The organism is Aminobacter sp. SR38 (assembly GCF_014843375.1).
Lineage (GTDB): Bacteria > Pseudomonadota > Alphaproteobacteria > Rhizobiales > Rhizobiaceae > Aminobacter > Aminobacter ciceronei.
Genome location: NZ_CP062113.1, coordinates 115,344 through 229,510 on the forward strand (window position 1 = coordinate 115,344; position 114,167 = coordinate 229,510).

107 protein-coding genes, 2 pseudogenes and 1 riboswitch (2 of these 110 cut by a window edge) are annotated in these 114,167 nt (G+C 63.5%); of the genes and pseudogenes, 30 read left to right on the forward strand and 79 right to left on the reverse strand.

All coding sequences use genetic code 11. The features are described from left to right. The 5 genes in view from IG197_RS28470 to IG197_RS28490 are tightly spaced (at most 46 nt apart) and all read left to right on the forward strand, a layout consistent with a single transcriptional unit that may run on beyond the window. Window positions 1–678, forward strand: the 3' portion of a protein-coding gene (locus IG197_RS28470) for a hypothetical protein (RefSeq protein ID WP_067967568.1). Its footprint begins 339 nt before the window's first position; only the last 678 of its 1,017 coding nucleotides appear in the window; its start codon lies beyond the left edge, outside the window; it ends in the stop codon at window positions 676–678. Further along, the gene (locus IG197_RS28475) at window positions 675–1,337 is read left to right on the forward strand and encodes an RraA family protein (protein WP_154384271.1); all 663 of its coding nucleotides are present in this window, start codon (window positions 675–677) and stop codon (window positions 1,335–1,337) included. Before IG197_RS28470 ends, IG197_RS28475 begins: the two co-directional genes overlap by 4 nt. Next, on the forward strand, window positions 1,334–1,990 hold the full coding sequence (locus IG197_RS28480; protein WP_192320452.1) for an RraA family protein: 657 nt from the start codon (window positions 1,334–1,336) through the stop codon (window positions 1,988–1,990). Before IG197_RS28475 ends, IG197_RS28480 begins: the two co-directional genes overlap by 4 nt. After that, window positions 1,987–2,655 (forward strand): 4-carboxy-4-hydroxy-2-oxoadipate aldolase/oxaloacetate decarboxylase, encoded by a 669-nt coding sequence (locus IG197_RS28485; protein WP_067967559.1) that lies wholly within the window; start codon window positions 1,987–1,989, stop codon window positions 2,653–2,655. Before IG197_RS28480 ends, IG197_RS28485 begins: the two co-directional genes overlap by 4 nt. Before the next feature lie 46 nt (window positions 2,656–2,701). Further along, window positions 2,702–3,874 carry a 4-hydroxybenzoate 3-monooxygenase gene (locus tag IG197_RS28490; protein WP_192320454.1) on the forward strand — a complete coding sequence of 391 codons (1,173 nt, stop codon included), beginning with the start codon at window positions 2,702–2,704 and terminating at the stop codon, window positions 3,872–3,874. Between the two features lie 128 nt (window positions 3,875–4,002). On the opposite strand, the gene IG197_RS28495 is transcribed toward IG197_RS28490, so the two are convergent. Then, complete coding sequence (locus IG197_RS28495; RefSeq protein WP_182574306.1) at window positions 4,003–5,187, reverse strand: amino acid aminotransferase; 1,185 nt, start codon at window positions 5,185–5,187, stop codon at window positions 4,003–4,005. 316 nt (window positions 5,188–5,503) lie between these two features. Here IG197_RS28495 and IG197_RS28500 point away from each other — a divergent pair, with 316 nt between their 5' ends. The 3 genes from IG197_RS28500 to IG197_RS28510 all read left to right on the forward strand — a co-directional run bounded on the left by IG197_RS28500 (window position 5,504) and on the right by IG197_RS28510 (window position 9,399). Further along, entirely contained in the window at window positions 5,504–7,171 is a 1,668-nt protein-coding gene (locus tag IG197_RS28500; RefSeq protein WP_246765457.1) for a thiamine pyrophosphate-binding protein, read from the forward strand. Between the two features lie 70 nt (window positions 7,172–7,241). After that, window positions 7,242–8,207 carry a PDR/VanB family oxidoreductase gene (locus IG197_RS28505; protein WP_192320456.1) on the forward strand — a complete coding sequence of 322 codons (966 nt, stop codon included), beginning with the start codon at window positions 7,242–7,244 and terminating at the stop codon, window positions 8,205–8,207. A gap of 7 nt (window positions 8,208–8,214) precedes the next feature. Then, on the forward strand, window positions 8,215–9,399 hold the full coding sequence (locus IG197_RS28510; RefSeq protein ID WP_192320458.1) for a Rieske 2Fe-2S domain-containing protein: 1,185 nt from the start codon (window positions 8,215–8,217) through the stop codon (window positions 9,397–9,399). A 49-nt stretch (window positions 9,400–9,448) separates the two neighbouring features. Here IG197_RS28510 and IG197_RS28515 read toward each other — a convergent pair whose 3' ends face one another. From IG197_RS28515 to IG197_RS28525, 3 genes are all read right to left on the reverse strand, one after another. Continuing rightward, complete coding sequence (locus IG197_RS28515) at window positions 9,449–10,213, reverse strand: IclR family transcriptional regulator (RefSeq protein WP_192320459.1); 765 nt, start codon at window positions 10,211–10,213, stop codon at window positions 9,449–9,451. A 161-nt stretch (window positions 10,214–10,374) separates the two neighbouring features. Next, window positions 10,375–11,415, reverse strand: coding sequence for a porin (locus tag IG197_RS28520; protein WP_192320461.1), 1,041 nt, complete (start codon window positions 11,413–11,415; stop codon window positions 10,375–10,377). Between the two features lie 314 nt (window positions 11,416–11,729). Continuing rightward, window positions 11,730–12,413 (reverse strand): antitoxin Xre/MbcA/ParS toxin-binding domain-containing protein, encoded by a 684-nt coding sequence (locus IG197_RS28525; RefSeq protein WP_246670704.1) that lies wholly within the window; start codon window positions 12,411–12,413, stop codon window positions 11,730–11,732. A gap of 509 nt (window positions 12,414–12,922) precedes the next feature. Between IG197_RS28525 and IG197_RS28530 the strand changes: the two genes are divergently transcribed. The 8 genes from IG197_RS28530 to IG197_RS28565 all read left to right on the forward strand — a co-directional run bounded on the left by IG197_RS28530 (window position 12,923) and on the right by IG197_RS28565 (window position 22,309). Next, window positions 12,923–13,597 (forward strand): Crp/Fnr family transcriptional regulator, encoded by a 675-nt coding sequence (locus IG197_RS28530; protein ID WP_246765458.1) that lies wholly within the window; start codon window positions 12,923–12,925, stop codon window positions 13,595–13,597. Between the two features lie 307 nt (window positions 13,598–13,904). Continuing rightward, window positions 13,905–15,791, forward strand: a complete 1,887-nt coding sequence (locus IG197_RS28535) for an AMP-binding protein (protein ID WP_246765465.1) — start codon at window positions 13,905–13,907, stop codon at window positions 15,789–15,791. Further along, complete coding sequence (locus IG197_RS28540) at window positions 15,788–16,567, forward strand: ABC transporter ATP-binding protein (protein ID WP_192320476.1); 780 nt, start codon at window positions 15,788–15,790, stop codon at window positions 16,565–16,567. The genes IG197_RS28535 and IG197_RS28540 overlap by 4 nt, the downstream gene beginning before the upstream one ends. A 103-nt stretch (window positions 16,568–16,670) precedes the next feature. Continuing rightward, window positions 16,671–17,645 (forward strand): branched-chain amino acid ABC transporter permease, encoded by a 975-nt coding sequence (locus IG197_RS28545; RefSeq protein WP_067967535.1) that lies wholly within the window; start codon window positions 16,671–16,673, stop codon window positions 17,643–17,645. Between the two features lie 6 nt (window positions 17,646–17,651). Continuing rightward, window positions 17,652–18,728 (forward strand): branched-chain amino acid ABC transporter permease, encoded by a 1,077-nt coding sequence (locus IG197_RS28550; protein ID WP_067967530.1) that lies wholly within the window; start codon window positions 17,652–17,654, stop codon window positions 18,726–18,728. 47 nt (window positions 18,729–18,775) lie between these two features. Then, entirely contained in the window at window positions 18,776–20,104 is a 1,329-nt protein-coding gene (locus IG197_RS28555; RefSeq protein ID WP_192320478.1) for an ABC transporter substrate-binding protein, read from the forward strand. A gap of 62 nt (window positions 20,105–20,166) precedes the next feature. Continuing rightward, window positions 20,167–21,003 carry an ABC transporter ATP-binding protein gene (locus IG197_RS28560; RefSeq protein WP_182574300.1) on the forward strand — a complete coding sequence of 279 codons (837 nt, stop codon included), beginning with the start codon at window positions 20,167–20,169 and terminating at the stop codon, window positions 21,001–21,003. Window positions 21,004–21,070: 67 nt separating this feature from the next. Next, window positions 21,071–22,309 carry a phenylacetate--CoA ligase family protein gene (locus IG197_RS28565; protein ID WP_192320480.1) on the forward strand — a complete coding sequence of 413 codons (1,239 nt, stop codon included), beginning with the start codon at window positions 21,071–21,073 and terminating at the stop codon, window positions 22,307–22,309. A 99-nt stretch (window positions 22,310–22,408) separates the two neighbouring features. Here IG197_RS28565 and IG197_RS28570 read toward each other — a convergent pair whose 3' ends face one another. From IG197_RS28570 to IG197_RS28610, 9 genes are all read right to left on the reverse strand, one after another. Further along, window positions 22,409–23,806, reverse strand: coding sequence for an NAD(P)(+) transhydrogenase (Re/Si-specific) subunit beta (locus IG197_RS28570; RefSeq protein ID WP_192314663.1), 1,398 nt, complete (start codon window positions 23,804–23,806; stop codon window positions 22,409–22,411). A gap of 1 nt (window position 23,807) precedes the next feature. Continuing rightward, window positions 23,808–24,230, reverse strand: a complete 423-nt coding sequence (locus IG197_RS28575) for a proton-translocating transhydrogenase family protein (protein ID WP_067958142.1) — start codon at window positions 24,228–24,230, stop codon at window positions 23,808–23,810. Continuing rightward, window positions 24,230–25,591: a Re/Si-specific NAD(P)(+) transhydrogenase subunit alpha gene (locus IG197_RS28580; RefSeq protein WP_192320482.1), complete on the reverse strand. Its 1,362-nt coding sequence runs from the start codon at window positions 25,589–25,591 to the stop codon at window positions 24,230–24,232. The genes IG197_RS28575 and IG197_RS28580 overlap by 1 nt, the downstream gene beginning before the upstream one ends. Before the next feature lie 201 nt (window positions 25,592–25,792). After that, window positions 25,793–26,593: an ABC transporter ATP-binding protein gene (locus IG197_RS28585; protein WP_067967511.1), complete on the reverse strand. Its 801-nt coding sequence runs from the start codon at window positions 26,591–26,593 to the stop codon at window positions 25,793–25,795. Window positions 26,594–26,664: 71 nt separating this feature from the next. Further along, window positions 26,665–27,495, reverse strand: a complete 831-nt coding sequence (locus IG197_RS28590; RefSeq protein ID WP_246765459.1) for an ABC transporter permease — start codon at window positions 27,493–27,495, stop codon at window positions 26,665–26,667. Between the two features lie 7 nt (window positions 27,496–27,502). After that, entirely contained in the window at window positions 27,503–28,495 is a 993-nt protein-coding gene (locus IG197_RS28595; RefSeq protein WP_067967507.1) for an ABC transporter substrate-binding protein, read from the reverse strand. A gap of 344 nt (window positions 28,496–28,839) precedes the next feature. Further along, window positions 28,840–29,838 (reverse strand): GTP-binding protein, encoded by a 999-nt coding sequence (locus IG197_RS28600; protein WP_192320484.1) that lies wholly within the window; start codon window positions 29,836–29,838, stop codon window positions 28,840–28,842. A 2-nt stretch (window positions 29,839–29,840) separates the two neighbouring features. Then, entirely contained in the window at window positions 29,841–30,308 is a 468-nt protein-coding gene (locus tag IG197_RS28605) for a RidA family protein (protein ID WP_067967501.1), read from the reverse strand. 25 nt (window positions 30,309–30,333) lie between these two features. Then, a complete protein-coding gene (locus IG197_RS28610) occupies window positions 30,334–31,077 on the reverse strand; it encodes a GntR family transcriptional regulator (protein ID WP_067967496.1) in 744 nt (247 codons plus the stop codon). A 252-nt stretch (window positions 31,078–31,329) separates the two neighbouring features. Here IG197_RS28610 and IG197_RS28615 point away from each other — a divergent pair, with 252 nt between their 5' ends. Continuing rightward, complete coding sequence (locus tag IG197_RS28615; protein ID WP_192320486.1) at window positions 31,330–32,682, forward strand: cytosine deaminase; 1,353 nt, start codon at window positions 31,330–31,332, stop codon at window positions 32,680–32,682. Between the two features lie 76 nt (window positions 32,683–32,758). Here the strand turns inward: IG197_RS28615 and IG197_RS28620 are convergent, their stop codons facing one another. The 12 genes from IG197_RS28620 to IG197_RS28675 all read right to left on the reverse strand — a co-directional run bounded on the left by IG197_RS28620 (window position 32,759) and on the right by IG197_RS28675 (window position 46,554). Then, window positions 32,759–33,748 carry an isochorismatase family protein gene (locus tag IG197_RS28620; RefSeq protein WP_192320488.1) on the reverse strand — a complete coding sequence of 330 codons (990 nt, stop codon included), beginning with the start codon at window positions 33,746–33,748 and terminating at the stop codon, window positions 32,759–32,761. Further along, on the reverse strand, window positions 33,748–33,945 hold the full coding sequence (locus IG197_RS28625) for a 2-hydroxymuconate tautomerase (RefSeq protein WP_018431063.1): 198 nt from the start codon (window positions 33,943–33,945) through the stop codon (window positions 33,748–33,750). The genes IG197_RS28620 and IG197_RS28625 overlap by 1 nt, the downstream gene beginning before the upstream one ends. A 2-nt stretch (window positions 33,946–33,947) precedes the next feature. After that, the gene (locus IG197_RS28630; protein WP_192320489.1) at window positions 33,948–34,631 is read right to left on the reverse strand and encodes a resolvase; all 684 of its coding nucleotides are present in this window, start codon (window positions 34,629–34,631) and stop codon (window positions 33,948–33,950) included. Then, window positions 34,628–35,974 (reverse strand): dihydroorotase family protein, encoded by a 1,347-nt coding sequence (locus IG197_RS28635; protein WP_192320491.1) that lies wholly within the window; start codon window positions 35,972–35,974, stop codon window positions 34,628–34,630. The genes IG197_RS28630 and IG197_RS28635 overlap by 4 nt, the downstream gene beginning before the upstream one ends. Continuing rightward, on the reverse strand, window positions 35,974–36,861 hold the full coding sequence (locus IG197_RS28640) for a dipicolinate synthase subunit DpsA (protein WP_192320493.1): 888 nt from the start codon (window positions 36,859–36,861) through the stop codon (window positions 35,974–35,976). Before IG197_RS28640 ends, IG197_RS28635 begins: the two co-directional genes overlap by 1 nt. Next, window positions 36,858–37,946: an NAD/NADP octopine/nopaline dehydrogenase family protein gene (locus IG197_RS28645; RefSeq protein ID WP_192320495.1), complete on the reverse strand. Its 1,089-nt coding sequence runs from the start codon at window positions 37,944–37,946 to the stop codon at window positions 36,858–36,860. The genes IG197_RS28640 and IG197_RS28645 overlap by 4 nt, the downstream gene beginning before the upstream one ends. 164 nt (window positions 37,947–38,110) lie before the next feature. Then, entirely contained in the window at window positions 38,111–38,542 is a 432-nt protein-coding gene (locus tag IG197_RS28650; protein ID WP_154387570.1) for a heme-binding protein, read from the reverse strand. 266 nt (window positions 38,543–38,808) lie between these two features. Continuing rightward, complete coding sequence (locus IG197_RS28655) at window positions 38,809–41,013, reverse strand: malate synthase G (RefSeq protein WP_371746583.1); 2,205 nt, start codon at window positions 41,011–41,013, stop codon at window positions 38,809–38,811. Between the two features lie 10 nt (window positions 41,014–41,023). Beyond that, window positions 41,024–42,277 carry a D-amino acid dehydrogenase gene (locus IG197_RS28660; protein ID WP_192320497.1) on the reverse strand — a complete coding sequence of 418 codons (1,254 nt, stop codon included), beginning with the start codon at window positions 42,275–42,277 and terminating at the stop codon, window positions 41,024–41,026. A 145-nt stretch (window positions 42,278–42,422) separates the two neighbouring features. Continuing rightward, window positions 42,423–42,525: riboswitch (glycine riboswitch) on the reverse strand. A 66-nt stretch (window positions 42,526–42,591) separates the two neighbouring features. After that, window positions 42,592–44,031 carry an amidohydrolase family protein gene (locus tag IG197_RS28665; protein WP_154384479.1) on the reverse strand — a complete coding sequence of 480 codons (1,440 nt, stop codon included), beginning with the start codon at window positions 44,029–44,031 and terminating at the stop codon, window positions 42,592–42,594. Between the two features lie 153 nt (window positions 44,032–44,184). Then, window positions 44,185–45,357 (reverse strand): Xaa-Pro peptidase family protein, encoded by a 1,173-nt coding sequence (locus IG197_RS28670; protein ID WP_192320499.1) that lies wholly within the window; start codon window positions 45,355–45,357, stop codon window positions 44,185–44,187. Between the two features lie 36 nt (window positions 45,358–45,393). Beyond that, on the reverse strand, window positions 45,394–46,554 hold the full coding sequence (locus IG197_RS28675) for a mandelate racemase/muconate lactonizing enzyme family protein (RefSeq protein WP_067967465.1): 1,161 nt from the start codon (window positions 46,552–46,554) through the stop codon (window positions 45,394–45,396). A gap of 169 nt (window positions 46,555–46,723) precedes the next feature. On the opposite strand from IG197_RS28675, the gene IG197_RS28680 reads away from it, so the two are divergent. After that, window positions 46,724–47,020, forward strand: a complete 297-nt coding sequence (locus IG197_RS28680) for a hypothetical protein (RefSeq protein ID WP_192320501.1) — start codon at window positions 46,724–46,726, stop codon at window positions 47,018–47,020. Between the two features lie 15 nt (window positions 47,021–47,035). Here IG197_RS28680 and IG197_RS28685 read toward each other — a convergent pair whose 3' ends face one another. Beyond that, entirely contained in the window at window positions 47,036–48,520 is a 1,485-nt protein-coding gene (locus tag IG197_RS28685; RefSeq protein ID WP_067967460.1) for a PLP-dependent aminotransferase family protein, read from the reverse strand. Window positions 48,521–48,675: 155 nt separating this feature from the next. Here IG197_RS28685 and tauA point away from each other — a divergent pair, with 155 nt between their 5' ends. From tauA to pta, 8 genes are all read left to right on the forward strand, one after another. Continuing rightward, a complete protein-coding gene (gene tauA, locus IG197_RS28690) occupies window positions 48,676–49,695 on the forward strand; it encodes a taurine ABC transporter substrate-binding protein (protein ID WP_067967457.1) in 1,020 nt (339 codons plus the stop codon). Between the two features lie 83 nt (window positions 49,696–49,778). Next, window positions 49,779–50,591 (forward strand): taurine ABC transporter ATP-binding protein, encoded by an 813-nt coding sequence (locus tag IG197_RS28695; protein ID WP_067968425.1) that lies wholly within the window; start codon window positions 49,779–49,781, stop codon window positions 50,589–50,591. Continuing rightward, window positions 50,584–51,411, forward strand: coding sequence for an ABC transporter permease subunit (locus IG197_RS28700; protein WP_192320502.1), 828 nt, complete (start codon window positions 50,584–50,586; stop codon window positions 51,409–51,411). The genes IG197_RS28695 and IG197_RS28700 overlap by 8 nt, the downstream gene beginning before the upstream one ends. 144 nt (window positions 51,412–51,555) lie before the next feature. Further along, on the forward strand, window positions 51,556–51,942 hold the full coding sequence (locus IG197_RS28705; RefSeq protein WP_154384476.1) for a nuclear transport factor 2 family protein: 387 nt from the start codon (window positions 51,556–51,558) through the stop codon (window positions 51,940–51,942). Between the two features lie 23 nt (window positions 51,943–51,965). Then, entirely contained in the window at window positions 51,966–53,366 is a 1,401-nt protein-coding gene (locus IG197_RS28710) for an FAD-binding oxidoreductase (RefSeq protein ID WP_192320504.1), read from the forward strand. A 68-nt stretch (window positions 53,367–53,434) separates the two neighbouring features. Further along, a complete protein-coding gene (xsc, locus tag IG197_RS28715; RefSeq protein ID WP_192320506.1) occupies window positions 53,435–55,210 on the forward strand; it encodes a sulfoacetaldehyde acetyltransferase in 1,776 nt (591 codons plus the stop codon). 74 nt (window positions 55,211–55,284) lie between these two features. Continuing rightward, window positions 55,285–56,316 carry a YeiH family protein gene (locus IG197_RS28720; RefSeq protein WP_067967443.1) on the forward strand — a complete coding sequence of 344 codons (1,032 nt, stop codon included), beginning with the start codon at window positions 55,285–55,287 and terminating at the stop codon, window positions 56,314–56,316. Next, window positions 56,316–57,314: a phosphate acetyltransferase gene (gene pta / locus IG197_RS28725; RefSeq protein WP_192320508.1), complete on the forward strand. Its 999-nt coding sequence runs from the start codon at window positions 56,316–56,318 to the stop codon at window positions 57,312–57,314. Before IG197_RS28720 ends, pta begins: the two co-directional genes overlap by 1 nt. Before the next feature lie 30 nt (window positions 57,315–57,344). Here the strand turns inward: pta and IG197_RS28730 are convergent, their stop codons facing one another. From IG197_RS28730 to IG197_RS28845, 24 genes are all read right to left on the reverse strand, one after another. Then, window positions 57,345–58,058, reverse strand: a complete 714-nt coding sequence (locus tag IG197_RS28730; protein ID WP_192320510.1) for an XRE family transcriptional regulator — start codon at window positions 58,056–58,058, stop codon at window positions 57,345–57,347. 68 nt (window positions 58,059–58,126) lie between these two features. Then, on the reverse strand, window positions 58,127–58,729 hold the full coding sequence (locus IG197_RS28735; protein WP_192320512.1) for a HupE/UreJ family protein: 603 nt from the start codon (window positions 58,727–58,729) through the stop codon (window positions 58,127–58,129). Window positions 58,730–58,774: 45 nt separating this feature from the next. Further along, window positions 58,775–59,653: an urease accessory protein UreD gene (locus IG197_RS28740; protein ID WP_192320514.1), complete on the reverse strand. Its 879-nt coding sequence runs from the start codon at window positions 59,651–59,653 to the stop codon at window positions 58,775–58,777. Continuing rightward, complete coding sequence (ureG, locus tag IG197_RS28745; RefSeq protein ID WP_246341083.1) at window positions 59,650–60,276, reverse strand: urease accessory protein UreG; 627 nt, start codon at window positions 60,274–60,276, stop codon at window positions 59,650–59,652. The genes IG197_RS28740 and ureG overlap by 4 nt, the downstream gene beginning before the upstream one ends. 25 nt (window positions 60,277–60,301) lie before the next feature. Further along, a complete protein-coding gene (gene ureC, locus IG197_RS28750) occupies window positions 60,302–62,014 on the reverse strand; it encodes an urease subunit alpha (RefSeq protein WP_192320516.1) in 1,713 nt (570 codons plus the stop codon). A gap of 14 nt (window positions 62,015–62,028) precedes the next feature. Further along, entirely contained in the window at window positions 62,029–62,724 is a 696-nt protein-coding gene (locus tag IG197_RS28755) for an urease subunit beta (RefSeq protein WP_192320518.1), read from the reverse strand. 12 nt (window positions 62,725–62,736) lie between these two features. Beyond that, complete coding sequence (locus IG197_RS28760) at window positions 62,737–63,420, reverse strand: urease accessory protein UreF (RefSeq protein ID WP_192320520.1); 684 nt, start codon at window positions 63,418–63,420, stop codon at window positions 62,737–62,739. Further along, window positions 63,417–63,869 carry an urease accessory protein UreE gene (ureE, locus tag IG197_RS28765; protein WP_067967417.1) on the reverse strand — a complete coding sequence of 151 codons (453 nt, stop codon included), beginning with the start codon at window positions 63,867–63,869 and terminating at the stop codon, window positions 63,417–63,419. The genes IG197_RS28760 and ureE overlap by 4 nt, the downstream gene beginning before the upstream one ends. A 51-nt stretch (window positions 63,870–63,920) precedes the next feature. Next, a complete protein-coding gene (urtE, locus tag IG197_RS28770; protein WP_067967414.1) occupies window positions 63,921–64,616 on the reverse strand; it encodes an urea ABC transporter ATP-binding subunit UrtE in 696 nt (231 codons plus the stop codon). Continuing rightward, the gene (gene urtD / locus IG197_RS28775) at window positions 64,609–65,403 is read right to left on the reverse strand and encodes an urea ABC transporter ATP-binding protein UrtD (protein WP_192320522.1); all 795 of its coding nucleotides are present in this window, start codon (window positions 65,401–65,403) and stop codon (window positions 64,609–64,611) included. Before urtD ends, urtE begins: the two co-directional genes overlap by 8 nt. Before the next feature lie 3 nt (window positions 65,404–65,406). Then, complete coding sequence (gene urtC, locus IG197_RS28780; protein ID WP_192320524.1) at window positions 65,407–66,567, reverse strand: urea ABC transporter permease subunit UrtC; 1,161 nt, start codon at window positions 66,565–66,567, stop codon at window positions 65,407–65,409. Window positions 66,568–66,592: 25 nt separating this feature from the next. After that, window positions 66,593–67,483: an urea ABC transporter permease subunit UrtB gene (gene urtB, locus IG197_RS28785; protein ID WP_154384471.1), complete on the reverse strand. Its 891-nt coding sequence runs from the start codon at window positions 67,481–67,483 to the stop codon at window positions 66,593–66,595. Between the two features lie 75 nt (window positions 67,484–67,558). Continuing rightward, a complete protein-coding gene (locus IG197_RS28790) occupies window positions 67,559–68,806 on the reverse strand; it encodes a transporter substrate-binding domain-containing protein (protein WP_192320526.1) in 1,248 nt (415 codons plus the stop codon). 481 nt (window positions 68,807–69,287) lie between these two features. After that, entirely contained in the window at window positions 69,288–69,896 is a 609-nt protein-coding gene (locus IG197_RS28795; protein ID WP_067967401.1) for an ANTAR domain-containing response regulator, read from the reverse strand. Window positions 69,897–69,909: 13 nt separating this feature from the next. Beyond that, entirely contained in the window at window positions 69,910–71,064 is a 1,155-nt protein-coding gene (locus tag IG197_RS28800; RefSeq protein WP_192320528.1) for a transporter substrate-binding domain-containing protein, read from the reverse strand. A 267-nt stretch (window positions 71,065–71,331) separates the two neighbouring features. Continuing rightward, window positions 71,332–72,594 (reverse strand): ArgE/DapE family deacylase, encoded by a 1,263-nt coding sequence (locus IG197_RS28805; protein ID WP_192320529.1) that lies wholly within the window; start codon window positions 72,592–72,594, stop codon window positions 71,332–71,334. Continuing rightward, complete coding sequence (locus tag IG197_RS28810; RefSeq protein WP_192320531.1) at window positions 72,594–73,841, reverse strand: allantoate amidohydrolase; 1,248 nt, start codon at window positions 73,839–73,841, stop codon at window positions 72,594–72,596. The genes IG197_RS28805 and IG197_RS28810 overlap by 1 nt, the downstream gene beginning before the upstream one ends. Window positions 73,842–73,865: 24 nt before the next feature. Next, window positions 73,866–74,774, reverse strand: a complete 909-nt coding sequence (gene puuE, locus IG197_RS28815; protein WP_083948812.1) for an allantoinase PuuE — start codon at window positions 74,772–74,774, stop codon at window positions 73,866–73,868. 38 nt (window positions 74,775–74,812) lie between these two features. Then, window positions 74,813–75,556, reverse strand: coding sequence for an aspartate/glutamate racemase family protein (locus IG197_RS28820; RefSeq protein WP_182574680.1), 744 nt, complete (start codon window positions 75,554–75,556; stop codon window positions 74,813–74,815). Window positions 75,557–75,565: 9 nt separating this feature from the next. After that, entirely contained in the window at window positions 75,566–76,282 is a 717-nt protein-coding gene (locus IG197_RS28825; RefSeq protein WP_182574681.1) for an ABC transporter ATP-binding protein, read from the reverse strand. Beyond that, entirely contained in the window at window positions 76,279–77,049 is a 771-nt protein-coding gene (locus tag IG197_RS28830) for an ABC transporter ATP-binding protein (protein WP_192320533.1), read from the reverse strand. Before IG197_RS28830 ends, IG197_RS28825 begins: the two co-directional genes overlap by 4 nt. Next, window positions 77,042–78,079, reverse strand: coding sequence for a branched-chain amino acid ABC transporter permease (locus tag IG197_RS28835; protein ID WP_192320535.1), 1,038 nt, complete (start codon window positions 78,077–78,079; stop codon window positions 77,042–77,044). Before IG197_RS28835 ends, IG197_RS28830 begins: the two co-directional genes overlap by 8 nt. Before the next feature lie 7 nt (window positions 78,080–78,086). Continuing rightward, on the reverse strand, window positions 78,087–78,947 hold the full coding sequence (locus IG197_RS28840; RefSeq protein ID WP_067967374.1) for a branched-chain amino acid ABC transporter permease: 861 nt from the start codon (window positions 78,945–78,947) through the stop codon (window positions 78,087–78,089). Window positions 78,948–79,063: 116 nt separating this feature from the next. After that, on the reverse strand, window positions 79,064–80,200 hold the full coding sequence (locus IG197_RS28845) for an ABC transporter substrate-binding protein (protein WP_210283806.1): 1,137 nt from the start codon (window positions 80,198–80,200) through the stop codon (window positions 79,064–79,066). A 247-nt stretch (window positions 80,201–80,447) separates the two neighbouring features. On the opposite strand from IG197_RS28845, the gene IG197_RS28850 reads away from it, so the two are divergent. After that, the gene (locus IG197_RS28850) at window positions 80,448–81,857 is read left to right on the forward strand and encodes a PLP-dependent aminotransferase family protein (protein WP_192320537.1); all 1,410 of its coding nucleotides are present in this window, start codon (window positions 80,448–80,450) and stop codon (window positions 81,855–81,857) included. Window positions 81,858–81,893: 36 nt separating this feature from the next. Here IG197_RS28850 and IG197_RS28855 read toward each other — a convergent pair whose 3' ends face one another. Beyond that, entirely contained in the window at window positions 81,894–82,265 is a 372-nt protein-coding gene (locus IG197_RS28855; protein WP_067968412.1) for a 6-carboxytetrahydropterin synthase, read from the reverse strand. A gap of 218 nt (window positions 82,266–82,483) precedes the next feature. Here IG197_RS28855 and IG197_RS28860 point away from each other — a divergent pair, with 218 nt between their 5' ends. Together IG197_RS28860 and IG197_RS28865 are read left to right on the forward strand one after the other, a co-directional pair. Then, entirely contained in the window at window positions 82,484–83,014 is a 531-nt protein-coding gene (locus IG197_RS28860) for a molybdopterin-dependent oxidoreductase (protein ID WP_192320538.1), read from the forward strand. Window positions 83,015–83,024: 10 nt separating this feature from the next. Then, complete coding sequence (locus IG197_RS28865; protein ID WP_192320540.1) at window positions 83,025–85,442, forward strand: bifunctional diguanylate cyclase/phosphodiesterase; 2,418 nt, start codon at window positions 83,025–83,027, stop codon at window positions 85,440–85,442. 170 nt (window positions 85,443–85,612) lie between these two features. Here IG197_RS28865 and IG197_RS28870 read toward each other — a convergent pair whose 3' ends face one another. The 6 genes from IG197_RS28870 to IG197_RS28895 form a co-directional block, all read right to left on the reverse strand. Further along, complete coding sequence (locus IG197_RS28870; protein WP_192320542.1) at window positions 85,613–86,131, reverse strand: RES family NAD+ phosphorylase; 519 nt, start codon at window positions 86,129–86,131, stop codon at window positions 85,613–85,615. Then, the gene (locus tag IG197_RS28875) at window positions 86,124–86,495 is read right to left on the reverse strand and encodes an antitoxin Xre/MbcA/ParS toxin-binding domain-containing protein (protein ID WP_067967357.1); all 372 of its coding nucleotides are present in this window, start codon (window positions 86,493–86,495) and stop codon (window positions 86,124–86,126) included. Before IG197_RS28875 ends, IG197_RS28870 begins: the two co-directional genes overlap by 8 nt. Before the next feature lie 188 nt (window positions 86,496–86,683). Beyond that, window positions 86,684–87,361 carry an SMC-Scp complex subunit ScpB gene (locus IG197_RS28880; protein ID WP_192320544.1) on the reverse strand — a complete coding sequence of 226 codons (678 nt, stop codon included), beginning with the start codon at window positions 87,359–87,361 and terminating at the stop codon, window positions 86,684–86,686. Between the two features lie 2 nt (window positions 87,362–87,363). Beyond that, window positions 87,364–88,317: a DUF1403 family protein gene (locus IG197_RS28885; RefSeq protein WP_192320546.1), complete on the reverse strand. Its 954-nt coding sequence runs from the start codon at window positions 88,315–88,317 to the stop codon at window positions 87,364–87,366. Window positions 88,318–88,520: 203 nt separating this feature from the next. After that, window positions 88,521–90,353 (reverse strand): ABC transporter ATP-binding protein, encoded by a 1,833-nt coding sequence (locus tag IG197_RS28890; protein WP_192320548.1) that lies wholly within the window; start codon window positions 90,351–90,353, stop codon window positions 88,521–88,523. Window positions 90,354–90,390: 37 nt separating this feature from the next. Beyond that, the gene (locus IG197_RS28895; RefSeq protein WP_192320550.1) at window positions 90,391–91,587 is read right to left on the reverse strand and encodes an aminotransferase class V-fold PLP-dependent enzyme; all 1,197 of its coding nucleotides are present in this window, start codon (window positions 91,585–91,587) and stop codon (window positions 90,391–90,393) included. Window positions 91,588–91,682: 95 nt separating this feature from the next. Between IG197_RS28895 and IG197_RS28900 the strand changes: the two genes are divergently transcribed. Then, window positions 91,683–92,501 carry an IclR family transcriptional regulator gene (locus IG197_RS28900; RefSeq protein ID WP_154384458.1) on the forward strand — a complete coding sequence of 273 codons (819 nt, stop codon included), beginning with the start codon at window positions 91,683–91,685 and terminating at the stop codon, window positions 92,499–92,501. Window positions 92,502–92,510: 9 nt separating this feature from the next. Here the strand turns inward: IG197_RS28900 and IG197_RS28905 are convergent, their stop codons facing one another. The 22 genes and pseudogenes from IG197_RS28905 to IG197_RS36365 form a co-directional block, all read right to left on the reverse strand. Continuing rightward, window positions 92,511–92,948 (reverse strand): RidA family protein, encoded by a 438-nt coding sequence (locus IG197_RS28905; RefSeq protein ID WP_067968411.1) that lies wholly within the window; start codon window positions 92,946–92,948, stop codon window positions 92,511–92,513. Between the two features lie 87 nt (window positions 92,949–93,035). Next, the gene (locus IG197_RS28910; protein WP_192320551.1) at window positions 93,036–94,241 is read right to left on the reverse strand and encodes an amidohydrolase/deacetylase family metallohydrolase; all 1,206 of its coding nucleotides are present in this window, start codon (window positions 94,239–94,241) and stop codon (window positions 93,036–93,038) included. Window position 94,242: 1 nt separating this feature from the next. After that, entirely contained in the window at window positions 94,243–95,118 is an 876-nt protein-coding gene (locus IG197_RS28915; RefSeq protein ID WP_067967330.1) for an ABC transporter permease, read from the reverse strand. Next, a complete protein-coding gene (locus IG197_RS28920; RefSeq protein ID WP_192320553.1) occupies window positions 95,118–96,059 on the reverse strand; it encodes an ABC transporter permease in 942 nt (313 codons plus the stop codon). The genes IG197_RS28915 and IG197_RS28920 overlap by 1 nt, the downstream gene beginning before the upstream one ends. Before the next feature lie 77 nt (window positions 96,060–96,136). After that, on the reverse strand, window positions 96,137–97,663 hold the full coding sequence (locus tag IG197_RS28925; RefSeq protein WP_192320555.1) for an ABC transporter substrate-binding protein: 1,527 nt from the start codon (window positions 97,661–97,663) through the stop codon (window positions 96,137–96,139). Window positions 97,664–98,202: 539 nt separating this feature from the next. Further along, entirely contained in the window at window positions 98,203–98,460 is a 258-nt protein-coding gene (locus IG197_RS28930) for a hypothetical protein (protein WP_192320556.1), read from the reverse strand. Next, a pseudogene (locus IG197_RS28935) lies at window positions 98,457–98,972 on the reverse strand (molybdopterin dinucleotide binding domain-containing protein); the annotation flags it as partial. The gene IG197_RS28930 and the pseudogene IG197_RS28935, both read right to left, overlap by 4 nt. A 40-nt stretch (window positions 98,973–99,012) precedes the next feature. After that, a complete protein-coding gene (locus IG197_RS28940; protein WP_192320558.1) occupies window positions 99,013–99,807 on the reverse strand; it encodes an ABC transporter permease in 795 nt (264 codons plus the stop codon). A 10-nt stretch (window positions 99,808–99,817) separates the two neighbouring features. Then, a complete protein-coding gene (locus IG197_RS28945; protein ID WP_192320560.1) occupies window positions 99,818–100,681 on the reverse strand; it encodes an ABC transporter permease in 864 nt (287 codons plus the stop codon). Then, on the reverse strand, window positions 100,678–101,784 hold the full coding sequence (locus IG197_RS28950) for an ABC transporter ATP-binding protein (RefSeq protein WP_192320562.1): 1,107 nt from the start codon (window positions 101,782–101,784) through the stop codon (window positions 100,678–100,680). Before IG197_RS28950 ends, IG197_RS28945 begins: the two co-directional genes overlap by 4 nt. Beyond that, window positions 101,784–102,839: an ABC transporter substrate-binding protein gene (locus IG197_RS28955; protein ID WP_192320564.1), complete on the reverse strand. Its 1,056-nt coding sequence runs from the start codon at window positions 102,837–102,839 to the stop codon at window positions 101,784–101,786. The genes IG197_RS28950 and IG197_RS28955 overlap by 1 nt, the downstream gene beginning before the upstream one ends. A gap of 57 nt (window positions 102,840–102,896) precedes the next feature. Further along, window positions 102,897–103,559 carry an RraA family protein gene (locus IG197_RS28960; protein ID WP_192320566.1) on the reverse strand — a complete coding sequence of 221 codons (663 nt, stop codon included), beginning with the start codon at window positions 103,557–103,559 and terminating at the stop codon, window positions 102,897–102,899. Between the two features lie 14 nt (window positions 103,560–103,573). Then, window positions 103,574–104,377, reverse strand: coding sequence for a carbon-nitrogen hydrolase family protein (locus IG197_RS28965; RefSeq protein WP_154384453.1), 804 nt, complete (start codon window positions 104,375–104,377; stop codon window positions 103,574–103,576). 105 nt (window positions 104,378–104,482) lie between these two features. Further along, a complete protein-coding gene (locus IG197_RS28970) occupies window positions 104,483–105,379 on the reverse strand; it encodes a LysR family transcriptional regulator (protein ID WP_067968402.1) in 897 nt (298 codons plus the stop codon). Window positions 105,380–105,881: 502 nt separating this feature from the next. Continuing rightward, window positions 105,882–106,640, reverse strand: coding sequence for an ATP-binding cassette domain-containing protein (locus IG197_RS28975; protein WP_192320568.1), 759 nt, complete (start codon window positions 106,638–106,640; stop codon window positions 105,882–105,884). Next, on the reverse strand, window positions 106,637–107,851 hold the full coding sequence (locus IG197_RS28980; RefSeq protein ID WP_192320570.1) for an alanine racemase: 1,215 nt from the start codon (window positions 107,849–107,851) through the stop codon (window positions 106,637–106,639). Before IG197_RS28980 ends, IG197_RS28975 begins: the two co-directional genes overlap by 4 nt. A 10-nt stretch (window positions 107,852–107,861) precedes the next feature. Continuing rightward, window positions 107,862–108,839, reverse strand: coding sequence for an ABC transporter permease (locus tag IG197_RS28985; protein WP_067967298.1), 978 nt, complete (start codon window positions 108,837–108,839; stop codon window positions 107,862–107,864). A 37-nt stretch (window positions 108,840–108,876) separates the two neighbouring features. Continuing rightward, window positions 108,877–109,935, reverse strand: a complete 1,059-nt coding sequence (locus tag IG197_RS28990) for a substrate-binding domain-containing protein (RefSeq protein ID WP_192320572.1) — start codon at window positions 109,933–109,935, stop codon at window positions 108,877–108,879. Between the two features lie 72 nt (window positions 109,936–110,007). Then, entirely contained in the window at window positions 110,008–111,063 is a 1,056-nt protein-coding gene (locus IG197_RS28995; protein WP_192320658.1) for a substrate-binding domain-containing protein, read from the reverse strand. 33 nt (window positions 111,064–111,096) lie between these two features. Then, entirely contained in the window at window positions 111,097–112,356 is a 1,260-nt protein-coding gene (locus IG197_RS29000; RefSeq protein WP_067967291.1) for a M20 family metallopeptidase, read from the reverse strand. Continuing rightward, window positions 112,353–113,567: an ROK family transcriptional regulator gene (locus IG197_RS29005; RefSeq protein WP_192320574.1), complete on the reverse strand. Its 1,215-nt coding sequence runs from the start codon at window positions 113,565–113,567 to the stop codon at window positions 112,353–112,355. The genes IG197_RS29000 and IG197_RS29005 overlap by 4 nt, the downstream gene beginning before the upstream one ends. 398 nt (window positions 113,568–113,965) lie before the next feature. Then, window positions 113,966–114,167 (reverse strand): annotated as a pseudogene (locus IG197_RS36365) (GMC oxidoreductase) (its annotated part continues 94 nt past the right edge of the window); the annotation flags it as partial.

The window sequence follows — 114,167 nt, forward strand, 5'->3', positions numbered from 1 at the left end:
TACGGCGACAAGATCCGCCATCATCCGGCGACCGAAGAGGGCCGCCGCCTGATGCCGCCTGGTGTCGCCGAGGGCGAGGCCGGGCATGCACCGGAAGAGTATCGCGAATACGATACGGTGCCGGAGCTCGCCAAGCACATCATCGGCAATCTGGTCGAGAACGAGTTCGACATCACCGTCTCGCCAAAACTGCCGACACACAATCCGCGCACCACCGGCATCAGCCACGCCTTCGGCCATATCTACCGCCAGGTGATGCGCGACAAGGTCATCCCCAACGTTCCGATCTACCAGAACACCTTCTTCCCGCCGAACCAGCCGACCGCCCGCCGTTCCTACAAGTTCGGCCAGGTCGTCGGCGAGGCCATCCGCTCCTGGAACAGCGACGCCCGTGTCGTCGTGTTCGGGTCGGGCGGAATGAGCCATTTCACCATCGATGAGGACTGGGACGCCCGTTTCATGCAGGCGATGCGCGAAAAGGATGCCGAGTTCCTCAAGAACATTCCGCTTTCGGAGCTCCAGTCGGGCACTTCGGAGATGAAGAGCTGGATCACCACCGCAGGTGTCATGGAAGCCTACGACACAGAGTTCCATGAAGTGGCCTATGTGCCTTGCTACCGCTCACCGGCCGGTACCGGCACCGCCCAGGGCATGTACTGGTGGGGCGTCAAGTCATGAGCGCAGAGTTGCTTGAACGGCTGCGCCGGCTCGATGCCTGCACGGTCTCGGACGCGCTCGACGCACTCGGCCTGCCTGGTGCCGTCACCGGCATCGCCCGCCGCTCCGGCAGCGGCGTGGTGGCCGGGCGCGTTGTCACTGTCGCCCTCGCCGAAGGCCCGGCGCCGGCAGGCGCACCCAAGGTCCATCTTGGTGCCCGCGCCATCGAAGCCGGCGACGCCAACTCGCTGATCGTCGTTTCCCATCCCGGCATCGATGCCGGCGGCTGGGGCGGAGTGCTGACCCAGGCCGCGCGCCTTGTCGGCATCCAGGGCGTGATCGTCGATGGGCCGTTGCGCGACATGGACGAAGCCAACGGGCTCGACTTTCCGATCTTTGCCCGCGCGACCACCGTGCGCACGGCTCGCGGCCGCGTCCATGAGGTCGCAACCAACGTGCCCGTCACCATCGACGCGGTGATCGTGACGCCCGGCGACTACGTCATTTCAGACGGTTCGGGTGCGGTGTTCATCACCGCCGACAATGCAGAAAAGGTGATCCGGACCGGCGAGCGTATCGCTGCCAAGGAACGCCTGATGATCGAAGCCCTGAAGACCGGCAAGCCGGTCTCCCAGGTGCTCGGCGCCGATTACGAAGACATGCTCGAGGCAATTCAATGACCGACCAGGCCGTAGAACGCGCCGGAAAACACGACTGCGCCACCCTGTCCGACGCCATGGACCGGCTCGGCATCGAAGGCGTCTGCCGGGGCATCAAGCCACGCGACCACAAATTCAGGCTTGTCGGCCGCGCCTTCACCGTCCGCTACGTGCCGGTCGACGTGCTGGCACCGGGCAATGTCGGCGACTTCATCGATGACCTGCCGGCCGGCACCGTCGTTGTGCTCGACAATCGCGGCCGCGAGGACTGCACGGTCTGGGGCGATATCATGACCCAGTTGGCCAACCACAAGGGCCTTGCCGGGACTGTCATCGACGGCGCCTGCCGCGACGTCGATCTTTGCCTCAGGCTCGGCTACCCGATCTATTCGCGCAGCTATTCGATGAAGACCGGCAAGGACCGTGTCCAGGTCGACGCCACCGGCATCACGGTCGAGATCGGCGGCGCGCTGGTTCGCCAGGGCGACATCCTAGTCGGCGATGCCGACGGCGTCGTCGTCATTCCGAGCGAGCGGGCCGACCAGGTTCTCGACCTCGCCGACGAGATCGCCATCGCCGAAAACGCCATCCGGAAAGCCATCACCGAGGGCATGTCGCTGCGCGATGCCCGCGTGAAGTACCGCTACCACTCACTGCAGACCCGCCAGTCATGAACAAGGTCGTCCGCAACATCGAACGCGCCGACAGCGCAGCAATCGCCCGGCTGGCCAAGGCCGGCGTCGCCACCACCCACGAAGCTCTAGGCCGCACCGGCCTGATGAGCTCGCGCATGCGGCCGATCTATCCGGGTGCCGCCATAGCGGGAAGCGCCGTCACCGTCCTGGTGCCGCCCGGCGACAACTGGATGATCCATGTGGCTATCGAGCTGATCAAGCCAGGCGACATCCTTGTCGTGGCACCTTTCTCGCCGTCCGACGCCGGCTATTTCGGCGACCTGCTGGCGACCTCGGTCATGGCGCGCGGCGGCATCGGCCTGGTCATCGACGCAGGCGTCCGCGACATCCGCGACCTCACCCAGATGAAGTTTCCGGTCTGGTCGACAGCGATCTGTGCCCAGGGAACGGTCAAGGAGACAATCGGATCGGTGAACGTTCCGGTCTCGTGTGCCGGTGCGGTGGTCAATCCCGGGGACGTCGTCGTCGCCGATGACGACGGCGTCGTGATCATCCCGCGCCAACTGGCCGATACCGTCGCACAACTTTCCGAGCGGCGCATCGCCGATGAGGAAGCCAAGCGCACAGAACTCGCCAAGGGCGTCCTCAGCCTCGATCTCTTCAATCTGCGCGGGCGCCTGAAGGACAAGGGCCTCGAATACTGACGCCAGACACGGCGCCGCAAACCAGTCAGCAGCAATGGGTGAACTCATGAAAACTCAGGTCGGGATCATCGGCGCGGGGCCAGCCGGCCTGCTTGTGGCGCGAATTCTCCAGCTCAACGGTATCGACTCGGTGATCCTTGAACGACGTACGCGGGCCTATGTGTTCGAGCGCGTGCGGGCGGGCGTTCTCGAATCGGGTACTGTCGACACGCTGCGCACCTACGGTATGGGTGAGCGCCTCAACCGTGAGGGCATTCCGATGCGCTCGATGCAGTTGTGCTGGGACAGGCAGAAGGCCGATATCTCGCTCGACGACGGTACCGGCCGGCACCTGACCACCTACGGCCAGCAGAAGATCGTCGAGGACCTGATCCTTCAACGCGAGGCCGACGGCCTGCCGATCGTCTTCGAAGCCGACGTATCGCGGCTCGACGGTATCGAGGACGCTCCGCGCATCCACTATCGCCATAATGGCGAAGACAAGGTGCTGGAGTGCCAGTTCATCGCCGGCTGCGACGGCTACCACGGCGTCAGCCGCAGGCACATTCCGGGCTCGGATGAGCACGTCTTCCTGACCGAATACCCGTTTGCGTGGCTCGGCATCCTGGCCGAGGCGGCGCCGCTTGCCGCCCGCCGCGGCTTTGCCCATTCGACACGGGGCCTGGCTGTTGCCTCCGCCCGATCCGCGTCGGTCGGCCGGCTCTATCTGCAGGTCGAACCCGACGCCGACCCCAATGCGATGAGCGACCAGCAGATCTGGGATGAACTCGACATCCGCATGGACGACGGCACGGCAGCGCAGCTCAATCGCGGCCCGATCATCGAGCGCTCAGTGGCGCGCCTGCGCGGCTATGTCTGCGAGAAGATGCGCCACGGCCGCCTGGCCATTGCCGGCGACGCAGCACATATCGTTCCGCCGAGCGGGGGCAAGGGGCTTAACCTCGCGGTTGGTGATGCGCGCATCATGGCCGAAGCGATCCGCCGTTTGCTGACGACCAACGACACCACCCTGCTCGACAGCTATTCGGAGATGTGCCTGCGCCGGATCTGGCCGACGGTCCATTGGGCCTGCTCGATGTGCGAGGCGCTGCACATCTTCCCCGGCCAGACGAGCTTCCAGACCCGGATGCAGTACCAGACGCTGAACCACTGGGGAAATACCGAGATCGGCCAGCAGCGGCTGCGCAAGGCCCAGCTCGGCCTGCCTTACGAAATCTGATTCGGACCAATTCCGGAACACGGCGACAAGCCGATCCCGGCGATAGGCTTTCAAAGGGAAAGGGCGGCGTTCCGATGGAACGCCGCCCTTCTTTCATTCACGCGGACCAAAGCCCGCCGTCACCGAAGTCAGCCGCAGACCGCGACGATGGCGTTGGCGACATGGCCGACATTGCTGTCGTTCAAGCCGGCGACGTTGACGCGACCCGAGCTGGTGATGTGGACATGGTGCTCGACCTTCATCCGCTCGGCGTCGGCAGGGGTGATGCCGAGCATGGCGAACATGCCGCGCTGTACGCCGAGGAATCCGAAGTCGCGCGTCGTGCGACCTGCAAGCGCTGCCACCAGCTTTTCGCGCATGCCGTTGATGCGTCCGCGCATTTCGGCGACCTCGCCTTCCCAGGTCGTGCGCAGAGCCGCATTGCCAAGAATGTGAGCGACGACCGAAGCACCGTGGTCCGGCGGCATCGAATAGTTGGTGCGGACGACCGGCAACAGGTGGCCGTGCGCGCGGCTGGCCGTGGCCTCATCCTTGGCCACCAAGGTCAGCGCGCCAACGCGTTCGCGGTAGAGCGCAAAGTTCTTCGAGTAGGAGCTGGCAATCAGCATTTCCGGCAAGCGCTCGGCCAGGAGCCGGACGCCGGCGGCATCCTCGGCCAGCCCGTCGCCGAAACCGAGATAGGCCAGGTCGATCAGCGGGGTGGCGCCGGTCGAGGCGAGCAATTCGGCGATTTCGGCCCACTGCGCCAGGCTCGGGTCGGCGCCGCCGGGGTTGTGGCAGCAGCCGTGGAACAGCACCAGGTCGCCGGGACCCGCGGCGCGCAACGCCTCGATCATCCGGTCGAACTGCAGCTTGCCCGACGCGACGTCGTAATAGGGGTAACGGACCACCTGGAGGCCAGCAGCGGCCAGCAGAGAAGGATGGTTCGGCCAGGTCGGATCCGGCAGGAAGACCTTGGCGCCCGGCTTCACGCTGTGGGCGAAATCGCCTGCGACACGCAACGCACCAGTGCCGCCCGGCGTCTGGATCGCCTGCGACCGCGCAAGCAGGCCGCTATTGGCGCCGAAGATGAGTTCCCGCGTCAGGCGGTTATAGTCCTCGTTGCCGGCCGAAGAGACATAAGCCTTCGACTTCTGGTTCTCCACCAGGAAGGATTCCGCCTGTTTGACCGTTGCCAGCACCGGCGCGTTGCCCTGCCCGTCCTTGTAGATGCCGATGCCGAGGTCGACCTTGTCGGCGCTCGGGTCGTCGCGGAACTGCTGCATCATTCCGAGCAGCGGGTCGGCTGTCGGCGTGGAGAGATTTGAAAACATATCACCCTCTATTGTCTCGTATTATGAGACTCTATCGCGAATTTTGAACATGGTCAACTCGAACTCATCAAGCTGACCTCTTGTGGCGCGCGTCCTCTAGCATTTTTCCTGATGTTACACGACAGCCAGCCCAAGCGGATTCCAACTCGGACCAGCTATCGCGTTTTGTCGTTGACTAGCGAGACGATGTAACGCATTATGAGACGACTTTGCATTTCATGTGACTCTTCGCAGGGTTCTGGGACGCTCCTGGGCCGGCAAAACGGCCTCGGGTCAGAGCCCGCCCTGCAAGCGAAACCAATCGGAGAAAAGCGGCGTGAACGGGAACTACGAACCTATGGAGCTGACCGGAGGACAGGCGTTGGTCGCCCAACTCCTGGAAGAAGGCGTGACCGACATTTTCGGCATTCCCGGTATTCAGCTCGACTGGGCGGTTGACGCCATCCGCAGCCAGCCGGACCGCATTCGCTACATCATGCCCCGCCACGAGCAGGCGACGTCCTACATGGCCGACGGCTATGCCCGCACCACCGGCCGCGAAGGCGTGTTCATGGTCGTGCCAGGCCCCGGCGTGCTCAACGCTCTGTCCGGCCTCGCCACCGCCTATGCCTGCAGCTCGCGCGTGCTCTGCATCTCGGGCCAGATTCCCTCGACCCTGATCGGTCAGAAGCACGGCATGCTGCACGAAATCCCCGACCAGAGCGGCATCCTCAAGTCGCTGACCAAGTGGCACGGCATCGCTCATCGCCCCGAAGACGTTCCCGCGCTTGTCCATGAAGCCTTCGTGCAGCTGCGCTCGGGCCATCCACGCCCGGTCGCCATCGAATTGCCGCCTGACGTGCTGCAGGCCAAGGGCGTGACGAAAGTCTTGCCGCGCGCCGAATTCAGCCGCCTCGAACCGCAGCCCGACACCATCGAGGAAGCGGCCGCCATCCTGGCGCAGGCGAAGTTCCCCGTCATCCAGGTCGGCGGCGGTGCCGCCGCATCAGGTGCCGGCAAGGCCATCCAGGCGCTCGCCGAGCGGTTGCAGGCGCCTGTCGTCATGACTGACGGCGCACGCGGTCTGCTTGATGACAACCACCCGCTTGCCCTGACATCACTTGGCGGACGCGCGGTGTTCCCGCATGCCGACGTCATCGTTGCGGTCGGAACCCGGTTCATCGACGGCATCGCCAAGCCGACCCATGCCAGCGGCGACACCAGATACGTCTATGTCAATGTTGATGCGGGTGCCGCCGGAGCACCCCGCACGCCGGGCTGCCTGGTGCTGTCGGACGCAACCGCCGCCGCCGAAGCCCTGCTCGCAGCTCTGCCGTCCGAAATACGAGCTTCGTCATCAGACAAGATCGGCAAGGTCAAGGCCTGGTCCGCATCGCAGACCGATGCCATCCAGCCGCAAACCGACTATGTCAGGGCCATTCGCTCCAGCATGGCCAAGGACGACATCCTCGTCAGCGAACTGACCCAGGTCGGCTACTTCTCCAACATCGCCTTCCCCGTCCATGCCGCCAATTCTTACGTCACCCCGGGCTACCAGGGCACACTGGGCTACGGCTTCAACACCGCACTCGGTGCCGCCCACGGCAATCCGGACCGGCGCGTCGTTTCGCTCAATGGCGACGGCGGCTTCGGCTGGGGCATGCAGGAACTGGCGACGTTGGCGCGCGACGGCTGCAACATGTCGGTCGTGGTCTTCGTCGACGGCCACTACGGCAATGTCCGCCGCATCCAGCAGCGCACCTTCGGCGACACCTTCGCGGTCGAACTCGCCAACCCGGACTTCGCCCATCTGGCAAGCGCCTTCGGCCTGCCCTTCGAAAAGGTGGACTCACCATCGGGACTTCGCGACGCACTTGTGCGGGCAAAAGACAGCAACGGCCCGGCCCTGATCGCCGTCACGGTCAGCGAAATGCCGAGCCCCTGGGCGCTGATCCACCCCTTCGTACCCTCGCCCGTAACGCCACCAGCCAACCCGCTGGGCTGAACCTCACCGGGCCCGGCATCCCGCGGACGCGCCGCCGGGCCTCCTCGAACGGCTTGGGATGGCCGCAAAAATGAACGACGGTCACCAGCAGACTGCCGACGCGACGATCGAGGTGATCGTCCGTCGGATTTCCTACGAAACGCCGACGGTCCTCTCATACGATCTCAGGCCTACCAACGGCGCGCCCCTGCCTTCCTTCGACGCGGGCGCCCATATCGACGTCCATCTTCCCGATGGTCTGGTGCGGCAATACTCTCTGATCGGTGCGCCCCATGCTTCAGACTACCGCATCGCCGTCGCACTCGACCGGGCAACACGCGGCGGTTCGCGCTGGCTGCATACAAATGCGCGGCCCGGCGATCGGATCAGGATTTCGCAGCCCCGTTCGACCTTCGCGCTTGCGGACGCCAGAGCCACGTCGATCCTGATTGCAGGTGGCATCGGCATCACGCCCCTGCTGGCCATGGCGCGACAGCTGCACGAGGAAGGGGCTGACTGGACGCTACATTATGCTGTGCGTTCGCGAGCCGAATGCGCACTTCTCGACGAGCTCTCGGCGCTCAGCGACAACATCCAGCTTCACGTCGACAGCGAAAAAGATGGTCTGCTCGATATCGCGCGCATCGTCGCTCAGGCAACGCCGGATGCACAGCTCTACTGCTGTGGTCCCGCGCCGATGCTCGCTGCGTTCCTGGACGCCGCCTCGTCGCGCGATCCCTCGACCGTGCATTCCGAATCCTTCACGCCAACCGTACCGGCCGCCGATGATGGCGGCTTCATTGTCGTCCTGAACAAGTCGGGGCTCTCGATCCAGATCGGTGCCGACCAGACAATCCTCGATGCGCTCGAACAGGCCGGGGTGCATGCGCCCTCGTCCTGTCGCAACGGCGTCTGCGGCACATGCGAAACCCGCGTGCTGGAGGGTGTGCCCGACCACCGCGACAAGGTTCTCAGCGACGCGGAACGTGCGGCCGGCAACACGATGATGATCTGCTGCTCACGCGCCACGACAGCACTGCTGCGGCTCGACCGCTAGGGGAGGAATGACAATGACAAAAGACGGATCGGCCTACGCCTTGCCCAAGCCGACATATTTCGCCGAGCTGACCGAAGTCGGGCGTGGAACGCCGATGGGCGAACTGCTGCGGCGCTATTGGCACCCGGTCGGACTGTCGGGAGACGCCACCGCCACGCCGCGAAAAATCATGGCGCTGGGCGAAGAGCTCATCCTGTTTCGCGACGGCACCGGCCGGCCCGGCCTCGTACATCCACGCTGCGCCCATCGCGGCGCATCGCTCTATTATGGCCGGGTCGAGGAGCAGGGCATTCGCTGCTGCTATCACGGCTGGCTGTTCGACGCTGACGGCAACTGCCTGGAACAGCCTTGCGAGCCCGAAATGGGTGCGAAGACCCGCGGACATATCCGCCAGCCGCATTATCCGCTGGAGGAAAAATACGGCCTGATCTTTGCCTATATGGGCCCGCTCGACCGCAAACCCGTGCTGCCGAGCTATGATGTGCTGGAGACGCTCGAGGCCGGCGAATTTCTCGAAACCGACGACAGCAGCATCGGCAGCGGCGGGCCGGTCATCGTCGACTGCAATTGGCTGCAGCACTATGAAAACGTGCTCGACCCATTCCATGTGCCGATCCTGCACGGCTCCTTCAGCGGCGACCAGTTCAATTCCAAGATGAGTCTGATGCCGCGCGTGACCTTTCACTACACGCCGCGCGGCGTCTCCAGCCTGCAGCTGCGCGATCTCGAAGCCGGCGAGCATCAGCGCATCACCGAGGCGGTGTTGCCGACCGTGCGCGCGGTGGCAAGTCCGGTCGCAACCGTCGACGGCCCGTGCAGCCTGCTCGGCTGGGTGCTGCCGATGGACGATATGTCGTTCCGGATCTATTCGGTCGGCCGCGTCAGCGAAGCCGGCACTCTGGCCAAGATCCGCTCGAAATATGCCGGCAAGCTCTGGCACGAGCTGACGGAGCAGGAGCATCAGAGGCTGCCGGGAGACTACGAAGCGCAGGTCGGCCAGGGGCCGATCACCTTCCACTCCGAGGAAAACCTGACCTCGACCGACCAGGGCATCGGCATGCTGCGCCGGGTCCTGCGTCAGCAGGTCGACGCGGTTGCCAACGGCAAGGATCCGATCGGGGTCGTCTTCGATCCGACCAGAGCGCTGGTCGAGCTCGAGGCCGGATCGCGAACGATCGCCAAGGGCATCTAAACGGTCGCCGGGGCGCAACCGCCCTGCGGGCCGGCAAAGCTGATCTGGTTTAGCTGGATTGCTTCGGCATCAGGGCCGGATTGACGCCGTCGGCATAACGCTTCTGGATTTCGCTCGCGACCGATCGCACGGTCGCAAGCAGTTGCAGATCGGGCTCGGGCACCAGCAGCGACGACGACAGGATGACCCCAAGCGCGGCACAGACCTGGCCGTCGGCCTCGAAGATCGGTGCTGCTATGCCGCCGAGCCCGTTGCCGCGCGTGTCGGTTTCGAAGTCGACGCCATATGCCGTCAGGTTCTCGACGACCCGCGGCGGCACCGGCTTCTTGTTTTCGAAATAATAGAACAGCCGGGCTGCCGGCGATCCCGGCAAGCTCAGCACCATACCCGGCTGCACCATGATGCCAGGCTCGAAAGGATTGGGCACCGCGTGCACAACCATCGCACCACCCTTGATCGGCGTTGTCAGCAAGGCCGTATGGCCTGTTTGCGCGCACAGCTCGTTGAGATAGGGCCGCGCGATCTCGACGACATTGCTGCGGTAGACGGCGGCTCTGCCGAATTTGAACAGCTTGCGACCGAAGACATAGCCCTCGCCCTCGCGGGCGTGGTCGACGAGACCGAGCCGCGTCAGCGTCTGCAGGTGCCTGGACACCCTGGCCTTGGTCATGTCAAGCGAGCGGGCCAGCTCTGTCACGCGCACCGGACCAGGAGCATCAGCCAGCGCATCCAGAATCTGGACCGCGACCTCGACGCTTTTTACTGTTGACGAGGATCCTTGCTCGTCGTCATTGTCCTGGCTCGACCGTCTCATGCTGTTCTTCCGCTGCGCATGGCCTGTTATATGTCACGCATAGCAAGAAGTATTCACGAAATTCGAGACAACCGCCTTGAAAATTCCCTGGGTTCGTCGGCGGAAAAAGACAAACCCGGCGACTGGAAGCCGGGTTTGCCAAGATCAGTTCAGATAGACGCTTAGAACGACGCGTCGAGGCGCAGGAAGCCTGAGAACGAGCCGTCGACCGGATAGCTGTCGCCATCGTTGTAGTTGACGGCCAGCTTGGCGTTCAGGTTCTCGACAATCTTGTAGTCGACGACAGCGCCGATGGCCCAGTCGTTGGCGTTCAGGTCGACGGTCTGGCCGGTGACGAAGTCGCCGTAGTGACGGTCGCCGAAGTACTGGCCGCCGGCACCGACCGACAGGCTTTCGTTGACCTGGTACTTGACGTAGGCGCCGATCGACCAGTCGTAACCCGAATAGGGGGCCAGCAGACCGAGCCAGGTCGCACCCGACTCGTAGGTGGCGACCGCCTGCAGCGTCAGGGCATCGGTTGCCTTGACGTTGACGATGCCCTTCAGCGCGAACTCGGAGAAGCGATCGTCATAAGCTGCGTACAGGTTGACCGAACCCCAGCCCTGGGCGATCGAGACCTTGCCGGTCACGAGCGGCATGTAGTCGAAGTTGTTGGCTTCTTCTTCCAGGCCGACTGACACGGCGATGCCGTTGCCGGCGTCGAAGGTGTAGCGGATCTGGTTGATGAAGGCACCGCCGCCCTTGTCGAACTCACCGTCGATGCCGCCGTCGAACAGCGTGTCGTTGCGACCGATCATCAGACCGCCGACTTCGAAGTAGGCATAGCGGATCCACATGTCGGTGGTATCGCTGTAACCGGACGGCCCCTGCGTGCCGCCGTCGTTCTGCCAGTGCAGTTCGATGTAGCGACGGAAGGTGCCGTATTCGGTCTCCGAACGGGCATCGAGCTTGAGGCGGGCAGCCGAATACTTCTTCCAGCCGTCATCGGTGTCCTTCCAGTCGATCTGGTAGCGAACCAGGCCGCCGACCTTGAGGCAGGTCTCGGTGCCGGGGATGTAGTAGAAGCCCGCGCCGTAGACGTCGCAGATGCGGACATATTCCATCGGCTCCGGTTCGGCGACGACGACAGCGTCGGCCGCACGGGCACCAGAAACTGCGAGCAGAGCCGCAGCAGAGCCGAGAAGAATGCTCTTGATATTCATTATCCAACCTCCAGTAGAATTAATTCAATTTGCACAGAGTACTTTCTTATATTGAAAGCAACTTCGGCACCGACCAGACAGAAACGGTTTTTTGATTTTCGTTTCCGGCCAGCTTGAATATCTCTATCCGACAGGATTGATAAACATCAAAATTTGACATCGCGTCACAAAATCGACGAATCATCTAGTTACGTGATATAAAAACAACAACAATACTGTACAAATGAAACGATTAATACATTTGGCACAAATGAAACGTTATTTTTGACACAGTCCTTGCAAGAAAATCTCTCCAGGAGGACGTTCGACAGAGCCTATGACATCAAGGAGTGTTCTTTTGCAGCCGAAACGACGTCGCCGACCAGGTCTTGCTTGAGCAAATCGATCGGGGTCCGGCCATTGAGCACCGGCGAAGGATGGATCATCCAGTGCCAGGCCTGCCGCGGATGGGTGATATGGGCGAGCACGTCGCGAATACCGGACGCTGGCCTTCCGTCGACAAACTGCGCCAGGGGGAATACGTGGCGCTGCCGCCCCTTTCGCAATGCGATGACCTCGTTGCAGCGGAACCATCGATGCAAAGTGGACCGCGGTATGCGGAGATTTTCTTCCAGATAGGTGGCGCCAGCGACGCGACCCGCCCACTCCTCGATGGTCATGGAGTCGAGGTCACCACCGCGGAGCGTGACTTGCTGCATCGATGGGGCCGACGGCTGCGCCAGCATGCCAGGATCGCCACCCTCATTTGCCAGGCACTGGCGGGACGCCTCGACAGCAAGGGCACGGATGAATTGCGAGGCAAGGTCAGGCAGTTCGGGCGATATGCTGCTCGGCGGCTGCGCCGCCGGACGGGCCGTGACATCGAGCAATCTCCGCTGCCGCGCCGGCCAACCAATGGTTTCACTGTCGGCGGCGAATATATTCTTCAGCTCACTGATGAAGAATTCAGTGTACTTGTTGACAAGGCTAATGCCGTGCGCATGAATGTCTTCGACCATTTCCATTAATCCTTGCCAATGCAAAATAAAGCATCAAGCTGGAGATCTGATCGTGGGGCACCGCCGATCCTTGCGAAGCTCGCCCCGTCGATCGACGGGCGGCTAACGAGGCCGGCTCAACGCCGGACAAGGCCTGCAGCAGTACGCCCCAGGCCCGGTCGTCGGCCACGCATATGCAAGACAGCGTTCATCGATACCCTCCCCTCGATGCGATCCGCGCCACGATCCGCACCCATGGGGGCTCCTCCGCGGTCGGGGCTGCTCGGCCAGGCTCCGTCGTCCAATCGATGCTGCTGGCAGATCATGCCTACAATGACTTCTGCACAGTTGGCATAGTCGATCCGGACGATGCCCCTGCCATTCTTTGAGCGCCCGCTAACATTCCCCAAGGGCATGGGCGACGCGCCTGGGTGGGGAAGCGACCGGCACACCACGCGGCCACACACGCGGCATGGCGAGCGTGACAAAGACATGGTACGCACGACTCGTCATGAGGAATGGGAGCGCGCGTGATAAGCCCGGAGCAATTTCTGGCCTCGGTGTTCTGGGCGCGCGAACTGCCGGAGGATGAGCGCGAGCGTGCACGACGCGGCATCATGCTGCGCGTCCTTGAGCCGGGCACCTATTTCATCCATCGCGGCGATCGCATAGACAACTGGATAGGTGTGGTCAGCGGCCTGCTGCGGCTGGGTTCGATCACCACCTCGGGCAAGGCGGTGACCTATGCCGGCCTGCCGCCAAGCTGCTGGTTCGGCGAAGGGTCTCTGCTCAAGGACGAGCCTCGCCAGTATGACGTCCTTGCACTGCGCCGCACGCAGGTGGCGCTTCTCAATCGCGCGACATTCTTCTGGCTGTTCGAAAACAGCGTCGCCTTCGACCGGTTGCTGGTGCGGCTCATCAATGAGCGGCTTGGGCAGTTCATTGCGCAGGTGGAGCATGACCGCACGCTCGATTCGACCGGCAAGGTAGCGCGCAGTCTGGCCTCGCTGTTCAACCCGGTGATCAGCCCATTCGTCGGCAAACACATCGATATCAGTCAGGAAGAGATCGGCTTGCTGGCCGGCGTGTCGCGGCCTGTCGCCAACCGAATCCTGCAGGAGCTGGAAAAGGAAGGATTGCTCCGCAGTGAAGGTGGCGGCGTGACGATCCTGGACCTCGACAAGCTGCGCCACTACGGCGAGTAGCACCGCGGCGCTTGGTGTCCGCCAGCGCCGGCAGCACAGCAAAATCAATAATTTAGGGGAATTTTAGCAGCTCGACGACAAAAGGCCGGTAGCCAAGACTGAACATTGGCGTCGTGTCTGTCAAGCCAGCCCTTGAAAAAGCCTGCCAAGGTTGCGAGCCTCGATGCAACGACCGGGAATACCCGGCGGCATACGAGGGAACGAAACGGGAGGTGTGCCTTTGGCACGAGGGAGCGAGACGCGCGGACACGACACGTTTGCCAAGCTGTTGTGCGAGCACGCACAAGTGCGGCCAGACCGTCCGGCGATGCGCCACAAGGATCTTGGCATCTGGCGGACGTGGAGCTGGAGCGAACTGGCCGAGACCATCCGCGCCTATGCGACCGGCTTGCAGCAGCTGGGTCTCGAGCGCGGCGCGACGATCGCGGTCATCGGCGAAAACCGGCCGGCCATGTACTGGACCATTCTCGCCGCGCAGTGGCTGGGCGCCATCCCTGTCCCTGTCTACGCCGACGCAGTTGCCGACGAGATGGCCTATGTGCTCGACCATGCCGACGTCGCATTTGCGGCGGTGCAGGACCAGGAGCAGGTCGACAAGCTGATCTCGGTCCAAGATCGTGTGCCTAAGCTCCGCACCGTGCTTTATGACGAGCCGCGCGGCCTGCGCGATTATGATCACAGCCGGCTTCACGCCATCGACACCATCATAGCAAACGGCCGTGCCCTGTTGGCTTCCGACGCCACTGCGCGCGCCGCGATCGACGCCGAGCGCGATCATGGCCAGGCCAGCGACATCTCGATCATCCTCTACACCTCGGGCACGACAGGTCGCTCCAAGGGCGTGCTGCTGACTGCCGGCGGCTCGATTGCGGCGGCGCGCGATACCGTCACCTTCGACAAGCTGACCGACCGCGACGAGGTGCTTGCCTACCTGCCGCTGGCATGGGTCGGCGACCACTATCTCAACTATGCACAGTCGCTGGTCGCCGGCTTCTGCATCGCCTGTCCCGAAAGTCGCGAGACCGCCGAGGCGGATACCCAGGAGATCGGCCCGAGCTTCTATTTCGCGCCGCCACGCGTGTTTGAAACCCTGCTGACCCGCATCACCATCCGCATGGAAGATGCCGGCGCGCTGAAGCGCTCGATGTTCAACTACTTCATCGGCATAGCCAAACGCTGGGGCGAACAGATCCTCGACGGCAAGGACGTCCCGCTTCGTGCTCGCCTCGGCTATGCCATTGGCAACCTACTGGTCTACGCGCCGCTGAAGAACGTACTCGGCTTTTCTCGCATCCGGGTCGCCTACACTGCCGGCGAGGCGATCGGCCCGGATCTGTTTTCGTTCTATCGCTCGCTCGGCCTCAACCTGAAGCAGCTCTATGGCCAGACCGAAGCATTCCTTTATGTCACCGCGCAGCCGGACGGGCAGATCCGTGCGGGCACTGTCGGGCCGGCAACACCCAATGTCGACATCCGTATCACCGACGACGGGGAGGTGCTCTACCGCTCGCCGGGCCAATTCGTCGGCTATTACAAGGACGCGGAAAAGACGGCCGAGACGGTGACGTCAGATGGCTATGTGAAGACGGGCGACGCCGGCTTCTTCGACCCCGACGGCCACCTCAACATCATCGACCGGGCCAAGGATGTCGGCAAGCTGAGGTCGGGCGCGCTGTTTGCGCCGAAATACATCGAAAACAAGCTGAAATTCTTCCCCAACATCAAGGAAGCCGTGGCCTTCGGCCAAGACCGCGACTTCGTCACCGTGATGCTCAACATCGACCTCACGGCGGTCGGCAACTGGGCCGAGCGCAAGAACATCGCCTACGGCTCGTACCAGGAACTGGCACAGCGGCCCGAGGTCTATGCGATGTTCATCGAGCATGTCGCCGAGGTGAACCGGGCACTCGCGGCCGAGCCGCGCATGGCTGCCGCCCAGATCCATCGCTTCCTGATCCTGCACAAGGAACTCGACGCCGACGACGGCGAGATGACCCGCACCCAGAAGGTGCGACGCGGCTTCATCGCCGAACGCTACAAGCCGCTGGTCGACGCGCTCTACAACGGTGCCGACGCTGCCGACATCTCGACCGAGGTGACCTTCGAAGACGGTCGCAAGGGCGTGATCTCGGCCCGGGTCCGCATCGCCGACACCAAGGCGATACCAACCGCAAAGCTCGAGGCCGCCGCATGACCGCGACATCGGAAACCCTGCTGGCGGTCGATGGCGTATCCTTGTCGTTCGGCGGGGTGAAAGCCATCACCGATGTCTCCTTCGACATCCGCAAGGGCGAGATCCGCGCCATCATCGGCCCCAACGGCGCCGGCAAGACCTCGATGCTGAACGTCGTCAACGGCTTCTATCACCCCCAGCACGGTCGCATCACCTACAAGGGAAAGACCCGTCCGCATATGCGGCCCTACCAGGCAGCGAGCCAGGGCATCGCCCGCACGTTCCAGAACGTGGCGCTGTTCAAGGGCATGACCACGCTCGACAACATCATGGTCGGCCGCACGCTGAAAATGCACCGCGGCCTGTTCTGGCAGATGCTGCGTTACGGGCCGGCGATGCGCGAGGAGATCGAACACCGCCGCGTGGTCGAAGACATCATCGACTTCTTGCAGATCGAGTCGATCCGCAAGACACCTGTCGGCAAGCTGCCCTACGGCCTGCAGAAGCGCGTCGAGCTCGGCCGGGCGCTTGCGATGGAGCCGGAGCTCCTGCTGCTCGACGAGCCGATGGCCGGCATGAACATCGAGGAGAAGGAGGATATGTGCCGCTACATCCTCGACCTCAACAAGCACTTCGGCACCACCATCGCTCTCATCGAACACGACATGGGCGTGGTGATGGACCTGTCCGATCGCGTGGTGGTGCTCGAATACGGGCACAAGATCGCCGACGGCACGCCCGAGGTGGTCAAGGCCGACCCGAAGGTCATCGAAGCCTATCTCGGCGTGGGGCACTGAGCATGCAGCAGTCTGGTGGAAGAGAGAAATTCCGCATGAACACGAGACGCACGACATGCCGGCCGGCTCGCGCCATCTGCCAGCTCGGCTGAGGGGGTAACAGATGCTCTACAACATCTTCATCGACCCCTTCGTCCAGATGGTGCAGATGCCCGACCTGCTGGTGCAGACCCTTTGGGAAGGGCTGGTCTCCGGAGTGCTCTATGCGCTGATCGCGCTTGGCTTCGTGCTCATCTTCAAGGCCTCGGGCGTGTTCAATTTTGCCCAGGGCATCATGGTGGTGTTTTCGGCGCTCACTCTCGTCGGCTTCTACGAGAAGTTCTCGGCAGCAGGTTTCTCGGGTCACGCGGCCGCCTTCGTCGCCCTGATCCTGACCGCAGGGGTGATGTTCGTGCTGGCGATGCTGGTCGAACGTGTCGTGCTCAGGCCGTTGGTCAACCAGCCCGACATCATCCTGTTCATGGCGACCTTCGGCATCACCTATGTGCTGATCGGCCTCGGCGAGATGGTGTTCGGCGGCGACCCCAAGCAGATGATAACAAGCGAACTGTTCCTGCCCAGCGGTTCGGTCGACGTCGAGATGCTCGGCGGCCTCGTCAGTTTCCAGAAGATCGACATCGCCGCCGCGATCATCGCGTCAGCGATGATCGTCGGGCTCGCCCTGTTCTTCCAGAAGACCCGCATCGGCCGGGCGTTGCGTGCCGTAGCCGACAGTCACAAGGCAGCACTTTCGGTCGGCATTTCGCTCAACCAGATCTGGGTCATCGTCTGGTTCGCCGCAGGCCTGGTCGCGCTGGTGACAGGCATCATGTGGGGTGCCCGCTCCGACGTCTCCTTCGCGCTCGAGATCGTGGCCCTCAAGGCGCTGCCCGTTCTGGTGCTGGGCGGACTGACCTCGGTGCCCGGCGCGATCGTCGGCGGCCTGATCATCGGCATCGGCGAGAAACTCGGCGAGTTCTACTGGGGGCCTTTGCTCGGCGGCGGCATCGAAAGCTGGTTCGCCTATGCCATCGCCCTGCTGTTCCTGCTGTACCGGCCGCAAGGCCTGTTCGGCGACAAGATAATCGAGCGGATCTGACAGACCATGTTCTATCGCGAGACGGGCCAGTTCAAACAAAGCTACGCGGCCGACCAGGCGGTGTTCCCGATCCTGCAAGACAGGCTCGGCCTGGCCGCCATCCTGCTCGTTGCCTTCGTCGTCGTGCCTTTGTTCGGCAACGAGTTCCTGCTCGCCTCGGTCATGGTGCCGTTTCTGATCTTGTCGCTCGGCGCGATCGGGCTCAACATCCTCGTCGGCTACACCGGCCTGTTGTCCCTGGGCTCGGCAGCCTTCATGGGCGTCGGCGCCTATGCCGCCTACAAGCTTTCGACGATCTTTCCGGGCGTCAACATCCTGGTCTGGATTCTCTGCTCGGGCTTCTTCGCAGCCGGCATCGGCGTGCTGTTCGGCCTGCCGTCGCTGCGTATCAAGGGCTTCTATCTCGCGGTCGCGACGCTCGCCGCACAGTTCTTCCTGCAATGGTGCTTCGTCCGCATCAGCTGGCTCTACAACGACAATCCGTCAGGCGCCATCGAGGTGCCGGCGCGCACCTTGTTCGGCCTCGCCATCACCGGCCCGTCGGCCACGCCGGTGACACGCTATCTGGTCGTGCTCGTCATCGTCGTGGTCATGACCCTGCTTGCCTCCAACATCGTTCACGGTCGGATCGGCCGCACCTGGATGGCAGTGCGGGACATGGACATCGCCGCCCAACTGATGGGCATCCGCCTGCTGCCGGCAAAGCTGTTGGCCTTCGCCGTGTCATCCTTCTATTGCGGCGTCTCGGGCGCGCTGATGGTGTTCCTGTGGCTCGGCGCCGCCGAGCCGTCGGCCTTCGACATCAAGCTATCGTTCCTGCTGTTGTTCATGGTCATCATCGGCGGCCTTGGCTCGATGATCGGCAGCTTCTTCGGCGCCGCGCTCATCCACATCCTGCCGATCGTCATCCGCGGGCTTCCCGAGGCGCTCGGCCTGCCGATCGCAGCCGCGACCGTCGAGCACCTGACCTATCTGATCGTCGGTGCCCTCATCATCTTTTTCCTGATCGTCGAACCGCACGGCCTCGCGCGGCTCTGGCAGATCGCCAAGCAGAAGCTTCGTGTGTGGCCCTTCCCTTACTAGGGGCTGCCCACAAGACGGAAATGCAAACAAGTAGGGAGGAGAACGTCATGTCACTCAAGAACTGGTTATACGCACTTTCCGCAACAGCAGTGCTGACCTTGCCCGCCGTCCACGACGCGCAGGCCGAGGACTCGATCTACGTGCCGCTGTTCACCTACCGCACCGGCCCGTTCGCCGGCTCTGGCACGCCGATCGCCAACGGAATGCACGACTACCTGACGCTACTCAACGAGCGCGACGGCGGCATCGGCGGTGTCAAGCTGATCGTCGAGGAATGCGAGACCGGCTACGACACCAAGAAGGGCCTCGAATGTTATGAATCGGTGAAGCCCAAGAAGCCGGTCATCGTCAATCCGTGGTCGACCGGCATCACCTTGCCGCTGATCCCCAAGGCAGCCGTGGACAAGATTCCCGTGCTGTCGATGGCCTACGGCTTGTCGGCCTCGGCCAAGGGCGACACCTTCCCCTGGATCTTCAACCCGCCAGCGACTTACTGGGACGGCTTCACCCAGATCCTGCAATACATCGCGACGCAGGAAGGCGGCGGCATAGAGAAGCTCAAGGGCAAGAAGATCGGTTACATCTATCTCGACGCCAGCTTCGGCCGCGAGCCGCTGCCGCTGATCGAGCAGCTGTCGAAGGAACTCGGCTTCGAAGCCAAGCTGTATCCGGTTGCAGCCGCCGACATGCAGAACCAGTCGTCGCAATGGCTGAGCGTCCGCCGCGACAAGCCTGACTACATGATCCTCTATGGCTGGGGCGCGCTCAACGCCACCGCCGTCAAGGAAGCTGTCAAGACCAACTACCCGATGGAGAAGTTCATCTCGATCTGGTGGCCGAGCGAGGATGACGCCAAGGGCGCCGGCGATGGCGCCAAGGGCTTCAAGACGCTGAACTGGCATGCCGTGGGCGCAGACTTCCCGCTGCTTGCCGATATCCAGAAGCACGTCGTCGACGCCGGCAAGAGCCAGGTCTCGGGCAAGGACAAGGTCGGCCAGGTTCTCTACAACCGCGGCATCTACAATTCGATGCTGATTGCCGAGGCGATCCGCAGAGCCCAGGAAATCACCGGCAACAAGGTCGTCACCGGCGAGGACGTACGCCGCGGTCTTGAGGGCCTCAACATCGACGACGCCCGGCTCAAGGAAATCGGCCTCGAAGGCTTCACCGGTGCGGTCAAGCTCTCCTGCGCCGATCACAACGGTCACTTCTCGACCTTCGTCCAGAGCTGGAACGGCACGACCTATGAAAAGGTGTCCGACTACATCGCGCCGCTGAGCGACAAGGTCGGTCCGCTGCTCGATGCCGACGCCAAGGCCTATGCCGAGAAGAACGCGCCATGGCCGGCCCGCTCCGAGGCCTGCGACGCCTCCTGAGGCTCACCCTGAACCCGGTCCCTTCCCCACATGGGGAAGGGACGATGACCCGGAGCTTGCTGATGTCTGAACATGCTTCCAAAGCGGTCGAGCCGGCCCGACCGATGCTGTCGGTCAACAACATCGAGGTGATCTACGATCACGTCATCCTCGTCCTCAAGGGCGTGTCGCTTGATGTGCCGCAAGGCGGCATCGTCGCCATCCTGGGTGCCAACGGCGCCGGCAAGACGACCACGCTCAAGGCGATCTCCAACCTGCTCAGGGCCGAGCGCGGCGAAGTCACCAAGGGCTCGATCGAGTTCGACGGCGACCGCGTCGACCGACTAAGCCCAAACGAACTGGTGCGGCGCGGCTGCATTCAGGTGATGGAGGGACGCCACTGCTTCGGCCATCTGTCGATCGAGGAAAACCTGCTCACCGGCGCCTTCACGCGCCGCGACGGCAACCGTGCCATCCGCGACGATCTCGACATGATCTACGACTATTTCCCCAGGCTGAAGCAGCGCCGCTCATCGATGGCCGGCTATACCTCGGGCGGTGAGCAGCAGATGTGCGCCATCGGCCGCGCGATGATGAGCCGACCCAAGATGATCCTGCTCGACGAGCCGTCGATGGGGCTGGCGCCTCAGGTGGTCGACGAGATCTTCGAGATCGTCAAAGATCTGAACAGCAAGCAGGGCGTGTCGTTCCTGGTGGCCGAGCAGAACACCAACATGGCGCTGAAATACGCCACCTATGGCTACATCATGGAGACCGGGCGCATCGTCATGGATGGCGACGCCGCCTCCCTGCGCGACAATGAGGACGTCAAGGAATTCTATCTCGGCATTGGCGGCGAGGGCCGCAAGTCGTTCCGCGAGGTCAAGAGCTACAAGCGGCGCAAGCGCTGGCTGGCGTGATCTGTTCCGGGCAGCGCGGGACTAGCCACGGCAGCGCCCTGCCCCTTGTCCAAACTCCAGGTGAACCATGGTGACGAACGCATATTACGATGCCGGGGAAACCCAGGATCCAGCGGCCCGCGAGGCGGCACTTTTTGCCCAGCTGCGTTCGCTTATCGACGCCGCGCTGTCCGCGACGCCGGCCCTGCGCCGGCAGCTCGAGGGGATTGCGCCTGATAGCCTCATCGACCGCACTGCCCTGCAGCAAGTGCCGGTCATCCGCAAAAGCGAGCTGCTTGCCTTGCAGACCGAGAACCCGCCTTTCGCCGGCCTCACGCCCACCAGGCCCGGCGCACTCAAGCGCCTGCTCGTTTCCCCCGGACCGATCTTCGATCCGGAGGGACGCAGCGACGACTGGTGGGGCTCAGCCCGCGCCCTGTTCGCCTCGGGCATGCGTGGAGAAGACGTCGTCCACAACGCCTTCAGCTACCACCTGACCCCAGGCGGACACATGATGGAAGCCGGCGCACACGCGCTCGGCTGCGCAGTGATCCCCGCTGGTGTCGGCAACACCGAACAACAGGTCGAGGCGATCACAGTGCTGAAGCCCACCGGCTACATCGGCACGCCGGATTTTCTCAAGATCCTGCTCGACCGCATGGCGGCATCAGGAGCTACCAGCCCGTTCCGGCACGCGCTGGTTTCGGGCGCAGCGTTTCCGGCCACGCTGCAGCAGGAGATCGTCAACGCCGGCATCGACGCCTACCAGGCCTACGCCACCGCCGAACTCGGCGTCGCCGCCTATGAAACGGCGGCGCGCTCGGGCCTTGTCGTCAACGAAGGCCTGATCGTCGAGATCGTGCGCCCGGGCACCAACGAGACTGTCCCAGATGGCGACGTCGGCGAAGTCGTCGTGACACGGCTCAGCCCGGAATACCCGCTGCTGCGTTTCGGCACAGGCGACCTGTCGCGTGTCCTGCCCGGCCCGAGCGCCTGCGGACGCACCAACATGCGGCTCGCCGGCTGGATGGGTCGCGCCGACCAGCGCACCAAGATCAAGGGCATGTTCGTCGACCCGGCCCAGATCGCCGCCATAGGAAGAAAATTCCCCGCCCTTGGCCGGCTTCGCCTCGTCGTCAGTCGCCAGGCCGAACAGGACGTCATGCTGCTGAAGGCCGAAGCCGGCTCAGCCAACGGCGGGCTGCAAGCAGAACTCGAGGCGGCTTTGCAGGCAGCGACCAAGATGCGCGGCGGCGTCGAAATTGTCGCCCCCGGCACCTTGCCCAATGACGGCAAGGTCATCGCCGACGAGCGGCCGATCGAATAATCCAAGGCAGAAGCGCGCCAGCAAGCACCGTCTGTAGAAAGAAGCCCGGGCGTTGCCGGGCTTTTGTTTGTCAGGGTGTGGATGGGCTGATGTGTTGTCTCAGTGATCCATGGCCTTGACGATTTCTTCGGTCATCTTCTTGGCGTCGCCGAGCAGCATCATGGTGCCGTCCTTGTAGAACAGCGTGTTGTCGATGCCGGCATAGCCGGAGCCGAGGCTGCGCTTGACGAACAGGCAGGTGCGGGCCTTGTCGACGTCGAGGATCGGCATGCCATAGATCGGCGAGCTCTTGTCGTCACGTGCCGACGGGTTGGTGACGTCGTTGGCGCCGATGACATAAGCGACGTCGGCCTGCGAGAACTCCGAGTTGATGTCTTCGAGCTCGAAGACCTCGTCATAGGGCACGTTGGCCTCGGCAAGCAGCACGTTCATGTGACCGGGCATGCGGCCGGCGACCGGGTGGATGGCGTATTTGACTTCCACGCCATTGGCCTTGAGCTTGTCGGCCATCTCGCGCAGCGCATGCTGGGCCTGGGCCACGGCCATGCCGTAGCCCGGCACGATGATGACCTTCTGGGCGTTCATCATCAGATAGGCCGCGTCGTCGGCGGCACCTGTCTTGACCGTGCGCTGGATGCCGTCGTCGACAGCTGCCGCCGTCTCGCCGCCGAAGCCGCCAAGAATGACCGAGATGAACGAGCGGTTCATGCCCTTGCACATGATGTAGGACAGGATCGCACCGGACGAGCCGACCAGCGCACCGGTGATGATCAGCGCGAGATTGCCCAGCGTGAAGCCGAGTGCCGCAGCTGCCCAGCCCGAATAGGAGTTGAGCATCGACACCACGACAGGCATGTCGGCACCGCCGATCGGGATGATCAGGAGCACGCCGAGCACAAGCGACAATGCCACGATCAGCCAGAAGATGGTCGTCGACTGGGTGGTGACCAACAGCACGATCAGCACGACCAGGCCGATGCCGAGGGCAGCGTTGATCAGGTGGCGGGCCGGCAGCATGATCGGCTTGCCCGACATGCGGCCGTCGAGCTTGAGGAAGGCGATGACCGAGCCGGTAAACGTGATGGCGCCGATGGCAACGCCAAGGCTCATCTCGACAAGCGCCTGGCCGTGGATGGCGCCGACGGCACCGATGCCGAAGCTTTCCGGCGCATAGATCGCGGCAGCGGCGACCATCACGGCGGCCAGACCGACGAGGCTGTGGAAGGCAGCGACCAGCTGCGGCATCGAGGTCATGGCGATGCGCCGGGCGGTGACCGCACCGACGCCGCCGCCGATGACGAGGCCGAGCACGATCAGCCCGAGGCCGCCGGCAGAGGGCTTGGCCAGCGCCAGCGTGGTCACGATGGCGATGCCCATGCCGATCATGCCGTAGGTGTTGCCCTTGCGGCTGGTGGTCGGATGCGACAGGCCGCGCAGCGCCAGGATGAACAGGATGCCGGAGACGAGATAGAGGAAGGAAGCAAGGTTCAGGGTCACGTCACTTGTCCTTCTTCTTGTACATCGCCAGCATGCGCTGGGTGACGAGGAAGCCGCCGAAGATGTTGACCGAGGCCAGCACCAGGGCGACGAAGCCGAAGCCGGTGGCAAGGCCGGAAGCGGCGATGCCGACGGCCAGCAGCGCACCGACGACGATGACCGAGGAGATGGCGTTGGTGACGGCCATCAGCGGCGTGTGCAGCGCCGGCGTCACCGACCAGACGACGTAGTAGCCGACGAAGATCGCCAAAACGAAGATGGCGAAGCGGAACACGAACGGGTCGACCGCCCCGCCGGTGACGGCATGTGCCGCATTGCCGGCAGCTTCGGCCGCACCTTCAGATGTGGCGAGATCCTGGACGCCGAGCCGGACGGCGGCAACCGCCTGGTCGAGCTGGTCGAGGGCTTTCTGAAGACCTTCCATCACGCGTCTCCCTCAGATGATGTCTTCGTGCCGGCGCTTGGCGCCGACTTCTTGGCAGTGGCTTTTTGGGCAGCGGGCTTTTTCGCAGCCGCCGGTTTGTCTGCTTTGGCGGCGGCCGGCTTCTTCGCCGTTGCCTTGGCAGGTGCTGCACCGTCGCTCGCCGGGTCGTCACCGCGGTTCTGGCCGGCCACGATCGGCTTGGGCTTGTCCGCAGCCGCAGCCGCTGCCGCATTGGCGAAGTTCGGATGCACCACCTTGCCGCCATCGGTCAGCATGGTTGCCTTGACCAGCTCGTCGTCGCGGTTGATGGCGATCTGCTTGGTGGTCTTGTCGACCATGGTCTCGAGGAAGGCGAACAGGTTCTTGGCGTAAAGCAGCGAGGCGGAGGCAGCGACCCGGCCCGGCACGTTGAGATGGCCGACGATCTTTGCCCCATTGGCTGACGTGACGACCTTGCCCGGCACCGCACCCTCGACATTGCCGCCGCGCTCGACGGCGAGGTCGACAAGCACCGAACCCGGCTTCATCGAGGCGACCATCTGGGCCGACACCAGCTTCGGCGCCGGACGGCCCGGGATGAGTGCCGTGGTAATCACGATGTCCTGCTTGGCGATGTGCTCGGCGGTCAAGGCCGCCTGCTTGGCCTGATACTCCTTGGACATCTCCTTGGCGTAGCCGCCGGCGGTCTCCGCTGCCTTGAACTCCTCGTCCTCGACGGCGAGGAACTTGGCGCCGAGCGAGGCGACCTGCTCCTTGACAGCCGGACGCACGTCGGTGGCCGTCACGATCGCGCCCATGCGGCGGGCGGTGGCGATCGCCTGCAGGCCGGCAACGCCGACGCCCATGATGAACACCTTGGCAGCAGGAACCGTGCCGGCTGCCGTCATCATCATCGGCAGCGCCCGGTCATATTCGGCAGCACCGTCGATGACCGCCTGATAGCCGGCGAGATTTGCCTGCGACGACAACACGTCCATCACCTGGGCTCGGGTGATGCGCGGCATGAACTCCATGGCAAACGCCGTCACCCCCGCCTTGGCCATCGCCGCCACACCGGCCTCGTTGCCATAAGGATCCATGGTGGCAAGCACGGCAGCGCCCGGCTTGTAGCCCTTGACCTCGGCCTCCGAGGGACGGCGCACCTTGAGCACCACATCGGCCTTGGCGGCATCACCGGCCTTGCCGATGACAGCCCCGACCGCCGCATAATCGGCATCGGGAATGCGTGACAAGGTGCCTGCACCCGTCTCGACAACAACCTCGAAGCCAAGACCCACCAGGCGTTTCACCGTATCCGGTGAAGCCCCCACACGGCTCTCAATCGCATCCAACTCTCTGGGTATGAATATCGTCCCGGACATCCGAGGTCTCCGCGCAAATGTTCGCCCGCCGGGAAGCCTCCCGGCGGCGTTGATGCCGTTACTGCCGTATATGCCGATTTTGCGGATCGGCCGAACCGACTAGAGAGCCGCGCGTCCATAAGGGGGCGCCAAGGATGCTGCAGAGCTTAGGCGCCGTGCTGATCCTATCCGAAAATCACTTCCGATTTTCGGACTGCTGGTCTAGTGGGCGACGAGAATGCCCTTGGCCTCGAAGATCGCCCGGATCTGCCGGACATAGGCGTGGTAGTCCTTGTCCTCGTGAGTCTTGCTCCACTGGCGCGGCCTGGGCAGGTCGATCTTGAGGTCGAGGTCGACGCGGCCCGGACGGGGCGACATCACCAGGACGCGGTCGGCGAGGAACACGGCCTCGTCGATGCCGTGAGTGATGAACAGCACCGTATTGCGCAGGCGCAGCCACATCGACTGCAGGTCCATGATCATCTGTTCACGGGTCAGTGCGTCGAGCGCGCCGAAGGGCTCGTCCATCAGAAGCAGACCCGGCTCCTGGATCAGCGCCCGGCAGATCGCCACGCGCTGGCGCATGCCGCCGGAGAGTTCCGAAGGGTACTTGTTGCCGAAGCCGGCCAGGCCGACCTGGGCCAGCAGTTCCTCGGCGCGCGCGCGGTACTTGGCGACGTCGAGCTTCTTGATCTCGATCGGCAACAGGATGTTGTCGAGCACCGTGCGCCAGTAGAGCAGCAGATCCGACTGGAAGACCACGCCGGTCTTCGGATGCGGCCGGCTGACGCCGTCGCCGTCAATGGCGATGCTGCCCGTCGAGGCAGGCGTCAGGCCAGCGAGAAGCGACAGCAGCGTGCTCTTGCCACAACCGCTGGGACCGACGACGGCAACGAAGCTGCCGGGTTCGATCTTGAGATCGATCTTGTCGAGGGCAAGGACGTCATCGTCCTCGCGTGTCTTGTAGATTTTGGAAAGCCGCGAAATGTCGACCGCCGCGCCCATCTGGGTAGTGGCACTCATGGGATTGCCTCACTGAAGCTGTTGTCGTTGTTCGGCCGCACAGGCGGCCGAACTGATTACTTGCGGCCTGGCTATTTGGCAGCGTCGCGCTTGTAGGTGACGCGGGCTTCGATCGTGTCGATGATGAAGTAGAGCATCACGCCGAGGCCGGAGATCGTCACCACTGTGGCGAAGTTGAGCGTCGTGTCGAACAGCGAGTTGGCTTGCAGCTGCAGATAGCCGAGGCCACGTTCGGCAGCGACATATTCGCCGATGACTGCACCGATGACCGCCAGCGACACCGCAACCTTGAAGCCGCCGAAGATGTTGGGCAGAGCTGCCGGCAGACGGACCTTGAAGAAGGTCTGCCATTCGCTGGCGCCCATCGAGCGGACCAGGTTGACCAAGTTCTTGTCGAGCGACTGCAGGCCGACGACCGTCGAGATGACGATCGGGAAGAACGAGATCAGGAAGGCCAGCGTGATCTTGGGTGCCCAGCCATAGCCGAGATAAAGCACAAGCAGCGGCGCCAGCGCCACCTTGGGCACCGTCTGCAATGCGACCAAGATCGGGTAGATCGCACGCTCGAAGGCCCTGGAATAAAAGATCGCCAGCGCCAGCGGGATGCCGATCATGACGCCCATGGCAAAGCCTGCGACGACTTCGAACAGCGTGACATAGGCGTGGGTGGCGAGCAGAGGGATCTCGTTGCCGATCCGTGTGGCGATTGCCAGCGGCGTCGGCAGAACGAACTCCGAAAGCCCGGAAAGCGGGACCAGCACCTGCCAGGCGCCAAGCAGCACAACCGCCAGGATCAGCGCCGAATAGCGCTCCAGCCATGGCCCACGTGATTTTTTCCTGCTCATGCCCTTGCCTTGCTTCTTCTGCGCCTGCGCGGCGCCGATTACATCCGTGCTCGCCACCGTAGCCTCACTGCGTCAGAAGTTCATTGGTATAAAAGGACGACATCGGCTTGGCGTCGCCGATTTCCTCGACGCTGCCGATCAGCTTGATGGCGTCGGCAATGGCCTTTTCATCGATGTGGCCGATCGGCGTGCCGGCAGGCGAATGGATCGATGCCGAGGTCGCTTCGATCTGCTGCTGCACCACCTTGTCGGACGGACCCGCCTGCCAGACGGCCTTGAGCGCGGCGGTGGCGGCGGCCGGATCGGCCTTCGTCATCTCGATCGCCTTGGCGTTGGCAGCGAGGAAGCTCCTGAGCGCCGGGCCCTTCTTGGCGATGCCGTCATCGCTGGCGACAACCGCCATGCCCGGTACGGCCAGGCCGAACTCGGTCAGATCGAGGGTCGGAAACTTGGTTCCGGTCTTGTCCTCGAGCACCGGCAGGTCGTTGGTCTTGTAGACGCTGACGACGTCGACCTGCTTCTGCAGGAACTGCGGCACGCGCGACTGCGAGTCCATCTGGACCTTCGAGACCTTGCTGCAGTCGATCTTGTTGATCTCGCAGAAGGCGCCGAGATAGGAAGTGCCGGTCTCGCCGACGGCGTGGGCGATGGTCTTGCCTTCGAGATCCTTCGGGGTCGTCACCGCCTTGTCGGGATGCGAGATCAGCGCGATCGGCGATTCAGGCTGGTAGAGCGCGATGATCTTGACCGGCATGCCCTTCTGGATCGCCGAGATGGCGAAGATGCCGGGCAGGATAACGGCGTCTTCCTGGCCCTGGATCAGCGAACCGAGTGCGGCCTGCGAGCCGGCGCCTTCGCCGAGCTTCAGCGTCACCCCGGCATCCTTGTAGAGGCCCTTCTGCTCGCCGAGATAGAAGAAGCCATATTCGCCCTTCAGCTTCCAGCTGAAGCGGACGTTGACGTCTTCTGCCATGGCGCTGTGGCTGGCAAGAACGGTGGCGACAGCAGCCGTGGCGATGAGCGCCGTGCCGCGAATGAGACCTGTGGCGTACAACATTTCTCTCCTCCCTAACGAGCACCTTGCGGGCGCCCCTATGGCCCGAAGGCCTGCCTCTCTCCCCGGAACGAGGCGCGACAGCTTTCGCTCTCAATCCTCATTCTTGATCTCATAGTGTGATCACATTTTATGATTGTCAAGCGATGAATCGGGTGAAGCGGCGCACGAATTCGCGTGTTCGATCAATGTCTCGGCGTGAACCTACTGCCTTAGCGGCAAGCATCGGAAATTGCTGGCGGATTCACCACGCGTCGAGACGACGCAACCCCGCCCGTTGCCGGGCGAGCACGATCACAGATCAATGAACGTCCTGGAACTGCCTGAAAAATGCGAAACGAGCGCAGTCAATTGGCAACGGCGAAGGTGCTCGGCAACGAGCGTACGATGGCGCTTCGGCTCAGGTTGCGGGCAATGAACACCAGCCAGCCGCGCGCCGCATCCTGCGGCCAGCGCGGCAAATATTCGGGCGGGTAGACGACGTGCTGGACACCGTGGATGACAACCGGCCGGGGATCACCCTTGACCGCCAGCAACCCTTTGACCCGCAGGATCGATTGACCGCGGCCGGCCAGCAGCAATTCGAGCCAGTCGACAAAGGCCGGCCAGTCGACCTCCCTGTCGATCTCGACGGCAAAGGTCTCGATGCCATCGCTGTGCTGCCCCGCCATCGGCGTTTCGGCCATCTCGAAGTGGCGCGGTTCCCAGTCCTCGTCGTAACGGAAGATATCGCTGGCGCCGGGCATGGAACTGCGACTGGAAACAAGCTGGCGAACCTGAGGGTTCAACTTGCCGACCTCCTGGCCAAGCGCATCCAGCCGCCATGGTTCGACAAGGTCTGACTTGGTGATCACTACGCAGTCGGCGAGCGCAACCTGCTGGACGGCCTCGGCAAAACTGCCGATGCTGTTGGCGCCGCTGACGCCGTCGACGGTGGCAACGATACTGCCCGCCCGATAGCCGCGGCGGAGCTTGATATCGCTCATGACCGCCTGCATGATCGGCGCGGGATCGGCGAGGCCCGTGGTCTCCACCACGACCCGGCGGAACGGCGCCACCTCGCCACGACGGACCATCGCCAGAAGGTCCGCCAGAGTGGATACGAGATCATCGCGCACGGCGCAGCACAGGCAGCCCGAAGACAACAGCACGGCGTCTTCGGAAACCTCGCGCACCAGCAGATGGTCGAGCCCGACTTCGCCGAACTCGTTGATGATCACGGCCGTATCGGCAAGCTCAGGCTCACCCAGAAGATGCCTGAGGAAGGTCGTCTTGCCGCTGCCCAGGAACCCGGTCAGCACATGAACCGAGATTCTGTCGTCAGTCGTCGCAGCGGCAGGCAACATGGTCAGTTGACCTCGAATATGGCATCCACTTCGACCGGCACATTGCGCGGCAGCGAGTAGCAGCCGACGGCGGCACGGGCATGACGGCCAGCCTCGCCGAACACCTCGACCATCAGGTCGGAGGCACCGTTGATGACCTTGGGATGATCCTTGAAGTCGGGCTCGGCATTGACGAAGCCGCCGAGACGGATGACCCCCACGACGCGGTCGAGATCGCCGTCAAGCGCCTGCTTGAGCTGTGCCAGGATGTTGACTGCGCAGAGCCGCGCGGCTGCCTGGCCCTCCTCGACAGTGAAATCGGAGCCGAGCTTGCCGGTGAACTTGTCCTTGCCGCCTTCGGCGGGAACCTGGCCCGAGACATAGACCTGGTTGCCCAGGCGGCGGGCCGGCACGTAGTTGGCGGCGGGTGCAACGGTCGCCGGCAGGCTGATGCCCAGGCGAGCAAGGTTCTGTTCAACTTTTCCCACCATGGCGGGATCCTCCCAGATCGTGATGTCAGTAATCGAATTGCAGATCCGCCCCTTGCGCGAAGGGCAGCTCGATGCCTTGCGAACCGGCAACGCTGAGCAGCGCCTTGCAGGTGGTACGGATGTCGTGAACGATGCCCTTCTTGGCAGCGGCGGCATTGCCGTCCTTCAGCGCCGCAAGGATGTCCTCATGGTCCGACGCATTCCATGGCATCGAGGGGATCAGCAAGGACATGTACATTGTCGGGCCGAACTGCAGCCACAGCGACTCGATCAGCGGCATCAGCACATCGGACGCGGCCGCCTCATAGAGCGTGAAATGGAATTTCTGGTTGAAGGAAAGGCAGTTGAGAATGTCACGCTTTTCGATCGCCACCAGGAGCTGCTTGTTGATCGCAGCGAGTTCGCTGATCAGCGCCGGCGACGCCCTCTTGGCGGCAAGCTCGGCCGCCATTCCCTCCAGCATCTCGCGCACGGCAAACAGGTCGCTCAGCTTTTCCGGGCTCAGCCTGGGCACGCGCACCGAACCGCCCTTGGTTTCCTCGAGCGCATTGGCTGCAACCAGGCGGCTCAGCACTTCGCGCACCGGCATGGGACTGGTGCCGAAGCCGGCGGCGAGCTTGCGCAGGCTCATCACCTGGCCGGGCAGGAAGGCGCCGACCATCAGGCCGCGTCGCATGTAGCGCAACACATGCCCATGGACGTGGCCGCGCTCCTTCTTGGCCGTTTCGGTGCCGCCGTTGCTGGCGTCCTCAGTCTTGTCTATCCGCATTCTGTTTCTCCGCCGCTCGCAAGGTTCCTCAAGAATTGCGCTGTACGAGGAACGGCGTCAGGCGGCGAGTTTGCCGCAGACAGTCGCCGGCCGGGGGCAGAAGTTGACAGGCCGCAATCTGTGATCTCATATTGTGATCAATAAATGATCTTTGCCGAAACGGCAACCTTTAACTGCCAGGCTGGTTCGCCAACAAACATCGCGAGCGCCTGAAGCACCCAGGCATCGCATCAGCCCCAGGAGAGGCCGTCCATGACTGCACAGCTTGTATTGCGCGAACAGCTCGCCGACGGCGCGAGGATGAGCCGGTACGTGCTGCGCAACGTGCGTCTCAACAGTGCGGTGACAAACTGGAGTGCCATGGATGCCGCAGGGTTCTTTCTTGCTGACCTGACTGTAGAGCACGGCAGGATATTGGCAACAACTCCCGCGCGCAGCGAACCCACTGAAACAAGTGACAACGGCCTGTTTTCCATAGACGCAGGCGGTCGCGTCGCCCTGCCCACCTTCGTCGACTGCCACACCCATCTCGACAAGGGCCATATCCTGCCGCGCACGCCGGCGGCGAACGGGACATTCGACGGCGCACTGGCGGCAACACGCGCCGACCGGACCGCCAACTGGTCCGCGGGGGATGTTTTCACGCGCATGGACTTTGCCTTGCGCTCGGCTTTCCACCACGGCACTTCGGCGATACGCACCCACATCGACTCGCAGCCGCCGCAAGACGCCATTTCCTGGCCGGTGTTCACGGAACTCCGGCAACATTGGCACGGTCGCATCGACCTGCAGGCCTCCTGCCTGTTTCCCATCGACATGGCCCGCGACGACGCCTTCCTCGACGGCATGGCCAGGCGGGTGGCTGCCGGCGGCGGCACGCTCGGGGCGGTTGCCTATCCTGCTCCCGACATCGACCACCTGCTCGACCGCATGTTTGCTGCCGCGGCCAGGACTGGCCTGGATCTCGACTTCCACGCCGACGAGACCTCCGACCCAACAGCCAACGCGCTTCGGCGCATCGCCGAGGCCAAGCTCCGCGCATCCTTTGCCGGCAAGGTGCTGGTCGGACATTGCTGTTCGCTGGCGGTGCAGGATCAGGCAATCGTCGATGCTACGCTGGACACGGTCGCGACCGCAAGCCTTGCCGTCGTGGCGCTGCCGACCTGCAACCTCTATCTGCAGGACCGCCGCAATGACGCGACCCCGAGATGGCGCGGCGTGACCTTGCTGCACGAGATGAAAAAGCGCGGCATCCCGGTGGCGCTCGCCTCGGACAACACCCGCGATCCGTTCCATTCCTATGGCGATCTCGACATGCTCGACACGTTCCGCCTGGGCACGCGTGTGCTCCATCTCGACCACCCCGCCGGCGACTGGGTCCGGGCCGTGACCGCGACCCCGGCCGAGATCATGGGCCTCGACGGCAAGGGCGGCATTGCCGAGGGACAGCCGGCCGACCTCATCCTGTATGAAGGACGCAACTGGTCGGAGGTGCTGTCGCGTACGGAGAGCAATCGCATCGTCATCCGCAACGGCGCGCCGCTTTCGACTTCGCTTCCCGCCTATGCCGAACTCGACCAGTTGGAAGGCCTGGCGCTCGATTGAGCGAGGCGACGTCAGGCACACAGAAAAAAGCCGCCGGAAACCCGGCGGCTTTTTAGCATGGTTGTCGGCGGCCGGATCAGGCCGTGGCGCCGACCTGATAGAGCTCGACCTTGGTGCCGTCGGGATCGGCGATGTAGATCGTCAGGCCATAAGGCCCATCATGCAGGTCGGTGTAATACTTCACGCCCGCCTTCTTCAGCCTGGCATCCATGGCGCGCACATCGTTGACCTCGAAGGCGATGTGATCGAGCTGGCGATGGTCGGAGGCCTTGCCGTGGATCAGCGCGATGCCCTGGTGGAAGGCAGTGAACGGACGGCCGTCGGCCAGCGGCTTGGCCGGACGGATCGTGAAGCCGAGCTGGTTGGTGTAAAACGCCACCGACGTGTCGATGTCGTTGACCATGATCAGCTGGTGGCCATAGTTGGTGACACGCGGCTTGACCTGCTCGCCGATCCAGTCGAGGACCTCGGACGAGTGGGCGATCTCGCAGAAATACTGCTTCCAGACCTGCTTGGCGGTCGCTTCCCATTCGGCATTGACGCCCGACACGCAGTCATCGACGGCAATGACGTCGAGGTCACGCAGATAGGCCTCGCGGATCGAGGTCTCGACGCAGGCGTTGGTGGTCGCACCGGTGACAAACAGGTGCTGGGTGCCGAGCATCTTCAGCATCATTTCGAGGCGCGTCTCGTAGAAGGCGCCGAAGCGGTGCTTGCGGATGACGAAGGCCGGATCGAAATCGGCCAGCGGCTTCAGCTCGTCGATGATCTGCTCGTCCCAGCTGCCGGCCAGCGCCGACACCTGCTTGCGGCGCGCTGTATGGCCAAGCAGCTTCTTCTTGGCGCGGTTCTGGTCGACCGCGAAGTGCTCCTGCATCGTCCAGATGACCGGGATGCCGGTGTCCTGGCAGCGCTTGATCAGCTTGGCCAGCGGCGGCACGATCGCCGACAGGCGCTTGGTGTCGACGCCTGACACGCCGAGCGTGCCCTTCTCATGGATGAAGGCGTTCTGCAGGTCGATGACCAGCAGTGCCGACTTGCGGTAGTCGAGAACGTCGAGGGCCATCACTTGTGCTCCACCATGTCGATGCCGAGCACGCCGCCGCGACCCCAGCTGTCCTTGGGCGTCTCATGGATCACCACATGCAGGTGATCCGGCTTGCAGGCGGCCTCCTCGACCATGGCCTTGGTAATGGCCTTCACGAGGTTGCGCTTCTGCTCGACAGTGCGCCCCTCCCACATCTCTACGACGACGAACGGCATTGTTATTTCTCCTCTCTTTCGCTGGGCATCGCGCCGGAGGCCCATACGGGCACAGCGGGCGCGAAACCCGAAACCAGATCGTTGTTGGCCCGGTCGGTGCCCGAGAGCAGCCACAGCGGGCGGTTCGAGTAATTGACCAGCACCTGCTCTTCCATGCAGGCGCGGTTGGCCGCATGGTTTGGATCGCGTTCGAAGCGGCTCGTCGCCGGCATCAGCCTGACGACATAGAGGGGCTCCGAAGCATCGAAGCTCGCGAGCACGTCGGAACCTATCTCCTCCAGCCCGACTGCCCTGACCTCCGGCGTTTTCCTGCCGACGGCCACCAGCACCACGGCGCCTGCCAGCGGCGTCATCGGCCAATAGCGGCCTTCGCGACCCTCGGCGACAAACTCGCCATAGCGGCCTGCCTCGGGAAAAAGCTCGCTGTCCCAGAGGATGACATCGGGCCCGATGACCTTCTTCGCGGCATCGATCACGACATCGCTCTCGCACAGGTCGAGAAAGCTCCACGGATCGGTCAGGCCAATGCAGTGCCCCCATGGATTGTGGATCCCCGACAGCCTTTCCTGGCGGATCGTCGCCTTGCCGGCGACGATCTTGGCGACCGCCTCGTGCACCGGCAGACGCGCCGGTGCCAGCGAAATGCGACCGGCCAGGTCGAGATGATCGGAGACCCCCGGGGTCATGACGGCACCGTCACGCAGCGGCCGCGACCATAGTGGCTGTCAGCGACCACGCCATTTTCGTAGACCACGTCGCCACGGGCGATCGTCATCACCGGCCAGCCCTTGAGCTGCCAGCCTTCATAGATGCAGGTGCCCTTACCGGTGTGGGTAACCGTGCGCTCCTCATCGAGGTCGACCAGCACCAGATCGGCGTCGAAGCCGACGTCGATATGGCCCTTGCGCGGCCACAGGCCGAAACGCCGCGCCGGATTGAACGAGTTGAGCTCGACCAGGCGGCTGAGCGGCAGCCCGCGCTGGTGCACGCCGAAATGCAGCATCAGCGACAGCTCCCACGGGAAGCTGACGACGCCTGGGAATTCCGTCCAAAGGTCTTCGAGCTTCTTGGGCAGGAACGGCACATGGTCGGTGCCCAGGCTGTAGACCGAGCCGTTGAGCATGCCGGCCCACAGGCCTTCGAGTTCGTTGCGGTCGCGTAGCGGCGGCGAGATCTTGGCGCGCATGTCCAGGTCATCATCATAGCAGGTGCGCGTCAGATAGTGCGGGCAAGTCTCGACGGTGACATGCACGCCGCGCGCCTGCGCCTCGGCGGCCAGCACCGGGCCCATGCCGACCGAGGTGTGCACCAGATGCAGCGAGCAGCCGGTCTTTTCGGCCAGGAAGATCATGCGCCTGATCGTTTCGACCTCGCAGAAGGCCGGGCGCGATTCGGTGTAGGCGCCGAGATCCTGGCGGCCGGTCGCGGCGATCTCCTTTTTGATCCACGAGGCGATCTGGGTGTTCTCGCAGTGGACATTGATGACGCCGCCCGGGATCTTCGACAGGATGCGCATCGCCGCATAGACCCAGCCGTCCGTCGCCGGCACGATGCCGATCGGATTGTCGGGCTCGTAGCCGAAATAGCACTTGAACGACTTCACGCCGGTCTTGGCGACGATTTCGGGAATCTCGGCAATGTGCTCCTCGCGCTGGATGCCGAAGTGGAAGCCGAAGTCGATGACCGAGTTTTCCTCGCCCAGCGCCTTCCGCTCCTCATAGAACGGCAGATAAGATTCCTTGAGGTTGCGGATGTAGAGCAGCGCCGTGGTGACACCGCCTGAAGCTGCTGCCGCCGTCTCAGTGCGCATGTCCTCGGGATAGGGAAACTTCACGCCGAGATGGCAGTGCGGATCGATCAGGCCGGGCATCAGCACCTTGCCCTCGGCGTCGATGATGCGGGTCGCGTCCGGCAGCACCTCGTCGGCGCCGGTCAACACGATCTTGCCGTCCTTGACCGCGACGCCGCCGTGAAATTCGCCGTCGTGGCGAACCACCCGCGCGTTCTTGATGACCAGATCCGCCTTCATCACTTCTGCTCCAGTATGCCTTCAATGCGTCTTGAGATGCCGCTCCACTGACTGCGGCCGACGGTGATCGGGGCGCGTGCGCCCATGCCGCGGGCCCAGATCGCCTTCAGCCCGAGCTCGGCGGCAGCCTCCCTGTCGATGGTGCCGGGTGGGGCCGCGACGTCGACCAGCAATGCGTGCTTGGGCAGCAGCTTAAGCTGCTCGCGGTCGAGCAGCCGCTTCGGCACGCTGCCGATGACGATATCCATCTTCGGCAGGAAATCGGGAAGCTGTTCGAGTGTCAGCGATTCCGCGCCCGCCGCATAAGCGGCTGCACGCTGAACCGGGTTGCGCGCCGCGACATGGACGTGGGCGCCGAGCGCTACCAGCGTGTTGGTCAAAAGCGAGCCGATGGTGCCCTGCCCGACCAGGCAGATATTTGACTTGTGGATGGTAATCTCAGTGTTCTCGATGATCACCTTGAGCACGCCCTCGACGATCGCCGGGCCGCGCAGCAGCATCAGGTCGACGTCCCATTCATACTCGTGCAGGGTAATGCCGAGCGCTTCGCAATGCCCTTTCAGATTGCCATCGGCCCAGCCGAGGATGATGTGGCCTGACTTGTTCATACCAGCCAGCATCTCGCGGGTTGGGATGATCTTCTCTGGGCACTTCGGCGCAAACAGCGCACCTTCCGCAGTGATGCCGGGGATCGGGAACAGGGCGATGTCGGCCCCCTTCAACGCATCGGCGGCATCCTTGGCGTGGTAGACGCCCTCGATGCCTTCTTCCGGCCAGGGAAAGCCAAAAGCTCGGACGGTGGCACCGGCGCGCACGGCGCAGCGGGCGATTTCCTGTTCGCGGGCGTCACCGGCGACGACGGCGATGACTGTTTCGTTCCAGCTCATTTCGCCCTGACCTTCTGAATGACCTGATCCCTGGACATGCCGGCGATGCCCATCGCCTCGGCGGTGCGGCCGCCCTTGCGATAGTCGGTGCCGACAGCGATCTGCGCCAGGCTGTAGAGAGAATGCGCCACGGGCGTGTCGACGCCGGCAATCCTGGCGAATTCGAGGAACGGCAGCAGTCCGTGGCCGAAATCCTCCTTGTAGTAGCGGTATTCCAGCGAGTCAGGCCCCTTGATGCGCTTATTGGCCTCGCCGCCCGCAATCGCGGCGCGGAAATCGCTGGTGTCGGTTACATCAGCCTCGACCGTGCCGAGCAGCTTCATCTCTTCGACCAGATTGGGCAGATCATGCCCGAAGGCCTTGGCGACCGCCAGACGCTCCTCGTCGAGCTGCTTCATGACGCGGGCGACGCCTGGGGTCATGGCGTCGACATAGAAGGTGAAGTTGCCACCGGTCGCCTCGACCCAGGCTGCCGCCAGAACTGCGCCAGGCGGATGCAAGACCATGTTGACGTTGGACAGGTCCGAGGCGATCACGTCGGCGACCGGCGTCAGGCCGGGATAAAGCTTGCCGGCGATCTCCAGCACTTCGGAACCACCCTTCAGTGCCGCCGCCTTGAGCTGCTTGGCGCGGCCCGACACGGTGACGCCGTCGGGGCGGTACTTGCGCGCGACATAGGTCAGCGTCGAGAACTCGACGACGGGGGGAGCTGCACGGCCGGTGCGCGAAAACGTCTCGGCGAATTCCAGCGCACCGCCGGTGTGGCCAGGGTTGAGCACGACCGGCCTGGTCGACGACCAGCCGGCAGCGGCCAGCGCCGATGCGATCGCCGAGTGCGAGAAGGTCGGCAGGACGACGACGGCGACATCGACGCCATCGATCGCTGCCTTGAGATCGGTGGTAATCAGCGCCGGCTTCGCCACGCCCTCGCCGAGCTTGCCTTCATAAGCGACGCCGCCCAGCTTGATATGCGGCTCCAGCGTCTCCGCCGACCGCGCCCAGAAATGCACATCGTGCCCCGCCTGGACCAACTCTGCGACCGAGGCTGCACCGCCCGCACCCGCTCCTAATACTGCAACTTTCATTCTCTCCTCCGGGGGCCGAGCTACGGCTTGCCGGCCGCACGACCTCATGCTCGGAACGGGTACTCCTCCCCGCCCCTCGCGCCAATTGATAACCACCAACTAGTTTGATCACACTTTATGATCACACTGAGAATTGTCAAGCGGAAGAATGTGCTTCCCGCTGTTCAAGCTGCCTGATGCCTGAGCCCCGCCGCCTCGATACCTGCGATTGCCGCGAGTTCGTCATTGTCTGACGTATCGCCCGTGATGCCGACCGCGCCGATGAGTTTGCCCGCCTGGTCGCGGATCAGCACACCGCCCGGCACCGGCACGATGCGGCCGCCGGAGACGGCGTTGAGGCCTTCCATGAAGTGCGGCCGCTCCTTCGCCGTCTGGTCGAGCCAGCGCGAACCCATGCCGACAGCGAGCGCGCCATAGGCCTTGCCGGAAGCGATCTCGTAGCGCAGCATCGAGGCGCCGTCCTGCTTCTGGAATGCCTTGAGATGGCCGCCGGCATCAAGCACGGCGACCGTCAAAGGTTTCATCCTGGCGTCCGCGCCCTTGGCGAGGGCGGCCATGATGATGGTGTTGGCGGCAGCGAGTGTCAGGTCGGTCATGTCTTTCTCCTTTGGGATTCGTGAGGGCGTGCAGGGCCGCTGGCTGATAGCGATCACCTTGGCCCGCAGATTCTGAGTCGGGGCGCTTGCGCGCGCCCGCTGGCCTCGCGGCCATCTCCCCTCAGGGGGGGAGCAAGCCATTGTGGGCGCCGCAGCCAATCGCCGAGGTAGGGGTGTTGCGCCTTCGACCGGGCAGAATGGGCACTGCCGACGACGAGGCTGATCTCCCCGTCGAACGCAGCAGCCGGCCCTGAGCTCCGCCGAACTTAGTGGGACCTTGCCCTCATCTTCGCCTTGAGTTCGAGCCTGCGCTTGTGGAGGACCGGTTCGGTATAGCCGTTGGGCTGGGCGCGGCCTTCGAAGACGAGGTCGCAGGCGGCGCGGAAGGCGGTCGACTGGTCGAACTCCGGCGCCATCGGCTTGTAGAGCGGATCGCCGACATTCTGCCGGTCGACGATCGCCGCCATGCGCTGCAGCGAATCCATCACCTGGATGTGCGAGCAGACGTCGTGGCGCAGCCAGTTGGCGATGTGCTGGGACGAGATGCGCAAGGTCGCGCGGTCTTCCATCAGCCCGACATCGTTGATGTCGGGAACCTTGGAACAGCCGACGCCCTGGTCGATCCAGCGCACGACATAACCGAGGATGCCCTGCGCATTGTTGTCGAGCTCGCGCTGGATCTCGTCGGGCGTCCAGTTGGGACGGACGACCACAGGGACCGACAGGATGTCGTCGAGCCGCGCCTTGGGCCGGCTCTTCAGCTCGGCCTGGACGGCATGCACGTCGACCTTGTGGTAGTGGGTGGCATGCAGCGTCGCCGCCGTCGGCGACGGCACCCAGGCGGTGTTGGCGCCGGCGCGTGGGTGAGCGATCTTCTGCTCCAGCATCGCTGCCATCAGGTCGGGCATCGCCCACATGCCCTTGCCGATCTGGGCATGGCCCGACAGGCCACATTCGAGCCCGGTGTCGACGTTCCACGCCTCATAGGCATTGATCCATGGCGCCTGCTTCATGTCGCCCTTGCGCACCATCGGGCCGGCTTCCATCGAGCTGTGGATTTCGTCGCCGGTGCGGTCGAGGAAGCCGGTGTTGATGAACACCACGCGTTCCTTGGCGGCACGGATGCATTCCCTGAGGTTGATCGTGGTGCGCCGCTCCTCGTCCATGATGCCCATCTTGATGGTCTTTCTGGGCATGCCGACGAGGCGCTCGACGCGGTCGAAGATCTCGACGGCAAAGGCCACTTCCTCGGGGCCATGCATCTTCGGCTTGACCACATACATCGAGCCGGCGCGGGAGTTCATGCGACGGCCCTTGGCTCCGACGTCGTGCAGGGCGATCAAAGCGGTGATTGCCGCATCCATGATGCCTTCGGGCACCTCGTGGCCGTCACGGTCGTGGATCGCGGGATTGGTCATCAGGTGGCCGACATTGCGCACCAGCATCAGCGAGCGGCCGGGCAGCGAGACGGTCTTGCCATCGGCACCGGTGTAGGCACGGTCGGCATTGAGCTTGCGGGTGACAAGCTTGCCGCCCTTGTCGAAGCTTTCCGCGAGATCGCCTTTCATCAGGCCGAGCCAGTTGCGGTAGACGGCGACCTTGTCTTCGGCGTCGACTGCCGCGACCGAATCCTCGCAGTCCTGGATGGTGGTGAGTGCGGACTCCAGGATCATGTCCGAAATACCGGCCGGATCTGTCTTGCCGATCGCACTGTCACGGTTGACCACCACCTCGACATGCAGGCCGTTCTTGACCAGCAGCACCGCGTCGGGGTTGTTTGCCTCGCCGCGATAGCCGGCGAATTGTTTGCCGTCGCCCAGTGCAACCGAACCAGACGCATTGGCCAGCACGAGCTTGCCGTCGACAATCGACAGCCCGGTCACGTCGCTCCAGCTGCCCTGAGCCAGCGGTGCTGACTGATCCAGGAACGCCTTGGCCCAGGCGATGACCTTTTGGCCACGCTTGGGATTGTAGCCCTTGGTCTTCTCGGCGCCGTCAGCATCCGGGATCGCATCGGTGCCGTAGAGCGCGTCATAGAGCGAACCCCAGCGCGCATTGGCGGCGTTCAGCGCATAACGCGCATTCATCACCGGCACGACAAGCTGCGGCCCGGCGACGGTGGCGATCTCGGGATCGACATTCTCGGTGGTGACAGCAAAGGCTGGACCCTCGGGGACCAAGTAGCCGATCTCGCTCAGGAACGCCTTGTAGGCCGCCATGTCGTGAGGGGCGCCATGCTTGCGGTACCAGGCGTCGAGCTTGAGCTGGAAGTCGTCGCGCTTTTCCAAAAGCGCCCGGTTCTTCGGCGCCAGATCATGCACGATCGACGCAAAGCCCTCCCAGAACGCCTCCGCATCGACACCCGTCCCAGGCAGAGCCTCCGAGACCACGAACTCGTGGAGCGCGCGCGCAACAGAAAGGCCATGAAGGGAGACGCTGTCGTTTATCCGGTTCATCATGTTCATCGTCATAACTCCCGGGTCAGGCTGCAAGTGCAGCGTCGGGGCGGAACTCGCCCGAAATGGTCTCTGCGACCATCTGGGCTGTGGCGGCCGACAGCGTCCAGCCGAGATGACCATGGCCGGTGTTATAAAACACGCCCAGCTGGCGGCCCTTGCCGACCCTCGGCATCATGTTGGGCATCATCGGCCTGAGACCTGCCCAGGGCACGACCCTGTTGGTGTCGACATCGGGGAACAGCATGCGAGTCCAGTCGACCAGCGGCCTGACGCGGTCATCGCGGATGTCGCGGTTCATGCCGTTGAACTCGGCAGTACCGGCAACCCGGAAGCGTCCGGCGCCAAGGCGGCTGGTGACGATCTTGGCGCGGTCGTCGAGCAGGCTGACCCAAGGCGCGGCAGCCTGGCTGCGCTCGTCGTCGAGATGCACGGTTATGGAATAGCCCTTGACCGGGTAGACATTGACCCGGTCGCCGAGCATCGCTGCGAAATGGCGACTGGCGGAACCGGCACAGATGACGATCCCGTCGGCCTCGACGACCCTGTAGTCGGGCTGGCCGTCGGCACCTGACGTCGTATAGCCGATACAGAACACGCCATCCCGGGCGATACGGTCGACATTGGCGTCGAAGACGAAGCGCGCACCGCGCCGTTCGCAGGCCTTGGCGAGGCCGAAGGTGAACTTGTGGATGTCGCCGGTCGAGTCCGACGGCGTGTAGAAGCCGCCATGAAAATCGCCATTTAACGTCGGCTCGATCGACTTCACCTCCTCCGCCGTCACCGGCCGGCGGTCGAGACCGCCCTCGACCAGCATCGCATTGACCTTCAGCGCGTGCTGGAAGCTCGGTCTGTCCCAGTAGAAATGCAGGATGCCGCGACGGACATGGTCGAAGTCGATGTTCTCGCGCTCGGCAATCGCAAACAGGTGCTTGCGCGCGGCAATCGCCAGCCGCGTCGTCTCCACCGTATTGTCGCGGTAATTTGCGATATTTGAGACGAACTCAGCCAGCCAGGCATATTTGTGCCAGGTAGGCCGGGGATTCATCAGCAGCGGCGCATCACTGCGCAGCATCCATTTGATGCCCTTGAGCAAGGTCGACCAGTGGTTCCAGACCTCGGCGTTGCTGGCCGACAGCTGGCCGCCATTGGCGAACGACGTCTCCATCGCGGCATAACGCTGGCGGTCGACGACAGTGACGGTGTAGCCGCGCTCCAGAAGGGCATAGGCAGTGGTGACGCCGGTGATACCGGCGCCGATAACGGCAATATGGGGCATTTCACTCTCCGCGAACAAAGTTGGGTGCGGGCCGAAGCGCGCTGTTTTCCCCAATCTGTCGCTGTACCTGAGAGCTTAACCGCGTCAGCCTTGCCGGTGCGGCTTTCCCCTTCGGTGGACGCTCGAGGCGCCTCTCTCCAGATCGTTCAACTGCATGGTCACTTTTGCCTGAGAGTTTCCTGGGGGGTTGCTCCGTCGGCGTCGGCCGGTGTCATCTCGCAGCGGCCGATCTCTCCCATGCAGCCTCTTGAACGTATGTCTTCATAGCTGGTGCCGCACCCTTCCGCAACGCGAGACGCGGCAAGCTCCAGCCCTCAGTTGCCTTCGTCGTACAGTGTCGTGGTCGTCTCGACGTCTTCCTCGTGCAGGCCAGCGCGCACCACGGCGGCAGCCGCCAGCTCGCGCGCCTTGCGGCGGATGCCCGCTTCGTCGACACCCTGCACCTTGCCGTCGACATAGACCGCCTTGCCGTCGACCCAGGTCTGAGTGATCGAGGCCGTCGAGGCCGAGAACACCAGCGCCTGCAGCGGATCGTAGAACGGCGTCCACTCGACATGGTCGAGATCGAACAGAATGAAATCGGCCTTCTTGCCGATCTCCAGCGAGCCGATCTCGTCGTCCCACATCAGGGCGCGCGCGCCCTCGATGGTGGCGGCGCGCAGCGCATCGCGGGCAGTGAAGATGTCGGGCTTCAGCCGCGCATCCTTGAACATGCCGGCAACGACGAGCATCTGCCGCATCAGGTTCATGTTACCGGCGGCCGAGACACCGTCGGTGCCGAGGCCGACCTTGACGCCGGCCCTGACCATCTCGGGGTACTTGCCGATCGACGTGGCGCCCTTGCCGAGCTTGAACGACGAGCACGGGCAGAAGGCAACGCTGGCGCCGCGCTCGGCCAGAAGCTTGACCTCCTCATCCGACACGGCTGCGCCGTGAGCGATGACCAGGTTCTTGCGGATGCCGCCGGCATTGTCGACGCGGGTGATCGGCCAGCAGCCATACTTGCTCTCGCAGACCTTGGCCTCCTCGATCGAAGTCGCCAGGTGGTAGGTGGTGCCGACGCCCAGCTTCTCGGCCAGCGCCACGGCACCGACATGCAGTTCGAGGCTGCAGGGCTCCTTGCCCTCGATGTTGACCCAGCAGCGGGCACGACCGTCGAGCGTGTTGTTGTAGCGCAGCACGTTTTCCTCGAGCACCTTCAGCGCCGTCTGCGCGTCGGGGAAGAAGTGATGCTCGGCCATTTCCTCGGTCCAGCCGCGCGGCAGCTCCGACGGGCGATTATCGGCGGCGTGGCGGCCGGTGATGCCGCGGATGCCGGTCTTGTCCATGGCGCGGATGACGATGCCGGGATCGTATTGCGAGCCCATGTCGAGGAAGCAGGTGGTGCCGCAGCGCAGCATCTCGGTGATGCCGAGCAGCGCGCCCCAATATTCGTCTTCCTCCGTTATGTGAGCGTAGAACGGCTTGGCCCAGTGGAACACCCAGGCGCGGGTGTTGAGATTATCGGGGAAGACCGCGCGGGAAAGGGTCTCGGACAGATGCACGTGGCTGTCGACGAAGCCCGGGCAGATCCCCAGCATGGTGCCGTCGATGACCTTGTCGAAGCTCTTGCCCTTGTGGCGCGATGCCACATCGTCGGCCGCTCCGATGTCGGCGATGCGGTCGTTCTCGACCACCACGCTCGCATTGCGCAGCACCGTGTCGTTCTTGTCGACGGTGAAAGCGAAGTTCAGATTTTCGATCAGCGTACGCATGCGGCTCCACCCAATGCTTTACCCACGGACCCTCCAGATCGCGTCGCCGGTCCGTGACGGCGGGCGATATCCGAGCATTCACACACTCTTCCGAGCGGAACGCGACGACCGGGCCAACAACCACCCCGGCCGCCATTTCGCAAGCGGTAGCCCTTAGGCCACCGCCTTGACCTTGCCGCCCTGCTTGGCGGTGCCGCAAAGGATTAGCTTGTCGGTGTCGGCGTAATCGGACAACAGCTCCGATCCCTTCGACGTCACCAGAAGCATGTCCTTGTTCTGCATGCCGTAGCCATAGCCGGTGTCGTAGCAGAGCGGCTCGAAACCAAGCACCATGTTCTCTTCCAGCGGCGCATCGCTGCCCGGCTTGCCGAGCACCGGCGTCAGGCCGAGATAGGGGTCTTCGTGCAGGTGCAGGCCAATGCCGTGGCCAACGAACGAGATCGGCGGCAGGTTGAGCTTGGCGAGCTTGGCGATGAAGGCGTCGTAGATCTCGCGACAGCTCGCACCGGGCTTCACCTTCTCCATGATCTCATACTTGCACTCGACCAGGTGAGCCCAGATCTTGTCGGCCATGGGCGGCGCCTCGCCGACGATGGCCGTGCGGCAGACGCCGGCCTGGTAGCCGTTGATGACCGAGAAGATCTCGACGCGGCAGACATCGCCACGCTTGAGGATGCGGTCGGACGGGCCGACATTGGGCAGCACCGACCGCTCGCCGGTAGCGACGATCAGCAGTTTGAAGTGTTCGGCGCCAAGCGAATAGACGTTGCGGGTCAAATGACCGGCAATGTCCATCTCGGAGTCGCCGGCATCGACCACCGCCAGCGTGTCGGTGATCGCCTGGTCGGCGATCCGAGAGAGCTTGCCAAGCAATGCGACCTCTTCAGCCGTCTTGATCTGGCGCAGCCGCGCCAGGATCGGCTCGGCATGCTCGAACCGCGCGCCGGGCATCGCCGCGATCAGCCGGGCGAAATCGCCGGCCGGCAGATAGTCCATCTCAAGGCCGATACGCGCCTTGCCAAGGCCGAGGCCGGCGAGCTGGTCTGCCAGCACCAGCATCGGATCGTCGGAGAATTCGGCCCAGATACGGGCCGGCATGTCAGGCAAGCGGCGCTTGATCGTTGATGCTTCCATGTCGACGCCGAAGATCGCGGTGCGGCCGTCCGCTGTGACGATGGTCATCGCATGGCGGTGACGGATCAGCGGCTGCGACGGCACGACGAAGCCTGCGGTATAGGCGAAGTTCTCGGGCGACGAGCAGATGATGGCGTCGAGCCCATGCTCGGCCATTGCCCTCACCTGCTTGGCTACGATTTCTGCCCGCATGATTTGGTTCCTCTCCTTGAGTTTCTTGACCGGCGCTCAGTCGCGCACGCGGTATTTTTCGACCTTGGCGAGGTCGACATCGATGCCCATGCCCGGCCCCGACGGCACGACGACCGCACCGTCGACGACCTGCATCGGCTCGACCAAAAGGTCGTCCTTGTAATAGATGCCGCCGACCTGACCATGCTGCGCCTCGGCCGGTGTCGAGATCGGGATGACGCAGGACAACGTCGCTGCCGGCGATGCAGCCGCGACCTGGACGTTGGCGAGGTTGCCGATGCCTGTTTCGATCGAGCCGTTGACGTTGCAGATGATGCCGGCGGCGCGGCAGACCGCGCCGACTTCCATCGCCTTGTACAAGCCACCGGCCTTGGTGGTGTAGATCGAGACGATCTGGATACCGCCATTCTGGATGATCTGGATGGCGTCATGGGCGTTCCATGCCGACTCGTCGGCCATGACGGGCGCGTCGATACGGCGGCCGACTTCGGCGATGCGCTCGATGCCCATCACCGGCTGCTCGACATATTTGAGCCGGTACTTTTCCATCTGGCGCACGGTCTGCACCGCCTCGCCAGGCGTCTTGTAGCCCTCATTGGCGTCGACGCAGATTTCCATCGCCTCGCCTGCAGCCTCGCGGACTGCCGCGACCATCTTGACGTCGCGCGCCGGGTCGACGCCGATCTTGACCTTGATCGTCTTGATGCCTTCGGCAGCAAGCTTGGCTGCCTCGACCTTGGCCTCTTCGATCGAGATCAGGCCGATCGAATGGGTGATGGCGACCTTGTCGCGCGCCTTGCCGCCGAGCAACGTATGAACGGGAACGTTCAGCCAGCGGCCGGCGAGGTCATAGGCCGCGAACTCGACGGCCGCCTTGGAATAGGGATAGCCGCGAATGATGGCATCCATGCGGGCATGAAGCTCGGCAAAATTGCCGAGTTCGAGACCGATGACGGCAGGCGCCAGGTAGGTCTCGATGACGCTGCGGGTGATCATGGCGGACTCGCCGAAGTAGCGGCCGAACTCACCGCCCCAGTCCTTCAGCGCCGGCGCCTCGCCCCAGCCGACCCGGCCGTCGCTGTCGGTCATCTTGACCATGACATAGCGACCGATGACCTCGGTCAGGCCGGCCCATTTGTGCTCGCGCCGCGTCGGCAGTTGAACAATGAGCGTTTCGATGGACTTGATCGTGGGCACCGGTCTCTACCTTTTCCTTGTCACCGCGGAGGCATCTCTGTACGATGCGATCATCTAGTGTGATCACACTTTATGATCATATTTTTGGATGTCAAGCGATCCCGGGATCGATTTTTCATGGCCGACCGAAACGGCCGTGATGCATGGTAGGAAGGCAGCGGAGGAAAAGATGATTGTCGAAGCGACCAATTATTTCGCCAAAGAGGATCAGGCGGATGAGGTTCTGATGCAGCGCCGCAAGGCGACAGAGATCAGGCGCCAACTCGGCCTGGATCCCGGGCGCATCCTTGTGCGGACGGAAGGAAACGGACCTGACATACGCTGGGAATGCAGCTTCGCCTCAAGGGAAGCTTATGACGCCGACCGGGCTGCACGCGCAGCATCGCCCGACTTCGAAGCCGCACGCAAGCGGATGCACACGCTGCTCGAGCGCTTTGAGCGCCACGTCTACGAAGTGGTCGAATAGAGCGGCAGGTCCGATCTAAGCCTGTGCCAGCAGCCGATTCATCCTTGCCCGCACACGGACAACACCCTCGGCGATATTGTCGCGCGGGATCGACGAATACCCCATGCGGAAGAAGCGGCACGGCCCGTCCGCATCGGGAAAGAACGGCGAGCCGGATTCAATCAGCACGCCGTCCTGCTTGAGTTCGTTCATCAAAAGGTCCGCATCCAGCCCATCGGGCCCCTCGACCCAGAACGAGGTGCCGCCAAAGGCTGACGATCCGGCGATGGTGAAGCCTTCGCGCTTCAGCGCTTCGGCCATGACGATGTGGCGCTTGTGGTATTCGCCACGCATGCGGTGCAGCACCGCATCGTGGTGGCCGAGCGCGAGGAAGTAGGCAGCAGTGCGCTGGAGATGGCCGGGTGGATGACGCAGCATCAGGGCACGCAACGCTCGCGCCTCACGGATGACCGGCGCCGGCGCCACGAGATAGCCCAGCCGCAGGCCCGGAAAAAGCGATTTGGAAAAGCTGCCGATGTAGAACACCCGACCGCTGCGATCGAAGGACTTCAGCGCCGGAGACGGCGGCGCGAGAAAGCTCATCTCGAACTCATAGTCGTCCTCGACGATGATGAAGTCCCTGCTGGCGGCAGCTGCCAGGAGTGCTGCGCGGCGCTCGACGGGCATGGTGGCGCCGGTCGGCGAATGGTGGCTCGGCGTGACGAAGACCGCGTCGACCTTGGCAGGCAGGACCTCGGGCGGCAGGCCTTCCTTGTCCACGTCGATGGCCGTCACGTCTGCACCGCTCAGCTTGAGCGATGCGCTCATGTCAGGGTGGCAGGGGTTCTCGCACACGGCGTGCGCGCCCTGCCGCAGCAGCAGCTGGGTGACGATCCACAGTGCATTCTGCGCTCCCACCGTGACGAGGATTTCATCAGGCGTGGCGCGAATGCCGCGACTGGGCAACGTCCTGGAGCAGATGTAGTTGACAAGCTGCACGTCGTCGGCAGCGGCAAAGTCGCCGGCCATCAGTTCAAAATCCTCGCGCGCCAGCGCACGCCGGGCACAGTCGCGCCAGGCGCCGAGATCGAACAACGACGGGTCCATCTGGCCGTAGAGGAACGGATAAGGATAGCGGCGCCAGTCGAGCGGCTTGCGCATCTGCTTGGCAACGATGAAACTCGACCGCAGTTTCATCGACCAGTCGATTTCGTCTGCGCCGACGCCGGACACCGCCGCTTCGAGCACGGTCGTCGGCGGGTTGCCGGCAACACGATAGGAGCTTCGGCTGGCGGTTTCGACATAACCCTGAGACGCCAGTTCCTGATAGGCAAGCGTCACCGTGATGCGCGAAATGTTCAGATATTCCGCAAGCTTGCGGGTCGAGGGCAGCTGAGCGCCAGGCTGCAGCCGGCCAGACAGCACCGCCGAGACCACGGTCTCGCGGATCTGCGCCTGCAGGCCGATGCGGCTCGCTCGGTCGAGAAAGAAGATCGTCTCCGAAACTGTCGCCTGTGCCATGGTCCCACGCAGGTTCAATCTGGAGTCATTCAACTTCCAATCTGGATATAAGGCAATTCAAAGGTTCCATTTAACCCTATGTCCAGAACCAAGACCGGCATCAAAGCCGGCAAGTTCCCGGAATAACCGGTGGCTAACAAAACAAGAGGGTAACGATGATACACTTTAAGCATTTCAAGCATTTGGCCGGCGCCGCAACCATAGCGGCCGGCGTCTTCACCTCCTGTCTCGCTTATGCCGAAACGACGGTCGTCGTCGGCTATCAGCAGATCGTCGGGCCGTTCGTCACGGCCATCGCCGACGGACGTTTCGACGCCGCCGCCAAGGAAGCGGGCTACACCGTCGACTGGCGCCAGTTCAGCTCGGGCGGCGATATCTCGACGGCTCTCGCCTCCGGCAGCGTGCCGATCGGCGTGATCGGCTCGACCGGCACCACCGCCGCCGCCACGCGCGGCGTCAATCTCGAACTGTTCTGGATCCTCGACAATATCGGCAAGTCGGAGGCGCTCGCCGTCCGCAACGGCTCGGGCATCGAAAAGCCCGAGGATCTTAAGGGCAAGAATGTCGGCGTACCGTTCGTGTCGACCTCGCACTTCCATCTTCTTGTCGGTCTCGAGCAGGTGTGGAAGATCGATCCGCGCGAGGTCAACATCCTCAACATGAAGCCGCCGCAGATCATCGCCGCCTGGCAGCGTGGCGACATCGACGCCGCCTATGTCTGGCCGCCGGCACTGACCGAATTGCTCAAGAACGGCAAGACCATCGCCGATTCAGAGACCATCGGTGCTGCCAGCGTACCGACCTTCGACGGCCTTGTCGCCGACAAGAAGTGGGCCGCCGAGAACCCAAAGTTCATGGCCGCCTTCACCAAGGTGCTGTCTGAATCCTACGCCGACTACAACAAGAACAAGGCAAGCTGGACGGCGGACTCGCCTCAGGTGCAGGGCATCGTCAAGCTGATCGGCGGTGACGGCGCAGGTGCCGTCGAAGCGCTCAACCTGCTGTCGTTCCCCAATGCCGACGAACAGGCATCCGAAACATGGCTCGGCGGAGGCGCCATCAAGGCATTGAATGAAAGCGCCAAGTTCCTCGTTGCCCAGAAGCAGATCGACAAGGCGCTCGACGACTACGCGCCCTTCGTCAACAGTAGCTACGCCAAGGACGCATCCAAGTAACATTGGACGTGCCGCCGGTCGGATGCCGGTCGGCGGCACTTTCTCCACCACTCGATTGCATTTTCTTCGAAAGGCTCGACGCGATGGAAACCCTCAACGTCAGCAATGTCAGCCTGACCTATCCAGGCCTCTACTCCGACCAGGCGGTGATTGCGCTCAAGGGCGTGAACCTCGAGGTCAAGAGCGGCGATTTCGTCGTCGCCCTCGGTGCCTCGGGCTGCGGCAAGACCACACTGCTCAACCTGATGGCCGGCTTCATGACACCAACCGACGGTGATATCACACTTGGCGGACGTCAAGTCGTCGGCCCAGGCGCCGACCGTGGCGTCGTCTTCCAGAAGCACGCGCTGCTGCCCTGGTTGAATGTCATCGACAACACCGAATTCGGGCTCAAGCTGCGTGGCATAGACAAGGCGACCCGGCGCGAGCTGGCGACCAAGAATCTCGCCCTTGTCGGCCTGCAGGATTTTCACCGCCACATGATCTACCACCTGTCCGGCGGCATGCAGCAGCGCGTCGGCATCGCCCGTGCGCTGACCTGCGACCCGGCGATGCTTCTGATGGACGAGCCGATGGCGGCGCTCGACGCGCTCACCCGCGAGACCATCCAGGAGCTGCTGCTCAAGGTCTGGCAGCTGACCAACAAGATGTTCTTCTTCATCACGCACAGCGTCGAAGAAGCACTTTTCCTCGGCTCCCGGCTGATCGTCATGTCGCCGCGTCCGGGCCGCATCACCCACACCTATGAGCTCGATTTCAATCGGCGCTTCCTTGAGGAGGGCAACGCACGTGCAATCAAATCCAGCCGCGATTTCATCGACATGCGCGAGCAGATCCTCGGCATCATCTACGGCGACGAGCGCCAGTCCGGCAATCCGGAACACCTCCATGCTTGAGCGCCTCTCACGGGCCAAGTCCGTACGCCCGGGCAAGATCTATGGCGCGCCGGGCGACGGCATGAGCGGCCATATCAGCCTGATCACGGCGCTTGTGCTGTTCGGTCTCTGGCTGCTGATCACCGAGATGGGCTGGGTCAAGCCGCTGTTCCTGCCCTCGCCGCTTGCCGTGTGGGACAAGTTCGTCGTCGCCATGACCGATGGCGTTTCCAACTCGACGCTCATCCAGCACACGCTGGCCAGCCTTGGCCGTGTGCTCGGCGCCTTCTTCCTGGCGCTGGTCACAGCCGTTCCGGTCGGCATCCTGATGGGCGTCAACCGCACGGTGCGCGGCCTGTTCGACCCGATCATCGAGTTCTACCGGCCACTGCCGCCGCTCGCCTATCTGCCCTTGATCATCATCTGGCTCGGCATCGGTGAATTCCCGAAGGTGTTCCTGATCTATCTCGCCATCTTCGCGCCGATGGCGATCGCCGCCCGTGCCGGCGTCCGCTCGGTGTCGACCGAACAGATCCATGCCGCCTATGCCATGGGCGCCACCCGCGCCCAAGTCATCTCCCAGGTGATCCTGAAGGCCGCCCTGCCCGAGATCTTCACCGGCATGCGCATCGGCATCGGCGTCGGCTGGACCACGCTCGTCGCCGCCGAAATGGTCGCCGCCCACCGCGGTCTCGGCTTCATGGTGCTGAACGCCGCCGAGTATCTCGCCAGCGATACGGTCATCATGGGCATCATCGTCATCGGCATCTTCGCCTTCGCCTTCGACCTCATGCTGCGCTACCTGGAAAAGGCGATGATCCCCTGGAAAGGCAAGATCTGATGCCAAAGCTTACGCACCCGGCGACGTCGCCACCCGGCTGACGCCAAACCTGATCTTACCAACAGACAGACCAATCCGCCGGCTTGTCCGGCCACGGCGAAGCCATGCCCAAAGGCTCTGCCGTACAGATACGAGGACCACGACATGTCACTCACCGCCGACGGCCTGGCTCGCCTCTTCGACGCCTTCAACCGCCACGACATCGACGGCGTCATGGAGTTCTTCGCCGGCAACTGCGTCTTCAACGGCGTCGCCGGCCCAGAGGCCTACGGCACCCGCTTCGAAGGCACCGAGGCGATCGCCGCTGCATTCAGCGGCGTCTGGAAAGCGATGCCGGACGCGCACTGGGCCCATCATGGCCACTTCGTCCATGGCGATCGCGCCGTCTCGGAATGGACGTTCACCGGCACCAACGTCGACGGCAGCCGCGTCGAAGCAGAGGGCTGCGATCTGTTCACGCTCGATGACGGCAAGATCGTCCGCAAGCAGGCCTTCCGCAAGAACCGGCCGCTGATTGCGGCTGGTGCCTGAGCGGTCTCGGGAGGACCACGTCAATGGAACATCAACTCTTGAGGTCCGCGGCACAACGTCTGCCGTTCGATCCGGCCTATGACCCGGTCCATGCACCAAACCCGGGCGCCGGCAAGGACTACGCGCCGACCTACTGGATCGCCACCGCCGGCCCGCAGCCGCAAGACGACGGCCCCGTCACGCAGGACATCGACGTCGATGTCGCCATCATCGGCTCGGGCTATACCGGCCTGTCCTGTGCCATTCATCTGGCCAAGGAGCACGGCATCAAGGCGACGGTGCTGGAAGCAAATGGCGTCGCCTGGGGCTGCTCGACCCGCAATGGCGGCCAGGCGCAGATTTCGGCCGGCCGGCTCAAGCGTTCGCAGTGGATCGAGCGCTGGGGCGTCGACGTCGCCAGGAAAATGCATGTCGAGATAGCGGAAGCCTTCGACCTGTTTCGCGACCTGATCAGCCAGCCCGAGATCGACTGCGATCCTCAGGATGGCGGCCATCTCTACATCGCCCATCGCGACAAGGTTCTGCCGGCGCTGGAAAAGGAAACGCGCCTGCTCAACGACATCTTCGGCTACCGCGCCCGCATGGTCGGCCGCGACGAGGTCCACAGCGATTTCGTTCGCGACGCCGAAGCCAAGGGCGCGATGTACGAGCCCGACGGCATGGGCATCCATGCCGCCAAGCTCGCCTTCGGCTATCTCAGGCTGGCCCGCAAGCTGGGTGCGAAAGTGCACACCTCAAGCCCGGTCCTCGGCAGCGAAATCAAGGGCGGCATACATCACCTGCGCACGCCGGGCGGCATCGTCAGGGCGCGCGCAGTCTGCATCGCCACCGCCGGCTACACCTCGCCCGGCCTGCACGAGCTGACGCGCCACCGGCTGATGCCGATCCTGTCCAACTCGATCGTGACGCGGCCGCTGACGGACAGCGAGCGCGAGACGCTGAACTTCCAGACCCGCATCCCGCTCACCGACACACGCACGCTGCGCCACTACTACCGGATGCTGCCCGACGGGCGTGTGCAGATCGGCAGCCGCAGCGCCATCACGGGGCGGGACGCAGTCAATGCAAGTCACCTCGACCGTCTGCTCGAAGGGCTCTACCGCAAGTTTCCGATCCTGCGCGGCATCGATGTAGACTACTCCTGGTGGGGCTGGGTCGACGTCAGCCACGACATGATGCCCCGCATCTTCCGGCCCGATCCCAAGCAACAGCTGTTCTACGCCATGGGCTATGGCGGCAACGGCGTCATGTACTCGGCCCAGGCCGGCCGCCGCATGGCCCAGATGGTCGCCGGCAAGGGCGGCGAACTCGACCTGCCGATCTTCACCTCCCCGTTGCCCAGCCACGGGTTGCTGACACCGTTTCGGCGCCTCGGCCAGTGGGGAATGTACCGCTGGTATTACCTCAAGGACGAAATCCTCTAGCGCATCGGCCCGAAAATCGGACCCGACTCCCAAGACCAGACCTGCCCCCATCGAAAGGAACCCAGAAAATGAAAATGACCACCGAAGAAGCTTTCGTCAAAGTCTTGCAGATGCACGGCATCGAGCATGCCTTCGGCATCATCGGCTCGGCCATGATGCCGGTGTCGGACCTGTTCCCCAAGGCCGGCATCAAGTTCTGGGACTGCGCGCATGAGACCAATGCCGGCATGATGGCCGACGGCTTCAGCCGCGCCACCGGCACCATGTCCATGGCCATCGGCCAGAACGGCCCGGGTGTGACGGGCTTCATCACCGCGATGAAAACGGCCTACTGGAACCACACGCCGCTGCTCATGGTCACGCCGCAGGCAGCCAACAAGACCATCGGCCAGGGCGGCTTCCAGGAAGTCGACCAGATGGCGATGTTCGAGGAGATGGTCTGCTACCAGGAAGAGGTGCGGGATCCCTCACGTATTCCCGAGGTGCTGAACCGCGTCATCGAGAAGGCCTGGCGCGGTTGCGCCCCAGCGCAGATCAACATCCCGCGCGACTTCTGGACCCATGTCATCGACGTCGACCTGCCCTCAATCGTGCGTTTCGAGCGCCCGGCCGGTGGCCCGCAGGCGATCACGGAAGCAGCGCGCCTGCTGTCGGAAGCAAAGTTCCCGGTCATCCTGAACGGAGCCGGTGTCGTCATCGGCAACGCCATCAACGAATCCATGGCGCTGGCCGAGCGTCTCGACGCGCCGGTCTGCTGCGGTTACCAGCACAATGACGCCTTCCCCGGCAGCCACCGTCTCGCCGCAGGACCGCTCGGCTACAACGGCTCGAAGGCAGCGATGGAGCTGATCGCCAAGGCAGACGTGGTGTTGGCGCTCGGCACCCGCCTCAACCCGTTCTCGACCTTGCCCGGCTACGGCATCGACTACTGGCCGAAGAATGCCGCGATCATCCAGGTCGACATCAATGCCGATCGCATCGGTCTGACCAAGAAGGTTTCCGTCGGCATCTGCGGCGACGCCAAGCAGGTCGCCCGCCAGATCCTCGAGCAACTGACGCCCTCGGCCGGCAACGAAGGCCGCGAGCAGCGCAAGGCGGCGATCCACCAGAACCGCTCGGCCTGGCTGCAGCAGCTGTCGTCGATGGACCACGAAGAGGACGACGTCGGCACCGAATGGAACGCCAGCGCCCGCCTGCGCGAGGCCGACCGCATGTCGCCACGCCAGGCCTGGCGTGCGATCCAGGCGGCCCTGCCCAAGGAAGCGATCATCTCCACCGACATCGGCAACAACTGCGCCATCGGCAACGCCTATCCGAGCTTCGAACAGGGCCGGAAATATCTCGCACCGGGCATGTTCGGCCCTTGCGGCTATGGCTTCCCGTCGATCGTCGGCGCCAAGATCGGCTGCCCCGACGTGCCGGTGGTCGGCTTCGCCGGAGATGGCGCTTTCGGCATCTCGATGAACGAGATGGGTGCGATCGGCCGTGAAGGCTGGCCGGCGATCACCATGGTGATCTTCCGCAACTACCAGTGGGGCGCGGAAAAGCGGAACACCACGCTGTGGTATTCCAACAACTTCGTCGGCACCGAACTCAATCCTAACCTCAGCTACGCGAAGGTGGCCGATGGCTGTGGTCTCAAGGGCGTCGTCGTCGACACCACGGCCAAGCTGACCGAGGCGCTGGCCAAGGCCATCGACGATCAGGCCAAGGGCATCACCACCTTCGTCGAGGTCATCCTCAACCAGGAACTGGGCGAGCCCTTCCGCCGTGACGCGATGAAGAAGCCGGTGCCGGTGGCTGGCATCGACCGCGCCGACATGCGCCCGCAACAGCGCGCCTGACGTCGCAACAAGGCCGCCTGCCCGGTTCGCCGGGCGGGCGGGACGCCAACGTTTCATGATCCGGGAATGATTGAATGAACACCGCCGCTGCGACACAACGCTTCAATGGCCTGCCTTCGGTGGTGCAGGTCTACTGGCCCGGCCTTGCCGTCACCGCTGCGGTGGCGATCGCGGCACAGTTCCTCTCCGATCATTACGGCGCACCGGCGATGCTGATGGCACTGCTGCTCGGCATTGCTTTCCACTTCCTGTCCGAGGAAGGCCGCTGCGTCGCCGGCATCGACTTCTGCGCCAAGAAAGTATTGCGAATCGGTGTCGCCCTGCTCGGCATGCGCATCAGCGTCGATTTGCTGATCGGGCTTGGCGCCAGCACCATCCTGCTTCTGGTTGCCGCCATCGCCGCGACCATCCTGTTCGGCCTCGCCGCCGCCAAACTTCTCGGCCGCGGCTGGCGCCTTGCCCTCATTACCTCCGGCTCGGTCGCCATCTGCGGCGCCTCGGCCGCCATGGCAATCGCCGCAGTATTACCCAAGAACGAGTTCTCCGAGCGCAACCTGATCTTCACCGTGCTGTCGGTGACGGTGCTGTCGACACTCGCCATGATCTTCTACCCGATGATCGCCCAGGCCATCGGCCTCGACGCGCGCGCCACCGGCATCTTCTTCGGCGGCACCATCCACGACGTCGCTCAGGTCGTCGGCGCCGGTTTTTCGGTCTCGCCAGAGGCGGGTGAGACGGCGACGCTGGTCAAGCTCATCCGGGTCACCATGCTGGCACCGGTCGTGCTGATCTTTTCGCTCGCCACCCGCAATGTCGGCTCGGTCGGCGAGAGCGGCAAGCGCCCGCCGCTGCTGCCCGGTTTCGTCATCGCCTTCCTCATTCTCGCCGCCATCAACTCCTTCGGCCTCATTCCGGAGGCGGTGTCGAAGGTCGGCATGGAGACGTCGCGCTGGGCCCTGCTCGCCGGTATCGTCGCCGTCGGCATGAAGACCTCATTACGCCGTGTGCTCGACGTCGGCGGCGACGCGGTCGCCCTTATCGTCGCCGAGACCATCTTCATCGGCCTCTTCATCCTCGCTGGCATCTATTATCTGGGGCACGCCTGATGAAACCGCTGGAACGCATCCTCGCCACGGCGAAACAGGCCCCCAAGCGCATCGTTCTCCCCGAAGGCGAGGACCCGCGTATCGTCGAAGCTGCGATCCGGGCCAGCCACGAGGGCGTCGCCGAGATCACGCTGGTCGGCAACCGCGGCATCATCGAACAGGCACTTGCGGACGCCGGCGCGAGCCAACTCGATCTCCGTATTGAAGACCCCGTTTCCTCCGCGCTGGCGTCGCGCCTCGCCAATGCCTATTTCGAGCTCCGCAAGACCAAGGGTGTCGACGAAGCCTCGGCTGTCGAGGCGCTGCGCTCACCCCTTGTCTTTGCCGCCATGATGGTGCGAGAAGGCGAGGCCGACGGCACCGTCGGCGGCGCTGTCGCGACCACTGCCGATACCGTGCGGGCGGCCTTGCAGACGATCGGCAAGGCGCCGGGCGTCGGGCTGGTGTCGAGCTTCTTCCTGATGATGCTGTGCCAACCCCATCACGCCAAGAAGGGCGCCTTCGTCTTCGCCGACTGCGGCCTGGTGGTCGATCCCGATGCCGCCGGCCTCGCCGACATCGCCCGCATGTCCGCCCGCTCCTACCAGGCGCTCGCCGGCGCACCGGCCAAGGTGGCGATGCTGTCGTTCTCGACCAATGGCAGTGCTGCCCACGAGCGCGTCTCCAAGGTGGTCGAGGCAACCCGGCTGGCACACGCCGCCGATCCCGACCTCGTCATCGACGGCGAGCTGCAGTTCGACACTGCCTTCGTCGAAGCCGTCAGCGCCTCCAAGGCGCCCAATTCGGCGCTGCATGGCGAAGCCAACGTCTTCGTCTTCCCCAATCTCGACGCCGCCAACATCGGCTACAAGATCGCCCAGCGCATCGGCGGCGCCGACGCCATCGGCCCGATCCTCCAGGGCCTGGCCAAGCCGGCCAACGACCTCTCTCGCGGCTGCACGGCAGAGGACGCCTTTCACATGATCGCGGTGACGGTGGTCCAGGCGCAGGTCCGGTAAGGGGACCACCGACGCCAGCCATGTGGCAAGTCAGTCTTCTCCGCCCTGCGGGTAAGAGATGATCGACAGAAACCTTATCGGCAGCTTTGTCAGTTGTTCGGGACCGTGTGGGGTGTCGGCTTCGAAGAACAAGCTGTCGCCGGGCGACATGTGATAGAGCGTTGAGCCGTGGCGATAGGTGATCTCGCCCTCGAGCAGATAGAGGAATTCCATACCCGCGTGCTGGAACAGCGGGAAGGTGTCGGTGTGGCTGGTCAAGGTGATGAGATAGGGCTCGACGGAGACAGTGCTGGATGACGAGCCGATGTAGCCGAGCAGATTGTAATGGTGGCCGGCGCGGGTACCGCGCCGCTCCACCTCGACGCCTGTGCCCGCCCGGACGAAGACCGCGCTGCGCTCGTCCTCGAAGCTTCTGAGCAGCGCGGTCATCGGTACGCCAAGCGCCTGGGACAGGGCCTGCAACGTGGTCAGCGACGCCGAGATGACACCGTTTTCGATTTTCGACATCATACCGACCGAGATGTTTGCCGCCCCCGCAAGCTCGGTTGCCGTCATGCCGCGGCGCTTGCGGCAGGCCCGTACCTCGCGCCCGATCGCGGCCTGCAGGTCGTTCTCGCTGGGTGCCCGGACCGCGTGAGGATCCTGCTGAAGTGCAGCCGGCGCGGCCGTCCTGGCGAATGCCGTAGCTCCGCGCGCAAGGAAGCCCGCGGCGCGAGCCGGACGCGTGAGAACTGAACTGCTCATCCTGGCACCTCGTTGCTTTTAAGCCTGCAGCCGCCGCCCTGTGGGGGCGGCCGCTGAAACTGCCTGTCTCAGACGAGGCCGGTCACCACGCCTATACCGGCGAAAGCGGCTAGCGCGCCAAGCGAACGGACCACGACCGCTCCACGTACGCCGGCCTTGCCGTCGAGAGCCAGGCCGAAGCCAAGTCCGGCCGCGTGCAGCATCGCCGTCGCCAGCACAAAGCCTGCGCCATAGGCCAGACCGCTGGCACTTTCGGGCATCTCGGCGCCGTGGGCATAGCCATGGAAGACCGCGAAGAAGCCGACCAGCGCCATGGCCGCTGCCACTCCGGCGCGCAGGTTGAAGGCAACGACACCACCGAGAACGACGATCGACAGGCCGATGCAGAGTTCGACGAACGGCACGGCAATGCCGGCAAGACCAAGTGCGCCACCCACGATCATCACGGACACGAAGCTTGCCGGAACGAGCCAGCGGGCCCGGCCGCCCAGCTGGGCGGCAAAGAGCCCAACCATCACCATGGCGAGCACATGGTCGAGCCCGCCGAGCGGGTGGACAAAGCCGTGGGCGAAACCTTCGACATGGCCGATGCCGGTGTGGGCACTGGCGAGACCGGGCGCCAGTAAGAAGGCGGCCAGTGCCGCTGTCCGAATGAGAGATTTGCTGTTCATGATCCTGTTCCTTTCATCATTCACAGATCAGATGCGAATTGGTCGTCATTTGCGCCGCCGCGCAGGTTGCTGTCCGAAGGACGCAACCACGGCGAGCGCAAAGAGATCTTCGGCGATGGTGCGCGCTGCGATCGCGTCCGCCGCCAGGCAGCGCACGCCCCAGCCTGCTCCATTGGGCAGCGCGGTGATGCCGGCGACCTGGCGTTCCGCTCGACCGAGGCCGGCGAGCTCATCGACAGTTGGCAGCCGGTCAGGCGCGCCAACGAGCATGAAACTGGACACGACTTTCCATGCGCCGACGGGCGAAGTGGGTCCGGCAAGGTCCGCTCCGGCGATGTCAAGATTGTCACGCACGAGCAGCCGTCCGTCGGCGTCCCGAATCTCGACCTTCGCCTCCAACTTCTCGAACGGACGGTTGCGCGCTTGCGGGTCGTGCAGGGCGAAGGCGTCGGACAGCAACAGCACCGCACCGGGCGCGAGCCGGGCCTGGGTGATGTTCGAACACGCGGCACCGGGAAACAGCACCAGCGGATCGGGGGTCAGCGCCAGGAACGCCCCTTCTTGCAGCACGATCTCCGTCGTCTGGCGAGCGACCTGGCCATAACAGTCGTGAACGACCGTGGCCGCCTGGGTGGTGACGTGGCCGGCGGCGCCCGTCCCAACATCGAAGCGGCTCGAAAGCCTGTCGTCCCGGTAGAGCCCGCCCGAGGAAGACTGCTGGTAGACGGTGAGCAGGGACGGGATGGCAACATCGAGTGCAAACGGCCGCGTCATGTGGAACGGGTAGGAGACGTACTGGTGCCCGATATGCGTACGCGCGCCATGACGGGACAGCGACAGCTCGAAGCGGCCGTTGCGCGCCCCGGCCTGGCGCGGATGCGGCGTGGCATGCTCGGGGCGCAGTTGTGGCCAGTGGCTGGTCATCTGAACAACACGTCCGAGAGGATGCGGTCGGCGATCGTGTCGACCCCTTCATTGCTGCGGCAGTTTGTGAGCGCCATCGGCCGGCCGGCGCGCGCGGTGGCAGCCTGTGCTGCCATCGCCGCGAGGTCGACGCCGACATAAGGGGCAAGGTCGGTCTTGTTGACGACCAGCAGATCGCATTTGAGCACGCCGGGGCCGTTCTTGCGCGGAATGTCATCGCCGCCGGCAACATCGATGACGAACATCCACCAGTCGACGAGGTCGAGCGAAAAGGTCGAGGCGAGATTGTCGCCGCCGCTTTCGATCAGGATCAGCTCGACATCCGGGAACAGCGCCTCGAGATCGTCGGCGGCGGCGATGTTGAGGGTGGGATCCTCGCGAATGACGGTGTGCGGGCACGCGCCCGCCTCGACAGCCGCGACGCGTGCCGGGTCGATCAGGCCCGAGCGGCGGATGCGCTCGGCGTCCTCGGCGGTGACAAGGTCGTTGGTGACGATCGCCAGCGACACGCCGCGCGCCGCAAAGGCCGGGATCAGCCGTTCGATCAACGCGGTCTTGCCGGAGCCGACGGGACCGCCGATGCCGATGCGGGCGGCGCCGACGCGCGAGGGAGGCGGATTCATTGAGGTCGTCCTGGTGTCCATGATGTCACCTCAGCATGTAGCGTTGGGTCAACGGCAACTCGTAGGCCGGCTCGCATGTCGCCAGCTCACCATCGACAAAGACGTCGAAGGTCTGCGGATCGACGCGGATGTTGGGACAGGCGTCATTGTGCAGCATGTCCTTCTTCGACAGGGTGCGATTGCCGCGTGAGGGCAGCAATGCCTTCTTCAAATCGAGCGTCGCGGCCAGTCCGCGCTCGATGGCGAGCGGATTGACGAAGCATGCCGACAGTGCCTGCTTGGCCCGGCCGAAGGCGCCCCATTGCGGCCGCAGGAGCAGCGGCTCGCAGGTCATCAGCGAAGCAGCGCTGTCGCCCATGGCGCCCCAGGCGATGAAGCCGCCCTTGATGACGAGTTCCGGTTTGATGCCGAAGAAGGCCGGCCGCCAGATCACGATGTCGGCCATCTTGCCGTCTTCGAGCGAGCCGACATGTTCCGCGATGCCGAAGGTGCGCGCGGCATTGATGGTGTATTTGGCGACATAGCGCTTGATGCGCTCATTGTCGCCGAAACGCGTCGCCTCCTCGGGCAAGCGGCCACGCTGCTTCTTCATCTTGTCGGCCAATTGCCAGGTCCGGCAGATCACCTCGTTGATGCGGCCCATGCCCTGGCTGTCGGAGCCAAGCATCGAGATCGCGCCGATGTCATGGAGGATGTCCTCGGCGGCAATGGTCTGGGCGCGGATTCGGCTTTCGGCAAAGGCGACATCCTCTGGGATGGCCGGGTTGAGATGATGGCACACCATCGTCATGTCGAGATGTTCGTCGAAAGTGTTGATCGTGTAGGGGTTGGTCGGGTTGGTCGACGACGGCAGGCACCACGGCACGCCGGCGACGCTGATGATGTCGGGCGCATGCCCGCCCCCTGCCCCCTCGGTATGGTACATGTGGATGGTGCGGCCGTTGATGGCGGCGAGCGTATCCTCGAGGAAGCCGGACTCGTTGAGCGTGTCGGTGTGGATCTGGACCGGGAAATCGAGCTCGTCGGCCACCGTCAGGCAGGTGTCGATCGAGGCCGGCATGGTGCCCCAGTCCTCGTGCAGCTTGAGGCCGAGGCAGCCGGTCTCGATCTGCTCGACGAGCGACGCAGGCCGGTGCGAATTGCCGCGGCCGAGGAAGCCGAAATTGATCGGCCAGTGCTCGGCCGCCTGCAGCATCTTGCCGACGTTGAACGGGCCGCCGCAGTCGATGCCGACAGTAATCGGACCCAGCGAGCCGCCGAGCATGGTGGTGATGCCGGAGGCGATTGCATGGTCGCAGAGCTGTGCGCTGTCAAAATGGACATGGACGTCGAGCGCACCGGCAGTTGCGATCAGGCCTTCGCAGTCGCGCACGGTGGTCGCCGCCGAGACGATGAGGCGCGGGTCGACGCCGTCCATGGTGGCCAGATTGCCGGCCTTGCCGATGCCGACGATCTTGCCGTCACGGATGCCGAGATCGCCCTTGACGATGCCGACGACGGCATCGATCACCGTGACGTTGCACAACAGGAAGTCGAGCGCGCCTTCGGCGCTGGTGACGCCGGCGGCGAGGCCGGCGCCGTCGCGCAGCGTCTTGCCGCCGCCATGCAGGCATTCGTCGCCATAGACGGCGAAATCCTTTTCGACGACGGCGACGAGCGAGGTGTCGCCGAGACGGAAGCCATCACCGGTGGTTGGGCCATACATTGCCGCATAGTCGCGGCGTGACAGGGTTGCCATGATCGTTCCTCCCCTCAGGCGCCGCGGAAGCCGCGGGCGCGGGCATTTTCAAGAGCCGCGGCCTTGGCCGCCGGATCGTCGGCCGAGCCGTTCGACAGTCCGTTGAGGCCGGAAAGCTGCTGCTGTCCGCCAAAGGTGGTCAGCGGCACGTCCTTCTCCTGACCCGGCTCGAAGCGAACGGCGGTACCGGCGGCGATGTCGAGACGCATGCCGAAGGCAGCCGCCCGGTCGAAGTCGAGCGCCTTGTTGACCTCGAAGAAATGATAGTGACTGCCGATCTGCACCGGCCGGTCACCGGTGTTGACGACCTTCAGCGTCAGCTTGCGGCGTCCGGCATTGATCTCGATGTCGCCATCCTCGGCGACGATTGCCCCAGGTTCGACGTCGTCGGCCGCTGCACCCGCCGCCGGGCGCAGCGGCTCATGCACGGTGACCAGCTTGGTGCCGTCCCGGAACGTCGCCTCGACCTGCAGCATCGGCAGCATTGCCGCGATCCCGGGCATGACATCGGCCTGGGTCAGGATGGCCGAGCCGATCGACATCATCTCGGCGACCGAGCGCCCTTCCCTGGCACCTTCGAGGATCTCGTCGGTGATGATCGCCACCGCTTCGGGATAGTTGAGCAGGAGCCCCTTGGCCCGCCGCTTGCGCGCCAGTTCGGCCGCCGTATAGATCGTCAGGCGCTCGAGTTCGGTCGGTGTCAGCAACATCGTGGGTACTCCTCAATTCGAAAACAGGCGCTGGCCCGAAGCGCCATGCATGGCGACCGCGATCTCGCAGAGCGGCGTGAACGACCGCAGCGGTTCGTCGTCGCCGACAGGCAAGCGGGCCGCGGCCTCGATGGCAGGCAAAACGCGTGCGACAACCTTCTGGGCGTCGATGGCGCCGATCACGCCAAGCCGCACGGCGGCAGTCGAAAGCGACGCCACCATCTGGTAACCGCCGATCGCTACGGCACTCGCCTCGTCAAGGTCGAGCGCCTGCCAGGCGAGGCCCTGGACGACCGGCAGGTGGCCGCAGGCTTCGCCCTTGCGGACCATGGCGCGATAGGCGGCAGCGCCGCAGGTTCCGATCCGCTCATGCGTGGTCAGAAGCGCCATGCCGTTGCGGCACGAGCCCAAGCGCAGCCCCTCGACGAAGGTCGAGGCCTCGACCTCGCGGTCGAGCTCGGCCAACGCCTCGAGATCGCCGCCGAGCCGGTGGGCCCGAACCAGCGCGACACGGTCGGCATCGGCCCAGCGATGGCGGATCTGGATGTCGACGAAAGCAGCGAAGTCGAAGGCACCCAGTTTTCCGGCAAGCGTGGACGAGGCCTCCAGCCCCTGCGAGAAGGCAAAGCCGCCGGAAGGGAACTGCCCGTCTGCATGCTGCAGGGCGACGAGCAGATGTGCCGATGGAACGCTCATTCGGCCTCCTCGGTCATCTCGACGCGGCCGCCCGAGATGAGCGGCTCGATGCGCGCGGCGTAGGCCGTGGCCGGACCGTCCTGGGCGACGAGCAGATCCTCGCCGTCGAAACGCACCCGCCAGTGCAGGTTGCCAGCGTGATAGCCGAGTTCAAGCGCGTCGCTTGCCGAACGCGGCGTGAATCTCAGCCAGCGCTGCTCGCCAGCGCGTACGATCACGGCGCGATGATGGTCGAGCACCAGCACGGCGCCGTCATGCAGTTTCTGGTCGCGCGGCAAGGTGATCGCCACCTCCTCACCCTTGTCGGTTCGCGCCATCAGCCGCCGGCGGTCGAGATCGCCGACGGCCACCGTCACGAACTCCACGGCGTGGTGGTGTTCGAGATGATGGATCGCCTCATGCATTGCCGGATCGCTTCGGCTGCCAAGCACGCCTTCAACTCGGAGCATCTCAAAATCCTTTCTGCGCTTGACGTTTCGGGCCGCCGGTCGCGTTCGCCGCTAGAGGCCCATATGCTTGTGGATCAGTTCATTGCTGAGATCAGTGGTGTCGCCGGCCGCCGCGATCTGTCCCTTTTCGAGGATGGCGAAGCGGTGCGCCGCGGTTCGGGCAAAACGTATCTTCTGCTCGACCAGGATGATGGTCAGGCCATGGTCCCGGTTAAGCGACACGATGGCCTCTTCGATGTGCTCGACGATGTTGGGCTGGATGCCCTCGGTCGGCTCGTCGAGAACCAGGATGCTGGGGTCGGTGGCAAGCGCGCGGGCAATGGCCAGTTGCTGCTGCTGTCCGCCCGAGAGGTTGGTACCGCGCCGGTGGAGGTGATCCTTCAGGAACGGAAACAGCGTCCAGACCAGCGGCGGCACCGACGTCTGGCCGTCGGCGCGGGCGTTGCAGCCGAGCAGTATGTTGTCGAGCACGCTGAGCCCGGGCACGATCTCGCGCCCCTGCGGCACGTAGCCGATGCCGCGCCGTGCCCGCTGGTAGGTCAGGTCGCCGCTGATGTCGGCGCCTTCGAACTCGATGGCGCCTTTGGTCTGCACGCCGATGCCGAGCAGGCTGCGCAGCAGCGTCGTCTTGCCGACGCCGTTGCGGCCCATGATGCAGAAGACCTCACCCTCGCGGATTTCAAGGTTGAGATCGTGGATGATGTGGCTCGTTCCGTAGAACGCGTTGAGGTCTTTGAACTTAAGCATGGCTGAGTGTCGCCGATCCCAGATAGGCCTCTATCACTGCGGGGTTGCGTTCGATTTCCTCGGCCGTCCCCTCGGCGAGCACAGCCCCCTGGTGCATCACGGTGATGGTCCGGCAGATGCGGCGGACGAAGGCCATGTCGTGCTCGATCACCAACACGGTGTGACCGCCGGCGAGATCGAGCAAAAGCTCCGCCGTCTTGTCGGTTTCGGCCGCCGTCATGCCGGCGGCCGGCTCGTCGAGCAGGATGATCTTGGGTTCCTGGCTCAGCACCATCGCCAGTTCGAGCCATTGCAGCTGGCCGTGCGACAGCTCCGAGGCCTTGCGCTTCATCGAGCCGAGAAGCCCGGTACGTTCGGCAACCGCTACCTCCTTGTCGCTCGGCCTCCCTTTCACCCGCTCGAACAGGTTCTCGAAGACGCGGACACGGCGATTGCTCGCAACCTGCAGGTTTTCCAGCACCGTCATGTCCTTGAACACCGTCGGCGTCTGAAACTTGCGACCGAGGCCGCTGCGGGCGATTGCGGCCTCGCCGATGCCGGTGATGTTGCGGTCGCGCAGCCAGATCTCGCCTTCGGACGGCAGCGTCTTGCCGCACAGGAGATCCAGCAAGGTCGACTTGCCGGCGCCGTTAGCGCCGATGATCACCCTGAGCTCGCCATCGGCGATCGACAGGTCGACGTCGCGCACGGCGGGAAACTCATCGAAGCGCACGGTAAGGTTTTGTGTCCGAAGGATCGGTGCAGTCGACACCGCGCCTGCTTGGGATGGCCTATGAACGGCATTCATCGGTTATGCCTCCCTTGCCGACAGCTCAGACTTGACGAGAAGATCGGCCTTGTCGGGGCGCTCGGTCTTGCCGGAGAGCTTGGCTCCGCCGAGACGCTCAGCCTTGCCGGGACGATCGATGAAAGCCTTGAAGATCCCGGCTATTCCGTTCGGCATGAACAGCACGACGACGACGAAAAGCAGCCCCAGGATGATAGGCCACACCGGCTGGAAAGTCGCGCTTTCGCTGGCCAGCGAGCCGACGAAGTTGACGATCAGCGCTCCGATGCAGGCCCCGAGCAACGAGGCGCGGCCGCCGGTCGCCGCCCAGATCACCATCGAGATGCTGAGCGACGTCGCCATCAGCGACGGCGTGGCGAATTCCGACGTGACCGTGAACAGCATTCCCGCTAGGCCGGCGACGCCGGCCGAGACGCAGAAGATGAAGAGCTTGTAGTTCTCGACGTCGTAGCCGAGATAACGCGCACGCGCCTCGTCCTCACGAATGGCCTTGAGTACCTGGCCGATACGTCCGGTCAGCATGTAGCGGGCGAGCAGGATCACCGCGATCAACGTCAGCGCAACGGCATAGTAGACGCTCGGTCCGTAGGGGTCGAATTCAAAGCCGCCGATCTCAAGCAGCGCAAGGTTCGCCAACCCGTTGAAGCCGCCGGTCAGCGGCTGGTTGTTGATGATGAGCAATTGCCCGATCAGCGCGAAGGCCAGCGTGATGATGCTGACATAGACGCCGGTCGTGCGCCGCTTGAACATGACGTAGCCGATGCCGGCGGCCAGGATGCAGGGCACGACGATGCCCGCAATCATGCCGACCGCCACCGAACGGAACGGGATCCACAGGAACGATCCCGTCGTGACACAGCACAGGTCACGAACCGCATTGGGTTCCATGTTGAGCAGCATCAGCTGCGGCACCGGATTGTTTTCCGGCACGGCAAGCGTCAGCGACATCGCCAGCATGTAGGCGCCCATGCCGAAGAACAGGCCCTGCCCGAGGCTGAGGATGCCGGCATAGCCCCACGACATGCTGATGCCGATCGCGCAGATCGAATAGACCAGATAGATCGCGACGCGGTTGGTCCAGAAGCTGTTGAGCACCAGCGGAAGCGCGAGCACAACGGCGAAGAAGGCGATGTAGGCGATGATGGAAGCGGTGCGGTAAGTCATGCGCTCGTCCATGTTGCAGCCAAGCTCAGCGGCTCTTGGTGACAAAGAGGCCCTGAGGCTTGAAGAGGAGAATGAAGATCACGACGGCAAACAGGACCGTCCGTCCGTAAACGTCGTTTGCCCATGTGGCGACGAAACTCTGGACCTCGCCGAGAATGCCTGCCGAAGCGAAGGTGCCGAGCAGATGACCGACACCGCCGGCGACGACGACAAGGAAGGCGTCGACGACATAGGGCGTGCCCATGTCGGGCGACACGGTCTTGAAGCCGGACACCAGAACTCCCGCGATGCCAGCAAGGCCGGAGCCATAGGCGAAAGCCAGCATGTTGACGCGCTTGTCGTTGATGCCGCAGGCCGCGGCGGTGTTCCGGGCGACCGAAACAGCGCGCAACTGGCTGCCGAAGCGCGTCCTGTACATCACAAGCCAGGTGATGGCGCCGAGCGCCAGCGCGGTGACGAAGACGAAGGCCCTGTAGACCGGGATATTGGCGCCGAACAGTTGAATGGCCTGCTGCAGTTCGGCAGGAACCGGAACGTTCTGCAGGTCGGAGCCCAGACCGTCGATCTCGACGCCGAACAGGCCGAGCCCGAAATGGATTCGGATCAGCTGCTGCAGGATGAGCGCGATCCCCCACGTCGCCAGCAATGTATCGAGCAGTCGGCCGTACAGCCTGCGCACCACGGTGCGTTCGATGATCAGACCGAATGTCGCCGTCACCAGAAACGCCAGCGGCAGGCAGAGATAGATGTTGAAGCCGAGATGCTTGGTCGCCAGCACCGTGGTGTAGGCGCCGATCATCACCATCTCGCCATGGGCGAGATTGATGACGTTCATGGTGCCGTAGATGATCGCCAGGCCAAGGGCGACCATGAACAAGATCGATGCGATACTCAGGCCGATGACAAAGGTTTCCATGCCGCTTCCATCCGCGTTGGTCGGGGGGGGCGTGCCGGCACGGAATCCGCGCCGGCACAGCTGGCAGTCAGGGGGCTAGAGCGTCGCCCCGCTCGTCGTGCAGACCCGCTTGTCAGCGGTCTCGCCAACGCTGGAGTAAGGCAGCGGCACCAGCGGTTCTGCGTACTGGTCAACGATGTCGAGCAGGCCGTCGGCGCGGGTCTTGCCGATGCGCGGCGTCAGGTAGCTGTGGAGGTTGTCGGGGTCGATGGTGACCTTGCCTTGGGGTGCATCGAAGGACAGACCGCCGGCATTGGCGACGATCGCATCGGGCAAGAGGTCGCCTGCCTTTTCCGCGGCCATCGCCCACATGTTGACGCCGATATAGACCGCCTCCATCGCAGCGTGGGTTACGGCGTCGGCGCCGGCATAGGCCTTGAACGCCTCGACGAAAACCTTGTTCTGCGGCGTGTCGACGGTCTGGAAATAGGGCAGCGAAACATAGCTTCCGAGCGCATATTCCGGGCCCATCGCCTTGATCTCGACTTCCGTCGTCGTCGAAGCGCAGAGCGGCAGCTTGTCGAAATCGTAGCCCTGGTTACGCAGCTCCCTGTAGAAGGCGACGATCGAGTCACCCACCACGTTGGAGAAAATCACGTCGGCCCCACTCGAGCCGATCTTGGAGACCATCGACGCCCACTCGGTGTGGCCGAGCGGCAGGTACTCGTCGCCGACCACCTGCATGCCGATCTTTTCGCAGATCGTCTTCGATGTCTTCGCCATTCCGCGCGGAAACGCATAGTCGGAGCCGACGATGAACACCTTGTTCTTGCCCAGGCTCTTCTGCAGCCACGGCAGCGAGTTTTCCAGCTGCTGGTTGGGCACAGCGGAGCCGGCATAGAGCACGTTCTTGGAGCACTCCTCGCCTTCGTACCAAGTCGGCCAGACGAGCAGGCCCTTGCGCCGCTCGACGACCGGCAGCACCGCCTTGCGGCTGGCGGTGGTGTAGCAGCCGAAGATCACCGGGACCTGGTCCTCAATCGTCAGCTTGCGGGCCTTTTCGCTGTAGATGCGCGGCTCGGACGCCGGATCTTCGATGATGGCGCGCAGCTTGCGACCAAGAACACCGCCCTTGGCGTTGATTTCGTCAATTGCCATCTGGGCGCACTGGTTCATCGATTTCTCGACGATCGCGGTGGTTCCGGTCAGTGAATACATGATGCCGACGGGAATCTCGTCGGCTGCCCAGGCCTTGTCGCCGAGACGCAGGATTGACGGAGCGGCTAGCCCGATTGCCGCGAGGCCCGACGCTTTCAGAAATGTACGCCGATCATGGTTCTTCATAGGTCCTCCTGTTCGCATCGTTGTGCGTTGATTTTTGTGAAGCCGCCCCATTCGCGACCACCTGCACGCTTTATTAGAAACTACTAATAGTCAATACATCTATAAGTATATTTTTCGTCTACGAATTATTCGACAAGTCTATATTCAGCACATGTTACTGCGCAGAATCGTGAACAACTATTCTGATTGTGTTTTTTCTTGCGACGTTACGGAGCGAATCCTTTCACAAGTAGGGCAGCATGCTTCCAGACACCGGACAAAACGAAGCCGCGCACGCGCTCGCACGCGCTGACCAAAGAGCGTCAAGAAAGAGCTGCAGATCGAACCAACGGCTGCCAACGGCCTTGTCGGGAGCCGAAAAACAAAAAAGCCCGCCAACTCCTGCGAGGAGCTTGCGGGCTACATAGCCACTCGGCGCGGACCACATTGTCTCACACCGTATCGACATCCGAGGTTCACCCGGCGTCAATTATTTTTCATATTAGTCACGCATGTCCTTGAACGTCAAGAGCTCATGCGCGTTGATGATCGCACTCGCCAGATCGTCCATTGGCACGCGTTTCGCCATCGCTTGCCGGCGGATGTTCTCATACGCGTCCTGCTCGCTAAGCCCTTGCGTTTCCATGAGAATGTTCTTCGCGCGCAGGATGCGGTTGTTGCCAGCCAGCTTGCGCTCAAGCTTGCGGATGCGCTTGCTGGCGTTCTGCCGCTCGAGCCAGAGCGCGCGCGCGATGGTCAAATTGGTCAACAGGCCGAACGGGCGTATCGGCCGCTCGATGACCGCGAGCGCCCCGCACTCCAGCACCACCTGCAGCGTGCTTGGATCCTCATAAGTGACGACCGCAATCAAGGCGGGATCGGATGGCTCCACCGGCCGGAACAGGCTCAGGATCTTGTCACGGTTCTCCTGCTCGATCGAAACCAGCACCACCACCGCCGACGGGTTTATCGCATCGGGCAAGGGCCAGGTCGTTTCGCAACTGCAGCCGATGCGCCTGAGATGCTCGACCAGCGCCAGCCCCGCCGCATCTGGCGGGTGGATGACTTGGACGCGCAGGCCCTTCAGGTCCTGGAGAATGCTGGTTGCCACCGAGAACGATCCGCTAAGCCTTGCGTTTGAGCTGATGGGGTTTGCTCATCCAATCATCGAATGACGCCGTGACGAAGTAGGGGTCGGGCCTGATCCTCGTCTCGGATTGCCAGATGATGTCGAACTTGCCTTCGTCATTGACCCGCCCGATGCGCGACCACAATTCGGTGTGGTGGTTGTCGGGGTCGATGCGTATCCGCCCTTGCGGCGCGTCGAACTCCAGCCCGGCGAGATGTTTGGCCAGCGCTTCCGGTTCGTCCGTACGGGCCAGCTCCAGCGCTTTGGCATAGAGATGAACCTGGAAATAGGCAGCCTCGGCGCCCGCCGTAACAGGGGCGTCGGCGCCGAACCGCTGCTTGAAGGACGATACGAATTGGCGCGCCTGCGGCGTGTCGAGCGTCTCGAAGAACGACGCCGAGGTCAGGTGTCCCGCCGCGATGTCAGGCGCCATCTCGGCGACTTCCGCTTCCGTTGTCGTCAGGCTGGCGATCGGCATCGTGGCGACGTCGAAACCGGCTTCCTTGTAGGCCTCATAGAGCATGACCGCACCCGTGCCGACGACCGTCGACACCACGATGTCCGGCTTCAGCTTGCTGATCTGCTTGATGACACGATTGAAATCCTTGCGCACCGGTTCAACGGGCACATAGAGCTCGTCGAGAATGGTCCCCTTGGCTCTCATGACAAGGTCCATGACGACGCGGTTGTATTCGTAAGGGAAGACGTAGTTGGAGCCGACCAGCAGGAAGCGCGTGCCGTAGTTGTCGATCAGATAGCGCGCGAGCTGGACCGCGTTCTGGTTCGACGACGAACCGGTATAGAAGCAACGCGTCGAATACTCGAACCCCTCATAGAAGGTCGGGTAAAACAGCATGCCGCGATAGGCTTCGATTTCCGGCAGGACGGCCTTGCGCGCCGACGACATGTAGCAGCCGAAGATGATCTTGATGCCGTCCTCGGCGAGGAGGCGAACGGCGAGTTCCTGGTACTTTTTGGCCGAGCATTCCGGATCGTAGAAGACCGCCTCTATCTGCCGCCCACGAACGCCGCCGGCCGCGTTGATCTCCTCGATCGCAAGGCGCGTCGCGTTCGCTTCGGCCGTCTCGGCCGCCGCGGTCACTCCGCTGTTGGAAAACAGGACGCCAATCCGCCAGTCACCAGTCGCCATGCGCTATAAGCCACCTATTGAGCAGGTCGATAGAATACTACCCGGTCATCGGCGCGAGCCGGGCGGAGTCTGCTTTGGGAGATTTGGGAAACGCCACTGTTTCCAGTCCCATAGAGATATCCTGACAGCTCGGGAAAGGCAACGCGGCTCTGCGGATCTGCCGCGAAGGAGAGGAGTGTCCGTGGACAGCGTGTTCCGAGCCATTGCCGGCAGGAAGGCGGTCCATGACCGCCTACCGTTTTGTTCGAATGCCCAAGCCACAAATCGTCAGGCGTTGCCGGTGAGCATGTCGTAAAGCGCCAGCGTCACCACATTGGTTGCCAGGACGAGGTCGTCGATCTTGAGCTTTTCGTCGGCACGGTGCGCATTGGCCTCGAGCATCGTTCGCGGACCGGCGCCGTACAGCACGGTCGGAATGCCGGCATTGCTGTAGTGCCGCGCATCGGTGTAGAGCGGCACGCCATGCGTCGGGACGGCCTCGCCGGCCAGCTCCGAGGCATGCCTCTGCAAGGCACCGGCCAGGCGTTCCTGCCCGACGAGCGGCTTCAGCGGATTGGCCAGCATCAGCTGGCGGACATGGCACTCGACGCCCGGCATCTCGCGCGCGGTCGCCTCGATGAAGGCGATCAGCTCGCGCGCCACCTCCGGACCGTTCTCTTCCGGGATCATCCGGCGATCGACGCGCATCACGATCTTGTCGGGCACGACATTGGTGTTGATGCCGCCGGAGATAAGCCCCACCACCAGCGATGGCGTGGTGATGCCTTCGACCGACGAGCGCTGCTCGGAAAAACCCGAGCGCAACGAATAGAGCCGGCTCAGTATGTGCGTTGCCGCCTCAAGTGCGTCGATGCCCGTTTCGGGCCGCGCCGCATGGGCGGACTTGCCACGGACGTCGATGTCGAGATGCAAGCAGCCATTGTGGGCAGTGACGACGCCGTAGGACAGGCCGGCGCAGATCGCATAGTCCGGCTTGGTCAAACCCTGCTGAAGCAGATGGAGCGGGCCGATGTCGCCGCCGACCTCTTCGTCGTAGGTCAGGTGGATCTCGATCGTGCCCGACAGCTTCTCGCCCAATGCGCGCAGCGCCAGCAGCGCATAGGCATAGGTGACGAAGTCGGACTTCGAGGTCGCCACTCCCCGGCCGTACATCCAGCCATCCTTGATCTCGGCGCCGTAGGGATCGACGGTCCAGCCTTCGCCAGGCGCCACGACGTCGCCATGCGCATTGAGCGCGATCGTTGGACCGGGCCCAAACCTATGGCGGACAATCAGGTTGGTGGCACTGATCATGCCGACGCTCGCAACCAGCGCATCGGGCACCTTGTGTCGCTCGACGGTGAAACCAAGGCCTTCATACAATTGGGCAGCGCGATCGGCATGCGCTGCGCAATCTCCGGGCGGGTTGTCAGACGGCACCTTGACCAGCTCCGCCAGCATGCGCACCTGGTCGTCACGATGCGAACGGATGTAATCCAGCAGACGCTCTGAACCGAGGCCGGGGCTTTTTTCGATAGGGTTCGGTTCCATTAGGGTTTTCCCTGAAAATTCTCGATGAAATGCAAGAGCACAGCCGCCCCCGTTGCAACGTCTGCCGCGGTGACCGACTCCTCCGGCGAATGGCTGATGCCGTTCTTGCAGCGAACGAAGATCATGCCGATGTCGGTGATCGTGCTCATCGCCATGCCGTCGTGGCCGGCACCGCTGGGCAGGCGCAGAGGGCGCGTTCCGGCCGCTTCGACGGCGGCCGCGATACGGTCGACGAAATCGGGCGCGCATGGGCAGGACTTGAGATCGAGGATCTTGTCGATGTCGATCTCCACTCCGCGCCTTGCCGCGATGGCCCGGGCAGCGACGCCGAGTTCGTCGAAGGCAGCATGGCGGACACTGTCAGCCTGCGAGCGCAGGTCGACGGTCAAAGAGACCTCGCCCGGGATGACATTGATCAGTCCCGGGTCGGCCTTGACAAAGCCGACTGTGCCCACCGTATGGGGATGGACCGAGGCGATGCGCTCGACCGCCAGCGCGATCTCGGCTGCTGCCAGGAGCGGATCCTTGCGCATGCCCATAGGCACCGTGCCGGCATGATTGGCCGCACCCTTGAGCGTCACGACGGCGCGCGTCTGGCCGCTGATCGCGGTCACCACGCCGACCGACAAACCCTCGGCCTGGAGCACTGGTCCCTGCTCGATATGAAGCTCGACATAGCCGATCATGTCGCCCGGCCGATGGGCTGCCCTGGCGACGGCCTCGGGATCGAGACCGAACGCGATCATGGCCTCGCGAAGGCTGATGCCTTGCGCATCCTTGGCGTTGAACAAGTCGTCACCGAACTGTCCCGTGATGGCGCGGCTTCCGGCGAGCGTCGTCCGGAACCGCGTACCTTCCTCGTCGCCGAAGGCGACGACCTCGATACCGAACGGCAGGCGGCGGCCGCGACCGTTGAGCACGGCAACGCAGTCGAGCGAGGTGATCACGCCGAGCGGACCGTCATAGCGGCCGGCATGGACGACACTGTCCATATGCGAGCCGGTGACGAGATAGGGCCCGCCGCCGCTTTCGGAATGGTAGCGGCCGACGACGTTGCCGGCCTCGTCGATACGCGCGTCCATGCCGGCATCGTGCATCCATCCGGCAATGGTTTCGGCGGCCGTGCGATGTTGCGGCGACAGATAGAGCCGCGTCACGCCAACGCCCGGCTCGCTGATGCTGCCAAGCTCGTCGCAGCGCCGCATGATGCGCCGCCCGGCGTCGGTTTCGTTGAGGTAAGTCGACATGATGCTATCCCGGAGCCTTGGCCGCTACTGCCGCTCAGGTGCATGGTGCTTGTGCCAATGGCGGGCGATTTCGTCGCGCCGGCAGATCCAGACGCCTTCGTGCTTCTGGACGTAGTCGAGGAAGCGCAGGAACGAAGCCCAACGCCCGGGGCGGCCGACGATGCGCAGGTGGAGCCCGGTGGACATCATCCGCGGGGTCCTGTCGCTCTCGCGATAGAGCACGTCGAACGTGTCCTTGAGATAGGTGAAGTACTGGTCGCCGGAGTTGAAGCCGGCGGCCGCCACGAAACGCATGTCGTTGGCTTCGAGTGTGTAGGGAATGCGCAGATGCTGCTTGCCGTTGACGTTTTCCCAATAGGGCAGGTCATCGGCATAGGTGTCGGAATCGTAGAGGAAGCCACCCTCCTCCACCACCAGCTTGAGCGTGTTGGGGCTGCAGCGTCCGGTGTACCAGCCGACCGGCCGCTCGCCAGTCACCCGCGTGATGGTGTCGATGGCAAGCTTCATCTGGGCGCGTTCGGTGTCCTCGCCCATCCACTGGTGGTCGATCCACTTCCAACCGTGGCTGGCGATCTCGTGGCCGAGGGAGTGCATGATCTTGCCGGCCTCGGGGTAGTGCTGCAGCGCCAGGCCGTTGGCCAGAACAGTGGTGTTGATGCCGCGCTGCTTGAACTCGTCGAACACCCGCCAGAACGCGACGCGCGTGCCATACTCGTAGAGCGACTCCATGTTCATGTTGCGCACGCCGAACAGTTGCGGCGCGCCGATGATGTCGGAGATGAAGTTCTCCGAATGGGCATCGCCGTGCAGGACGCAGTTCTCGGACCCCTCCTCGAAGGCGACGATGAACTGCAGCGCGAGCTTGGCGCCGTTCGGCCAGTTGGCCATCGGCGGCCTGTTGCCGTAGCCGACCATATCGCGGGGGTATGACATTGTTCGATCCTTTCTACCTGTTCCAGACGGACGCCGGCCTAGTCGCGCGGTGCGATTTCAAGATGCTTGACCGATCCGCTCAGCCGCTTGGGCAGCGGATAAGCGAGGTCACCGAATTTGCTGGTGCCGAGCCTCAGGGCGACGATGCCTTCAATGAGCTTGGTCGCAGCGGTAACGCCTTCGATGACCGGAACGCCGATCTGCTCCTGGATATGCGAGGCCAGGTCGGCCATTCCGGCGCAGCCGAGCACGATGGCGCCGATGTCGTCTTCGGCGACGGCGCGGCGGCATTCCTCGACGATGTCACGGCAGGCCGCCATGCCGGTCTCCTCGAGTTCGAGAACCTCGAGCCCGCAAGCCCGGACCTTGCGGCACTGATGCTCGAAGCCGTGAACCTGCAGCAGGTGCTCGCAGATGATCTTGGTGCGGGCGAGCGTGGTGACCACGGAGAAGCGGGTCGCCACGATGCTGGCGACATGGAAGGCCGCCTCGGCGATACCGATGACCGGCCCGCGCGCGATCTCGCGGGCGGCGAGATAGCCGGGATCGCCGAAGCAGGCGATGACATAGCCGTCGACACCGGCGTTCTCTCCCTCGCGGATACGCTCGAGGATGCCGATCGTGCTCAGCGCCTCGTCATAGTGGCTTTCGATCGACGGCGGGCCGCTCTCGACCGAGACTGACAGGATCTCGGTGCCCGACGAGGCAACGCCTTGCGCTGCAGCCAGGTTCTTCCTGGCGAATGCGGAAGTGGTCGTGGGATTGATGATCTCGATCTTCATGATCTTCCCCTAGCCGCCGAGATAGGCGCGGCGGACGTCGTCGTTCTCGGCCAGCTCATGCGAAGGCCCAGACAAGGCGATCTTGCCCGTCTCGAGCACATAGGAGTGGCTGGAGAGCTTGAGCGCCATGCGCGAGTTTTGCTCGACGAGAATGACGCTGACGCCATTGTCGCGGTTGATGCTGGTGATGAAGCGGGCGATCTCGCGGACGATGATCGGCGCGATGCCGAGCGACGGTTCGTCGAGCAGCAGAAGCCGCGGCTTGGACATCAGCGCGCGACCGATCGCCACCATCTGCTGCTCGCCGCCCGACAGGCTGCCGGCCTGCTGGCCGATGCGCTCGCGCAAGCGGGGAAACCGGGTCAGAATGCCTTCGAGGTCGGCAGCGACACCCGCATTGTCCTTGCGACGATAGGCGCCCATCAGAAGGTTATCGCGCACGCTCATGAACGGGAAGATGCGTCGCCCTTCCGGCACCATCGCCACGCCGCGTGCCACGATCTGGTCGGGTCCCTTGCCGTCGATGCGCTCGCCGTCGAACCAGATCTCACCACTCTCAGGCGCGGTCAGGCCGGTAATGGCGCGCAGGATGGAGGACTTGCCGGCGCCGTTGGCGCCGATGAGGGAAATGATCTCCCCCTCGCCGGCATTGAGGGAAACACCCTTCACGGCGCGAACCCTGCCATAGGACACGGCGAGGTCCCGGATCGAGAATTGCGCGCTCATAGGCCGATCTCCGTATCTTCCGCGCCGAGATAAGCCTCGATGACCTTCTCGTTCTGCTGGATCTCCGCCGGCGTGCCCTCGGCGATCTTGCTGCCGAAGCTGACGACCACGATGCGTTCACTGACCGACATCACCGCGGCCATGTCGTGCTCGACCAGGATAGGCGTGACGCCCTCGTCGCGAATTTTGCGGATCAGCTCGACGCCGCGCTTGGTCTCGTCCGAGTTCAGCCCGGCAAACGGCTCGTCGAGCAGGATGAGCTTTGGCTTGGCAGCAAGCGCTACCGCGATGCCGAGATTGCGCAGCATGCCGTGCGGCAAGGCGGCGGACACCGTATTGGCAAGATGTGCCATGCCGAGCAGGTCAAGTACGTGATCGGCGTATTCGCCGGCTTCCCGCTCGTCCTTCCTGGCGCGCGGCGTCCGGAAGATCATGCCGGCGAGCGAGGCCTTGCAGTCCTTGTGGTAGCCGAGCAGCACCGTCTCGCGCACGGTCATGTCCTGGAAGCTGGTGTTTTCCTGGAACGTCCTGACGATGCCGTGGCGGGCAACCGCATGCGGTCCGATGCCGGTAATGTCCTTGCCGTTGAAACGGACGGTTCCCCTCGTCGGGTTGAGGAAGGAGGCGATCAGCTTGAAGCAGGTGCTCTTGCCGGCGCCGTTGGGGCCGATGATGGAAAGAATCTCGCCCGCATCCAACGTGAAGTTCAGGTCGTTCACTGCGGTCAGGCCGCCGAAGATCTTGGTCAATCCGCGAACTTCAAGCATTGGACGCCTCCTCCAGCTTGCCGGAGCGCCGCTTGATGACGCTCAGGATTCCGTTCGGCATGAGCAGGATGCACAGGATCATCAGGCCGGAGAAAATGACGGTCTGATAGCGCTGGAACTCATGAAGGAGTTCGAAGCTGCTCATCATGACAACGGCGCCGACCAGCGGGCCAACGACGAATTCGAGACCGCCGACGAAGCAGTAGACCATGAAGTAGACGCTATCGAGCACCTGGAAAGTGGTGGGGTAGACGTTCTGCTGCAGAGTGGCGAAGAAGGCACCGCCGACACCGGCATAGAAGCAACTGACCATGAAGGCGACGACACGATACTTGGCGACATTGATGCCAAGACTCGACGCCAAATCCTCGTTCTGCCTGAGCGAGCGGAACACGGCGCCGACGCGGCTGGTGTCGAGAAGCCACATGAACCAAAGGCCGAGCAGCATCAGCGTGCCGGCGAGGTAGAAGAACGGCAGCCGCGCGCCCTTTTCGAAGGCCGGAATGATGGTCAGGCCGAACAACGACAATTCGCTGGGAAGCGGAAGGTCGACGATGCCCTGGGCGCCATTGGTCAGGGCCGGAAAACTCAACGCAGTCAGGCGGCAGGCCTCGGTGATGCAGAGCGTGATCATGGCGAAATAGACGCCCTTGAGACGCAGCACCGGCCAGCCGATCAGGCCGCCGAGCAGGGCCGCGACGGCTCCCGACAGTGGCAGGCAGATCCAGAACGAGACGCCGAGCCGCGACACCAGGATGGCTGTTACGTATGCGCCGATCAGCGCAAATCCCGCCTGGGCAAGGTTGATGCGACCGATGGCGAAGGTCAGCCAGACACCGAAGCTGATGAAGCTGACGGCAGCCATGGTGGTGAACACGTTGAGCAGGTAGCCATTGGCGCCGAAGACCAGCGGAATGGCAAGGAAGTAACCTGCCGCGATCAGCAGCCCCAGCCCGATGGGCTTCAGCGAGGAGCTTCGCTGCTCGCTTGGGGACAGGTTCACATTTGGCATGGATATGGTCTTTTGCATGGTCGTCTCAGCCCCAGGGCTTACCCATGATCCCGTTCGGCCTCACGATGAGGAAGCAGATCACGATCAGGAAGATGATGAGAAAGGTCAGTGAGCCCGGCAAAAGCGCGTAGCCGACGGATTCGAGGAAACCGAGGACGAAGCCGCCCAGGATGGCGCCGGAGAGCACGCCTGCACCACCGATCATGATCATCAGGAATGCCTTGATCGAGATGGCCGTGCCGGCGCCGGTGTGGACGGCGAAGATTGCCACGAGCAGGCCCCCGGACAGGCCGGCAAGGCCGGTCCCGAGGCCGAAGCCCATGGCCGAGAGCCACTTGAGATTGACGCCCTGAAGAGCGGTCGCCTCGCGGTCCTGTGCCATGGCCCTCAGCGCCCGGCCGGTCTTGGTGTAGCCGATGAAGGCCATCAAGGCGGCGATCAGCATCGCTGCGACGACGATGACGACGATGCGTCCGGTGGGTAGCCTGGCATCGAAAACTTCGATGACGCCGGTTGCGATTGGGGGAACGCCACGCTGCTTTTCGCCGAAGACGATCAGCGCCAGGCTTTCGAGGAACACCGCCGTGCCCATGGCCAGCAGCATCGTCACCTCCTCGCGCTTGACGCGCAGCATCACCGGCCGGAACAGGAACAGCTCCATGGCCACGCCGAGCAGGCCGACGATCAGGAAGGACATGACGAGGCCGAACCAGAACGGCAGCCCGAACACGACATTGAAGTAGTAAACGACGAACCCGCCGATCATGTAGAGCTGACCATGGGCGAAATTCACCACCTTCATGATGCTGAAAATGATGGTGATGCCGAGCGCGATCAGCGCGTAAGTCGTTCCGACGACAAGTGCATTGAGCATAACCTGCGTCATGCGAAGTCTCCTGTGCGAGGATGGACCTTCCGCCCATCCGCGGTCCGCGTCATGCGGACCTCATGCGAGGGAAGTGCGGGCGGCGGTCATTGGGGGCGAGCCGCCGCCCGTGTTCGTCAGTCAGGGAGTTTTCCGACGAACAGCGGCTTGTATTCGCCGTTTTCGACCTGCTGCACGACGATCGGCACGGAGACCTGACGCGGCTGGCCGTAGTCGGTGCGGCCGACATACTTCAACTCGCCGCCGTCCTTGAGGAACGGGTTCTTGCCGACGAAGCCGTCGAGTGCCGCCTTGAACACATTGGTGTCCTCGATCGCCTTGGGTCCGGCGCTCTGCAGCGTCTGGATCATGATCTCGGGACCGTAGACATAGAGGCCGGCGACATCGTTCCACTCGCCCCAGTCCTTGGTGTAGCGCTCGATGAACTTGACCATGAAGTCGCTGCGGATCGCCTCGGTGCTGGCACCGCCGGCGGCAATGAACCCGTTCGACGCGTCGCCAGCCACTTCGTAGATAGCCTTCGGGTCCTGCCCGGTCTCGGTGCTCATGGTTCCCGTGAAGCCAAGTTCACGCGCCGCCTTGATCAGCGGGCCGACATCCGAGGGCGATACGCCTGACAGCACGATGTGATCCGGCGAGGTACCGATCACCTTGGTCAGGATCGGAAAGAAGTCGGTGGTGCCGGACTCGTAGGTTTCCTGGTCGGAGACGACCTCCAGGCCGAGCGCCTTGGCGCCGGCTGAGCCTTCGTCACGCTGCTTGATGGGATCGGCGTTGTTTTCGGAGACAAAGGCGATCTTCTTCACGCCCTTGTTGTCCATCAGCCATTTGTAGATGACCGGGCCGACCTGGTAAGATGCCACCATGCCGAGGATCGACTGGGAGGCAGGTGCCTTGTAGAGCGACTTGGAGAAGGCGTAGGGCATGTTGACCGTGCCATTCGCCTCCATGACGGTCTTGGCGCTTTCCGCCGTGGAGTCAGTGTTCGGCCCCTGGATATATTTGACACCTTCCGACACCAGCTTTTCGGCACCGGTTTGGGCGCCCTTGGGATCGCCCTTGTCGTCGACGCACACGACCTCGATCTTGTAGGTCTTGTCACCGATCGCCACGCCGCCGTCGTCGTTCCACATGCCGGCCCGTGACTTGAACGTCTGGCACATGACGCCACCCCAGCCGGCAAACGGCCCGCTCATCACGCCCAGGGCACCGATCTTCAGAGTTTCTTCGGCATATGCCGAAGATCCAAACACCAATGCTCCGGTTGCCGTTCCTAATATAAGCACCCTGCGCAGGGCACTTTGTCTCTGCTGACGCAAAATCATCTTGTCCTCCATTGTGATACTCGGCCTTCATCTGCAATTGAACCCATGTCAATTGGTTCAATATGCTCAGATTACGCAGTTATGTTCCCTTGTTTTTGTTGTTATTTGAGCGTATGTCTGGCACTTGAAGGTGTCAATTATTTCATTGACACGGTGTCAAAGTAGCGAGAGCCGCATGAACTGGAAGCCGGAGATCAGGAAGGGCGCCGGGCCGATCTACGTGGCGATCTGCGATGCGCTCGAGCGCGGAATAGCCGAAGGTCAGTTGCAGCCCGGCGAGAAGCTGCCGCCGCACCGCGACCTCGCCTATCGGCTGGGCGTGACGGTCGGGACGATTGCGCGAGCCTACACCGAGGCGGCGGTAAGAGGCCTCGTCGTCGGCGAGGTTGGCCGCGGCACGTTCATCAACGATTTCGACAATCATCGCGACGACATCACCCGGCTGGTGGTGCCGGAAAAACCCCAACCGGAGGTAATCGACCTCGGACTGAACCTTTCCGCCATTGGTGAAGCCGACGAAATCCTCAGGTCGACCCTGAAGGATCTGTCGCGGTCAGGCTCGCTCGACGCCCTTCTCACCTATCAGCCCAGCGCGGGCATGATCTCGCACCGCGCCGTCGCATCGCAATGGCTGGAGGGTATCGGGATCAGGGCGCATCCGGACAATGTCATCATCTGCAATGGCGGACAGCACGGCCTTCTGATCAGCATGATGGCGCTGGCCGGCCATGGCGAGTCAATTGCCACGGAACAGCTGACTTATCCGGGTGCAAGGGCCATCGCGCATCAGCTCGGCATCACTCTCGCCGCGGTTCAAATGGACCACGAGGGTCTGGATCCTGCGGCCTTGCGCGAACTCTGCGAGACCAAGCGGCCGAAGGCGCTCTATTGCATGCCCGTTCTCCAGAATCCGACGACGATCACCATGTCCGAGCAACGGATGCGGGAGATTGCCGCGATCATCGAGGAGTATGGTCTCTGGATCATCGAAGACGACGTCTACGGCTTCCTGGCCGAGACCAGGCCGCGGCCCTTCGCCTCTCTCATTCCGGAACGAACCATCTACCTTACCAGCGCCTCCAAGAGCATGGCGCCTGGCCTGCGTATCGGCTTCCTGGTGGTACCGGCCAAGCTCAGCCGCTCCGTCCAGGAGATCGTGACCATGAGCAACTGGATGTCGCCACCGTTCATGGCGGCGATCGTGACCAACTGGATGGCAAACGGCTATGCCGACAAGCTGATCGCCTGGCACCGCAACCAGGCGCATGAGCGCCAGGAGGTGGCCCATCGGATCCTCGGCCACCATGCGGAGCACGCGTCCACATCCTGCTATCACCTCTGGCTGCAGCTTCCAGAACCCTGGCGAATGGATTCGTTCTCCGCCACAGCCCTGCGCGAGGGCGTCAGGGTGATCACCGCCGACGCCTTTGCGGTGAAACGCGATCACGCACCGCACGCGGTGCGGCTTTGCCTGGGAGCAGCACACTCCCTGCCGCAGATCGCGCTGGGCTTGAACCGGCTGATGGGCCTGCTCAACTCGCAGCCCAAGCCGCATATGGATCTGCAATCGATCGGCTATGTGTAGCCGGGAAGGCTGACGGAGAGCGGAAGCTGGAGCCGCTTATGCGCGAGCCTTTTGCAGGGCGCGCCCGTTGTAAACCGTACCCTCGGCCTGACCTTGCGCGCCCCGCCGAACCGCCACGCGATCGAGCTGCGGAAACTGGGGTTCCAGCTTGTCCCAGATCCAGCGCGCGACATTCTCGAGCGACGGCACGGACAGCCCCTCGATCTCATTGAGATATTTGTGGTCGAGGGTCATCCGGACGACCTCTATCTGCTGTTCCAGCTCATAGAGATTGGCCGGCCAGCCAAAGACCGGGTCGGGGTCTCCGACGAGGTGGACGCTGACCTGGAACGAGTGACCGTGGAGGCCCGAAAAAGGCTGCAGCTGGTGTGCTGCCTCGAAGGTGAACTCCTTGTAAGTCTCGATCATTTTGCCGTCCTGCCCATCGTCATGCTCAACCTGGTGCCGGATATCTGCCACCGGCTCCTGAGCCGGTCAATTCGATCAAAACAAGAAACATCCGCTTGCTACTTGCTGATGCACGATATGGTGCTGATTATTGTGGCATATTCAACGTCGTTAATGTGTTTTTCAGTGACCTTTGGCATGGTCCGATGCAAACTGACGGTGCGGGGGAGTACGTGCTAATGAATCATCTTGTGTCTTCAATCATCCGCGCGGTGGCAGTGGCGACGTCATTGGCACTTTTCGCGCTGTCGTCGGCTCAGGCCGAAGACAGCAAACTGCAGGCCCCCAAGGGCACCCCGGTCCTGGTCATCGAAGGCAAGATCAGCGTCACGAATGGCAGCGGCGTGGCCTCGTTTGACCGCGACATGCTCGAAGCGCTCGGCGTCACCTCGATCGAGACCACGACACCGTGGTTTACGGGCATGGTCAAGTTCGAGGGCGTTCCGCTCCAGAAGATCATGGAACTCGTGGGCGCCGACGGCAAGGAGGCCGTTGCAGTTGCCCTCAACGACTACAAGACAACGATCCCGACGGAGGATTTTGCGCTCCACAACGTGCTGTTGGCGCTCAAGCGCGACGGCCAATACATGGAGGTCAGCGACAAGGGCCCGCTGTTCATCGTCTATCCTTATGACAGCAAGCCGGAGCTTCAGAGCCAGAAGTTCTATTCGCGTTCGGTTTGGCAGCTGGCCCGGTTGATCATCCGGTAGGGAAGATGTCATGGCCGCTTTGTTAGCGCCTGGATCCCGCCGTGCATTTGCATTCCATCTGCTCAAGGCACTGCTGATTGGCACGATTGCCGTCTTCGCTGTCGCCGCTGCCTATTTGTCCGTCGTCATCTTCGAACGTCAGGCATCTATCGGGAAGCTCTCGCGATACGACGTGGCGTGGAGTGCCAGCCAGGGCGTCAACGAATATCTGCGCCTCTACCAGCGGGTGGCCACGCTGGCCGCTTCGCCAAACGATCAGCTCAAGGCCGACACGCAGCTTCGCTTTCAGATTCTGAAGAGCCGGCTCGGTGGCTTCAGCACCGGCCAGTTCGAGGAATTTGTCGCCGAGGCGCCCGAGCGAAAGGCAACAGTCGCCCAGCTGTCCAAGTTCGTCGCGGACATGGATGGCGTCATTACCAGGATCGACACCCCGGGCCAGGCGCAATCCATACTTACGTCGATGCGCGCGCTGGAGGCCGAACTGATCGGCCTCGCCTCGGAGGCCAACCAGTACAGCGCCGTCCAGGCGGCCAAGGTCGACGACGAGCTGTTGCGCCTCCATAGCGGCTTCTCCGCCGTGGCGATCGGCTTCTTCCTGTGCAGCCTTGCCTTCATCGGGCTTCTTGGGTGGCACAACCGGCTGCTGACGCAGACGTTCGATGCCCTCAATGCGGCCAATGACGATCTGCGCCGTACCTCCGACGACCTGGAGACGGCCAACGCCGCGGTGCTCGGCGCGAACCACGCGCTCGCCACCCAGAACGGCCTGTTCGATGCCGCCCTGAGCAACATGTCCCAGGGCCTGTGCATGTTCGATGCCGACCAGCGGCTCATCGTCAGCAACAGCAAGTTCGCCGCCATGTACGGCTTGTCGGACGACAGCCTTGCACCCGGAACCACGCCCCAGCAGATCATGCAGGCGTCGATCGATGCCGCGACGTCAACTCAACATAGTGCCGAACTTGCCCATCGCTCCCAGCAACAGCTGATTGAAAAGCGCCAGCCTGGCGTCCTGTTGCAGAAGCTCGTCGACGGCCGCATTGTCTCGATCCTGCATCAGCCGATGGATTCAGGCGGGTGGGTTGCCACCTATGAGGACATCACCGAACGCCATCTCTCGGAAGAACGCATCGCCCATATGGCGCGCCACGATCCTTTGACCGGGTTGCCAAACCGCCTGATGCTGCGCGAGCGACTGGAGCAGGAGCTGGCGCATGGCCGCAGGCACCACCAGGATACCGCGGTCCTCTGCCTCGACCTGGACAACTTCAAGAACGTCAACGACACGCTCGGCCATCCCGTCGGCGACGCATTGCTGCGCGAGGTTGCCAACCGCGTTTCGGGCATGGTTCGTGAATATGACGTCGTTGCACGCCTCGGCGGTGACGAGTTCATCGTCATCCAGCCGGCGGTCGGACGTGACGATGTCGCCCATGTCGCGCAACGTCTGATCGAGGCGCTTGAGGAACCGTACCATCTCGACGCCCACCACATCGTCATTGGAGCAAGCATCGGCATCGCACTGGCGTCGGATTGCGATGGGGTTGCCGACGACCTGGTGAAGAATGCCGACCTGGCACTTTACCGTGCCAAGAGCGATGGCCGCGGCAGTTACCAGTTCTACGCGCCGGAGATGGACGACCGGCTGCAACGTCGTCGCATGCTCGAACTCGATCTCAGGGCCGCTGTTTTCGACAAGGAGTTCGAGCTTGTCTTCCAGCCGATCGTCAATCTCAAGAGCAAGCAGGTCGCCGTGGTCGAGGCATTGCTGCGCTGGCCCGGTTGCCAGCGTGGCCAAATCCGGCCCGACGAGTTTATCCCGATCGCTGAAAGCACGGGCCTGATCGTACAGCTCGGCGCCTGGGTGCTCGAAAGGGCCTGCCGGGAAGCCATCAAATTGCCGGGCAGCATCAACGTTGCGGTCAATCTGTCGCCGGGCCAGTTCAGGCGGGGAAACATCGTCGACACTGTCGCCAACGTATTAAAGCTGACAGGCCTTGCCCCCGAGCGGCTTGAACTCGAAATCACCGAATCCCTGCTGTTGGGCGACAACAAGGAAACCCTGCTCGCCCTGAACCGGCTGCATGCGCTTGGCGTCAAGATTTCGCTCGACGATTTCGGGACGGGATATTCATCCCTCAGCTATCTCAGGAACTTCCCCGTCGACAAGGTCAAGATCGACCGCACCTTCATCGCCGAAATCGCCGGCAATCGCGACCATTGGGCGATCGTCAGCGCGATCGTGAATCTCTCGCATGCGCTGGAAATGACCACTGTCGCCGAGGGCATCGAGACCGAGGAACAGCTGCTGATCGTCCGGGCCACCGGATGCGACGCCGTCCAAGGACACTTCTTCAGTCCGCCAATGTCGGTTGCGCAGCTCAGGCGATATCTCGAAGACCAGCGTGCGAAGCTGACGCTGGCGTAATAGGCTCCAATGGGAAGTTCCCGGCCGAAGATTTTGGAAGATGGCTGAGTGTTGCAGGGGCCGAGCGATATGTCATGCCTTGAGACAGCGCGCCGTGGCTCCGCCCCTTGACGCAATGCAGTGGTCACAGCACAGATTCGTCGGCCGCAAGATTGGTTGTACAGCCACACCTAAAGCCAGGAGGCCTGCGTCTTGGGCAGGCGCTGATCAGGATCTATAACCTTGAGTGATGGCTGGCCGGGACCGTTCCAGCGCCACAATGCTACGCAACTGCCGCCGGGAGACATGAACGAGGGATAGACGACGCCGTCAAAGCCTTCGGTGAGCAGGCGCTGCCGCAGCAGATGGGTTTGCGGTGCCCTGCCGTCGTCGAGATCGGAACGCCACTCACATCTGTGGATCCTGGCGTCAATGCCGAGTTCATCCAAAATCGCGGCAACAGTCAGGTCGGCCAGCCTCGCCTCCGACAGCTCGAGCTGGGCGATCAGCGCCGGGTGCTGGACAAAACCCTGGTTGTATTCGGCCCAGGCCGTCGACAGCTCGCAGGCCGCATACAGCGTCGGTGCGCCCACCGGGTTCCATCGCCCGCCGAAACGTGCGGCACCTTCGCCCGAAAGCGGCATATGCGCCCAGCGCGGCACGAAGGCCCGCCACAAGGTCCGCTGCTTCTGCAGGCCGGCTTCAGGCATAAACGCCGGAGCGCACCGCCTCCAGATAGGCCAGAACCTTGTCCGCCTTGCCCTCGCCGACCAGGTCATAGGCCGTCTTGCCGGCCCAGCCCGGGATGGGCTGATGCTTGAACCAGATCGCCGCGCGGCTTTCGTCGCCCGCCATCTCGGCGGCCATCGCCAGAATGCGGACGACGGGGCTGAGCGCCTGGTCGACCTTGCGTGCCCCGGAGCGCGCCGTCAGCGTGTTGCGGGCAACGCCAACGAGCCGGGCCAGGTCGGCCTGGGTGACACCCAGCAACTCCGACACGCGGCGAGCCGAGAGAAACTGCGACCGGGCCTCACCGAAATGGGCCGCCGACATTCCCAAACTCTGAGCTGCCATGACACGTTCCTGACGTATTTTGATATCCACTCGTTCAATATGTGCGCATCATGCGCCCAATTCAAGCCCGGATTATGACCTCCAGGTCATTGCCAGCGTGCATGTTACCCTGCTCGACCCGCTCCCTCACGCATGTCGTGCAGGCGCCATCGCCTCCGCCACGGAGAGACGTCATGGCAGGCAAGCGGTCAATCCTCGGATTGGTCGACCTCGGCGGCTCCTCCAAGTCCCAGGGCAACATTTCCGGCAAGCAACTGCTCCTTGCTGAGCAGCCCGGCATCTTCGAGCGCTTCGAAGTCGGGCAAATCGCGCAACGTATCGAGTCCGAACTGCGACAGGAACGTCTTGGTGGTAACATAGGTGTAGGGCGCGCCCGGCGTCGGACTGCGCGGTCCCGAGGCAATGAAGTCATGCGACCTCAGCACGCCGATCAGATCGCGGCTGACCTCCTTGCCGAAGAACGCCGTCAGTTCGCCTCGGGTGATCGGCTGGAAATAGGCAATGCACATCAGCACCAGCACTTCCGATTGCGACAGTGGGCGCGCCATATCGACCTGCCCCGTCGCCGCGCGAATGGTATCGGCAAACGCCTTCTTGGTGCGATGCTGCCAGCCGCCGGCAACCGAAACCAGCTCATAGGGCCGACCGGCAAGCTCTGCCCTGATGTCGTCGATGATCAGGTCGAGATTGCAATTCCTGCCGACGATCCTGACCAGCATCTCGCGCGGTACGGGTTCGCTGGCGGCAAAGATCACCGCCTCCACCCGGCCCATCCATTCGCGCCAGCGCAGCTCCGGCGGCAGGTGCTCGAGCTCGGTGTCGAGCAATGTCGGCTGATCCTTGTCCTTTCGGCGCGCTTCCGTCATCGCTACAGGCCGTACAGCCGGAAGGAGGCGCGCCCGGAGAGCTCGCGCACCGCCTCGAACGTTTGCAGCCGCTCGAACAGGCGCCGAGCGGCAAATCGCGACAGGTTGAGCGTACTCAGCGTACCCGGCACCGCATCGTCATCGAGCAGTCGCCGGATCGCCTCGCCTGCTCCTTTCGCCCGCAGCTTCGGCGTTACTGCTGCCAGCCGGTCGGCGCGCCGTGCGATGTCGAGTGCGAGCCTCAGACCGTCACCGGCCCCGTTTGCCAGAGCCACGCACACTGCCCGTTCGAACGCTGCGTCGCCGGGGCGGATGCGCTTGCCGCGCCCGTCGCCGGAACGGAAGGCCGGGGAAAACAGCTGTGCGGCCAGAAGTGGCACGGGCCGGGGCCAGCGCAGCTTTCGCGCCAAGATCAGATCGGCCAGCCACCACGCCAACGGTTCGGCATCAGCCCGTCCGGCAGCGACATGACTGGCGATCGCTGCCGCGGCAAGCGGCGCTGGCTTGTCCCCTGCAGCCAGTTCCTCGACGGTTTCAGCGAGTTTCTCGTACCTGTCGTCGGGACGCAGGCCCAGCCATTCGGCAACCAGCGCCAGCCCGCCGGCGTCGATCGTTGGCGGCCGCGAGGCTAGGTAGCGCCATGCCCCCAGAATGCTGCCTGCAGGTCCGGGATCTCCACCTGCAGGGCGCAGATACCAGGCGTCACGCAACGCGGCCTCTTCCTCGGAACGCCCGGCCAGCCGGACTGCGGCGACAGCGCATTTGAGCGCCTGCCGCTGGCGCCAGCTGCCGGCCCAAACCGGCTCCGAGCGCACCAAACCGTCGAGGGATGCAAGCGCCGCGCCGGCGTAGAATGCCGCATCTGCGTCGTTTGCCACCGGCCCATCCGGCAGCGCCCACGAGGGCACGCGCGGCAACGCAGGCGGGACGGCGGATGCTTGGCTGGCTCGAATCATATGCGTGGAGAGTAGTCGAGCGGTGCGCTTGCTGCCACGGTTGCCGGCAGAAAGCGCACAGCCATTTTTGCCCCACAGAATGGAGCCAGAACGGCGCGAGCCATTCGCTTTCCGCAGTCAGCGATCAGTTGTTGAGGTCGGAGGCCCGCTCCAAGAGCATTGCGCGCAATCTCCCCGCGCTTGCCGCCCTCGACGTCGTCAGGCTAGACCGCCACCAGATGGCCGCCTGATACTTCCCGGAACTGGCGCAGCGGGACCTGGTAGTCCGGCGCACGGATCGGGCTTTTCAGTTCGTCCGCGGCCGACATGCGCTTTTCGTGGCGACGATCGGGGTCCGGAACCGGCACAGCCGCCAGCAGACGCTTGGTGTAGTCGTGCTGCGGATTGCCGAAGACTGCCGCACGCGGGCCGATCTCGACGATTTCGCCGAGATACATCACCGCCACGCGGTGGCTGACGCGCTCGACCACCGCCATGTCATGGCTGATGAACAGGAAGGCCAAGTTAAGGCTCTGCTGCAGGTCGAGCATCAGGTTGATCACCTGCGCCTTGACCGAGACGTCGAGCGCCGAGACGCTTTCGTCGGCGACGATGACTTTCGGCTCGAGCGCCAGCGCCCGTGCAATGCAGATGCGCTGCCGCTGGCCGCCGGAGAACTCGTGGGGATAGCGGCTCGCCATGTCAGGCGACAGGCCTACCTTGCTGAGCAGATCGGCGACCAGCTCGCGCCCCTGTTTTGCCGTGCCCATCCTGTGCTCGAGATAGGGCTCGGCAATCGCCTGGCCGACCGTCATGCGCGGATTGAGCGAGGCGAACGGGTCCTGGAAGATCATCTGCACGGATTTGCGCATCTGCCGCATCTCGTGCTTGTCCATGCCAATGACGTCCTTGCCGTCGATCTTGACCGCGCCCGAGGTCGGCTCGATCAGCCGCATGATGGCGCGGCCGGTGGTCGACTTGCCGCAGCCGGATTCACCGACCAGGGACAGCGTTTCGCCGGCAAACAGGTCGAAGGAAACGTTCTCCACCGCATGCACACGCCCGCCGATCCGGCCGAACAAGCCAGTAGGGATGTCGAAGCGCTTGACCAGGTTTTTCACCTGCAGGACCGGTCTGTCGCGAACGACCGTATCGGGTTTTTCCACGGGCAGTGTGCACTCGCCCGTCGAGGTGTTGACGATGGGAAAGCGGAGCGGGCGGTCGTATTGCTTCATCGAACCGAGCACCGGCACGGCGGAGAGCAGCGCGCGGGTGTAATGGTGCTTGCCGCGATGGAAGATGTCGGCGGTGGCACCGGTTTCCACCTGATCGCCGCGGAACATCACAACCGTGCGGTCGGCCACCTCCGCCACCACGCCCATGTCGTGGGTAATGAACAGCACCGACGTTCCCTGTTCGTCCTGCAGCATCTTGATCAGGTCGAGGATCTGTCCCTGGATGGTGACGTCGAGCGCCGTCGTCGGCTCGTCGGCGATCAGCAGTTTTGGGCGCGAGGCCAGTGCCATGGCGATCATCACGCGCTGACGCATTCCGCCCGAAAACCGGTGCGGATACTCGTCGAAGCGCGAGGCGGCAGAGGGAATGCGCACCTTTTCCAGCAACCGGATGGTCTCGGCCCTGGCGTCGGCGAAGGACATGGCATTATGGCAAAGCAGCGCCTCGGAGATCTGGTCCCCAATGGTGAAGAGCGGATTGAGGCTCGTCATCGGCTCCTGGAAGATCATCGCGACGTCGTTGCCGCGCACCTGCCGCATCTTGTCTTCGGGCAGGTCGGTCAGGTTCCGGCCGTTGAGGACGATCCTGCCCTCGATGCGGCTTGTGTCGGGCGGCAGCAGGCGCATGATCGACAGCGACGTCACGCTCTTGCCCGACCCGGATTCACCGACGATGGCAACGGTTTCGCCGGGCGCGACATCGAAGGAGATGTCGCGCACGACAGGCTTCCATTCGCCGTCGACCATGAACGAGGTCGTGAGTTTCTGCACCGACAGAACCGGATCGACGGTCTGGCCAAGGCTGTTTTCCTGAACGCTCATTATCTCTCCTCCCTGACCTGATCGACAGGCTGCGCGCTCAATCCGGCCAGCGCAGCAGGCCGTCGAAGCGGTGACGGCTGCGGTTCTCGAACGGCGTGGCGATGATCTCGTTGGAGGCGCGTGCCCTATCGAGTTCCTCGGCCAGGCGCCGGGCGACGATCGTCTCCTGGCCCGGATGCAGGTTGCAGGGGTCGAGGTAGAAGTAATCATGCTCGACCTCGTGGTCACGCACGATGATGGGCTGGTCGCCGCCCGCCAGCGCAGATGCCAGATCCCAGGCCGTGATATGCGCCTCCTGCGCGCTGATGTTGACGCGCAGCCGGTCGAGCGGGTTCTTCGTCGGGTCCGGCTCGATCACGGCGTTGACGCCGGAGCGGCCGTCGAGCGTCTCCTTCCACAGCCTGAGATAGCCGGTCTCGCGTTCACGGATGCCGGCGTGGTCGCGCTTCTCCCAGGCTTCCAATGCGGCCATGGCGCCATAGACGCTTTCCTTGCCGACCTTCATGCCGCGGCCGATGCCTAGGTTCTGCAGGTAGGCGTGTCGGACCAATTCCTTCTTGCCGGCGACGATGCCGGACGTCGGCCCTCTCAGGAACTTGTGACCGGAGTAGAGAACCATATCGGCGCCCTGGGCGAGGAAGATGCGCAAATCATACTCGGACGCCGCGTCGACGATGACAGGCACGCCCCTGGCATGTGCGATCTCGACGAATTCGAGCAGGTTGAGCAGGCCGTAGTCGACGACATGGTGCGATACGACATAGACAGCCGCCGCCGTCTTGTCGGTGATCGCATTCTCCATGTGGAAACGGTGGGTGGATGTCGCCTGTCCGATGATGACCGGCTTCGCCCCGGCAAGGCGGACGGCCTGATCGACAGGCGCGCCATAGCTGACGATGTGCCCCATCTGGATGATTACTTCATTCCTGGCAGGCGTCTGATCCGGCAAACGTTCGATCGCCAGCAGGTTGTCACCGGTCATGGCGCCGGCGACGGCGAGCGAGATCCCGGCCGAGCACGACGCGGTTATGTAGCCGGCTTCGGCGCCCGTGAGGCGGGCGATGACCGCACTTGCCTTGCGTTGGAGATCGTTGATCTCGACAAACTGCGGCAGGATCTCGGCCATCGCGGTGATCGCTTCCGGCACGACGATCGAGGCGCCGAGGCTCGTCATCGTTCCCGACACATTGATCACCGGTCGCAGGCCGAGCTTGCGGCGGACGTCTTCGGTCATTTTCCTCTCCCGTGCATCGGCAAGCGTCGGCTTTCGGCTCGACAAGATATGCCATAATAATGTAATAGATTACCCAGACTATCAGGAGCACGCCCTTGGACGCGATAACTCAATCCACTGATGCGACTGACGAACCGACGTCGGCAAACGGCGCCAGGCGTTCTCGGGTTTCGGGCATCGACCGCGCCCTGCAGGTGATCGACTATCTCTACGAAACCGGCGAGCCGGCGGGCGCCTATGCCATCGCCAAGGCGATCAAGGCGCCGCTGTCGACCGTCTACGTCATCATCGACGATCTCGTCGAGAAGAACATGCTGGCCCGCAGCCCCGATGGTTCCATCTGGCTTGGCGCGCGGCTCTACCACTATGGCCTCGCCTATGCGCGCTCGCTCGACTTCATGGGCGTCGCCAACCGCGAGATGCACGATCTCTGCCGCGACGTCGGCGAAACGGTCCAGCTCTGCGGCCGTGAAGGCGACCACATGCTGGTGCTCGCCATGGCCGACGGCCCGAGCCCGTTCCAGGTCGCCTCCCGTGTCGGCACGCGGGTGCCGCTGAACTGGACAGCATCCGGCCGGCTGCTCGTCGGCCATCTGCCCGAAGCCGAGCGCATCGACCTTTTCAAGCGTTGCGCCCGCATGTCGCCGACCGGTCGTGCAGAAGTGGATGCGACTGCCCTTTCGGCCGCCGCGGGCAAGGCGTTCCAGCAGCGGCTTTCGATGCAGATCGCGGAATCCGACTATGCGGTGGCCTGCATTGCTTCGCCGGTCTGCGACCGCGACGGGAAATGCGTCGCGACGATCTCCATCGTGCTGCCGGAGCAGAAGGTCCTGTCCGACGAGAGCCACTACACAGACCGCGTGCGCGCCTCCGCCGAGCGGATCGAGACCTCGATGGGTTGGCGCAACCGCTAGCGTCATCGCTCAGCTCCGAAGTGCCACGATCGCTTCGATCTCCACCGTGATGTTGCCGGGCAGAGAACCGAAGCCGACGGCCGAGCGCGCGTGGTGACCGGCCTCCCCGAACACATCGATGAAGAGATCAGAACATCCGTTGATGACCTGTGGGTGGTCTTCAAAATCAGGCGACGCATTGACCATGCCGAGCAGCTTGACGACGCGCTTGACCCTCGAGAGATCGCCGAGCGCTTCCTGCATCACCGCCAGCAGGTTGATCCCGACAAGGCGGGCGTGCTGATAGGCCTGGCTGACGCTGACACCTTCGCCGACCTTGCCCGTCCACAACCTGCCATCCGCCTCGCGAGGCCCCTGCCCCGAGAGATAGAGCATGTCACCCTCGCGCACATGGGTGACGAAGTTGGCGACCGGCGGCGGTGCCGGCGGAAGCTGGACACCCAGCATGATCAGGCGGTCGGCAGGACTTGCGGTTGCGGAGGCGGCGATGGCTTGGGAGGCGGTCAATTCAGGTCCAGTCTCTGGGATCATGTTTCAGCGCCACGACAGGCCATGGCTGTGACGCACGAGCTTGCGGGCGCGTGGCACGTATCGGCTGGCGGCAACGGCCTCCGATCCGATGATTGCGTAACGCGGTTCGAACAGGCGCTTGAGCCGTGAGGTGTCGCCGTTCGAATCGGTGGCTTCGAGGTCGCCGTCGACGAGATCGAAGATGGTGAAATCCGCACGCGCACCAACAGTGATCGATTTCGGCATTTCCACCTTGATCGCCGAGGCCGGCGCATGGGTGACGGCTTCGACGACCCTGCCGAACGGCATGCCGACCGACAGCAGCTTGGACATCGTCGTCGCGAGATCCCAGACCGGAAAATTCATCGAGTGGCCGTGCAGGTCGGTCGAGATCGAGAACGGCATCAATCCGCGCTGGATCGCGGCCTCGGCGACCTTGAACGAGAACGACGCGCCACCATGGCCGATGTCGAGCCGCACGCCTTCGGCAGCGCAACGCTCGGCGAGCGTGAACAGGTCCTCGTCTTCCATGATGCTCGACCCGGCCTTGCCGTTGAAGCAATGGGTGACGATGTCGCCGGGCCCAAGAATCTCCAGCACCTCGTCATAAAGGGCCGGCGGCTCACCGACATGGACCATCATCGGGATCTTCAGGATCTTGGCGATCTTCTTGCCGAGCTTGACCGGGGTCACGCCCCATGACCCCGTGATGACGTGGCTTGCACGCACCTTGATGCCGACGATGTGCTCACTGTTGTCGGCATAGCACTGCAGGATGCGGTCGAGATCGATGTCCTTGATGTCGCGCAGCTCCGGAACACGATTGCAGGCGACGAGGCCGATGGACCCGAGATTGAGGAATGCCTTGATGCGTTCGCGCGCGGGTTCGATGATATATTCGCGAAAGCCGTGAAAATTGGAGTCACCCGCTGAACCGGCGTCGACCAGCGTCGTCACGCCGCGTTCGACCCCGCATTCGGACGGCCGGATCGAGATGTCGGTGCCGCCGTACCAGACATGGACGTGCAGATCGACCCAGCCCGGCGAAATCCAGGCTCCCCTGGCGTCTATACGTTCCGCGCCTTCTGGCGCCTGAAGCGACGGTCCGACGGCTGCGATCATGCCATCCGCCCCCACCAGTATGTCGGTTGGCAGCGACGTGCTGTCGCCAAGGGCGACAGGCCTGACATTGGAAATGAGAAGGGGCTTGCCCGTTGCTGTGGCTGCCATCTTACATGTCCTTTCGCAGTCTCGGGTCGAGCATGTCCCTCAGGCCGTCGCCAACCAGCTGCAACGACAGCACCGAGAGAATGATGGCGAAGCCGGGAAAGTAGGTCATCCAGTCGGCTTGGCCGATATACTGGCGTCCACCGGCGATCATGGTTCCCCAGGTCGGGATTTCCGGGCTGACGCCCAGCCCCAGGAACGACAAGCCAGCCTCGGCAAGCATGGCGCTGGCGAACAGGAAGGTGCCCTGCACCAGGATCGGCGACACCAGGTTGCGCAGCACGTGCCGTGTCATGATGTGGAAGGTCGAGATGCCCATCGACTTCGCCGCCTCGACATAAGGCAGCTCGCGAATGACGAGCGTCGAGGCGCGAACAATGCGCGCCAGCCGTGGCGCATAGACGATCGACAGCGCCACGATCACCGTGACCAGCGACGGGCCGAGTGCTGCAACAAGAGCAATCGCCAGCAGGATGTCGGGGAATGCCATCATGGCGTCGATGAGCCGCGCGATCGGCGTGTCGAGCGAACGGAAGAAGCCTGCAAGCAAGCCAAGCGTCACGCCGATGAGCGCTGACAGCGTGACCACCGCAGCACCGACCAAAAGCGACAGCCGTCCCGCATAGATGGTGCGCGAGAAGATATCGCGGCCGAATTCGTCTGTTCCGAACCAGAACATCTCGCTCGGCGGCTTCAGTCGGTTGACGATGGAAAGCTTGGACGGCGAGTAAGGCGCGATCCAAGGCGCAAGCAGGGCAAGCAGGACAAAGACCGCCAGCACGATGACGCCAAAGGCGACGGTCTTGCGCTTCAACAGTCGGCGCAGGAACAGGAACTTCGGCTCCGGGGCCGGCAAGGATGCGGAAGCGAGATCGGTCATCAGTAACGCACCCTTGGATCGACCAGCAGATAGAGCATGTCGATGGCGAAGTTGATGAGGACATAGAGGCCGGCAATGACCAGCAGTGCACCCTGGATGACGGGATAGTCGCGCCTCAGCACCGCCGAGACCACAAGGTTGCCGACACCAGGTAGGCCGAAGACCGTTTCGGTGACGACAGCACCTGAGATCAGCACGGCGGCGGTCAACCCGACCACCGTCAGGATCGGGATCAAGGCGTTCTTGAGTGCGTGTCTCAGCACAACGCGCCGCTCGACGACGCCCTTGGCACGCGCCGTGCGGATGTAATCGTCGCCCAGAACGTCCAGCATCGAGGCGCGGGTAAAGCGCAGGATCAGCGCCGACGACACCAGGCCGAGTGCCACGGCGGGCAAGGTGAGATGGTACATCCTGTCGAGAAACGCCGCATCCGGCCCGCCGTAACCGGACACTGGAAACCATTGCTGGCGAACCGCGAACACCTGCATCAGGATCAGGCCCAGCCAGAAGCTCGGGATGCTGGCAGCCAGCATGGCAAGCAGCGTCGAGGCCTGGTCGATGAAGGACCCGCGCCGGTAGGCGGCATAGATACCGATGGGCAGAGCGATGACGCAGGCGATGGACAGCGAAAAGACGGTGAGGAAGAAGGTTGGCTCAGCGCGTTCCATCAAGGCTGCAGACACTGGCATATTGAGGAAAATCGAGTGGCCGAGATCGCCCTTCAACAGTTGGGCGACATAGAGAAAATACTGGACGAAAATCGACTTATCGAGGCCAAGGCGCGTCCTGAGCTCCGCTATGTCCTGGGGCGTGGCATCGGGCCCCAGCATGACGGCGGCCGGATCGCCTGGTGTGACGCGCACGATCACGAAAACGATCGTCACGACGATGAACATCACGACGATCATTCCGGCGATGCGCTGAAGGATATAGCGTATCATGGCAGGTCCCGTATCCGCGTTGGCTTCGCGGCAATGGGCGGGCGCCGGTCTGATCGGCGCCCGCTGTTGTCAGCGTCTTACTTCTTGATCGAAGCGTTCCAGAAATAAGGCCACGGAGCGGGATCCACGCCCTGGAGCTTGTTGGAAATCGAGCCCACGGCGTTGAAGTTGCCGATCTTGATGAAGGGCACGTCGCCGTAGATGACCTTCTGCACGTCGGCCCAGAGGGCCACACGCTTGGCCGGGTCGACTTCGGCGGTGAAGGCATCGACCGCTGCCTTGCGTTCCGGCGTGTCCCACCAGCCGGGCGCCGTCGTCGACAGCGAACCGATCAGAGCCGGCTCCGGCAGGAACGGGCTGTGGGTGATGTAGATGTCCCAAAGGCCCTTCTCGGCGCGGCGCTGGGTCAGCGTCGCCCAATCCACCACCTGCAGATCGACATTGAAGCCGGCGAGCTTGAGATACTCGGCAGCGACCTGCGCCATCTTGTAGTGGAACTCGTACTGGCGACTGGTCAGGATACGGACAGGCTCGCCCTTGTAGCCGGCAGCCGCCGCAGCAGCTTTGGCGCCTTCCGGATTGGCGACGTTGTAGTTGCCTTCAACGCCGGCATCGGTGCTCCAGGAGAAACTCGCCGGATAGATGTTGCCTTCGAGCCCGTAGAAATCGGTGCTGCCGAAAGCCGCAGCCAGCATGTCTTCCATACTGAGCGCTTGGCGGATCGCCTTGCGGACTTCGACGTTCTTCGCCGATCCCTCGGCCGTGTTGAAGACGAACACCGGATAACCGAACGGCTTCAGCACGATCGGCTGCGTCGCGGCAGCACCCTTCAGCTTGTCGAAGGATTCCACCGGCAAAGCGTCGACATAATCGTACTGGCCCGAGACGGCGGACTCAACGCGGGTGTTGGCGTCGGGCACCGGCACGAAGCGGATTTCGTCGAGGTAGGCATGGCGAGCGCCGCCATAACCGTCGCTCGCTTCCGATCGCGCCGTGTAGCCGTCGTAGCGCACGAGCTGGATGTACTGGTCGGCCTTGCGCTCCTTCAGCATGTAGGGGCCGGTGCCGACAAACTCGGCCATCGTGTCGGCCTGCTTCTCGGACGGAATGATGATCGCGGCCGAGTTGTTGAAGGCGAGCAGCGAGGCCAGTGGCGCATAGGGCTGCTTGAGCGCGATGGTGACGGTCGACGGATCGGTCGCAGTGATCGAGGCAATGAAGTTGCCGGCCTGCTTGCCACGCGAGGCGAGCTTGACCCAGCGGTTCAGCGAGGCGACGACGTCGGCCGAATCCATGTCGGTGCCGTCGTGGAACTTGATGCCCTGGCGCAGCTTGATGGTCATGGTCTTGCCGTCGGCGCCGATCTCCGGCAGCGCCTCGGCGAGAAGCGGGGTCACGGTCCATTTCTTGTCGAAAGTATAGAGCGTCTCGAACATATGCTGCGTGACGATGCCGACCAGGTCGGCAGTCGACGTCATCGGATCGAGCGTCGGCGGCTCGCCAATGGTGGCGACATTGATCACGCCGCCCTTTTCTTGCGCCATGAGATAACCCGACTGCGCCAGCAGAAGTGCTGCAGCCAAGGATGCAAGTTTCAGCTTCATTGAACGTCCTCCCTAACGTATTCCATTTTTATGGAATATAAGCTGTTATTAGAGAGTACATGAGCGATTTCCGCTGTCAATGCCCGTGACGAAGAAGCTGGGAATCTCGGTACAATGCCAAGTATCTCTGGCATTTTTCACAACCCATCCATCCAGTTTCTTTGGAAGAAATGCCTCGATGAAGGAAACCTTGAATTTTCTGGGCTACGACAAGGTCGGCGACACACTTTACGAATTGTCGTCCAACGCCCGTTCATCTTGAAGCCATCAGGCCTTCCAACATCGATACCGACTGGGGCTTTCCAGCACACAGACATGGATCCACTCTTGTCTCCAGCCCGCGTGAAGGGCGGCTGTTTGTGCTGGCATGACGGGCATGGAACCGGTAGCGGAACCTAGGCACAGGCGACCTAGCCCGCCCCAGTCGAAGCCGGCATCGCTTCGCGAGGATCGCGGAATGCTCGCCTCCCCGGCGCCAGACGCAGACATCCTGAGTGGTCACCCCCACCGCGCGATTGGAATGCTGCGTTTGGTCTCCGTCACAAGCTCACGACATAATGCGTGCGCCTTGTCCTTGGCTCGCGCTTGGTGATCCTAAGCAAGGCCCCGGCCTCGTCCAACGCATTTACCTGGCGCAACACCCGCGAGTGCGCGACGCCAAAGATGCGGGCGAAGCTGCGGCCGTCATGGGCGATGTCCATCTCGTCTGCCGCGACAACGGCAGCCTGGAGTTTGCTCAGATCGGGATATACCTGCAGGACCTGCTCCACTGCCGCCATGAAGGCGCCATCACTCACGACACCTGGGCCTCGCGGAGCCGGAACGACACCATGATCGACTTGGATGTCGGCGTGGCGCTTTCGATGCCGGCGCTGGAGAGCGGCACGAGCACGTTGAGCTCGGGATAATAGCCGGCAAGGCTACCGCGCGGGACGTCGTAGGGCACGAAGCGGAAATTGCGGGCGACGCGCTCGATACCGTCATCACGCGCACCGACGACATCGACGCGGTCCCCTGCCCGGGCACCTATCGCCTCGAGGTCGTCCGGGTGAATGAAGATCACCTCCCGCTCGCCATAGACGCCGCGGCAGCGGTCGTCGAGGCCGTAGACGGTGGTGTTGTATTGGTCGTGCGAACGGAAGGTCTACAGCGCGAAGCGTCCACCGCTCTTGCGGGCGCGCTGATGCACTGTCTCCTCCGGCAGCGGCCCGGCGGCGAAGGTCGCCTTGCCGGCCTGCGTGTTCCATTCCCGATGCGCCGCGGCATTGCGCAGATGGAAGCCGCGCGGCTTGCGCAGCCGCCTGTTGTAGCTGATCCGGTTGAACCCGGCGGTCACAGCCGCCGGACACCTATTTCACGAAGGCCTTGCCCAGTCCCATGGCCCGTTCGACGACCATGATGACGCCAAGCGTCAGCAGGATCAGCAGCGCCGAGGCTGCGGCCACCAGCGGGTCGGCCTGGTTGTAGACATAATTGTAGAGTTCGACCGGGAGCGTGCTGATGCGCGGGCCGGTCAGGAACAGCGTGATCACCACCTCGTCGAAGGAGACGAGAAAGCAGAGCGCTGCAGCCGCGACGATGCCGGGAGTGAGCATCGGCACCGTGACGCGGAAGAACACTGTCAGCGGCTTGGCGCCGAGCGTGCGTGCCGCCTCCTCGCAGGCCCTGTCCTGGGTGCTGAGCGACACCGCCAGCACGCGCAGCGCATAGGGCAGTGTCACCACCAGATGGGCAAACACCAGTCCCTGCATCGTCGCCAGCAATCCGAAGGAGGCAAAGACGATCAGGATGGCGAGGCCGAGCACGATGGTGGGCAGAAGCAGCGGCGCGGTGAAAAGGTTGAACAGAAAATCCCGCCCAAGAAACTTCAGCCGCGTCATCACATAAGCCGCCGGCACGGCAATCACGATCGACAGCGCCGTGACGATCGCCGCCAGCGACAGGCTCGTCCAGAACGCCTTCAACATCTGGCTGTTGGCAAACAGCGCCTCGTACCAGCGCGTCGACCAGAAGGTCGGTGGGAAGCGCAGCACCTGGTCACCCGAAAAAGACAGCGGGAAGACGAGCAGGACGGGCGCAAGCAGATAGGCAAACAGCACGAAGACGAGGATGCGCATCGGCCAGGATGTCTTGTGGATTTCCATGATGCCCTCCTCAGTCCAGACGCCGCAGCACGGCGGAATATGCCCAGAGTGCCGCCCCGAAGACGATGAGCACCAGGATCGACAGCGTCGAGGCCAACGGCCAGTTGAGCGTCACGATGGCCTGGTCGTAGATCTCGGTGGCGAGCAGGAAGACGCGGCCGCCGCCCATCAGCTTGGGCGTGATGAAGGACGACACTGCGAGCACGAAGCACAAGAGGCAACCGAGGGCGATGCCGGGCAATGTCAGCGGCAGGATCACCTTCAGGAAGGTCCGCGACGGAGTGGCGCCAAGCGTCCGCGCGGCCTCCTCAACGCGCGGGTCGAGCCGCCCGAAACCGGCCATCAGCGCCAAGATCATGTAAGGCATCAGGATCTCGGTCAGGCCGATGAAGACACCCTTGATGTTGAACATCAGGCTGGGCGCCGGCAGTCCGACGCCCTTGATGGCGCTGACCACCGGGCCGTCGTCGACAAGAATGGCAATCCAGCCATAGGTACGCACAACCGCCGAGGTAAGCAGCGGCGAGATGACGAGCACGGTGAGGAAAGTCCGCCACGAGCCGGTCGACCGATGCAGGTAAAGCGCGATCGGATAGGAGACGACCAGCGTCGTCAGCGTGATGGCGAGGCTGATCCAGACCGAGTTGAAGACCAGTTCGAGATAGAACGGATCGCTCAGCAGCCCGGCCCAGTTGTCCCAGGTGAAGACGTTCTCGATGCCGCCGCCGATGCGCGACTTGTTGAACGAATAGCGAGCGAGGTTGAGCACCGGCAGGATGAAACCGATCGCATTGATCAGCGCGATCGGCAGGAGCAGCATGACGGCCAGTTCGCCGTTGCGCCATTGGCGCGGGAGGGTGGCTGCCGCGCTCATTGGCCGCCGCCCGGATAGACCAGCGTGTCCTCGGCCGACCAGCCGAGCACCACACTGTCGCCGACGCCGACCGGCCTGCGCTCGCGCCGCGTCGCCTCTTCGACCACGATCTCGTCGTCGCCGACACGAACCCCGTACTGGACGAGGTCGCCGACGAAGGTGAGGCCCGACACTGTGCCCTTGACCTTGTTGTCGGCTTCCCTGGTGTCGCCCGCCTGACCCTGGAGATGGATCCGGTGCGGCCGCACGAGGACCTCGACAGCCCCGGGGGCGACCGTGGTGGCGGAGCGGAGCTGTTGTCCGGCAGCCGAGAGGACGCCATCCGACCCGATCTTGCCCTTGAGCTTGTTGGTGCGGCCGACGAAGTTGGCGACGAAGGCCGTTGCCGGCCGCTCATAGACCTCGGTCGGCGTGCCGAACTGCTCGACATGACCGTTTCGCATGACAACGACGCGGTCGCACATCGACAGCGCCTCAACCTGGTCATGGGTGACGAACACCGCGGTGATGCCGCTCTCCTGCTGCAGGGCGCGGATCTGGACGCGCATCTCGTCTCGCAGCTTGGCGTCGAGATTGGACAACGGCTCGTCGAGCAGAAGGATCGACGGCTGGATCACCAGCGCACGGGCAAGTGCTACGCGCTGCTGCTGGCCGCCCGAAAGTTCCTTGGGCTTGCGGTGGGCGAGATGGCTGAGTTGCACCATTTCGAGCGCCCGGCCTGCCCGCTCCTCCGCCTCGCGTCCCGAGACATTGCGCATCTGCAGACCGAACTGGACGTTGCGCGAGACGTTCATGTGCGGGAACAGGGCGTAGCTCTGGAACACCATGCCAATGTCGCGGTCATGGATGGGAAGGCGCGTGATGTCGCGCCCTCCCACCACGATGTGGCCACGGGAGGGCGTGTTGAGCCCGGCGATGATCCTGAGCGTCGTGGTCTTGCCGCAGCCGGACGGGCCGAGGAACGCAACCATTTCACCTTTGCGGACCGAAAGATCGAGCGACGGGATGACATTGACGTTGCCGAAGCTGACGCCAATGTTTTGCAGCCTGAGATGCTCTTCGGGGGCGGAAGAGACGGGCATGTGCGACTCCCGAACCAACATCAGCGGCTGAGCGGGATGACGCGGCGGCGCCACTGCTCGGTGATGGCCTCGCGGATCTTGGCGACCTCGAGCCAGTTGATGGCGATCATCTTGTCCATCACGCCGGCCGCCGTGCGTTCGAGCGCCTTTTCCGAGATCAGTGCGGCGGCCTTCGCGTTGGTCGGCGCATAGAACATCTGTTCGGTGAACGCCGCCTGGGCCTCCGGGCTCAGCGCATAGTCGACGAACTTCTTGGCGCTTTCGCTCGCTGGCCCGCCCTTGACCAGGCCGATGACGTTGATCTGGAAGCCGCTGCCTTCCTGGGGCAGCACGACGCCGAGCTTGCCGGCCGACAGGTCGGAATAGACCTGGGCGCGTGCGTTCCAGCCGATGCCGATGGCAGCCGTGCCGCTGGAGATGGGCTGGTAGACGTCGGGGCGCGGTTCCCAGGTCTGGACATTGGGCGCCAGTTCCTCGAGCCGCTTGATGCCGGCGTCGACGCTCTGGATGTAGTCGGTGCCGCCGGCCATCTTGTCGGTAATGATGGTCAGCGTCGTGCCCTGGATGTCAGGCACGGCTGGGATGGAGACCTGCTTGGCGTATTGTGCGTCCCACAGCGCATTCCAGGAGGTCGGTGCTTCTTTCACCTTGTCGGTGTTGTAGAGCAAGACAAGGTTGTCGAAGGTCACGCCGACGGCGTTGACGCCGTCGGCCCTGGCCTGCGGGTAGAGGTCGGCGAGGTGCTTGGTGACGGTCTCGTCCATCGGGGCGAAGATGCCCTCATCGGTGGCAGCCTTGGCCACCGAGACGTCCATGATGGCGATGTCGATCTGCGGCGCGCTGACCTGGGCGCGGAGCGTGCCGAGCATCTGGGCCGAGTTCGGCATGCCGTAGAACTCGACCTTGACGTCGGGGTTGGCCTTCATGAAGGGCTCGACGACGGCCTTCACGTAGTTTTCCTGGAAGATGCCCGAATAGGCGGTGAGTACCACCGTGTCGGCCATCGCCGCCGATGCGGCGATGGACATGGCAAGCGCTGTCAGGCTCACGCCGGCGGCGCGTTTGAATGCAGTCATCAGATATTCCTCCGTTCCTGAACCGAAATTGTTCCCGTTTGTCGATATTGGGCCGCGTCAGGCGGCCGAGGCGTCCACGATCCTGGTGGCGCCTGAGATGTCCGGCAGCTTCTCGCCGTTGCGCAGCCGCTCGAGCAGGACGAGCTCGTTCTGCTGCATGCCGATGGCCTTGTCGGCCGCCCATTCGGCCTTCGCGGGATCGAGCACAAGGACGCCGCTCTCGTCGGCGATGATGGCATCGCCCGGGTTGACCGTCTGGCCGCCGACCGACACCGGCACGTTGATCGCGCCTTCGAGGCCGAGGATCTTTGTGGTGATCGGCGACGGGCCGCGGCACCACATCGGCAGATCGACCCGACGGATCTCCGAGAAGTCCGTCGCCGGGCCGTCGATGACGGCGCCGACGATGCCGCCGAGCTTCATCGAATGAGTCACCACGCCGCCCCAGCAGGCGTGCTTGTTGTCGCCGCAACGGTCAACGACGACGAAATCGCCCGGACGGACCAGCTTGGTGAGATAGTGCAGGATGGTCGAGTCGGCATGAGGCAGGCGCACGGTCACGGCAGTGCCGGCGATGCGCTTCTCCGGCAGCACGGCGCGCAGCTCGCGATCCATGAAGCCCGAATGCAGGAAGTGGCCGACGGTAGCTGTCTCGACATGCTCCATCTTCTTGATGAGGTCAGGCGCGATCTGCTGCGGCATGGCATTGACGACGAACATTGGGGGGCAGCTCCTTAGAGGACGTGGTGCTGGGCGACTGGCACGTCGCGGCGAACATTGGCGACGCGGTTCAGGTCGACCGTGGCGGTGGCCGAACCAACGCCGTCGGAGCACTGGGCGACCATCAGGCCCCAGGGGTCGATGACCATCGAATGGCCCCAGCACCATTTCTTGCCTTCGGCATGGGCGCCGGTCTGGCCGACGGCGACAAAATAGGTCTGGGTTTCGACGGCACGGGCCCGGGCCAAAAGCTCCCAGTGATCCTTGCCCGTCATCAGCGTGAAGGCGGCCGGCAGGACGATGACGTCGGCACCCTTGTCGCGCAGGGCACGGAACAGCTCGGGGAAGCGGATGTCGTAGCAAATGGCGCAGCCGACGGTCGTGTCGCCGACCTTGTAGGTCACCACGTCTTCGCCGCGGCTGATCGTATCGGACTCGCGGTAGGAGACGCCGCCGGGCGTGTCGATGTCGAACAGGTGCATCTTGCGATATTTGGCGATCTCCTCGCCCTTCGGCCCGAACACGACCGTCGCATTGTAGTGGTTGTTGCCGGCCTTCTCGACCATGGAGCCGCAATGCAGGGTGACGCCGAGTTCCCGCGCCAACGACGCCATCCGCTTGTAGGAAGCCCCGTCGGGGAAATATTCGCCGCTGCCATGGACCGCGTCGCGACCCTCGCCGAGGAAGGCGAAATATTCGGGCAGCACCACCAGCTCCGGCTTCTCCGCGGCGACCACCTCGCGCACCAAACGCTCGGCATCGTCGAGGTTCCGCGCCTTGTCGGAACCGGAATTCATTTGCACCATACTGATCTTCATCGAAGTCCTCCAAGTCTCATCTGGAGGTATCGTCAGGCCTCGGCGAGGTGATGACAAACGATAAAGAATTGTCGTCCCCGATAGAAAAAACTTGTGCACCCAAGGCTACGCCGAAACGCCCATCGTGTGCAGCGACGCCTCTCGCGCGATCACCGAAAGCATTGATGGAATTAGATTTTCAGGATCATCGGCATAGACGGCATGGAGCTTGAGCGCCGGGAACTGCGGCGTGATCGAGAGCAGCTGCAGCACGCCCGACGCGATCATCGGCGCCACGAGCGGCAGCGGCAACAACGCGACGCCGACACCATCGCAGGCGAGCCGCGACATCGCCGAAAGCGAGTTCGAATTGGAGATCACGGGGGGCGACACACCCAGTTCCTCGAACTGCCGGAGCAGCCAGATATGCGGCACGCTGTTGCGCGAGAAGGTCAGCACTGGATAGGCGCGAAGGTCCTCCAGATTGAGCCTGCTGTCGCCAAGACCGAAGGAGGGCGCGGCGACCCAGACGCATTCCATGCTGCCGAGGTCGATGTTCTTGAGGCCCGGGCTCAGCACCGGGCCCATCAGCAGCGCGAGGTCCAACCGCCGCTCGCTCACCTCGCGCCCGATCGCCAGCGACGTGTCGACATTGAGATCGAGCCCGAGCGAAGGAAAACGCTCCTTCACGCGTTCGATGAAGTTGGGCAGCCAGGCATGCACGATCGAATCGATGGTGCCGATCGTCACCGTTGCCCTCAGCTGCTGCGGGCTGCCGATCGCCACCTTGAAACTTGTCGCCGCCTTGAGCAGTTCCTCGGCCGGCTGCAACGCCCGCTGCCCGATCGTCGACAGCCGCACGCCGCCGGGCAAGCGCTCGAACAGCTCGCAGCCCATCTCCGCTTCCAGGCTGGCGATGCGATTGGAAACGGCCGCTTGCGTCGCGTTCAGCCGATCAGCCGCGGCGCGAAAGCTCCCCAGCCGGGCGACCCAGACGAAGGTTTCGACGAAGCGCAGGTTCATCGCCGATCCATAGTCCAGCCAATCGGCCAAGACAAATCAAAGTCGGCACTTCGTCACCATCGCGCCTGTAGCTGCTCGACATACGAGAAGTGGCGATCACAATCCGCTGTCGCCGCAGGTCGGCACCCAACTGGTCAGGCACTTTCAGCATAGCATTTCGACAATGCCCTGCATCAACGTGCGTTCCAGCGCCAAGCGGCCAAAACCGCTCACAAAAAAGACCCGCGGCAACACCGCGGGTCCATGGTTTTGGCATATCCGAGTACACTGGGAGCCCCTCACCAAATCCGGACGGCCGCCGGAGGGGACACTGTCAGCAAGGCAGCTTGTTCTAGCCGCAGCGGCGCATCGTGGACGGGGCGTTCTGGAAGAACCGATCGTCGCCAGCGGGAGCCCAGGCGAGATTCCCCTGCTGCTCGACAAGCTCTCGAGTATTTCAGATCTGGCGCGACATTTGAGTTTCAGTCATTCGCTTTGCCGGCTCCAAAACCCGGGCGCGCAGTCAGCTCTGCTGCAGACCGGTGATCATTGCGATGATCTCGTTCTTGTCGGTCTTGCTGGTCTCGCGCACGCCGATCTGCTTGCCGCGGCGAAGCACGCAGATGCGGTCGGAGAGCTTGAAGACCTGATCGAGGCTGTGGCTGATGATCAGGACGCCGATGTTGCGGGTCTTCAGCGAGGCGACGATCTCTTCCACCTTGGCGGTTTCCGCGACGCCAAGCGCGGCGGTGGGTTCGTCGAGCAGGATCAGCTTGCTGGCCCAATGCGTCGCGCGGGCGATGGCGACACCCTGACGCTGGCCGCCTGAAAGGTCGCGGATCGTTGAATGCGCGGAGGGGATGCGGACATCGAGTTCCGTCACCAGCTTTTCCGTCTCGGCGATCATCCGGCGCCGGTCGAGAAGGCCTAAGGCATTCGTCGGCTCGCGGCCAAGGAACATGTTCATGTAGACCGTCTGCTGGTCGGCGAGCGCGAGGTCCTGGTAGACGACCTCGATGCCATGTGCACGCGCCATCGTCGCATTGGACATCGCGACGGTTTCGCCCTCGATGGCGATCGACCCGGAAGTCGGCAGGTATACGCCCGAGATGATCTTGATCAGCGTCGACTTGCCGGCGCCGTTGTCGCCGACCAGGGCGACGATTTCGCCTGGATAGACCTCCAGTGAAAAGTTCTCGATGGCGACGATGCCGCCAAAAGTCTTGCGGATGTCATTGAGCCCAAGAACGGGACGGCCGCTGACGGCAGCGTTCGTGTTCATGCCCTGCCCTCTTCGATCGGCCAGGCTGTGGTTTCGCCGAATGAATTCTCGATGCTCTCCACCTTCGGCACGCCTGACGAAATGCCGGATACACCGACGACATAGGCCCGGGTGACAAACGCTTGTCCGCGGAATCCAAAGACGGCAGTGTCGCCGGGCTTTGGCGCGCCAGGGCCGGTCGCGTCGATCATCGCGTAGTAGTCGATGGCCGAGGGCGGCGGGATTTCGACGCTGCGCAAGGCGCCTGCCGCGACCGTCGGCTCGTCGGAGACGATGGCCTTGACGTCGTAGTCCGGGAAAATCGGGTCGATGTAGAAGCCACCACCGAAACAATAGGCCTTGCCGCCCGAGAGGTGGGAGACTTCGGTGAGATAGAGCATGGCGGGTAACTCCGGCAGGTCATCCACGACATGAAGGGCCGTGGTGCCATGCAGGCCATTGCCAGGCTCGCATTGCGTGGCGCCGGCTTCTGCCAGTGCGGCAAGCAGCACGCTTGAGGTCGTGCCGGGAGCGTTGACCTCGATATTCCGGCGCCCAACCCTCGCCAGCGCCTCAGCGGTTTTCGTCAGCGTTGCGAGATTGGGCGTCGGCAGGACCTTGCGGGCCTGGTGATCGAAGAGCAGCGCCGGGAAGGTGGTGATGCCGGCGAAACGGCCGCCATCAAGGCTGTCGAACATGCCGGCGACCTCAACGACGTCGGCCGCCTCGAACCCGCCTTCGTGACCGCGGTAGAACGTATCGCCTTCGGCATGGATGCGGGCGAGCAGGTTCTGTACGCGCCCGGCAGCCTTGGCGCCGGCTGCGGCCTCGCGCGCCTTTGTCTCATTGAACACGGTCCAGTAATCCGGCTGAAGCACCCTTGCAGCTCCATTGGCCTCGTGGCGGGCGACCTGCTGGAGATGGCCGAGATGGCCAAGCTTGAGGCCGGCCCTGTGGGTCGCCTTGGCACAGGCCATATCGACGGCCACGGAACGCTCGATGCCGCCGCGCAGGATCGCCTGGCAGGCCGAGCTCGAGCGGCCGAACTGCTTGGTCATGGCAAAGATCTTCAGGCCGAGCCGCGTCGCCTCGTCCTTGAGGACACCGGCGTTACGCTCGATCGTATCGAGGTCGACCACATAGGCATTGGCCGGGATCTTGCCCTCGCGGTGAAGTTTTTGCGCAGCTTCGACGAAGCCTGGATTGCGCCGGCGCAAGACGTCGAGAAACATTCGATCCTCCTCAGCGGGACTTTTCGCGCAGCGACACGGCGACTGCGGCAAGAATGATGAGACCGCGAACGATCATCTGGTCGGAAACGGAAAGGCCCATCAGGATGAGACCATTGTTGAGCATGCCCATCATCAGCGAGCCGACGAGCGCGCCGATGATCGAGCCCTTGCCGCCATTGAGCAGCGTGCCACCAACGATGACGGCAGCGATGACCGTCATCAGGTCGGTCTCGCCGAGCGTGTATTTCGCGGCTTGCAGGCGACCGGCATAGAGCAGGCCGGCAAGGCCGGCGAGCGCACCTGAGATCATCAGTACGGCAAGCCGCATCTTCGGCACCGAAATGCCGGAAACACTGGCCGCCCGGGCATTGTCGCCGATCGCCAGGACATGCGCGCCGAAACGGGTTTCACGATACAGGATATGACCGAAGGCGACCGCAATCGCCGTCCACCAGATGAGCGACGGAATGCCGAGCAGCGATCCGGAACCGAAGAAGCCGGTGAAGGCCTCATTAGTGACGGGAATGCTGCGCAGGTCTGTCATCGATCGCGACACACCGGCAAACAGTCCCAGCGTCGCAAGCGTGACAAGGAAGGACGGCAGCCTGACATAGGCGACGAGCACACCATTGACGAGGCCGATCAACAGGCCGCATCCGAGCCCCGCCAAGACGCCGGGGACGAGGCCGTAACCCTGCATGGTGACCGCGGCAGCAAGCGCTGCCACGGCAACCGTCGAGCCGATGGAGAGGTCGATCTCTCCCGCCGACATGACGAAGACGAGGCCGATGGCCATGATCGTCACCGGCGCGGTCTGCAGCACGATGTTCGAGAGGTTGCGGACGGTCAGGAACCCGCTGTCCTTCAGCACGATGGCGAAGAACAGGAAGATCGCCAGGAAGCCGACGTAGACGACATATTGCTGCAGGTTGACGCGGCCGGCCAGCCCCGCCGCGCGGACCGCGGCACCCTGATTGGTACTGGACATGATTTATCTCCGTGAATGAGAGCCGACCGGACGTGGCTTATTTCAGGGCATCGGCAATGGATTGCGGGACGTCCTTGTTCAGCGACGTCTTCCAGCCCTCCTTCACCGTGTCCTTGGTGACGGCTAGGGAATCGACGACGAGAAAGGGCGCAGCCTCCTTGCCGAGCATCGCGCCGGCCGCCGAGCGGGCTGCGGTTACGCCGATATTGTAGGCCTCGTCGGCGATCAGCGCCGCGACGCTGCCGCCCTTGACCATGTCGAGCGCCGCCGGCTCATTGAGGTCGAGGGTGACGATCCTGGTGTGGCTGTTGCCCGCCGAGCGCAGCGCGGACAGTACGCTCAGGGCCGGCTCAGCCCAGGTAACGTAGATGCCGTCGAGGTCGGGGTGCTGCGTCACCATCGCCTGGGCGATCTCCTCGCTGCGGGCGGGATCGGCCATGCCCTGCTCGGCGACGATCTTCATGTCAGGATAGTCCTGCTCGATGGTCTTCTTGAAGGCCTGGTCGCGCTGGTTGGTCACGTAGAAATCGGCGTCATGGAAGATGTAGCCGACCTTGCCCTTCTTGCCCAAGGCGTCGGCCATCGCGATGGCGGCCTTGCTGCCCATCTGGAACAGGTCGTCGGAAACGATCGTCACATAGTCCTTGCCATGTTCGTAGCCGGCCGGCGAATTGTCGACGAAGGCGAGCTTGACCCCGGCGGCGCGGGCTGGATCGTAGACGGCGGCGGCGCTGGCCGGATCGACCGGAAGCGACACGATGATCGATGGCTTCTTGGCCAGCACCGTCTCGACATCGGCCTTCTGGCGCGCGCCGTCAAAGCCGGCATCGGTCTGCGCAACGACCTCGATGCCGAGGCGCTTGAATTCGTCCTGGGCACCGGCATTCACCGCATTGGTGTATTCGCTCATCTCGTGCCAGACGAGGGCAGCGGTAAACCTGCCATCCTTGATGTTCTGTTCTTCCTCGGCTGTCAGTGTGACGGTGCTTGCGGCCGTCGGCCCTTCGCCATGCGGTCCTGTCGTCGCGCCGTCTGCCGCGTAGGCGTGAGCGCCAAGAAGGCCGGTCATCAAGGCCAGTGTCGTTGCAATGCGCATGGTTTCCTCCCGTGAAACTGCGATACTCGGGTTACGGGACTGCGGCGGCCTGGCGCCGCCGCAGTCAGGCGGTCACTTCGCTGCGTCGAGCACCGATTGCGGCGCGTCGCGGTTCAGCGAGTCTTTCCAGCCTTGGGACACATTGTCCTTGGTGACCGTCAGCGCCGGGGCAACGACGAAGGCCGGCGTCTCCTGACCGAGCAGCGACTTCATGCCGGCAGCCGCCATGGCGCGGCCGAGTTCATAGGCCTTGTCGGCGACCAGCGCCGTCACATTGCCGCCCTTGACCATGTCGAGGGCGACCGGCTCGGCGAGATCGAGCGTGACGATCTTCGTCTTGGTGTTACCCGCGCCGCGCAGCGCCGCCAACACGCCGTCCGCCGGCTCGGCCCAGGTGACGTAGATACCGTCGAGATCCGGATTTTTCAGCAGCATCGCATTGGCCAGCTCCTCGGCGCGCGCCGGATCGGAAATGCCCTGCTCCGCGACGATCTTGATGTCAGGATAGTCCTTCTCGATGGTCGACTTGAATGCCTGGTCACGCTGGTTGGTGACGTAGTAGGTGGCGTCGTGGAAGATGTAGCCGACCGTACCCTTGCCGCCGATGGACTTGGCCAACGCATCGGCCGCCTGCTTGCCCATCTGGTAGAGGTCGTCGGTAACGATCGCGGCGTAGTCCGTACCGTGCTTGTAGTCCTTTGGCACATTCGACAGGAACACCAGCTTGGCGCCGTCGGCGACGGCCTGGCGGAACGCTTCGGCCGACGTCACCGGATCGAGCGGCAATGCCAGGATGACGTTCGGCTTGGCGGCAAGTGCTGTCTCGATGTCGCTGCGCTGGCGCGCGGCGTCGAACTGGGCATCCGTCGTCACGGCAATGTCGATGCCGGCGCGCTTGAACTCATCGGTCGCGCCCTGGCCGACCGCATTGGTGAAGTCGGACGAGGTGTGCCAGAGCAGTGCTGCCTTGTAGCCCTTGTCCTTCAGCGCCGCGATGTCAGCGTCACTGAGCGTGACTTCGGAACTCGGCGTTGCTGCCTCACCGGCCGGGCCGACGGTCTGGGCAATGGCAGTTCCGGCGCTCATGATAAGACCGGCGGTTAAGGCTCCGGTCAGCCATTTTGTCATCTGCATGGTCTCACTCCCTTTGGTTCGGATGGTTCAGTCAACTGTTCCGCAAAAACGCGCCATGAAGGCCGCAAAGCCGATGACGCCCGCGAGAAATTCTTCGATCTCGACGTGTTCGTTGTAGGTGTGGCAATTCCGGATATCGCCGGGCGCGCAATAGACCGCGGGGATACCGAGCCGGTTCACGAAGAAGGGCGATTCCGACCAGAACGGCGCCCCTTGAATGGTGCCGCGCCCGGACAGCGCGCTACCGATCGCCTGCGACAGCATCGCAACCTCAGGGGAGCCCGCATCAATCTCCGCTGCCGTACCGCCGAGTGCATGGTCTCGGCCGGCAGGGTAGGAAAAGTCCACCGCGATATCCGGGTCGTCGATGGCGCCACGCACGGCGGCTTCGATCTCTGCGGCTGCCTGGTCGAGCGACTCGCCCGGCAGAAGCTTGCGGATCAGCGACAATTCGCATTTTTCCGGGACGGCGATGTAACCGCCACCGCTGAGCCCGGTGATCAGCAGGAAGGAACGGCCGACAAGCGCGTGCTCGGCGCGAGCGGAAATTACCTCGGAGTGTTTCCACAGTGCGCTCATCGCCGCGTGGCTGGCGCGCAGCGCATCCTTGCCGAGTTCCGGCACACCGAAATAGGCCGAGCGCCCAGTGATGGTAATGTCGGTGATGAAGAAGCCGATCTGCGCCGGGTAAACGGCAAGCTGCGTCGGCTCGACATAGATGACGAAATCAGGCCGCTCGACCTCGCCGGCCTCCATGCGTGCCACGTAGTCCTTGATGCCGGCCGAGACGCCGGTGCCCGGCTGGCCGCTCTCCTCGTCGCCGACAAAGGCGAAAGAAACGTCACCGGCAAGCTGGATCCCTGCCGCATCGAGAAGCGCCATGGCAGCAAGCGACGAAGTGATGCCGGCCTTGAGGTCGCCTGCCCCACGGCCCCAGATCGCGCCGTCGACGATGGCCGCGCCAAAGGGATCCTCACGCTCGGTACCGGCCCAGTTTTCGCGCCAGCCATCGACATGGACGACGTCGGTATGGCCGATGAAGAGCAGGCGTTTGCCGCCGCCGGCACCTTTGCGCTCACCCCAGACATTCGGCCGCCCGGGCAGGAAATCTGCCGTCGTCACGTCGGAGAGGCCGAGCTTGCGCATCGCGTCGGCAAGATAGGCGACGACATTGGCCTCGTTGCCGGTGATGCTGTCGCGATGGATCGCACCGCGGAACAGGTCGATGGCTGCATCGCCATCGAGTGCCGCGCGAAGACGGCCGAAAAGGTCGCTTTCTACCGTCATTCTGCGGACTCCTGGGGGGATTCCGCGCCGGTAGGCGGAAGGGAAAGGCCGGCATTCGGCGTTGCGACGCCGAAGAGCGTGTTGTGCAGCTGGCTGAGGCCAACCGCCGTCGCCCCGACAAGTGCCGCCCGCGCCCCAAGTTCGCCGGAGACGACGTCGACCGGGTAGGGAAAGCACTGCGGCAGGAAGTGGCGTGCGCGCTCCAGGATTTCTGGTCGAAGGCCGATGGAGCCGCCGAGGATCACGAGTTGCGGGTTGGCGATGGCGCAGATTGCGGCAATGCCGCAGGCGACCTGACGCGATGTTTCGTCGATGGCGGCAACGGCCGCTGCGTCTCCGGCTGCGGCGCGTTCAAATATGACGGGAACGCTGATGTTCTCGCCGGTGGCAGCTTCGTAGCGCTCGATGATACCGTGCGTGGCGACCGCGCGTTCATAGGCACCGACCCGAAGCGACTCCGGATCGAATGGATTGGCGCCAATCGGCAGGAAGCCCATTTCGCCGGCCGCGTTGGCCGCGCCGCGCACGAGATTGCCTCCAAGGATGAGCCCGCTGCCGATACCCGTGCCGAGCGCCACATAGGCAAGATTGTCGATACCCTGCCCCTGGCCTTGCCAACTTTCGCCGAGTGCCGCGAGGTTGACGTCGTTTTCAAGAACGACGTCGAAGCCAAGCGCTTGCCTGAAGGCCTCCAGCACATCCATGGTGTCGAAATCGCGGATATTCGGCGCAAGCAGCACCCGGCCGGTGCGGTTGTCGGGCGCACCGGGAACGCCCACGACTGCAAGCCGCAGTTTGTCACGCGCCACCTTGGCCCTTTCAGCGGCCGAAAGCGCCATACCGGCGATCTGCGTGACGAGCGGCCTGCCTCCGCGCAGATCAGTCGGAGCTGTATCTTCGATGACGATCTGTCCGGCAAGATCGGTCACCGCCACACGAACCTTGGTGCCACCCAGGTCGACGGCGACGATGAAAGCGGCATCGACGACCAGCTCATAGGTAACTGCCGTACGCCCGACATGACCACTCGTGCGCCCGGTCTCGCGCACCCAACCGCCATCCTCCAGGTCCCGGACGATTTCGGATATCGTCTGCTTCGAGAGCCCCGTCAGCTTGGCGATGGAGGCGCGCGAAATCGGCCCACCCTGAACGATCGCTTCCATGACGGAGCGCTGCGAGAATTGCCGGGAGATACGTGGTGCATCGGTCATATCGGCTCTATTTAGTTCGTTCTGTCACCGAACTAAATATCAATATACCTGCTTCGTCAAGATGATTTCAAACTGTGTCGCCAGGCGAAGGCTTGCCTCCTCCTTCGGCGCCAGTCCGCAGTGTGGCGCGAGCGCAGACCGACCTGGCTGCAGCTCCGCCAACACGGGTCTTCCAGTACGACCGGCCCGAACGGCTCTTCAGGATGGGCGATGATGTCGCGTACGAGATCGGCGATCTCAGTGTCCGATTACGCCGTCCGCATCGGGTAACAACGACGAGCGGATGGAAGAGTTGTCGAAATCGTTGACGGCGTTGGCGCAGTAGTCGTCAGATGCGTGCCAGGCACGGTGCACGCCCATGCTACGGCGCTCAGGCTGAAGGCGACGAAACCGGCTGCTGGCTCGCTGGCGCGCTGAGTCCGGCCGACGCCGGGCGCGATCCCGATGGCGGCGTTCGATGCGGCGAGCAGGAGGTTGCCGCGCACGATGTCGTCGGCGTTCGGCTCGGTCGGGAAGACCGAACTGTCGATCACCTGAGGCCCTCGATGCCCCTCACCTTCAGCTGGCCGTCGACGACGGCCATCGCATCCTCGCCCATGC

Excerpts from the sequence above, each read along its gene's own strand:
- IG197_RS28885 (WP_192320546.1), bottom strand. The coding sequence starts at position 88,317 with ATGATTCGAGCCAGCCAAGCATCCGCCGTCCCGCCTGCGTTGCCGCGC.
- urtE (WP_067967414.1), bottom strand. The coding sequence starts at position 64,616 with ATGCTTAAGTTCAAAGACCTCAACGCGTTCTACGGAACGAGCCACATC.
- IG197_RS28575 (WP_067958142.1), bottom strand. The coding sequence starts at position 24,230 with ATGGAAGGTCTTCAGAAAGCCCTCGACCAGCTCGACCAGGCGGTTGCC.
- IG197_RS28670 (WP_192320499.1), bottom strand. The coding sequence starts at position 45,357 with ATGCGGGCAGAAATCGTAGCCAAGCAGGTGAGGGCAATGGCCGAGCAT.
- IG197_RS28800 (WP_192320528.1), bottom strand. The coding sequence starts at position 71,064 with ATGGCGACTGGTGACTGGCGGATTGGCGTCCTGTTTTCCAACAGCGGA.
- IG197_RS28625 (WP_018431063.1), bottom strand. The coding sequence starts at position 33,945 with ATGCCGTTCGTCGTCGTAGAGATGTGGGAGGGGCGCACTGTCGAGCAG.
- IG197_RS28630 (WP_192320489.1), bottom strand. The coding sequence starts at position 34,631 with ATGACCCCGGGGGTCTCCGATCATCTCGACCTGGCCGGTCGCATTTCG.
- IG197_RS29005 (WP_192320574.1), bottom strand. The coding sequence starts at position 113,567 with ATGACCGATGCACCACGTATCTCCCGGCAATTCTCGCAGCGCTCCGTC.
- IG197_RS28685 (WP_067967460.1), bottom strand. The coding sequence starts at position 48,520 with ATGGCACAGGCGACAGTTTCGGAGACGATCTTCTTTCTCGACCGAGCG.
- IG197_RS28635 (WP_192320491.1), bottom strand. The coding sequence starts at position 35,974 with ATGAAGGCGGATCTGGTCATCAAGAACGCGCGGGTGGTTCGCCACGAC.
- puuE (WP_083948812.1), bottom strand. The coding sequence starts at position 74,774 with ATGTCATACCCCCGCGATATGGTCGGCTACGGCAACAGGCCGCCGATG.
- IG197_RS28890 (WP_192320548.1), bottom strand. The coding sequence starts at position 90,353 with ATGAGCGTTCAGGAAAACAGCCTTGGCCAGACCGTCGATCCGGTTCTG.
- IG197_RS28510 (WP_192320458.1), top strand. The coding sequence starts at position 8,215 with ATGACAATGACAAAAGACGGATCGGCCTACGCCTTGCCCAAGCCGACA.
- IG197_RS28735 (WP_192320512.1), bottom strand. The coding sequence starts at position 58,729 with ATGAACAGCAAATCTCTCATTCGGACAGCGGCACTGGCCGCCTTCTTA.
- IG197_RS28960 (WP_192320566.1), bottom strand. The coding sequence starts at position 103,559 with ATGTTCGTCGTCAATGCCATGCCGCAGCAGATCGCGCCTGACCTCATC.
- IG197_RS28855 (WP_067968412.1), bottom strand. The coding sequence starts at position 82,265 with ATGATCGAGACTTACAAGGAGTTCACCTTCGAGGCAGCACACCAGCTG.
- IG197_RS28535 (WP_246765465.1), top strand. The coding sequence starts at position 13,905 with ATGCGCCACAAGGATCTTGGCATCTGGCGGACGTGGAGCTGGAGCGAA.
- IG197_RS28870 (WP_192320542.1), bottom strand. The coding sequence starts at position 86,131 with ATGCCTGAAGCCGGCCTGCAGAAGCAGCGGACCTTGTGGCGGGCCTTC.
- IG197_RS28605 (WP_067967501.1), bottom strand. The coding sequence starts at position 30,308 with ATGGTGGGAAAAGTTGAACAGAACCTTGCTCGCCTGGGCATCAGCCTG.
- IG197_RS28755 (WP_192320518.1), bottom strand. The coding sequence starts at position 62,724 with ATGTTGCTGACACCGACCGAACTCGAGCGCCTGACGATCTATACGGCG.
- IG197_RS28550 (WP_067967530.1), top strand. The coding sequence starts at position 17,652 with ATGTTCTATCGCGAGACGGGCCAGTTCAAACAAAGCTACGCGGCCGAC.
- IG197_RS28905 (WP_067968411.1), bottom strand. The coding sequence starts at position 92,948 with ATGCTGGGTGTCCAGCTTCCGCCGGCACCGCCGCCGGTCGCCAACTTC.
- IG197_RS28585 (WP_067967511.1), bottom strand. The coding sequence starts at position 26,593 with ATGAGTGCCACTACCCAGATGGGCGCGGCGGTCGACATTTCGCGGCTT.
- IG197_RS28835 (WP_192320535.1), bottom strand. The coding sequence starts at position 78,079 with ATGCAAAAGACCATATCCATGCCAAATGTGAACCTGTCCCCAAGCGAG.
- IG197_RS28475 (WP_154384271.1), top strand. The coding sequence starts at position 675 with ATGAGCGCAGAGTTGCTTGAACGGCTGCGCCGGCTCGATGCCTGCACG.
- IG197_RS28990 (WP_192320572.1), bottom strand. The coding sequence starts at position 109,935 with ATGCGCATTGCAACGACACTGGCCTTGATGACCGGCCTTCTTGGCGCT.
- urtD (WP_192320522.1), bottom strand. The coding sequence starts at position 65,403 with ATGAATGCCGTTCATAGGCCATCCCAAGCAGGCGCGGTGTCGACTGCA.
- IG197_RS28505 (WP_192320456.1), top strand. The coding sequence starts at position 7,242 with ATGAACGACGGTCACCAGCAGACTGCCGACGCGACGATCGAGGTGATC.
- pta (WP_192320508.1), top strand. The coding sequence starts at position 56,316 with ATGAAACCGCTGGAACGCATCCTCGCCACGGCGAAACAGGCCCCCAAG.
- IG197_RS28655 (WP_371746583.1), bottom strand. The coding sequence starts at position 41,013 with ATGACGATGAACATGATGAACCGGATAAACGACAGCGTCTCCCTTCAT.
- IG197_RS28615 (WP_192320486.1), top strand. The coding sequence starts at position 31,330 with ATGACTGCACAGCTTGTATTGCGCGAACAGCTCGCCGACGGCGCGAGG.
- IG197_RS28980 (WP_192320570.1), bottom strand. The coding sequence starts at position 107,851 with ATGTTTCTCGACGTCTTGCGCCGGCGCAATCCAGGCTTCGTCGAAGCT.
- IG197_RS28950 (WP_192320562.1), bottom strand. The coding sequence starts at position 101,784 with ATGTTGGTTCGGGAGTCGCACATGCCCGTCTCTTCCGCCCCCGAAGAG.
- IG197_RS28520 (WP_192320461.1), bottom strand. The coding sequence starts at position 11,415 with ATGAATATCAAGAGCATTCTTCTCGGCTCTGCTGCGGCTCTGCTCGCA.
- IG197_RS28555 (WP_192320478.1), top strand. The coding sequence starts at position 18,776 with ATGTCACTCAAGAACTGGTTATACGCACTTTCCGCAACAGCAGTGCTG.
- IG197_RS28495 (WP_182574306.1), bottom strand. The coding sequence starts at position 5,187 with ATGTTTTCAAATCTCTCCACGCCGACAGCCGACCCGCTGCTCGGAATG.
- IG197_RS28910 (WP_192320551.1), bottom strand. The coding sequence starts at position 94,241 with ATGGCAGCCACAGCAACGGGCAAGCCCCTTCTCATTTCCAATGTCAGG.
- ureC (WP_192320516.1), bottom strand. The coding sequence starts at position 62,014 with ATGGCAACCCTGTCACGCCGCGACTATGCGGCAATGTATGGCCCAACC.
- IG197_RS28640 (WP_192320493.1), bottom strand. The coding sequence starts at position 36,861 with ATGAGCTGGAACGAAACAGTCATCGCCGTCGTCGCCGGTGACGCCCGC.
- IG197_RS28515 (WP_192320459.1), bottom strand. The coding sequence starts at position 10,213 with ATGAGACGGTCGAGCCAGGACAATGACGACGAGCAAGGATCCTCGTCA.
- IG197_RS28955 (WP_192320564.1), bottom strand. The coding sequence starts at position 102,839 with ATGACTGCATTCAAACGCGCCGCCGGCGTGAGCCTGACAGCGCTTGCC.
- ureE (WP_067967417.1), bottom strand. The coding sequence starts at position 63,869 with ATGCTCCGAGTTGAAGGCGTGCTTGGCAGCCGAAGCGATCCGGCAATG.
- IG197_RS28945 (WP_192320560.1), bottom strand. The coding sequence starts at position 100,681 with ATGAGCGCGGCAGCCACCCTCCCGCGCCAATGGCGCAACGGCGAACTG.
- IG197_RS28580 (WP_192320482.1), bottom strand. The coding sequence starts at position 25,591 with ATGTCCGGGACGATATTCATACCCAGAGAGTTGGATGCGATTGAGAGC.
- IG197_RS28915 (WP_067967330.1), bottom strand. The coding sequence starts at position 95,118 with ATGACCGATCTCGCTTCCGCATCCTTGCCGGCCCCGGAGCCGAAGTTC.
- IG197_RS28485 (WP_067967559.1), top strand. The coding sequence starts at position 1,987 with ATGAACAAGGTCGTCCGCAACATCGAACGCGCCGACAGCGCAGCAATC.
- IG197_RS28940 (WP_192320558.1), bottom strand. The coding sequence starts at position 99,807 with ATGGAAATCCACAAGACATCCTGGCCGATGCGCATCCTCGTCTTCGTG.
- IG197_RS28995 (WP_192320658.1), bottom strand. The coding sequence starts at position 111,063 with ATGACAAAATGGCTGACCGGAGCCTTAACCGCCGGTCTTATCATGAGC.
- IG197_RS28540 (WP_192320476.1), top strand. The coding sequence starts at position 15,788 with ATGACCGCGACATCGGAAACCCTGCTGGCGGTCGATGGCGTATCCTTG.
- IG197_RS28875 (WP_067967357.1), bottom strand. The coding sequence starts at position 86,495 with ATGGCAGCTCAGAGTTTGGGAATGTCGGCGGCCCATTTCGGTGAGGCC.
- IG197_RS28700 (WP_192320502.1), top strand. The coding sequence starts at position 50,584 with ATGCTTGAGCGCCTCTCACGGGCCAAGTCCGTACGCCCGGGCAAGATC.
- IG197_RS28730 (WP_192320510.1), bottom strand. The coding sequence starts at position 58,058 with ATGAGCAGTTCAGTTCTCACGCGTCCGGCTCGCGCCGCGGGCTTCCTT.
- IG197_RS28825 (WP_182574681.1), bottom strand. The coding sequence starts at position 76,282 with ATGAGCGCGCAATTCTCGATCCGGGACCTCGCCGTGTCCTATGGCAGG.
- tauA (WP_067967457.1), top strand. The coding sequence starts at position 48,676 with ATGATACACTTTAAGCATTTCAAGCATTTGGCCGGCGCCGCAACCATA.
- IG197_RS28545 (WP_067967535.1), top strand. The coding sequence starts at position 16,671 with ATGCTCTACAACATCTTCATCGACCCCTTCGTCCAGATGGTGCAGATG.
- IG197_RS28965 (WP_154384453.1), bottom strand. The coding sequence starts at position 104,377 with ATGAAGATCAGTATGGTGCAAATGAATTCCGGTTCCGACAAGGCGCGG.
- IG197_RS28600 (WP_192320484.1), bottom strand. The coding sequence starts at position 29,838 with ATGTTGCCTGCCGCTGCGACGACTGACGACAGAATCTCGGTTCATGTG.
- IG197_RS28480 (WP_192320452.1), top strand. The coding sequence starts at position 1,334 with ATGACCGACCAGGCCGTAGAACGCGCCGGAAAACACGACTGCGCCACC.
- IG197_RS28595 (WP_067967507.1), bottom strand. The coding sequence starts at position 28,495 with ATGTTGTACGCCACAGGTCTCATTCGCGGCACGGCGCTCATCGCCACG.
- IG197_RS28895 (WP_192320550.1), bottom strand. The coding sequence starts at position 91,587 with ATGACCGAAGACGTCCGCCGCAAGCTCGGCCTGCGACCGGTGATCAAT.
- IG197_RS28680 (WP_192320501.1), top strand. The coding sequence starts at position 46,724 with ATGATTGTCGAAGCGACCAATTATTTCGCCAAAGAGGATCAGGCGGAT.
- IG197_RS28970 (WP_067968402.1), bottom strand. The coding sequence starts at position 105,379 with ATGAACCTGCGCTTCGTCGAAACCTTCGTCTGGGTCGCCCGGCTGGGG.
- xsc (WP_192320506.1), top strand. The coding sequence starts at position 53,435 with ATGAAAATGACCACCGAAGAAGCTTTCGTCAAAGTCTTGCAGATGCAC.
- IG197_RS28490 (WP_192320454.1), top strand. The coding sequence starts at position 2,702 with ATGAAAACTCAGGTCGGGATCATCGGCGCGGGGCCAGCCGGCCTGCTT.
- IG197_RS28925 (WP_192320555.1), bottom strand. The coding sequence starts at position 97,663 with ATGAAGCTGAAACTTGCATCCTTGGCTGCAGCACTTCTGCTGGCGCAG.
- IG197_RS28840 (WP_067967374.1), bottom strand. The coding sequence starts at position 78,947 with ATGACGCAGGTTATGCTCAATGCACTTGTCGTCGGAACGACTTACGCG.
- IG197_RS28710 (WP_192320504.1), top strand. The coding sequence starts at position 51,966 with ATGGAACATCAACTCTTGAGGTCCGCGGCACAACGTCTGCCGTTCGAT.
- IG197_RS28665 (WP_154384479.1), bottom strand. The coding sequence starts at position 44,031 with ATGCGTACGCTGATCGAAAATCTGAACTTCGCTTTCACCGTCGACAAG.
- IG197_RS28610 (WP_067967496.1), bottom strand. The coding sequence starts at position 31,077 with ATGCGGATAGACAAGACTGAGGACGCCAGCAACGGCGGCACCGAAACG.
- IG197_RS28560 (WP_182574300.1), top strand. The coding sequence starts at position 20,167 with ATGTCTGAACATGCTTCCAAAGCGGTCGAGCCGGCCCGACCGATGCTG.
- urtC (WP_192320524.1), bottom strand. The coding sequence starts at position 66,567 with ATGACTTACCGCACCGCTTCCATCATCGCCTACATCGCCTTCTTCGCC.
- IG197_RS28985 (WP_067967298.1), bottom strand. The coding sequence starts at position 108,839 with ATGTCCAGTACCAATCAGGGTGCCGCGGTCCGCGCGGCGGGGCTGGCC.
- IG197_RS28695 (WP_067968425.1), top strand. The coding sequence starts at position 49,779 with ATGGAAACCCTCAACGTCAGCAATGTCAGCCTGACCTATCCAGGCCTC.
- IG197_RS28860 (WP_192320538.1), top strand. The coding sequence starts at position 82,484 with ATGAATCATCTTGTGTCTTCAATCATCCGCGCGGTGGCAGTGGCGACG.
- IG197_RS28650 (WP_154387570.1), bottom strand. The coding sequence starts at position 38,542 with ATGACCGACCTGACACTCGCTGCCGCCAACACCATCATCATGGCCGCC.
- IG197_RS29000 (WP_067967291.1), bottom strand. The coding sequence starts at position 112,356 with ATGACGGTAGAAAGCGACCTTTTCGGCCGTCTTCGCGCGGCACTCGAT.
- IG197_RS28975 (WP_192320568.1), bottom strand. The coding sequence starts at position 106,640 with ATGAACACGAACGCTGCCGTCAGCGGCCGTCCCGTTCTTGGGCTCAAT.
- IG197_RS28705 (WP_154384476.1), top strand. The coding sequence starts at position 51,556 with ATGTCACTCACCGCCGACGGCCTGGCTCGCCTCTTCGACGCCTTCAAC.
- IG197_RS28525 (WP_246670704.1), bottom strand. The coding sequence starts at position 12,413 with ATGGTCGAAGACATTCATGCGCACGGCATTAGCCTTGTCAACAAGTAC.
- IG197_RS28660 (WP_192320497.1), bottom strand. The coding sequence starts at position 42,277 with ATGCCCCATATTGCCGTTATCGGCGCCGGTATCACCGGCGTCACCACT.
- IG197_RS28760 (WP_192320520.1), bottom strand. The coding sequence starts at position 63,420 with ATGAGCGTTCCATCGGCACATCTGCTCGTCGCCCTGCAGCATGCAGAC.
- IG197_RS28805 (WP_192320529.1), bottom strand. The coding sequence starts at position 72,594 with ATGGAACCGAACCCTATCGAAAAAAGCCCCGGCCTCGGTTCAGAGCGT.
- IG197_RS28565 (WP_192320480.1), top strand. The coding sequence starts at position 21,071 with ATGGTGACGAACGCATATTACGATGCCGGGGAAACCCAGGATCCAGCG.
- IG197_RS28865 (WP_192320540.1), top strand. The coding sequence starts at position 83,025 with ATGGCCGCTTTGTTAGCGCCTGGATCCCGCCGTGCATTTGCATTCCAT.
- IG197_RS28790 (WP_192320526.1), bottom strand. The coding sequence starts at position 68,806 with ATGAAGAACCATGATCGGCGTACATTTCTGAAAGCGTCGGGCCTCGCG.
- IG197_RS28920 (WP_192320553.1), bottom strand. The coding sequence starts at position 96,059 with ATGATACGCTATATCCTTCAGCGCATCGCCGGAATGATCGTCGTGATG.
- IG197_RS28820 (WP_182574680.1), bottom strand. The coding sequence starts at position 75,556 with ATGAAGATCGAGATCATCAATCCCACGACCACTTCCGCATTCGCCAGG.
- IG197_RS28740 (WP_192320514.1), bottom strand. The coding sequence starts at position 59,653 with ATGACCAGCCACTGGCCACAACTGCGCCCCGAGCATGCCACGCCGCAT.
- ureG (WP_246341083.1), bottom strand. The coding sequence starts at position 60,276 with ATGAATCCGCCTCCCTCGCGCGTCGGCGCCGCCCGCATCGGCATCGGC.
- IG197_RS28620 (WP_192320488.1), bottom strand. The coding sequence starts at position 33,748 with ATGGCCCTCGACGTTCTCGACTACCGCAAGTCGGCACTGCTGGTCATC.
- IG197_RS28810 (WP_192320531.1), bottom strand. The coding sequence starts at position 73,841 with ATGTCGACTTACCTCAACGAAACCGACGCCGGGCGGCGCATCATGCGG.
- IG197_RS28850 (WP_192320537.1), top strand. The coding sequence starts at position 80,448 with ATGAACTGGAAGCCGGAGATCAGGAAGGGCGCCGGGCCGATCTACGTG.
- IG197_RS28880 (WP_192320544.1), bottom strand. The coding sequence starts at position 87,361 with ATGACGGAAGCGCGCCGAAAGGACAAGGATCAGCCGACATTGCTCGAC.
- IG197_RS28720 (WP_067967443.1), top strand. The coding sequence starts at position 55,285 with ATGAACACCGCCGCTGCGACACAACGCTTCAATGGCCTGCCTTCGGTG.
- IG197_RS28830 (WP_192320533.1), bottom strand. The coding sequence starts at position 77,049 with ATGCTTGAAGTTCGCGGATTGACCAAGATCTTCGGCGGCCTGACCGCA.
- urtB (WP_154384471.1), bottom strand. The coding sequence starts at position 67,483 with ATGGAAACCTTTGTCATCGGCCTGAGTATCGCATCGATCTTGTTCATG.
- IG197_RS28645 (WP_192320495.1), bottom strand. The coding sequence starts at position 37,946 with ATGAAAGTTGCAGTATTAGGAGCGGGTGCGGGCGGTGCAGCCTCGGTC.